The following is a 92750-nucleotide window of genomic DNA, read 5'->3' as shown; positions in this document are numbered from 1 at the left end:
CACCGCTCCTCCAGCCCCTCTGTGTTGTGGACGGCGGTAGATAACCACATCCACGACACCCGGAACCGGCTCTCACTCGACCATGCTGGACATGACAGACACATTGAGGAGCGCTCAAGATAACGATGGCGTTGGTCGAGCAGATCACCCGGCGGATCTCGGGGTCGAAGTTGAGGAAGGGCACGAACTCGGCCCAGGCGTCCTCCCACTCTTTGCTGGCTAACTGTGTGATCTTCCATACGGCGCTGGACATGATGGAGGTGATGCGCCAGCTCCTTGCCGAGGGCTGGGAGATCGGCGCCGAGGACGTCGCGCAGCTGTCGCCCTACCTGACCGCGCACATCAGCCGTTCCGGCTTGTACGCAACCGACGTGCTGCGGCTGCGCCCCGATGACTTCGACCCCGACCTGCCCGAGATCGACTTCACCACTCTGGATGAGGCGGCCTGAGGAGGCTGGCCGGGGCGCGGGGGACTCTTTCCTCAGAGAGGAACGTTAGGGGCTTTCCGCGGGTTTGGTGGCCATGGTGGGCTCGCATTCGATGCAGAACCACGCGTCCGTTGTTGAAGTCCAGGGCGCTCGCGGTGAGGGCTCTTCAGGGAGCGTGAACTCAAGGGGGCTGGACGTTCGATGGCCGGCAGCGCAGTCAGGCGCACCGTTCCCGGCAGCGTCGGCAGGCCCCGGGCAGATGGTCCCTGGATAACATCGTTATCTGGTAAGACCGGATCGGGTCGGATCTCACTCGGTGTACACCTTCAGCCCCACGTCGAGCGACTTCTCGATGCCCGCCAGGCGGGCGGCTATCTCGACCTGAGCAGCCAGCATGCCGAGCTGCAGGCGCTGCTCGATCGGCGAGGCATCAGTGATCTGCTCCGCCAAGGTATGGAGCTGCTCGCGCGCGATCTGGGAGGGGGTTTTGCTCATGAGCGCAAGCATCGCATGTAGGAGAAAGAGCCGGGCAGCGGTTTGCGTCGCCGCGTATGTCCGGGTCCAGCCGAGATACAGGGAAATCCGGCCATGTGTCGATCTTGACGCCCGTTTCCACAGGCAGGCGTACGGTCAGTGGTCCACCGTGATCAGTTTCAGGGCGTCTTCCTTGTCCTTGTCGGAGGGCAGCTCTGGCGGGTGGTTTCCAGGCGGGCGTGGCCGAGGTGCCGGCGCTCACGTAATTACGTGAGCGTCCACAGAGGATCTCGGCGACCAGGACCAGGTCGGTTTTGCCGCGGACCAGGGTGGTGGTGAGTGTGTGGCGCAGGACGTGCGCCGTGGTGGGATCGTCCAGCCCGGCCGTCTGGGCGATCTCGGCGATGATGCCGCCGGCGGCGCGCGCGCTCAGCCGTCCGCCCTTGGCGTTGAGGAACAGGGCTCGGTTGTCGTCGGTGTGGGGCCAGTTGGGGCGTTCGTCGAGCCAGAGCTGCAGTTCGGTGCGGAGCTTGGGGTGGATGTCGACCTCGCGGAACTTGTCGCCCTTGCCGTACAGGCGCAGTCGGCCCTTGCGGGCCGACTTCTGGATGTCGTCGACGTTGAGGCGGACGACCTCGCTGATGCGGGCGCCGGCGTAGTACGGGATCAGCGCGATGCACCGGCCGCGGGGCGACAGGTCCGGGCATGCGTCCCTTCGATAGGTCGAGGGGCCCGCCAATGGTGGCAGACCCCTCGGTGCGGTGATGTGGGTGCGATCAGTGGTTCCGCGCGCTCGGGCGCGTCGCAAGGGTGGTGATGAAGGTGGCGATCTCGTCGGGGTTCTCTTCGGCCATGAAGTGCCCGGATGCGGTCGGCTGGTAGGTCAGGTCCGGCGCCCAGGCCCGCCACAGCGATGCGGCGTCGAAGCCAAGCTGGGAGCCCCAGTCCTGTGAGATGACGCCCACCGGCATCGCGAGCTGCGCGCCACGCTCACGGTTGGCTCGATCCATCTCGAGATCGATGCTCGCGGTGGCCCGGTAGTCGGCCACGATGGAGTCGATCGCGGCGACCGAGCTGTCGATGTAGTAGGCGCGCTCCTCATGGGTGAAAGTCGTGCCGCTGGGGTCCCATGCGTCCAGGAAGGAGCCGAAGAACTCCGGAGCGACTGCGCGGATCATCTTCTCGGGAAGCCCGATGGGCTGAGCCATCAGGTACAGGTGCCAGGCGACCTTGGCGTCGACTCCCTGCAGAACGGCCCACGTGTCGAGGGTGGGCAGGACGTCGAGGATCCCCAGGTAGTCCACGACGGCGGGGTGATCCAAGCCTGCGCGGACGGCGACCAGTGCACCGCGGTCGTGCCCGACGAGCCCGAAGTGGTCCACGCCGAGGGCGGACGCGACCGTCACGATGTCCTGAGCCATCGTGCGCTTGGAGTACGTGGCGGGGTCCCTCCCGTCCGGCTTGTCGCTGTCGCCGTATCCGCGCAGGTCAGGGACGATAACCGTGTGGTCGTCGGCGAGCCTCGCCGCGACGTGGCACCACATGTAGTGGGTCTGCGGGAACCCATGCAGGAGGGCCACGGCCGGCCCGCTCCCGCCGACGGCGACGTTGAGGTTGACGCCGTTGGTGCCGGGGATGGCCTGGTAGTCGAAGCCGCTGATCGTCAGTCGGGTGGTCATGCGTTCCCCTTCGCGTCAGGCGCGGCGGTCTCATGGCCGGTGAGGGCCGGGCGGCCGGAGAAGATCCCGGCGGGCAAGGGGGCCCGCCCGGACGATGCCTTCAGGGCTGGGATGACGATGGTGTCGACGAGTGCGGACAGGTACTCCTCATCGACTGCGAGGTCGTTGACCCGTCGCAGCAGGAGGGCGGCACCGACCACCTCCTCGAATGCGAAAGGGTCCGCGCCGTCGGGCAGCTCGCCGCGTGCGATCGCGGCGTCGATGACCTGTCGCGGCAACCGAGCTCCTGTCGGGCCGACGGCGTTCTCGATGGCCTCGCACAGGTCCGGGTCCTCCAAACCCGCCTGCAAGAGCAGCATCGCGGTCTGACTGTCCGCAGCGCGAATGGTCTGGTCCAGGCGCCGACACAGGCTCAACACGTCCCCGCGCAGGCTGCCCGTGTCGATCGGCTCGCCGACCCCGCGCTGTGCGGGCCCAGCCTTGACCGCAGCGATCACCATCTCCCGCTTGGATCCCCACCGTCGATACAGGCTCGCCTTGGATGTCTGGCACCGTCGGGCGACCTCCTCGAAGGACATCACCTCGTAACCGGACTCCGCCAGCACCTCCAGTACGACAGCAGTGATCCGCTGATCCAGAGCCGCATCACGGGGACGGCCGCGCGCCGCCCTTTCAACACTATTTTGATACGCCACGCCCCGTATCGTAATGCATCGGGGCTGAACTCCATCAATCAACGTCTCCGGTCAGTACAGAAAGAGGCGCGCCCACCTCCACAGCTCTCGCTTTCATAGGTGGCCGCGTGAAACACTCCTATGAAACACTTCCGGAGTGCGCGACGACTTCCTCCGCGTGGAGGCCCACGACTGCCCGATGACCTCCTGCGCCGCCCCGGCCGGCTCGCCCTGCCGCACCGGCAAGGGCAAGGTGGCCGTCCAGTACCACACCGCCCGCTTCCGGCTCGTGCCCGCGCTCGCCAAGGCGCTCAACGTCCCCACCCCGGCCATCCGCAAGCCAGGCACGGCCTGGATCGAGCTGCCCCGCCCGACCGCAGCCGACGCCGAGCCGGCCGGGCACGCGCGGATCGGCTACGCCCGCGCCTCCACCGTCCGTCAGTCCCTGGACACCCAGCTCGACGCTCTCAAGGCCGCCGGCGTCACCCGTGTCTTCGCCGAGAAGATCTCCACCCGCGCCACCACCCGCCCCGAGCTCGACAAGGCCGTCACCCTGGCCCGCGAACTGCGCGCGGCCGGGGTAGCGGTCACCCTCGTGGTGCACGAGCACAAGCGGCTCGGCCGCGGCCTCGACCTGGCCGCCCTCGCCGAGCAGCTGCGCGCCGCCGGCGTCGGCCTGGAGTTCCTCACCGGCGAGCTGCAGGGCTCCCACGACCCCTCGGGCGTGGTGTTCACCGTGCTTGCTGCCCTGTCCGGAATGGAACGCGGGTTCATCCGCGACCGCACCCTGGAAGGCCACGAATCCGCCCGCGCCCGCGGCAAGGCCATCGGCGGCGCCGCCGTCACCGACGAGAACATGCTCGCCATGGCCCTGCACCTGCGCGAGCAGGACCTCAGCCTGCGCGACATCGCCGCCCGGCTCGTCATCACCAGCGGCGCGAAAAAGGGCCGTCACCCCTCGGCCGCGACCGTCCTGCGCATGCTCCGCGACCACGACACCAGCACCGGCGCGCCGGGCGCGCCGGCCCGGTGAGTTCACCCGTTGTCCCGGCCCGCCCACCCCCCGGCAGGGAAGATGGGATACATGCCGGAGCCAAGCGAGCCGATCCACCCGGGGTATGAGCCGGTGTATGAGGTCGTGAAGGTCGTCCGCCTGCCCGTGCCCAACGAGATCCGAGCACCGGACTGCATGATCGGCCCGAAGATCTGGCTCAGGCGGCGGATCCGCCGCCTGGCTTCCTGGCTCGTGCCCCGCCAGACCCCGCGGCCGTGCTGCTGGCACCACCAGGTGAACTGGCACCAGGCCGCCGCCGCCGCGATTCGTCTGGTCCGCCAGGCCCAGGCCGCCGGCGTGCGCGGCGAAGGCATCAGCGACTACGTCATCGACCGTCTTGACGAGCAAGGTCTCGGTGACCGCGAACAGGACGGACTCCTCGCCTTGGCCTGCACCGGCGGAATCGAGCCGAACACCGAACCCAACGCCCAATGGCGCTACTACGAGGGACAACACCGCGTGGCGGCCCAGCTCGATCAAGGAGTCCAGGAGACCGTCGTACAGCAATGGGTGGCACTCGACCCCATCACCGGCTGGCCGGTCCAGGACTAGATTAAGCGATCAAAGGGGTGACCGGCCGCACGTCAGCCCGCACGTGCGTACTCCGCCGACAGCGCACCGTGTCAACCTCTGGGGCGATCGGGGCGTCTGTTGTCCAGGAGGTCGATGTGTGGAAGTACCGGACGGCCTGGACGACCTGCGTCTGGAGTTCGTCTTGATCGAGGCCCTGCGCGCTGAAGCCGAAAGGCTGGTCGAGGTCGGCGAGGAAAGGCGGAATTCGGATGTTCACCAATCGCGACCGGGTGGTCACTGGTATGCATGAGTGGTGCGGTGTCGTGTTCTGGAGGGGGCGCGCTCGCACACGAGGCGGTCCGGCCGGCACCACGCTGCGACACGCCGGCCCTGGCCGCCGACGGTGAGAAAGGCGCTCTACAGCCTGCCGTTGCGGAACAGGGCCTCAATGCCGAGCTCGAGGTCGCTCTTGCCCATCAACTTGTCGATCGTGCCCGCGGTCAGCTCATCGGCCAACGCCAAGATGACCGCGTTGCTCGCCGCGAACGCCTCCACCGCCGCCACGTACTGATCGACCTTCGCCGCCGTTGCCGCGCTCAGGTCCTGGGCCCGCCAGCGCTCGCCCGTCTCGACCCACAGCCACATGTCATCGCGCTGCACCCCGAACACCTGCTTGATTCGCTCAACGGTGTGGTCGTCCAGCAGATGCGGGGCTCGCCGCGCCGGCTCCAGGGTCTGCAGCTGCTCGCGGTTGGCGCCGCACGCGGTCCAGGTCGGGCCGCTGTAGCGAGGCTTGACCGACAGGCCGGGCACGTAACCTTCGGCGGCGCGCTCGGGGTCGTCGGCATCGGCCGGGAACAGCACGGTGCCATCGACCTGCCAGCGCTTCACGATGCGCCGCGACGGCTTGCCGCAGCCGGGCACAGCGCAGTGCTTTTGCGCGCGGCGCGCGGCCAGGGCCCGCTGCTGCTGGGTGTAGTCCTGGTCCAACTTCCATTCGCTCGGTTCGTCGCCGTAGTCGTCGCGGTCGTCGTCGGCCTCGCCGACGTCGTCCATCGCGGGCAGTTGCCCGGGGTCCCACGCGGCCACGAGGGCCTGCACCGCCGGGGCGATGCGGGCCAGGGCGTCGTCCCGCTCACCCACCTTCTTGATGATCTTCTGGACGGCGCCGTGGGACAGCCCGGCGGCCATGCCGAGCGAGCGGTGGCTGTCGGCGTCGTCGTGCCAGGCGCTGATGCGGCGGATCAGCTCATCGCGTTCCTGACGGCCGCCGTCCGACATGGCCGCCACGATCGCCAGCCGGGCGCGGACCTGGCGGCGGGCCAGGACCCGCGCGCGCTCCACCCGTTCGGCCAGGCCGCGCACGGACACCACGTTGCCCGGCCTGGAGACGGGGATGCGGGCCGCCAGCCGGGTCACGGCTTCGGCCAGGGCGGCGTCGGTGGTGTCGGCGTTGATCAGCTCGGCGATCGCCGCGTCCGACACCATCGCGGACTCGGCGACCTCCACCACCGGCAGGTCGGCGGCCGCGCGGGCCAGGTGGTCGGCCAGCTCGCCGGCGGCGGCCTGGGCGTCGGGCGTCAGCTCCGGCTCGGCGGCGCGCCGCTCGTCCGGCGGCGCCATCCCGGCCGCGATCCGCGCCGCGTAGGGCTGCAGGCCGGCCAGCAGCTCCCACAGGGCCTCACCGGCCACCAGCGGCGGGATGGGCCACTGCAGCCGCTGCTGCCGGTGGGTCCACGACGGGGGCCGGGAGAAGGCGCTGGAGGCGTCGGCCTGCAGCGACAGCACCGGGCTGGCATCGAGCGGCACGTGCAGCTCCACCACCGCCTGGCCGCCGGTCTCCTCCACCAGCCACGTCGGGCTCACGGGTTCGATGGTTATCGACCTCATCACCGCCCGGACACAGGCCATCCTGTCGGCCATGCCCGAGCACCATCCCGTCGAGGTCAAGGGCAAGGCCGATCTGGAGGAATTCCGCCGCGCGGTCCGCAAATCGTGAACATGTATCCCAGCTCGGGTGCGACCGATCTCCCGTCGGCGGCCCGGCGCATCGCGGCGCGTACGTTCTCGGGGGCTCGCCACAGCTCCACACGCGTCCGGGAGTCGGCGAAGAGCACACCTTCCTCAGGTGATGTTGATCACGACCTTGCCGCGGCTGTGCCCGCTGCCGACGTCGCGCTGCGCCTCCGCGGCGTCGTCGAGGGTGTATTCCGCTCTGATGTGCACGGAGATCTGGCCCTTCTCGTGATAGGAAAGCATCTCGGTGAGACCTTCGGCGCTGCGGACACCGGTCCAGTCGCGGATGCCGAGGGCAGCGATCTCGTCGGAGAAGACCATGGTCACCACGCGTTCGGGGTCGTGGGCGACTTCGAGTGCCGCGCGGAGCCCGTCGACCTCGGAACCAAGAGCGGCGTCGATGCCGTTCGGGGCGATGGCGCGAAGCCGTTCCACGAGCCCGGGCCCGTAGGCGACCGGGACCGCCCCAAGGGATCGCAGGTAGTCATGGTTGGCCTGGCTGGCGGTGCCGATCACGGTGCTCGCCCCCATCGCCTTCGCGAGTTGGACCGCCATCGTCCCCAGCCCGCCGGACGCGCCGTTGATCAAGACGACGTCGCCGTTGGTCACGCGCATCTGATTGAGGGCGTTGCGGGCGCCCTGGGCGGCCCCAGAGAAGCCGCCGGCGATATTCCACGGCATGTCGGCCGGCTTCGGCGCGACCTGGTCGTACGGTACCGCGATCCATTCCGCGTAGCCGCCGAGCGTGCTGAAGCCGAGGACGGCGTCGCCGACCGAAAATTCCGTGACGCTCGCACCGACCCGGTCGATCGTGCCGGCGAACTCGTTACCCGGCACGATCGGGAAGTCGCCCACGAGCGCGCGGGGGAAGCGTCCCTCGCGCACGCCGCAGTCGAAGGGCTGCACCCCGGCCACCTTGAGCTGGACACGTACCTGCCCTGCTTGAGCATCGGGCTCGTCCAGCTCGACGGTGCGCAGCACCTCTGGGGGTCCGAACGAGGACAAGGCGGCGGCTTTCACGGGTGTCTCCTTCTGTCGACCTTCACTCGGATGGCTGGGCGCTGCCTGCGGGAGGCACCCATCTCATGGCGAACAGCTCGTATCCAGGCGGCTGACCGGGCATCGGCCCCGCGGGAACGATCCTGAGGCCGTCGAGCGCGATGGCGATGACGCGTGCTCTTGCGTTCCTGGCCGCGTCGTACAGTTCTGTCCGCCCCTGCCGTTGCAGCTGTTCCTGAAGCGGGGACTTCGAGAGTTGCTCGATGAGCAGCTCGAGATCGACCGGGGTCACTCCGGCGCGGAGCACTTCGGCCTGGTGTGCGCGCTCGACGAGCCGGGCCACTGCGCGGTCGCCCTGCTCGGCCAGGCCGGTCATCTCGTCGGTGGGCTCGAAGGTGCCGGCCACGGGCGCCAGCGAACCGGGGCCCGAGCCGATCGACGCCATCGCGTAGTGCATCAGGCCTTCCCATGGATCGTCCATGGCCAGGCCTCCGTCGCCGCGTCGAGGTATTCCCGCAGCGCGATCAGGCAAAGCCGCTGGAACAGCTCCTGCTTCGTGCGGTAGCGCCGCCGATACAGCGACCCCACCCCGACCCCGGCCCGGGCTGCGATCGACGCCACCGACGCGTGCACGCCGTCCACCGCCAGCACCTCGCGGGCTGCTCGCAGCAGCGCTCGGTCGTTCCGGGCGACCTCCTCGCTGCGCCATGAACGCGAACTCGTCATGGCGGCAGTCTACACAGTTGCGGAGTGATTCGCTCCGCAGTTATCGCGTACGACGCGGAGTGAAACGCTCTGAAACAAAGGAGGCGGCATGTCCCCCAGCACATCCGACATCGGCGCCGCCGATCCGGCACCCAGGCACGCCCGACTCCCACGGCCGCTCCGGCCATTCCGGACGGGCCAGTACCGGCTGCTGGCAACCGCGCTCGGTCTGGGCCTGGCCGGCAGCGGCATGTGGACGGTCGCGGTGGTGTGGCAGGTGATCGCGAAGGCGGAGGTCCGTCCGAACTCTCCCTGATCGCCACCGCGGGCGGCATCGGACTGGTCGCGACCGCCCTGCTGGGAGGCGTCCTCGCCGACCGCGTCCCGGCGGCGCATAATCCTGCTCGCCCAGTCGGCCAAGGCGATGACCGCCGGTTCGGTGGTCGTCACCGCCACCATGAACCTGCTCACCTGCGGACAGCTCATCGTGGTCGCCGTGGTGCTCGGGATCGCGGACGGGTTCTTCTACCCCGCCTACTCCGCGCTCGTCCCCGCTGTCGTCCCACAAGACGATCTGCTCACGGCCAATGGGATCGAAGGCATGCTGAGGCCGACGCTGATGCAGGCGGCAGGGCCGGGCGCCGCCAGCGCACTTATCAGCGCCTTCGCGCCGAGCATGGCGTTCGCCGGCATCGCCGGCGTGCATCTCCTGGCCGCCACGTGCGCCGCTATCATGCGCGAACCCGAGGCGCGCGACCGTACGGCGCGGCCGGGCAGCCCTGTCCGTCGGTGGTGAGCGACCTGCGGGCCGGGCTCGCCTACCTGCTCACGACGCCGTGGCTGGTCGGCACGCTGGCCCTCGCCTGCCACGGCCTCGGCGGGGTGATCGGCTCGCTCACGATGTCCGCACTGACCCTTCCCCGGCGCTACCTGTCCGTGATGCTCCCGACCTGGGGTGGAGGCTGTCTTCCGCTCGGCCGGGTCTCCAGCCTCGCCTTCTTCGTCTCGCTCAGCGCGGCTCCCCTGTCCATGGCGCTGGTCGGCCCGGCGGCAGCCGCCTGGGGTAGCCAGCCGGTCTTCCTCGTGGCAGCCGTCGCCCCGCTGACGGTCGCCGTACTGGCCATCGCTCTCGCCCGCCTCCGGCGTGACGAGATCGACCACCCCCTCACCCCCGCGCGATGAGCAGGATCATGGACGGGCATCAAGGCCGGCGGGCGCTGTGCCGTCGCGCAGCGCCTTCAGCGCGCCGCCCCAGGCGACGACCTCGTCCAGCATGGCGCGGACCGCGCGCTCTTGGTGAGCGCCCGGCTTGAGGACGCCGAAGTTCTCGAAGTCGGTGGACAGGGACAGGGCGACCTGGGAACTCACGCCGGCCACCTTGAGCTCGCCCATGATCAGGCGCAGGTGTTCCACCGCCCGAGCACCGCCCAGACTGCCGTAGCCGACGAACCCGGCCGCCTTGTTGTGCCATTCGGCGTAGAGGAAGTCGATGGCGTTCTTCAACACGCCGGAGGTCGAGTGGTTGTACTCCGGCGTGACGAACACGTAGGCGTCGAAGGAGGAGATCTTGTCGGCCCATTTCCTGGTGTGGGGAAGGTCGTAGCACCCCATCGCGGGCGGCATCGCCTCATCCAGGTGCGGCAGGCCGAAGTCCTTGAGATCGACGAGTTCGAACCGGGCATCATCGCGCGTCGCCGCGAGATCGTGAACCCAGCGGGCCACTGCCTCCCCGTTGCGCCCCGGACGTGTGCTCCCGATGATGATCGCGACATTGATCATGGTCGTTGCCCCTTCGATCGTGATCGTTCGGAAGTACGGGGGCGCGCCGTCCGGCTCTGGTCGGCGGCATTGTCGCGGCTGATCCACTGTCCGCGTGCTCCAGGAGTCTTCATCGGCGCTGTCAGGCCGGGCCGGGTGCGCTGTCGGGCAGCACGACGAACATCAGACGCGCCGGGTGCTCGACGATGCGGGTGATGTGGCCTCCCTTGATATCCGCGGCGAAGGCGACGTCTCCGGGCCCGAGCCGCCGGGTTTCCCCGGTGGTGTCCTCGGCCTCGATGCTCCCGCGGAGCACGACAACGAATTGGCGGGCCGGCGCCGGGTGCGCGGGGATGGTGATGCCGGCGAGAAGGTCGATGAACTGTATCGACACCACCTCGCATGGGGTCGTGGACAACATGGGGGCCACGCCGGGTCCCAGGTCGGTTTCTTGTTGTTCGAGCGCTACGGTGGTCAGCCTGCTGCCACCGTCGCCGTCGTTCACGACCGCGGGAATCTGCAAGGTCATTTCTTGTTCTCCTGTTCTGTCGCGGCGTCACGGTGTGCTTGCGCAGGGCTCTCCGGACTGGCGAGCGCCGACCGGGCGAATCGCATGGTCCCGTCTTCCAAGCGGCCGTGGCGCATCAGCAGGGCGTCTCGCAGGTAGTTCTGATGCAGCCGCCATGGTGCAGATGCCCCCTGTTGGGGAAACGCCTCGATACTGCGCATGACATATCCGGACTTGAGGTCGATGAGCGGGTGGGCCGACGGCGCGGGTCCGGTCGGCACGCAGAACCGGTAGCCCTGTCGTTCCATGTGATTGATCAGCCGGCAGACATAAGCGGAAACCAGGTCCGCCTTCAGCGTCCAGGACGCGTTCGTGTAGCCGATGGTGAACGCGAAGTTCGGCACACCGGAGAGCATCATGCCCTTGTAGGCCGTCGTCCTTCCGATCGCGATAGTTGCGCCGTCGACGCTCAATGCCATCCCGCCGACGGCCATCAGATTCAGACCGGTGGCGGTGACGATGACGTCGGCCGCCAGTTCCCTTCCGGACGCGAGCCGGATCCCGTCCTCGGTGAACGTGTCGATCCCATCGGTCACGATCGACGCTCTTCCGTCGCGTAAGGCATGGAACAGATCAGCGTCCGGCACGATGCACGGCCGCTGGTCCCAGGGGTCGTAGCGCGGCTTGAAATGGACGTCGACGTCGTGGTCCAGCGGTAATCGACGGTGCACGCCGTTACGCAGGAAGCGCTTCACCCACGCCGGCCGTCGTCGGCTCAACTGGTAGAACAGCAGGCCCATCAGGATGTTCTTCCACCGTAGGACCGGGTAGGCGATTTTCGCAGGCAGCACGTCAGCGACAGGGTCGGTGGACGGCAGTGACAGGACGTAGCTCGGTGAGCGCTGCACCATCGTGACGTGCTCGGCAGCCTGCGCCATCGCCGGAACGAGCGTCACCGCCGTGGCGCCGCTGCCGATGACCACGACGCGCTTGCCGGCGTAGTCCAGATTTCGCGGCCAGTGCTGGGGATGCACGATGGGGCCCCTGAAGCGGTCGGCGCCCGGGAACTCGGGGGTGAAACCCCGGTCATAGCGGTAGTAGCCGGTGTTGACGAAGAGGAAACCGCAGGTGAGGACGATGGTCTCGCTGGTATCAAGGCGCTTTGCCCGAACGGTCCAGCGTGCATCTGCCGTAGACCATTCCGCGCTGATGACGCGGTGGTGGAACCGGATCTTGTCGGCGACGCCGTGCTCTCGTGCGGTGCGCCGCACGTATTCGCGGATCGACCTGCCGTCGGCGATCGACCTGGCCTCGGGCCAGGGGTTGAACCGGTAGCCCAGGGTGAACATGTCGGAGTCGGAGCGGACGCCGGGGTAGCGGAACAGGTCCCACGTGCCGCCGATCGCTCCACGGGCTTCGAGGAGGGCGTACGTCTTGCCCGCGCATTTCCGGCGCAGATGACAAGCAGCACCAATACCGGACAGACCAGCCCCCACGATCAGGACGTCAAGGTGCTCGAGCGTCATGGCCGTCCCTTCGTACTCCAGCCCGCATAACCCATGTGCAGCCCAAACATATCGACACCATGTCAACACAATCAACAGTATGTCGAGTAAGTCGACATCGCGTTGATTCCGCACAGTCGGCCCCTATAGGCTGGATTGCATGACTCACGACGGCACTGCGACACCACGTTCGAGCCGTGGCCGCCGTGCTGCCCGGCCCACAGGCGACGATCGGGAGCTGGACATCCTCGCCACCGCGGCGAAGCTGCTCCAGGAGCGGGCGCTGGGCGAAATCTCGATCGACGACCTCGCGCGCGGCGCTGGGATCTCGCGCCCCACCTTCTACTTCTATTTCCGATCCAAGGACGCGGTGCTGCTCACTCTGCTCGACCGCGTGACCGAAGAGATCGGCGAGGCCGTGGCAGGAGAGTTCGACCGGCTCCGCGAAGACCCGGTGCGCTACTGGCGTGAATGCCTCGTCGCCACCCACACGACCTACGGCGCGCACCGCTCGGTGCTGGCCGCCGCCGTCGAGGCCGGGCGCACCAGCGCGGAGGTCCGTCGCTGGCGGTCCGACATGAAGGAGATATGGATCACCAGGACCACGTTGGCCATTGAGGCCGAGCGTGCCCGCGGCACCGCGCCGCCCGGACCGCGCGCCCGCGATCTCGCCATCGCGCTGAACGCCATGAACGACTCGGTGTTCTATGCGACCTTGACCGGCGACGAGCCCGCGGTGCCGGCATCCGACGTCGTGGAGACACTGCTCCATATCTGGCTCACCACCATCTACCAGACCGCGCGACCCACCTCGACTGCCTGATCCGAAAATTCACACCTTCGCTGGTCAGGCGGCAGCGAGCTGACAGAGAGACGCGTGCCAGCCAGCCAGCGGCGAACAGATCACCGGCAAGCCCGGTGGACGAGGGGCGTGCATCACGGTGGATTTCGAGCTGAAGCTGCGAGTCGAGTCAGTGAGGCGGGACCTCGAAGATAGCCCGATGTGTTTGATCACCACGTGTCAGCCCGGAGCGCTGCGTGTTCACGTCCAGCCGTCCATGCGCCAGGCGGGCGCGTGTCCGGGCGTATCCCGTCACGTGTGGAGCAGTTCCGCGTCGTCCGGGTTCAGGGCGGTGCCCAGTTCGAACTCGGCTTCAGAGCCCGCTTCTCCGAGTGCCGCGCGTAGCGCCGCGGTGATCCGGTCCACGTCACCGCGTTCGGCCGCCGGCAGCGGCGCGTCCACCGAGGCGCGGGCCGCGGAGGCCGCACCGAGCAGGCGTGCGGCCTGTAGAGGGTGACCGGCGAGGGCCCGCGCCCCGGCCAGCCCCTCCAGGGCCAGCATCCCGTACTTCGCGTCGAACTGCCGGCTCCATTCCAGCCAGCGGCGCAGGTACGATTCCGCCCGGTCGAGTCGGCCCTGTCGGCGCGCCCTCAGGGCGAGCCCGAGCTCGGCGTACTCCTCGGCCGGTGGGTCTCCCTGTTCGATGGCGAGGAGCCTGGCCCGCTCGTGGAACTCCTCGGCGCCGGCGTGGTCGCCGGTCAGCAGGGTGATCCTGCCGAGCTGGGGTCCCAGTAGCAATGAAGAAATTTTCAACGACATAGTGTCTGACCTGCGGCGATGGAGCGTCGTCTGACCGATGTCTCAGTTCAATTACGGTAGGGGATCACGAGCTCGGCGCTCGGAACGGCAATGCTGTGAGCTCCGGTGACAAATGGCTGGAAACCCCAGAGCTATCTGGCCGAGGAGGGTTCCAGGTCAACCCTCTGACTCTTCCAACGAGAGTCAGAGGGTACGGCGGCGGGGTGCCAGGACTTCGGTGACCTTGGCGATGGCTTCGGCGCCGGGTTTGACGTAGCGCATGGCGGTGCGGGGGTTCTTGTGCCGGGTCTTGCCCATGATGAGGTGCAGCGGGATCTCGGCGTCGCCGAGATGGGTGGCGGCGGAGTGGCGCAGTTGGTGCAGGTCGAGGCTGGCGTGCTTGTCGAGCAGGACGCGGGCGCGGTCGTAGCCGAGGCGGGCGCGGCCGGTGTGCGGGCAGATGTCGGCAGCCGTCGGGCGGCGGGCCGGAACAGGGCGGCGTTCGGACAGGAACAGCGGGCCGTGCGTGCGGGTGCTGCCGTCCGGGAGCCGGAGGAGTCTGGGAAGCAGGTGGGCGGTGCCGCGCTCCCAGTACACCCATTCGATCGCGCCGCCCTTGGACCGGACAGGCGCCCGACGATGCTCCAGGTCCAAGTCCTCGACGTTGAGCGCCAGGATATCCGCGGCGCGGGCCGCGGTCTCGTACAGCATCCGCCACAGCGTCTTCTCGCGCAGCGGGATGTCGCGGGACAGCAGTCGGTGGATGGTGGTCTTGGCGACCGCGCGGGTCTCGTCAACGTTCTCCTTGCGGCGTTCGGCGTCCGCCGGGACCGAGGGTGCGGCCCAGTGCTTCTTGGTCTGGCACCAGGACAGCCAGGAGGTGATGGCGGCGCGGTTGCGGTTCCAGGTCGCCGGCGCGCATCGGCCCCACAACTCGGTGAGGGCGGTGCCGATCTCGGTGTCGGTGACGTCGGCGAGCGGCCGGTCGCGGCCGAGTCCGGGGTTGGGGAACCCAGGAACAGCGGTTGGCGCTGAGAATGATCTTGGGCGGAACATGACGTCCAGCTTCGGCGTGTGATCGCTCCACCTGGAGGTTTCTGGGCCATGGATGATGCGGTGGATGGTGGAGCGTCCGACGCTGTATTCGGTGGCCAGGTCGGCCAGGGACACCTCGCCCTCGGCGTATCGGCGGCGGATGGAGCGCCGGGCGGGTTCGGGCAATTTGGGTTGCTTGCCCTTGAGCTTGCCGTTCTTCTTGGCCAGGGCCATGCCCTCGCGGGTGCGCATGTGTCCGAGGTTGGCCTCGAACTCGGCGACCATGGCGAGGGTCTGCAGGAACAGCCGCCCGAACGGGTCGGTCCAGTCGTAGACGGAGCCGCCGAGTCCGAACAGGACGCCCCGTCCGGACAGGTCGGTGAGGACCTCGTTGGCCTCGGCCATGTTGCGAGCGAACCGGTCGAACTTGGTGACCGTGAACACCGACCCCTTCCAGACGGCGGCGAGGGCCTGGTCGAGGCCGGCGCGGTTGCGGCGGGTGGTGCCGGAGAAACCGCGGTCGATGTAGATGCGGTCTTCGGGGACGCCGAGGGTCAGGAGTTGCTCGGTCTGGATCACGACGTCTTGCTCGTCGGTGGAGCAGCGGGCGTAGCCGACGGCGGTTGGCCGGGTGGCTGGTGTTCCGGTGGGGGATCCCCTTACGGAACAGACGCCCCCTTGCGTCGTGCGGCCCGGGCTCAGGCTGGAGTTCGTCTTCAGCCTGAGCCCGGGCCGATCGTGGTCGCCGACCGGCCGGGCGAAGCAGTCGGCGCGATGCTCACTGCGGGGGCTTCGTTACCCGCGTTCCGAGGCGGTTCTCGTCCCCATCGATACCTCCCCGTCGCCGGGACTCTCAGGAGAGTCGGTGACCCACATCCAGGTCTCGTTCAGGGTTACCCAGCTCTCTTGCGGAGTTACCGAGTCACACTGCGATTTCGTGCCGTGGTGAGGCGTCCAGGAATGGTGCGGCTTCTTCTTCCCCGGCTTCCCCGGCGAGCAGTGGTGCGGCCCCAGCACCACCTGGATGGTGGCCGTGGCCGGGGCGGAGGTCAGGTCTCCGGCTCTGGCCACCGCGGTGTTGGTGATGGAGAAGCGGCAGTCGTGCCCCTTGCACTCCGGCTTGCCACCCGTGCTGCTCGGCACGGTGAAGGTGCCCGTGCAGGTGGTGGAGGCGCCCGGGTCAAGGGTTGTGGCCTGGCAGGTGATGTCCTGTATGTGGCTGTCCTCGATCCGCACGTCGTCCACCGTGCTGGTGGAATTGTTGGTGACGACGTATCGGTAGAGGACCGTGTCTCCCGGCTGGTACGGGCGCGAGTCGTCGACACTCTTGACCAGCTCGAGCATTTCCTCCTCCTCATCCGCGACCTGGATCGTGACCTGTGACTCCGGCGAGGTGACCTCGTTCGCGTCCGCCCTGCCGATGGCGGTGGCGGTGTTGGTGACCGAGCCGCGGGTGGCGTCCTGCTGGGTGACGGTGTAGACGCCGCGGCAGATGATCGTAACGCCCACGTCCAGGGTGGTCCGCGGGCAGATGATCTCGTCGACCACGTCGTCGTTCACGGCCAGATCGGTGATGTTCATGTTGCCGCTGTTGGTCACCACGTACTCGTAGGGCACCTCGGTGCCCACCGGCACGGGATCAGGCAGTTGCGCGTCGTCCGCGACGCGCTTGACGAGGGTCAGGGCCGGCTCCTCCGCCACCGGGCGGACAACCACGTTACGGATCAGGTGAACGTCGGTGAACAGCCCGGTGGAGGCCCCGAACCCGAACTTGTACGTCGAGGGCACCGGGGTGGGCGCGGGCATGGACAGCACCTGCTGCATGCCGTTGCCGTCGTTGAAGTCGATCGACACGGTCAGCACAGGGTCGGGCGCCGGGGTGATCCGGACATTCACCGTGCGGCGCGACTCCTCCAGCGCGGTCTGCGCCGCCTGGGGGTCATCAGGGACCGTCGTCGTGGGTCCGTGAAGCTCGCCCGGCAATGTCGAGGGCCACGGCCCGGTGGTGGTGAAGTTGCTCGTGGTGGCGGTCAGGAAGCAGTAGCCCTCCGTTCCGTCACCGGGTCCTCGCAGCGTCACCATGTTGGCTCCCGGAGCCGGGATGCGGAACTCCGTGCCGGCCGGTGAACGCTCGGCGCAGCCGCGGCCGCGTTGCTCCCAGTCGCCGAAGTAGTTGCCGAGGACGTCCAGGCCGACGCCGACATAGCCCTGGTTGACTCCAGGCTCGAACGCGTTCGCGGGATTGTCGTCGGGCAGTTTCTGTGCGTATCCGAGGCTGCCGCCGAAGGCGCCGGGCCGGTCGAGCGTGGCGGCGCCGTCGATGAGGAAGAAGGAGATGCCGTCTGCGGGCGAGAACTCCGGCGTGGTGGTGCCGTACTGCCATTGCTCGAAGGTCACCTCCAGGCCCTGTTCGGCCGGGATCGGCTCGTCGTACAGGACGGCAGCGCTCTGGTCGTTGTCGGCGCTGGTCAGCTGGAGGTAGCCGTATGGGGCTGCTCCGGTCGGCGGCACGGGACCCGCGGCGTTCTGCGGGCATCCCCCGAGAGGGCGGTTGCCCGGCCCCGGCGGCTCGGCGGCCGGGGCGCCGGTCAGGCAGGCGGATCCCACGGCTCTGAACTCGGGGATCGTTGTGGCTCCGGTGAAGTCCTCCTCGACCAGCGGCACGGGCTGCGCCGAAGCTGGCTGGGCTGGTAGCAGCGCGGGCAAGATCATGCCCAGAAGTATCACGCCGGATATGACCGCCCGCTTAGGGGCAGGTTCGCTGATTCCCGATCGATCGATGTCAGACCCCATCTTCATAGGACCTGAACGTAGTCACGCGGCTCGTGTATCGCGTGGTCGACTAGCAAACGATCGGTCAGAAATGGGGCCGTCCCGTTTTACGGGCAACGAGCGATGAGGAACGCTCGGGTCACCACAACCATTCGCCCTCCCCGCCTTCACCATTACATCAAGTCGAACGAAGAGGACGATAGACCTTCAGAATTCTACAAATCTCATCAATCCCGAAAAACAGGGATCCCAGACAGTAAGCCCAGGTCCTGCGGCTATACAGGCGATAGCGAATCCCTGACGTGCGCCAGCGCAGGGCAGGGGTACGTCCTGCAGTTGGTACGACACCTGCTGATCACGGGGGCGCGGTGGGACGGGCCACCGCCTGGGCCTCGGGTTCCCAGCCGGGCCGGTCGTGTGCGGCGCAGATCCCGCCCATGACCCGGAAGGCGGTGTGCGGGGCGACGTCCGCGCGGATATCCCAGGCCGGCGATCCGCGCTGACGTGACGCCGGCAGAGCGAGATACCTACCTGCTGACGTTCGCCTCTTGAACCAGCTTGACCGTCTCTCGCAGGTTGGCCTCGGCGTCCTCACTCAGCGAGGTCTGCATGATCTCGCCCCCGAATGCTGCCACCTCGGCGATGACCTTGTCCGGGGTGCTCTGCGTGATGAGCAGGAACAGTGCGGCACCGCCCGGGTGCAGGCGTTGTCCCAGGTCCTTCATGAAGGTGTCGTCGATCCCGATGTCCGTCATCGCGCCGCCTGCCGCGCCTGCCGCGCCTGCCGCGGCTCCCGCGGCCATGCCTAGCAAGGGGGCGAGGAACAGCAGGCCGATCAGCCCACCCCACATCGCGCCCCTCGCCGCACCGCCGCCCACCAAGCTGTGCAGCTGATGCAGCTTGATCTTGCCGTCCGGCTTCTTCTCAGCCACGGCCGCGTCGGCCAGCGTAATCAGGTTCTGGCGCTGAAGGTCCAGCAGCCGGTCACGAACACGCGTGGCAGTGCTGACCTCTGGATAGGCGATTGCTATCAGATTGCTCATGGAGGTTCTTCCGATCAGATTGGACGTCGACTCGTGTCTTCGCAGCCCTCCCGGCGCCTATCGGACGATCACCCGAGGAGGGCGACCCTGCACCTGCTGGCCTGGCGCTTACGTGCGCTTACCACTCGGGGAGGACGAGGGCTTCCTATCGGTGAGGCTCTCTTGGACAGGGCTCTTTACTGAATGTCGCCGTTTGATAAGCACTATTGGCCGAATACCCCCGCAAAGCTCGATCATCGCCATTTGTGACAGATTTTATTCAATGCTTCTTGGGCGTTTCTCACATAAAGTGATGATCTATCATTTTGAGTGCACGATTTCACAGCCCTGGTCGCCGTGGTAAAGGCGGCGTTCGCCACGCCCGCCGCGGCTGGCTGGCTGGCCACGTTGTCGGCCACGGTGATCTACCTGTAGGGAGGTCGATGCCTGCCGGACCCTGCTCGATCTACCGATGATCATTGAGCTGATCGGCAAGGCCGAGACCAGGCTGGTCAAGGAGCCGGGTACAGCGTCGGGGTTCCTCAAGACGCTGATATTGGTGATCGAGTTCGGGCACTCCGCGCTCACCCACGCTGCCCGAGGACGGCACCCGCCCACCCTGCTGACCCGCTTCTGGCACGCCTCCGTACGGTCCCTGGAGCGCTATGCCCAGCCCGGCGTCGCCTCACGCGACCCTCTGCGACGAGGCAACCGCGGGCGGGAGTGAGCGCACCCCAACGGCGCCGTTTCGACTCCGCGGCCACGGCGACGAAGCATCAGCTCACAGGAGCTTGGCGAGAGCCGAAGGAGACGAACCACTCCGCTATTGCGTGATCTCGCTGGTTGGTCACCGCCGCCTGCAGGGCCTGGCGTGCCACGTTCCTGGCCATCTCGGTCAGGGGCCAGCGCCCGGGCTCGATCTGCGCATGGGCCAGGCCCGCCGCCAGCATCGCCGCCAGCGCCAGCGAAGCGCTCTGGGGTACCTGCTCGGCCAGGTCGCACTCCTGCAGATCATCGGAAAGGTCCGCCAACCACCCGGTGCGCACGCTCCTTGCGCAGCTCTCCCGCGCGACGTCGATGCGCACGCTGTCCCACACGGCCTCAACCCGCTTGGTCGCCTCCGCTACGAGGCTTCGGCCGTGCAGCAGGGACGCCAGCTCGACCGCGTGGTTGAGCGCGAGCTGCAGCGATGGCATGTCCACCGCGTCGGTGGGTACATCGTTGTGGCCAACCCTCCGCAGGCCGCGCTCCCGCTGGTGGCCCCAGCTGCGGCCGGTGGAACCCGGAGCCGGGTTCCACGGCCTCTGCGGCGCACGGTTCGCGCTGCGCGTGCCGCGCCCGCCGACCTACGGCACTCATCACGTCACCGGGCGGCCTGACGGCAACAGCCCGGGAATCTTCCTCTTCACAGGAGCGCGAAATGACGACATCACCTGACGGCCGCCACGTCGAGACGTGGCGGGCGGCGCTCCCGTTCCTGCTGACGGCCTGCATGCTGATGCTGCTCCCGGCCTGTAACCCCGCTCAACGGGAGTCCCCTCTGCCCCAATCCACCCGCAATCGGGAGGGCCTGGTCGACGGGCAGGTCGGGGCGATGCGGCTACTGCACGTCCACATCCTGGCCCCGCCCATGGACCAGCAGACGGCCGGAGACGACCTGGGCCTCTACCTGACCCTGGTCAACGACAGCGACCAACCCCAAAAGCTCGACGGTGCCAGCACCGTGCACGCCGAACAGGTCCTCTACCGCGAAAGCCCGACCGGCCCTCGCCAGCGCGTCGACGTGACGATCCCTACCCGTCAGACCCTCTCACTCCAACAGGGGCACGACCGCCCGCACCTGGAACTCGTCGACATCCACCGCCCACTCGGCGCCACACCCATTGACGTCACCTTCCGCTTCACCACCGGTACCCTCACCCTGCGTATCCCGGTACTGCCGCTGTCACGAGGAGACGAATCCCCCACACCAGGCCGCAGCTGACCGCCACCGGAAAGCACCACCACCAGCACAAAGTTACCCTAGCGATCTTTGGTCTGAGCTTGCCACGTCAAGGACGAAAAAGGATCGGAAGCATCAGCGCGCGGCCTGGATCTCGGCGTCGGCCACCTTGTCGTCCTCGTCTCCCCTCTACCGAGGCGCTGTGTCTTCGCGGGGGCGCGCCTCCAGCGGCCCGTACGCCGACGTGCTCCCGTCGGGCAGCTCGGCGCGCCTGAGCCGCTGGTCGCCCAGGTCGGCGAAGCGGGGCGCGAACCGGTAATCGAGTATCGAGAAGATCCCGAACGCATGTCCGAATCGGACGCCTGATCGGGAGCGGTAGGCCGCTCCTGCCCGGCAACATCGTGGCCAGCTCGCCCGCGGCGTGGAGCTGCCGCTGCAGCCACACGGCTTGAGCTGCGGGGTGAAGGGGGCGTGGGGAGCTGGCGTCGTAGGCGGGGTCCCGGTAGCAATGGAGCAGAATCCAACGAACCCCCCTCTGGCCTGCAGTGACGTGGTGTTCCGCGCCGAGGTAGAAGGACTTCGTCGTGGTTGTTGGTACTGACGGCTGATCCGCGGGTCAGCGAGGTTAGAGCCCTTTGTGGAAGGCGGCGTACTCGGCGCGGGCCTGTTCGGCAGCGTCAGGGTGGCGCTGGGTCTTCTCGTGTTCTGCGAGGGCGCGGTAGATGCTGGCGAGGGAGGGGTTGTGACCTTTACGTTTGCCGGTGGGGATGATCAGGTCCTTGCGGATCTTGTCGACGGGCTCACCGGCCGCGCGGCGCCGTAGGACGGTGTGGATCATGTCGTCGGTGATGACGGTGGGACGGCCGCCGTGGTTGCCCTTGCGGGCTGCGGCGTCCAGTCCTTCAAGCGTCGCTTCGCGGATCGCTTCTCGCTCGGTCTCGGCCATGGCGGCGAAGAACGCGAATAGCATGCGGCCAGGTCCGGCAGGGTCGTAGATTCCGGCGAGTGGGCCGGCGAGCATTTCCAGGACCAGGCCGTGCGCGGTGAGGTGGTCGGCCAGGGCGGTGAGCTCGCTGGCGTCGCGGCCGAGCCGCTTCATCTCGTACACGGTGAGGATGACGCGGCAGTGTGGGGCGTGGGCCTTGATCTGCCGGGCGGTGGTGAGGGCCTTTTCGAACCCGGGGCGGACCTTGAGGCGGGTGGAGATCTTCTCGCTGAAGATCTTGTCGCGGCTGATGCCGTGCGCTTCCAGGGCGTCCAGCTGGGACTGGAGTTCCTGGGTGAGGGAGGAGCAGCGGGCGTAGCCGATGCGGATGTCGGCCGCAGGGCGGCCGGGGTCGACGGGAGCGGGCGGCGGGGTGCCGGGCCGCCAGGGCTGGCCTGGTCTGCGGTCGGCGGGAGTCTGGACGCGCAGCCGTTTGGCCAGCCGGGGAACCTTGGTGAAGCGGCCGGTGTGGTAGGTGCCGGCGACGGCACCGGACCGCGACCGGCAGGGCGATCCGGGCTCGACGTCGCATCGCGGACAAGGGTGACGTTCGACCTTATCGGCGTCACAGGTGACGTCGTCGGCGATACCGGAATCGGTGGCGGATACAGCACTCATTCGGGGGTGAGGGACGTCGACCATGCCTCGAATCCTCTCACAAACATTTCTCAAAACCGTTTCGATCGGGAACTTGAGTGAGACCAGTTGTGAGAAGGATTCGAGACCTTCGGCCATCCCCTGAAACGCGTTGATGATCTTCTATCAGAATCGCTCATTTACCTGCGACAAGAGTGTGGATGGCGAAAGTCTGTTCACATTCGGGTTAACAACCCCGGCTGCGCGGCCCGAACGCACCCGGCCGGGACGACACCTGAGGGACGCGGACATCCGCTGCTAGACGAGTAAGTCCTAAGCCGTTGACATGGGGATGCGGGGACGACGAAGGGTGTTGAGGATCGATGTGTGACGAACGACCTCAATCCCCTTCTCCGCGTTTTACGTAGAGATCAACGATGAGACTCCGATTGGGCTGATACGCATTGAGCTGAAAGCATCATCCGCATGACCCGGATCCTCGCCCACCATGACTTGATCGCCCTACTCGATCCGGACGCCTGCATCGAGGCTTTGCGCGACGGTTTCACCCAGAGCGACGCTGTGGCCGTTCCGGGGCAGCGCATCCGCACCGACCTGCCGTTCCCGGGCACCGCCACCGCGCTGATCCCGGGGCTGCTGCCCACAATTGACGCCTACACGGTGAAGGTCAACGCCAAGTTCCCCGGAGCCCGGCCCGCTCTGCGCGGGGTTATCTGCCTGCATAGCGGCCAGGACGGCGAGTTGCTCGCGCTGCTCGATTCGGCGACCATCACCGCTTGGCGCACCGGCCTGGCCGCGGCGCTCGGCACCCACGTCCTGGCCCCCGATCCCGGGAAGAAGACCGTCATCGGCGTCATCGGCGCGGGCGCCCAGGCCGAGCTGATGGTCCTCGGCCTGCGACGGCTTCGTCGCGTGGACGGGCTGGTCGTGCACGACCTCGACCCGGCCCACGCAGCTTCTTTCGTCACCCGCCACTGGGGCCACAGCGTCGGCTCGGCCGCCGAGGCCGCCGCGCACGCCGACATCGTCTTGCTGGCCACGTGGTCGCGCGCTCCGCTGCTCCACCTCGCTGACACCCGGCCCGGACAGCACCTCACTAGCCTGGGCGTCGATGAGCCCGGTAAGCGGGAACTCGCTGGCGACGTGCTGGAGGCCGCCCTACTTGCCGTTGACGACCGGCGGCTCGCCGCCGCAATGGGCGTGCTCGCCGCGGCCGGACTGCCACCGGAGGCGGCTCACGCCACCCTCGGCGAGATCCTGCGCGGCGAGCACCCCGGCCGCACCGACCCCGGCCAGCGCACCGTCTACGCCCCCGTAGGGTTGCCGTGGCAGGACCTTGCCTGGCCTGGCTCGCCTACCAAGAAGCCGAGCGTCGCGGTTTCGGCCTTGAGGTCGACCTCCTCGGCTCCCCATCCAGGTCAGCGTCGCCCGGGAAAAGCTAAAGGTGGGTCCTGTCGGCTTAGTGGTCGTAGGCGATCAGTGATCGGGTAATGGGGGTGCAGCCAAGGTACGGCGGAAACCGGCAATAGGCTAAGCGGCCCTCGGGTTTGCGCTGGTGAGGGCAGGGGTTCCCGGATGTGATCGATCTCAGTGCCCGTGTACAAACTGATCGCCGAGTCTCGTTACATGGACCGCAATAGGGCGATATGGCGACATAGCGCGACCTTTCGGTAGGACGGCGGTTATCCAAGCGCCGTCCCAACCGGAAGGTCTGCCGCCGTTGTACGCAACGGCTCAGTTACGTGCGTGTGCGTCCGGCGTGACGGGCCACTCTGACGCGGTTGCCGCACCGGTCGGAGCACCAGCGTCGCGCCGCGTGAGAGCGCAGGAAAACGCGGGTGCACCCTGGGGCCGCACATGAGGCGAGCTTGGCGGCCTCGGGGCCGGTGAGCAGCGTCATGACGTCTTCGGCGAGCCTGGCGAGGGCCTGCGTGAGCGCGTCACCGGGACGGGAGCCGGTCGTCTGCTTCGGGCCGGTCGCGGGCCACTGCAGCCCGAGGGTGGCGGGCGAGGCTGCCAGGGCTGCATTGAACCGGTCCAGGGTCTCGGCTGCGGGAGGGGTGCCGCTGATGTGCGCCTCGAAGAGGGCGCGCAGCCAGTCGCGCATGCTTCGTAGCAGGTGCAGTCGCCGTTCGCCCAGGGGGGCATCGGCCGGCAGGAGCCCTCGATCATGCAGCCAGGCACGGGCTGCCGGCGCGGTGGAGAGGGCTTCATGGGGGCCAGCGGGGCGGTCGAAGCGGGTGTTGACGAAGGCGAGCGAGACGAAGTCGTCCTCGCCGGGAACCGGGGAGCCAGGAACGGGCTGGGCGGCGCTGTCCATGCCACTAATGGTAAAGGTTGCCAGTGCCCATTAGTGCTGCTACAGTCCCCATCTGTCGAAATAACGGAGAAACATTCTCTTCTCCATTAGCTGCTCAGGATGGCGCGAGGAAACGATGACACACGGTGACAACAAGATTGGCTCGCGGAGCGCGGTCCTGGCCGTAGGCACGTTCGCCATCGGCAACCGACAGTTTCGTGGCGGCCGGGATCCTGCCCAAGATCGCCCAGGACTTACGCGTCGACCTGTCCACGGCGGCCGGGCTCATCACCGCGTACGCCCTTGCCTACGCGGTGCTGTCGCCGGTGATGGCCGTCATCATCGCACGCGTGCCGCGCAAGCGGCTGTTGCTGGCCGGACTGGCGGTGTTCGTCCTCGGTAACGTCGGCACGGCGATGGCCCCCACCTATGAGGTCGCGCTGGTGTTCCGCGTGCTCGCCGGCCTCGGCGGAGCCATGTACACGCCCACGGCTGCCGCCACAGTGGTGGGCCTGGCCCCGGAGAACAGGCGCGCCACCGCCCTGTCAATCTTGTTCGGCGGGCTGAGCGCCGCCACCGCGCTGGGAGCGCCGAGCGGAACCGCGCTCGGCGGGGTCACCGGCTGGCGTGGCACGATGACCTTCATCGCCGTAGTGGGCATCCTGGCCATACTGGCCGTCCTGACGCTACCGACCGCGATACCGACCCCCGCGGCGACCGGCCTCCGGCAGCGGCTGGCACCACTGTCGAACCCTCGTGTGGGATGCGTGCTCGCCCTGGTCCTGCTGGCCTACACCGGATTGTTTATCCTCTACACGTACGTCAGCGAGGTATTCGCCCCTGCCACCGGCGGCAACAGCACCGTGCTGGCCTGGCTGCTGTTCGTCTGGGGCGTCGCGGCCACCGCCGGGAACCTGATCTCCGGCCGGCTGACCGACCGGTTCGGCAACCGCGTGGTCATCAACACCGCCGGGCTGATCGCCACGGCCGTCTTCATGACCACCCCGTGGACGCGTGAACACCTCGGCCCCGCGCTCGTCGCGATCGCGCTCTGGGGAGCCTGCGGGTGGGCGCTGCTTGTCCCGATCCAGCACCGGCTGGTGGAGGTGAATGCCCGCTCCGCCCAGATGTCGATCTCGCTGACCTCCTCCGCCAACTACCTCGGCGTCTCCATCGCCCCGCTCTTGGGCGGCGTGCTCCTGCACGCCGGGGTCGGCCTCGACCGGCTCGGCCTACCCGCCGCGGCCCTCATCATCGCCGGACTGGCACTGGGCGAATGCGACCGGGTCCTCGGCCGGCCGCGCTCCCAGGCCCGATCGCAGCACACCTCTCCCAGCCGAACCGGTGACTCCGCTGCGCCGCCCCGCGCCAACCACCGACGTTATCTTGGGTGACCCTTGGTAGTCAGGCATGTTCGTCAAGTAAGGCTGGCGCGTACTTGCCTCACAAATATCCAGGGGGTTCTCAGGCATGTCAGGCATGTCAGGTGCGTTGCCTCGCTACTACCGCCCTGAGCGGGCGGTGGCCGCCGATGAGTCGGTGTGGTGGGTGGTGGTGGACGAGGACCTCGAGTTGCATGTCGAGGCGTGCGCGTACCTGGCAGGGCTGCGCGGGGCGGGCCGGGCGTTCAACACCGAAAAGACGTACGCGGGCCGGATCGCCTTGTACTTGTCGTACTGCCTGGGCCATGGCGTGGACTGGTCGAGCCCGAGCCTGCCGCAGCTGATGTCGATGATGCGGTGGCTGGTGGACGAGCCGATGCGGCCGCGCTCGCGCCGATCGGGAGCGACTGCGCGGTATCGCAGCGAGGACACCGCGAACAAGATCATGGGGACGGTCGGGGAGTTCCTGTCGTGGTGCTGCCTGCAGGGATGGGTGCCGCCGACAGTGGTCAACGCCCTGACCCAGCCGAAGTATCTGCGCTATCTGCCGGTCGGGTTCGACGCGGGTGAGGACGGCCAGAACCGGACGGTGATGGCCCGCATGATCAAGTTCCGGGTCGCGGTCCCGGGCTATGAGTGGCTGGCGGATGAGGACATCACCGTGCTGCTCGGCCTGGCCCGGCACGCCCGCGACGCCTTCCTGCTCCAGTTCCTGGCAGAAACGGGCATGAGAATCGGTGAAGGGCTGGGCCTGCGCCGCAAGGACATGCACCTGCTGCCGGACTCCCGGGTGCTGGGCTGCCGGCACGAAGGGCCGCACGTCCACGTCCATCGTCGGCTGAACGCCAACGGCGCATTCGCCAAGGCGCGGCAACCGCGGGCGATCCCGGTGGAGCGCGACACGATCGAGGCGTATTCGCGCTACCAGTACGAGCGGGACGAGGTCGGAGAGGCCACCGGGGCCGACATGGGCTCCGACCTGGTGTTCGTCAACCTGTTCCGCCCTCCGCTGGGCGAGCCGATGAAGTACGCCAACACCTACGAGCTGTTCTGCCGCCTGGCCGCCCGGGCCGGGTTCCGGGCCAGACCGCATATGTTCCGACACAGCGCCATCACGAAGATGCGGTGAGCCGGGGTGGACCGCCGAGTGGTCCAGGAGATCGCCGGGCACGTCTCGGCGTCGTCGCAGGATGTGTATTCCCACGTCACCGACTCCGACAAGCGCCAGGCCGTGGAGATGGTGGCCGCCGCGAGACGGCAGGCGCGCCCGTGAACGGACCGGACAGCGTGATCGACGGCGTGGTCGGGGGCGCGGCCGGCAAGATGATCGCTCTGCACCGCCCGGCCGACGAGGGCGTGGCGGCCCCGAGGGCGCTGACGGCGGCGGAGGCCGCGGCCTGGGCCGAGTGGCTGACGGTGAACACGCCGTCGGCCTGGCGGTCCGGGGAGTGGGACGCGGCGACGCGGTTGTTCACCGTCGATGTCGACAACCGGTCCACGGTGGCCTATCGCTGCACGGTGGTGGCCTGTGACCGGGCCTGCGGCCGCTCGGAGCGGCGGCGCTGTCCCAGGACGCTTCTTCCGTCGTCGTGGATGAGGACGGCGTCTAAACCTGGAGTGATCCCGGCGGTCGGTACTTGCAGGATCATCGCGATGGCTGTTCGGCTACGTCACCGGGTTCCGTGTTTCTTGTCGCGTTCTTCGACCAGTTTGGTGAAGTCCGAGTGGGAGGCGGCGAACTTCGTGATGCCCTTCTTCGGGTCGATCGTCACGTAGAAGAGCCAAGGGCCGGAGGCCGGCTTCAGCGCGGCCCTGATGGCGTCGCCCCCCGGGTTGCCGATGGGGCCGGGCGGCAGGCCGAAACGCCTGTAGGTGTTGTACGGCGACCGGCTCTTGAGGTCCTTGAGCGCTGCGCTGGCGCCGTACTTGTCCAGGCCGTACAAGACCGTGCTGTCCAGCTGCAACCGCACCTTCCGGTTCAGCCGGTTGTATATGACCCGGGCGATCTTGGGCATGTCCTCGTCCCTGCCCGCTTCGGCCTGGACGATGCTGGCGATGGTCAGGATCTCCAGCGGCGTTCTGCCGGCACGCCTGGCGCCATCGACCAGGTTGGTGTCCTCGGCGGCCTGCCCGAACCGGGCCACCATTGCCCTAAGGATCTCGCCCGCGCTCATGGTGGGGGAAAGCTCATAGGTGCCGGGGAAGGCGAACCCTTCGAGTATCCCCTTGGCGTAGGGCGGCAGGCCGAGCGCCGTGCCGTCCTTGGCGGCCTTCTCGAACTCCGCCACCGGCCTGCCGGTGCGCGACGACAGCACCTTGAAGAGCTGCGAGAGCCGCATCCCTTTCACCACGGTCACGGTGACGGCCGGTCGGCGCTCGGGGGCCAGGTGCGGGACGGCGTTCTGTTGCCCGGCGACATCACTGGGGGCCCGCGACGACATCCCCTGCACCACGACTGTGGATCCGACGGCCAGCGCGGCGATGGCCGACGCCGCCACCAGGGCGAGACCGCGGCGACGGGGTCGGCGCTCGCGGACCTGGAGGTACCGACCCGGCGCGGGTGGCCGCTCTTCGTCGGCCATGTCGGCGAGGGTCTCACGCAGCAGGTTCTCGATGTTCATCCGAACTCCCTCACGGTGGTCAGTTCAGGTGCCGTTTTCTTCAGACGTTCCAGCGAGCGGTAGATCTGGCTGCGTACCGACCCCACCCTGACGCCGAGCAATCGCGCGATCTCGGTCTCGGAGAGGTCCTCGAAGTAGCGCAGCACGAGCATGGTCCGCTGCCGGGGTGTGAGCCGGGCGAGGGCCGCGCGCATCACCATGCGAAGGTCCACAACGTCGGCATGCCCGTCACCGATCTGGTCGGGCATCCATCCGGTGGACACCTCCGCGACGCGTGACCGCCGCCGTCACCAGCTCACCTGCTCGTGGTACATGACACGGCGGACGTATCCCTCGATGGCGACCGGATCGCGCAAACTGCGCCACTTCGCGGCCGTCTTGACCAGGGCCGACTGCACCAGGTCCTCGGCGGCGTGCCGGTCACCGGTCAGCAGGTACGCGGTACGGAACAACGCCCCCGATCGGTCGACGACGAAGTGCCGGAAGGCCGCTTCAAATCCAGGATCCACCCAATCCTCCTCGCGATGTTCACAGGCAAGGACGCGGGCAGCACGTCGATCTATGCCGGCACGATCGGGGTTTCTCGCTCGGCTCTATTCAGCGCTCCTTTGGACTCATAGCGCCGACCCGAGTCGGTGCTATGACGCTGCGTCTCGCCACCATGCCTTCGCATCGACTTTCTGGATGGAGGTTTCTGGACGGAGTTGCCCCAGCTCGCTAGGGTGTCCGGAAAGGTACACGTTTCTGGACACCGCCGGGATGATGGCGGATGAACATCTGGGCGTACGCACGAGTCTCGACGCGTGATCAGAACCCGCAGCTCCAGCTCGACGCCCTGGCGGCCAGCGGCTACGACGAACTGGTCATGGAAAGGGAGTCGGGCAAGCGTGGTGTCGCGCGACCGGAGTGGGAGGCGCTTCTGGCGCTGCCGCAGGCGGGGGACACGCTGAAGTTCTGGAAGTCCGACCGGTGGGGCCGTTCGGCGGGGCACGTGCTGACCACGGTCAACGAGCTGCGCGACCGCGGCATCACGGTGGTGTCGCTGACGGAGAACTTCGATCTGGGCACCAAGGAAGGTCGGTTCATGTTCGCGGTCCTGGCCGCAGCCGCCGAGTACGAGCTGGAGCTGCGAGCCGAGCGTCAGACCGAGGGGATCGCCGCTGCCAAGCGCCGCGAGGCCACCGGTGCCATGCTGCCCGGCAGGAAGAAGACCGGTCGGCCGCGCGTCATCGGCCCCGCCGAGCTGGCCACGCTACGCCGCCTGGTCGACGACGGCGTCTCGGTCACAGAAGCGGCCCGCACTCTCAAAATCGGCCGCTCCACCGCCTACGAAGCACTCGCGCGACGCTGACCAGTAGTTTCTCCCACCCTGCATCCCGTTCTGCCAGTTGGTCCCTAGCAAGATCGTTCTCAGCGCCGGTAGCTGTCCACCAATAGAGATCCACTCAAGATCATCTCAATGTGGGTTTTGGGCTTATGTGGGCTGCCCCCCTGCTGGGAACCCCTGGCCGACGGGCCACGCCAACACGGCGCCCCCGCGCATCGCGCGGCCGTCGAGATCGCTGAGAACGCCTCCTGGAAGGACGTTCCGTGGGAGGCGACCGACCCGTGGGTGGTCAAGGAAGAGGAGATGGGCCGCTCATCGCGGATCGTGCTGCAGCACGATCTGGCCCGGGGCAAGGTCCAGCGGGTCAGCAGGTGGGAGTACCTGACCGGCATCACCGACCCCGAACGCGAACAGATGCGCGCCGAGCGGATAGCCCGCGACGAGCCCTACGACCATGACCTGACCGACGACTCCGAGCCGGACGTCGAGTCGGAGCTGGTCGACGCCGCTCGCGACCAGGACCCGGACGCCATGTCGCACCACGCCGGCCGAGGCGAAGGCGAGGCGCCCGACGTCGACGCCGCTGGCATCGAGGCCCTGTCCGCGACGGAGATCACAGCAGTCCTCAAGGAAACCGAGCCAGACATCGACACCGAGTACGACGCCGATCGGCCCCGTCTCACCCTGCTGGTCAGCGACAGGTCCGGACCCGGGGACGCGGGCGAGCCCGCTGCCCCGCCGGCAGTTGAGTCCACCGTCGCGGCCGGTACCGTCCACCAGCTCAAGGTGGTCTTGCGGGACGTCCAGCCGCCGGTCTGGCGGCGCATCCAGGTGCCGTCGGCCGCCCGCCTGTGGGACCTGCACAACGTGATCCAGATCGCGATGGGCTGGCAGAACTTCCACCTGCACATGTTCGCCAAGGACTGGGCCGAGTACGGCGACAACCACAACAGCGAGTACGACGTGACCCTGGCCGGCCTGCTGCCCGAGCCCGGCGAGTGGCTGGCCTACCGCTACGACTTCGGCGACTGCTGGGACCACGACCTGGTGGTGGAGAAGATCCACCGGGCCGCGCCCAAGGCGCTCTACCCGCGCTGCAGCGCCGGCGGCCGCGCCTGCCCGCCCGAAGACAGCGGCGGCCCCGAGGGGTTCGCCGACCTGCTGCGCGCGCTGCGGCACAAGAAGGGCTGGAAGTACCGCCACGCGCGCGACGTGCTGGGCACCAGCCACTGGGACGGCGCAGCCTGGGACCGCCAGGAGGTCAACGACCAACTCACCGAGCTCGGCAAGCAGTGGACATGGTGACCGCCCAGCAAAAGCACGACGACCCCGTAACAGCGCTTGCCGGCGAAGCCTGACCGCTGCCCCTCGTGCACGTGCACCGCGTGTACGACTTCCCTTCCCTACGCGTGCAGGCCCGCGCGAAACCGTGTACATCCACGACGGGGAGCGAGCGGCCGAGACGGCCGACGATGGCCAGGAGCCCACGAGCGAGACGGCTGCCGAGGACGACGACTTCGACGTGCTGGCGTTCATTAAGCCCGCGGTGGGCAACGTGAGTTTGGAGTCGATGGTGACCGAGATCCGCAAGCTCGCGGCGGTCCGCGCGATCGAGCTGCCGCCCGGGTCCGAGGGCCGCCGTGGAGCTTTCCGCCCTTACCCGCCCTGTTCGGCCGTGTTCAGGGACGTTCGGAGGCTTTCGGCCGCGTTCTAAGGTGCTCGGGCCCTTGTCTCCTGTGGCAATCGCACGGGCAGAATGAGTCATCAAGGACAGAAACACAACCGGTTGGAACTGCGTTGGTCTGTCACACAGTCCTTGCAAGCTTGCGGGACACCTTTGATGTCGAGCTGTCTGGGCAGGCAGGAGATATCGAAGACTCCGAGGGGTCCGCCGTTGCAACCGGCGGACCCCTCAACCAAAACTGTTTTGCGTAGGGCGTTGCACGGTCCGTCGAGGCGGATTGCTCACCGTCACCCCCGGCAACAGCACCCGATGCCGCCGCAACCACGCCACCGACTGGTCGAACAACGCCGTCGGCCCCTCCGCATGCGTCCACGCCCGCCCGTGCAGGAACGCCAAGAACCGCTTGGCCAACTGCCGCCCCTCCCAGTTCTCCCGGTGTACTTCTTGACCTGCGACGGGCTTGCCGACACCCCAAGAGGCGCGCCGGGCCGGCGGATCGGACGGTAGGCCAGAGCGCATGGACACCGCCTGGCCTGGCAGACGACGGCCGCGTGCGCTTCGCCGAACTCCGCCTGAAGCTGACGTTGCCGCAGCTCTGCCTGCCCGCCGTCACCGCCGCGGTCACCCCGAACGCGCCGCCGGACGCCTTCCTCGACGCCACCCCCGCCGACATGCTGCAACACCTGGCCGACTTCGAGCACACCTCGGCAACGATCGTCCAGCTGCGTCGATGGTTATCTTGGGTTCTTGGCCCTTTCTCGCAGGTCAGAGCGAGATAATCTTGTCGGGCATGTTAGGCAAGTGGGGCTGATCAGACGGAGCTCCTCGCCAGCCTGGCCGGCCCTCCGCTCCCGAACGTGTCCTGGGCCGTCAGGTAGCGGAACGTGATCGGGGCGGGGCGGCCGACCGAGTCAGCGATGCCAGCCAGATAATGAGCGGCATGCCACAGATCACCGTCGAGTACTCCGCTGCGCTCACCGACGCGTTCGACCGCCACGGGTTCGCACTGGCGTTGCATCCCACCGCGGCCGAGCTGATCGGTAGCGCTCTTCCAGATTTCAAAACCCGCTTCCGTTCGATCACCGAGGCGGTCATCGGCAACGGCGAGGTCACCGAGGCGATGATCCATGTGGACCTGGCGATCCTGCCTGGCCGTGACGCGGAACTCAAGACCCATCTGGGCGATCTGACCCTGGCGATGCTGTGCGAGCACATAAAGCCGGGAACGGGGCTGAACATCCAGGTCACCGTAGAGGTTCGGGACATCGCCAGTTACCACAAAAGATGGCTGCCTTGACGCGAGGGCGGTCCTGGTCAGCCTGGGGCTGGTTCGGTGAGCCGGGCTTCGAGGTCGGCGATCATCTGGGTGAGCAGGCTGGGTACAAGCACCAGCATGAGGGTGAGGAGGCTCGCTCGTTGTCGGGCCGGAGCGGGCGCGGCTGCGGGAGCTGGAGCGGGAGAACAAGGAGCTGCGCGAGAAGGTGCAGTTCTTGAAAAAAGCGGCCGCCTTCTTCGCGGGCGAGACTCGGTGAGAGCTCGCTTCGAGCTCATCGACGCGGAGAAGGCCGACCACACCGTCGCGGCGATGTGCGCATGGCTGGGGGTGTCCCGGTCGGGCTACTACGAATGGCGCGGCCGGCCCGCCTCGGCGACCGCTCGCCGGCGTGAGCACCTCAAGCAGCTCATCACTGCCGTCTTCGAGGCCTCGCGTGAGACCTACGGTTACCGGCGGGTGCGCCGCGCGCTGGCCCGGTGCGGCGAGGAATGCTCGGCCGAGCTGGTCCGGCTGCTCATGCGTGAGCTCGGCCTGGTCCCGGTGCAGGCACGAGCCTTCACGCCGACCACGACCGAGCAGGGCGACTTCCGCGGGGGCGACCAGAGCGAGCAGGATCGGGTGGCGGCGTTCTCCTCGCCGCTCCAGGCCCTGAACCGTCGAGCGGCGTGCCACCGTGGCCAGGAACCGGCGCCGCTCCCTCGGCAGCATCGACAAATCAAGCTGGTGGGCGTCCATCGCCCGCAGGTACAGCAGCTTGTCGACCGACACTCCGATCGCCGGAACGCTCGCCTCGACCGCCGGCGTGGTCAACCACCGAAGCCGGGACATCCCGATCTCCGCGTCCTCCACCAGCAGCCGATCCAGATCCGCCCGCATCAGCCGCGTCAGCAGATGCGCGACCTTCTGGCTGGTCAGCTTCCCCGCCGCAGTCCGCGCAGCGGTCACCAGTTCCATGAGCGTGACCGCGCCCGGCCGCACTACTTGCGCAGCCTGCAGATGCTCCACCGCCTGCTGGAACAACAGCGATGGGGTGTCGTGCTCCATCGCCCGGTCCAGGAGGAACTGCTCCAGCTCCTTCCACTGGATGCTGCCCGGCGTGGCGTTCTTCCACGTCAGATACTTCATAACCAGCTTCAAATGATCGCTGCGCGTCTGCGGCCGCTTCCGCGTCGACCGGTCGTACTGCTCGAGCACCCCGGGAAACACCGCCATCTGGGTCGCCAACCGCTGCACCGCCGCCTGCGGAACCTGCAGCAGTTCATCAGGGACGAAGCCGAGCCACGGCAACGTGCACAGCTGAACGGCCAACCCCAGCCGGGCGTCGGGACCGCGGCCAGGCGCGTTCAAGAAGCCGTGCTCACGCGACGTCAACGTGAAGTACTTGTTCAGCTCCTCACGCCCGATGTCCGGGAACGACCGCAGGCGCTCCAACTGCTCGTCCGACAGGAACCGCGTCGACATCACCACCCCGGACGTCACAGAACACACGAATCATGACGAACCGTAGCCGAGAGATCAACAACCGTCCCCGAAACCTCCACAACCGCAGGTCAGCGCTGTATCCGTTGGATTTTCGCCGTTTGCTACGGGAACCCCGACATGAGCCGGCACCTGGAGCAGGAGGGGCAGGCGCAGGGCGAGGACCTGCGTGAGCTACGGCAGGGCGACGGCGATGCCGTGGCCGCCGAAGAAGGTGGCGAACGTCTCGATGGGCAAGACGGCGCGGCGGGCGGCTTCGAGGTGGCCGGAGGGGTTGTGCAGGTCAAGCAGGCCGTGGTCACGTCATCGGCTGCCTGTCCAGTCCCGGTGAGGATCTCAACGCCGGTCGCCGGTACAGCTTCACCGCCTCCCAGCCCGCCGACGGGCTGCGGCCCCTGCGCGATCCAGCCCGAGCCGAGCCCGACGACATCGACGAGTAGGTCCCCGAGGGGATACGTGAGGCCATTAGCTGTCTGTTCTGCTCGAAGAAGGCCTCGCGGCCGAGGCTCTGACCGGGGTCGTTGAGCCGGATCAGTGTCGCGGCGACCAGCGGCGGCTCTCGCGACGATTGATCAATCCGGCGGCCTCCAACCCGCCGCCGAGCCCTCGATTACACCAGCGCCGTCATGGACGGCGACACGGTCGTTCTCCACCTGTGCTCCGGCCAGACGGCCCGCATCCAGCCGGTCAGTGGTGCCGAACTGGCCGAACTCCGCCGCGGTGATGGTGCCGAGCAGGGCCGCCGATCGCGACGTCGCGGATGAACCTGCCGTCCATCGCGGTGACGTCGTCATAGAGCTCGGCCCGCAGGATTGGGATGTCGTCCTCGTGCCCGACCTTGTTACTCCTTGGCATCCCAACCTCCTGACGTCACAACGCCACGCACGGTGAGTGCATACGAGCAACCTCCCAGCCAGGGCCGACAGATCCCGTTGAAGACCCGAAGTTGGGCTGAGTCAGACCCGGTGGGAGGTGCTCACCGACATCATCTCTGTCAGGGTTCGAGGTCGGTCACTCCCTGGCCGCTCGTGATGTCGAACGGAACGGAGACCTGGTCGTGCGTGATCAGCCAGGTGCCGGCGATTTCTCGGAAGCAGTATGTGACTCGGACCCACATTCCGTCCGTCGAGGTCCCGCCTTTCAAGGTGCCGGTGAGTCGGGCGAAGCAGTGCCCGAACGCCACACCCTCGCCCACGGTGAGCTTCAGGTCGCGAACCTCATAGGTCACTTCCTCGAAGACCGCGAACACGTTCGCCCAGTTCTTCAGCTTTGCGTCTATCCCTACATGCTGGAGTGGCGGCTCGATGTCGAAGGAGACGATGTCCGTGGCGTAGAGCTGCTTCAAGCCTGCGATGTCTTTGTTTCGGAGGCCTTCGGCCAGCTTGTCGATGTGATTTCTGAGTTCGGTTTCGCTCACTTGTCCTGGTTCCCTTCATTCGTTGTGGGTCAGATGACCTCAAGGTTGGCCATCATTCCCATGTCCTCGTGTTCGGCGTTGTGGCAGTGAAAGAGGTCGCGGCCGCGGTAGCCGTCGAAGCGAGTGATGATCTCGGCTGCTTCGCCTGGCCGTAGCGAGATGGTGTCCTTGAGACCCGCATCGTGGGGCAGCGGGGCCTTGCCGCCGCGTGAGAACACCCGGAAGCCGACCAGGTGCAGGTGGACGGGGTGGTGGATGTCGGCGATCAGCCGCCAGACCTCGATGTCGCCGAGGCGGGTGGTGACGTCGGTGCGGGCGGGGTCGAACGCCTTCCCGCCGATGAGCCAGCCGTGACGTCCGTTCGTCCGGCCGGCGCGGAAGGAGAGGTCGCGCGTCCGGACGGCGTCCGAGCGGCGCCAGCTCGGCAGATCGGACGAGAGCTTTCTGGGGGTACGGCTGTCGTCGGTGGCCTTGCGCGCGACGCGGAAGGCCATTACGTCGCGAGTGCGGCTTGTGCCCAGCCGGTTGATGATGCGGACGCGGCCGCCGACCGGGATCATCTGCGGCTACCCATCGTGCGCACCGTGAAGACCAGCTGGGCCGAGCCACGTCGTGAGGGCGGTCCGGAGAGCGTCAAGGTCTGGCTGCTCGCCGGCGCGGGTGACCCAGGCGACGTGTCCGTCGGGACGGATGAGTACGGCGTCCGCGCCGAGGTCGGAGCCCTTCGCAGGATGGGCGCGGACGAGATCGACTCGGTCCGCCCAGCCGATCACGACGGCGTCGAGCGGCGGGAGACCGCCGAGATCCAGCAGAACCGCGCGAGCGCGGTGCAGCAGTTCGTAGACGCGACCGTGTTCGAGGTCGAGATCCGGCATCCGCATGCCGAGGAGGTCGTCCGTCCCCGCCATCGGATACCTGATGTCGGTCGCCGTGATCATCCCGGCCAGGCGCAGCCGTACCTCGTCGATGCCGATGAGATCACCCAGCACCTCGCGCAGAGCGGAGGTGTGATCGTCCACCCGCCAGAGGGCGGTCTGGGCGCGGGTGTTCTGCAGGACGCGGGCGGCGACCGGGTGGCGTTCTGCCTGGTAGGTGTCGAGCAGCAGGGCCGGGGCCTGGCCGCGGACGACGGCGGCGAGCTTCCAGCCGAGGTTGACCGCGTCCTGCACGCCGGTGTTCAGGCCCTGCCCGCCTGCCGGGAAGTGGATGTGCGCGGCGTCGCCGGCCAGGAGGACGCGGCCTTCGCGGTAGCGGTCGGCCTGGCGTGCCGCGTCGCCGTGCCGGGAGAGCCAGCGCGGCGAGTGCATCCCGTAATCCGTCCCGGCGATCTTGAGCAGGGTCTTGCGGAGGGTCTCCAGGGTCACCGGTTCGTCCCGGCCAGCCACGTGATCGAACTCGTTGGTCAGCACCCGGTACCAGTCCGGACCGTAGGACAGCACCGAGAATCTGCCGTGCTCGCGTCCCTCCTGGAAGATGTCGGCGGCGGGCGGCTCGGCGAGCTCGACGTCGCCGAGCATCGCGGTCATCGTGGCCGGCGTGCCGGGGAAGGCGATGCCGGCGAGCGCGCGCACGGTGCTGCGGCCCCCGTCGCAGCCGACAAGGTAGTCCGCCCGGACGCGCGACCCGTCCGCGAGCTCCACCGTGGCGCCCGTCTCGTCCTGGGTGAACCCCGTCACCTCGGCGTCGCGGCTCAGCCGTACCCCCAGCTGCGCCGCGCGCTCCTCCAGCAGCCGTTCCACCTCGGCCTGCAAGATGAGCAGAGCGTACGGATATCGCGTCGCCATATCGGATAGGTCGAGACCGAGTCCGGAGAAATGCACCTCCTGTCGCGGCCGTCCGCGCTCGAGGAACCCGTCGAGCAGACCCCGCTGGTCGAGCACCTCCATCGTGCGGATGTGCAGGGCTCCGGCCCGCGATTCCACCGTTCGAGGCTCCGCGGCCCGCTCGAGGACGAGCACATCGATCCCGGCGAGCCCCAGCTCGCACGCGAGCATCAGCCCGGTCGGCCCTGCTCCGGCGATCACTACCTGGGTATCGGTCATGGTCAACTCCTTGGTCATCTTTCAGTCGAATGGGTCAACACGCGCAGAGGAGACGGAGAGGCGTTCGTCGATCGCCTGCCGCCCCGCTTCTGCGGCGGCACCTTCGCTCGCGCCAGACATGCGCGATCGCGACTTACTGCGCTGCGGCTGCCGACTCCTACCGGCTGATCTGACGCGGAACCGTCAGTGCGAGGAGTTTGTCCGGGTTGCGGATGGAGTAGAGGTGGGTGATCTTCCCGTCGACGACATCGGCCAGGACGACACCCTCCAGGTGGTCGCCGCTGTAGGCGGCCATCGCGGGCGCGTTGTTGCAGTTGACGATCTCGATACGCAATTCAGGCAACCGCCCCGGGCGGACCAGTTCCATGACGAGCGCGGCCACTTTCTCCGCGCCCACCACGGGCTGGCGCGTCGCGGTGACCTTGCCGCCGCTGTCGGCGGTATACGTGGCGTCCGGCGCGAGCAGCGAGAGTAGCTCTCCCATGTCACCGGTCGCCGCCGCGGACATGAACTGCTCGGTGATCCGCGTGCACGTCCCGGCGTCGACGGGGTCGAAACGCCTGCGCCGCGCCTGTACGTGCCCGCGGGCGCGGTGCGCCATCTGGCGCACCGTCACCACGGATCTGTCCACCACTGCGGCGATAGCGTCGTAGTCGAACTCGAACACCTCGCGCAGCACGAACACCGCGCGCTCGTCGGGGGTGAGCGTTTCGAGCAGCACCAGCATCGCCATCGACACCGACTCGGCGAGCACCACATCGGCCGACGCGTCGTCCTCGCTGAGCAGCAGCGGCTCGGGCAGCCAGGAGCCGACGTACTCCTCGCGGCGGCGCTTACTCGCCCGCAGGGCGTTGAGCGCCTGACGGGTCACCAGCCGCGCCAGATACGACTTGGTGTCGCGCACCGCCGCGAGATCCACCTTGGCCCACCGCAGATAGCTGTCCTGCAGCACGTCGTCGGATTCTGTCGCCGAACCGAGGATCTCGTAGACGATCGTGAACAGCAGTGGCCGCAATACGGTGAACCGCTCGGCATGCTCGTCGGTGGTCAGCGGGCGGCCGCCACCCGCGCGAGCCGCGGTCCCGGCTTGGACCACACGATGGTGCCCGGGTTGCGGCCTTCCATGCCGATGCCCATCATCGTCTGGCGGCACTGCTCCTCCTTCATCTGCGCGCCCTCCTGCCCGTCGAAGTAGGTGTCCAAGGGAGTGTCGTCCGCGCGGACGAGCTGCTTTATACCGGCATGCCTGCCCAGGCTGATGCACACCCCCTTGAAACCCTGATCGATCACCGCCGGCGCGGTTCCCGCGATGCGGCTCAGCACGGCGTCGGCGGCCTGCACTCCGAGCGGTATCGCGGCCTGGCAGCTCATCCGCAGCGGCTGCCCCGACGGTGAACCGGCGTCACCCGCCGCGACAATACGGTCGTCATCGACGCTGACCAGCGTTTCGTCCGTGAGCAGCCGACCCAGCTCGTCCACGCGCAACCCGCTGGCCGCCGCCAAGCCCGGCACGCCGAAGCCCGCCGTCCAGATGGTGAGGGCGCTCTGCCGTACCGCTCCATCGGTGAGGACGACCGCGTCCCGCCGGACCTCAGCCACCGCGCTGCCCTCCAGCACCGTGACACCGTTCTCGGACAGCCACGTCGCGACGGATCGGCGGCTAGGAGCGCTGAGGGTGGGGGCCAGGGTTCTCCCTTCGACCAGAGTAACCTTGCGCCCTTGTTCGGCGAGCTCCGCGGCGGTCTCGATGCCGGTCAGCCCGCCGCCGACCACGGTGATCGCGGCCTCGGCCGGCAGCTCCGCCAGCCTGGCGCGCAGCCGCTGGGCAAATTCGAGCTCGGCGATGGAGTAGGCGAATTCGGCCGCGCCCGGCACGGAGGAGGGGACTGCGCCGGTGCTGCCGACCGCGTAGATGACGTAGTCGTAGTCCAGCGCAGCGCCCGACGCCAGCCCCACCGTGCGGGAGGCGGTGTCGATACGGGTGGCGTTGTCGACCACCAGCTTGATGCCGTCGCCAAGCAGGGTGCCGTAGTCGACCGAGGGGTCGTAATCGCCGGCGACGAACTGGTGCAGCCGGATCCGTTCGACGAACGTCGGGCGGGAGTTGACCAGGGTGATGTCGACGTCGTCGCGCAACTGGAGGTGGTTGGCCGCGACCGTTCCCGCGTATCCGCCGCCGATGACCACGATCTTGTGTGAAGTGTTGTGTACAGTCACGCCCTCAAGACACCGGGGACCGCAGCGACGTGACCGGAGGCGACGTGACGTGCGTCACTCCACACATAGGCGCGGACCACGTGCTCGCGGCAGAGCCTTCGGCCCATGCCAGACTGTGACACAGAATATGTATTATCTGTCACACTGACCCTCGCGGCCGGGACGCGACTCGGCCACATTATGTGTCACATCGACGTGCAGGAGCTGCAGTGACGGTCGTCTCCTTCCTCGCGCCGAGCGCCGATGCTCCGGCAGGCGGGCAGAGTGTCGCGGCCGCGGTCGGCCGCTTCCTCGGCCCACCGCGAGCCTGAGGCCCGAGGACTACGCCACGGTGATGGAGTACTGGAACACCGCGGCGGCCGCTACCTGGAACCGGCACCTGTCCGCGCTGGTCTCCTTCACCGCCTGGGCCCAGCGCCAGGAACTGCTGGCCGCCAACCCCGCCCGCCGCCTGCAGCGCCGCAAGAGCGCCCGCCGCGGCGACCGCGCCATCCCGCGCACGCGACTGGAGGCCCTGTTCACCGACCCCGAGAGCGCCCTGCGCGAGCGCCTGCTGTGGCGGATGCTGTATGAGACGGCCGCCCACGCCGAGGAGATCCTCACCTTGAACATCGAGGATCTGGACCTGGAGTTCCGCCGCGCCCGCGTGGTCTCCAAGGGCGGCGCGATCGAGTACGTGCACTGGGGCACCGGCACCGCCCGGCTCCTGCCTCGCCTGCTCAAAGGCCGCACCGCCGGCCCGCTCTTCCTGGCCGACCGACGCGCCCCCGCCTCCGGCTCCCGGGCGCCCGCGGCCGCCGACATCTGCCCGGCCACCGGACGCCGCCGACTGTCCTACCCGCGCGCCGAATACCTGTTCAAGCAGGCCAGCGCCAAGCTCGACCCGCACCAGAAAGGCTGGACGCTCCACCGACTGCGCCACAGCGCCCTGCAGCACCTGGCCGAGGCCGGCCGCAGCGCGCCCGAACTCCAGGCCAAGTCCCGCCACCAGCACCTGGCCAGCCTCGGCCGCTACGTCCGCCTCGGCGAGGAGACCTCCGCCCGCCTCACCACCGAAGCCGACCTGGCCGCCCGCCGCAAAAGCGGCTGAACTGCGTCAAACGCCCCATGAATTGATTACGGAGAGTTACTTTTCCTCTGGTGGCATCAACCCGAGCGGTGGGCCTATGACGGCGCTGATCGTGCAGGCCCAGCGGAAGGGCTGGACCATCCACCACGACCTTCAGCACCTGGTCACCCTCGGCTGGTCGTCACCGACTTCCAGGAGCGGCAGGCCCGCCGCGTACCGCCGGAAGAAGCCGGCGGTCGGGGTGTCCGCGGTCGCGACGGCGTCCGGGGTTCCCTCCGCGATCACCGAGCCCCCGTCCGGTCCGGATCCTGGCCCCAGGTCGATCACCCAGTCCGCGGACGCGGCGACGGGGATGTCATGTTCGGCCACGACGACGGTGTTGCCCGAGTCGAGCAACACATCGAGCGCATCCACCACCTGCTGGACGTCGGACGGGTGCAGGCCCGAAACGGGTTCGTCGAGAACGACAAGGCCGGCCTTGCGGCCTGCGGCACCGCGCTGGATCGCGGACGCCAGCTTCAACCGCTGCGCCTCGCCGCCGGACAACTCCGTGGCGCTCTGGCCGAGCTGGAGATAGCCAAGCCCGACCTGGTTCAAGGCTCCCAGGATTTCCGCGAGTTGCCGGGGTTCGGAGAACCGCTCCACAGCCTCGGCGACGGTCAGGTCCAGCACCTGATCGATGGCCAGCCCCTGATATCTGATCTCCAAGGCCTCCGGCTTGTAGCGCCGGCCCTCGCACGCGTCGCAGACCACCCACACATCGGGCAGGAAGTGCATGTCGACCAGCTTGCGGCCATAACCGGTGCAGACCTCGCAGCGGCCACCACCCGCGGTGTTGAAGCTGAACCAGGAGGCGTTGACCCCGCGTCCGCGCGCCACGTCAGTTTCGGCGAACAGCTTGCGGACGATGTCGAACGCCTTGCTGTAGGTGGCCGGGTTGGACCGCGGCGTGCGCCCGAGCGGTTCCTGATCGACGACGGCGACCCAGTCGAACCCCTCCAGACCGGTCACCTGTCGCACCGTGTCTGTCGTCGTCCCGTTCAGGGCGGCCGCCACGCTCGCCGCGAGCGCGCCGAGCAGACTGCTCTTGCCGCTGCCGCTCACCCCGGTCAGGCAGGTGAGCCGACCGGCAGGGAATCGCACCAGGTTCGCGGTCACGTTGTGCGCGCGCAGGCCGTGCAGCTCCACCCATCCGGTGTCACCCCCGATCGGACGGCGGGTCCGGCGCAGCCGCGGCCCCTCACCGGCCAGATAGCGTCCGGTCAGCGACGTCGGGTGGGCGGCCGCGTCGGAGGGAGGGCCCGACACCAGGATCTCACCGCCGAGACGGCCCGCGCCGGGGCCCATGTCGATCACCCAGTCAGCCCGGGCGATCAGTTCGGGGTCGTGCTCGACCAGGAGCACCGTGTTGCCGGCCCCACGTAGCTCCAGGGCGATGTCGAGCAGGTGCGCCTTGTCCGCCGGATGCAGCCCCGTCCCGGGCTCGTCCAGGACGAAGACTATGCCGCTCAGCTCGGTGCTGAGCTGCGCGGCGAGCCGGGTTCGCTGCAACTCGCCCCCGGACAGCGTCGCCGCGCTTCGCGACAGCTGGAGATGGGCCAGGCCGAGCCGGTCGAGTATCCCGAGCCGGCGGCCCAGGTCCTGGAGCAGCGGCTCGCCCACCTCGCGCTGCCGGGCGCCCAGGCCGCCGGCCACCCGCTCCGCCCAGCTGCGCACATCCCGTACGTCCACCTCGAGCAGGTCGGGATAGGTCAGCCCGCCGAGCCGCACGGACCGGGCCACCTGGTCGTACCCGCTGCCGCCGCAGGTGCCGCACGGCTGCTTGCGCATGTACGGCAGGTAGCGCTGCTTGGCGCTGGAGGTCTGGGCGTTCACGAACACCCGCTCCACCTCGGCGAGTGCGCCCCGCAGCGGCTGGCTGGAGGTGTAGGTCACCTGGGCCGTCTCGTTCTTGTTCGTCATGTTGACGGTCGCCTCGATCTTCTCCTCACCCGTGCCGTACAGCACGCAGTGGCGGAACTCCTCCGGCAGCGACTGCCACGGCCGGCCGAGGTCCACGCCGCGTTTCTCGGCGAGCGCCGGTACGAACGCGTGCTCCCCCGACCGCCACTTGGCGTACCAGGGCGAGGCCCCCTCGAAGAGCGGAAGCTCCGGATGGGTGATGACCAGGTCCTCCTGTGCCTGCCAGTGCCCTCCCACCCCGTGGCAGTCCGCACAGCTCCCTTCCGGCGTGTTACGGTCGAAATGAGCGGTCGTCAGATGCCCGTCCCCGCTTTCCGCCGCCGGGTCCGCGCCGATCCCCGGCAGGCGCGAGTACAACAGCCCCAGATGCCCGTCGATGCCAGTGATCGTCGCGACCGTGGACCGAGGATTGCGGTTCAGGCGGCGCTGATCGACCGCGAGCGTCGCGCCGAGTCCCAGGATGCGGTCGACCTTCGGCCGATTGCGCTGGGTGATGTACTGCCGCACGAACGGCGAAAGCCCCTCCAAGTAGCGCAGCTGGGCCTCGTTGTGCAAGGTGTCGATGGCCAGCGAGGTCTTGCCGCTGCCGCTCACCCCGGTGAAGGCGGTGAGCCGCCCCTTGGGGATGCTCACCGACACGTCTCGCAGATTGTTGGTACTTGCCCCCACCACCTCGATGGCCTCACAGCCCATGCTCACGACATCCCGTACAAACGCGGTCAACCTTCCTCCACCCCTCTCGCGACACAGCAGAACATGGGCGGGCGGACGGCCCGCCCATGCCGAATGAATCGATCACGCCACTACGCGGCGTGCGTGGTGAGCTTGTCGATGTCGGGGGCGTAGACGGTCATCCAGTGCGGATGCAGCCGGTAGTAGACCACGTCGTTGTCCCAGTCGAAGAGGTCGTCGCCGTAGAAGTCCTTGAAGTAGGCGAGCAGGTCCGGCCAGTCCGCGGCCGGTTCGCCGTGCTGGGGGTTGAGGATCTCCACCGTGCCGTGGGTGAAGACGCCCAGGTCCTCACCGCGCATGTGCGCGGCGCTGACGGCGGGGCGGGCGGCGAGGTGGCGTGCCTTGGCGGCGCCGCGCGCCGTGCCGAAGCACCACTTCCCGTGCAGGAAGTGCCCGTCCACACCGCTGATCCGCGGCTCTCCCTTCGCCGTCACGGTGGACAGGGCGAGGGTGCACATGCCGGTCAAGATCCGGGTGACCTGCTCCGCGGTCAGCGTGTTCTCGGTGACGATCGAGCGGAGGTGCGAGGTGGAGCGGGAAAGGGAGGCTTCGAGGAGGGCCTGGAGCTCCTTGAGCTCCTCGGGCGTTTCGCGCATGGAGATCCTTGTCTATCCGTGATGCGTCGGTCCACACCCACGTCGGTGCCGACCGGTGAACCCATGCTCGATCTAAAACCCGACGTCTTATGTCATGTTTTTTCATCCGTCCTGAGGACGCCGCCGAGCCGCCCGGCCAGCGTCCTTCGCCTGGGCTTGTCCCCAGCCGCCCAGATTGGCGAGCGCTCGGTCAAGTGTCTCGATAACGGCCCCTAGTCTTGTGGCTGGGGTGCGGCCGCTCGTGGGTGTTCCGTTTGGGGGGATCGCTCACCGGAACATCGGCCCTCCGGATGACCACGCCAGGTCGGGGTGTTCCGTATAGGTCTTCCGCGATCTGTTCCGGTGAAGCCCTCCTATTCGGAACACTTGTGTCGGCTACGCCCGCTGCTCCACCGACGAGCAAGACGTGATCATCCCTTCGTGTACGCGAGATCGATGACGATGAGGGAAACCGGCCTGGTGCGCATCGTACGGCGCGGCACTGGCTCGGTGGTGACCTGGCGGCGAGCGTAGATGGTGCTGCTGTCGGCTCAGGGCATGACCATCAGGCAGATCGCCAAAGTGGCCTTCACCAGCGAAGACCGGGTCCGTGATGTGATTTACAACTTCAACGCCGATGGATTCGACTCGCTCTCCCCAAGTACAAGGGCGGCCGGAAGCCGGTGTTCACGCTCCCGGGAGCGTGTGGATATCAAGAAGATCGCCAAGTCTCGTCCTGCCGAGCGCGGGTTGCCGTTCTCCCGGTGGAGCCGGGCCAAGCTGGCCGATTTTTTGGTCGCCGAGGGGGTGGTCGAGGACATCAGCCATGAGGGCCTGTGCGAGCTTCTACGTGCGGAAAATGTCTCCTTTCAAGCCATGAAGACCTGGAAGGGCTCCCGTGATCCGGACTACGCCATCAAGAAGGCCCGCATCGAGCACCTGTACGCGATTGCCGACAGCAAGGTCGTCCCCGAGCCCGGCGAACCAACGGTGATCTTCTGCATGGACGAGTTCGGGCCGCTCAACCTGCAGCCCCGCCCTGGCCGTCAGTGGACCGACGTCGGCGGCAAGGGCAAGGATCCCGATCGCGAACCTCGGCCCAGGATGCGCGCCACCTACACCTGCACCCAAGGGGTACGGCACCTGTTCGCCGCGTTAGACCTGGGCAAGGACAAGATGTACGGGCACGTCAAGAAGCGCAAGCGGCGCGGCGAGTTCCTGGAGTTCTGCCGCTACCTGCGCAGCCTCTACCCGCCAGAGGTGCGCATCGCGATCATCTGTGGCAACTTCAGCCCGCACCTGACGACCAAGAAAGACCAGCGGGTCGGCGAGTGGGCAGAGGCGAACAACGTCGAGATCGCCTACACGCCCACCAATTCCTCGTGGTTCAACCGCATCGAGGCGCAGTTGACCGCATTGCGCGAGTTCACCCTCAACGGCACCGACCACGCTGGCCACCGCGAGCAGGGCAGCATGATCCGCCGCTAGGGCCTGGTCATCGCGGTGGTGGTGCTGGCCGCCTCCGCGCACGAGAACGCCGCCGGGACCGCTCTGCTGGACCGAGTCGCAGCCCAGGCCTCCGGCACGGTGACCAAAGCCTTGGTCGATCAGGGGTTCAAGAACACGGTCGTCGACCATGGGGCCGGGCTCGGGATCGACGTGCGTCCGGGATCAGCCTTGGCCGCCCAGTAAAGCGCATACTGCAAGGCACGGACCGGATCACGCGGAACCCGGGGCTGCGCGGCGCTTACCGAACGTGACGCCCTGGGCAGGAAGGCACGGAGCGCTAGGAGGGATAGGGGCGGCCGTCGCGGGCGGCCTCAAGCTGAGCACGGGGTGAGCACCGTCCCCGTCACCCGTGATGGTGCATAGCCCTCCCGGTGGCGTGGTTTTGCAGCGCTTCTCCTAGTGTGTGGCTCTTGTGGCTGGTGTTGTTCTGATGCCAGTTGGAGCGAGGAGATCGATGCGGGCATTTGCTCCGCGGCTCCCAAACCGAGACGAACCTCATTCGGAAACCCCTGAAACGACAAGATCCCGCCTGATCTCGATGATCAGACGGTCCAGCCGTCTCATGAACGGCCTAGCAGGGGCATGGGTGGATTCCAGAGGCGCTAGGAGATCACGAGCGGGACGGCGCCGCTGGAATCCCGGACGCAGCAGATGATGGTGCTGAGCACGTCGGCCAGCTCGGGGCTGATGACCAGCAGCCGTTCGGCGAACACCTTGGAGGCCGGGGCGATGAAGCCCACTCCATCGGCGGTCATCACGGCGAGGTTCGCGTAGGAGATCAGCTTGGAATCGCCGACCATCAGCACCTGGTGGCCCAGGTGCTGATTGCGGGACCGGACGGCGGCCAGGCTTTCGTGGGTGCCTTCCACAAGCTCGCGGATGAACTCGGCGAGCGCGGCGAAGACGTGGAAGACGGGTTGGCCGCTGGTGGTGGTGTCCAGCGCCAGCAGGCTGCTCGTCGCGCACGTCGGCGAACAACTTCCGTCGACCGGCGGGACGGGTTAACGCTCGGGCGTCCATCGGCTCCTTCTTCACAGCCGAGGAATTCGGGACTGTCGAGAAAGGGGAGCCATGAGCCTGATGGTCGCCGGGATGTTGGCGAGCGTGGCGGGCAGCCTGCTGGCGCTGGTCACGACCTGGGTGCGCGAACGGTACAGGCAGCGAAGGCTAGCTGAGGTCATCGCGCGCCTGCCGAGGGGCAGCGTGTACGTCGACCGGGCGGACGGCGTACGCGTCCACGTTGGTTCCGCCGAATCGGCGGCCCTGGCGGAGGCCGGTGATGGATGATGTGGACGACACCTCGCAAGGCAGGAGCAGATCACCGTGACGCCGCCTCCCCGGCCTCCAGCCGAAGACGACGGCACCGAGTTCGCGGAGTGGTACCGCCGGGAGTTCCCCGACCTGCTGCTGTTCGCGCACCGGCTGGGCGCGCGCTGGCACGAGGCGTTCGACTTGGCGCAGGAGGCGTGCGCCAAGGCCTTTCCGCGCTGGCCGGAGATCGGCAAGCCCCGGGCCTACGTGCGGGTCGCGATCAGGAATGCCTACTTCAAGAAGGGACAGGGTGTCAGGGAAAGCGAGCTCGGCGAGGCGGGGACGGACACCGTCTCGCCCGGGGACCAGGAGTTGCTGCGGGTCGAGTTCCAGGATCAGGAGCGCGCGATCTTCGCGGCGATCCGGCACCTTCCGCCCGTCCAGCGGGAGATCATGGCGTGGACGATCGACGGGTACACTCCAGCCGAGATCGCCGAGCTGCTCGACAAGAGTCCGCCGGCCGTACGCGTCAATCTCTTCAAGGCCCGCGCGACGCTCCGGATCGCACTGGCTGGCATGGGAGGCGAGGATGGCTGAGGTGAACCCCCGGCGCTCACTCGACGGGCCCCGACTTGACCGGCTGCTCGCCGAGTCGCAGCGGCGGGCCAGGTCGGCGGTCGAGCAGGCGGTGGACACCGAGGCGGGCCTACAGGAGATCGCCAGGCCGCGGCCGACCGTGCTCGTGGTCGAGGACGACCCCTCCATGTCGGAGGCCCTCGCCCTCATCCTGGCCAGGTCCGGGTTCGAGGTCGTGGGCGTCGCGATCGAGGGCGGGGAGGCGGTGGCCGCGGTCCGGCGGACGCGTCCTGACCTGGTGACGATGGATCTCATGTTGCCCGGGATGGACGGATGGGTCGCTACCGAGATCATCGCCAGGGAGCACCCCTCGACGCGAGTGGTTTGCGTCACCGCGAAGGACGAGCGGGCGGACCTGCTGCGCGGGCTGGCCGCCGGCGCGGTGGGGTTCCTGACCAAGCCGTTCAGCGTGGACGAGCTGGTGGCGACGCTGCGCGAGGTGCTGCGCGGCGGCTATCCCATCGCCGCGGCGATCATGGCGTCGCTGTCGCCGCCGGGCACGGCGCGGACCGCGCCGGTTCCCGCGATCAGCCTGTTCACCGAGCTGGAGGCCACAGTGCTCCGGCACCTGGCCGACAACTTGTCCACCCCGCAGATCGCGGCGGCCACCGGCTTCACCGTCCAGGAGGTCACTGAGCTCCAGGCGCTCATCGCGGAGAAGATCAAGCTGCGCACCGCCCTGCAGGACAGGAGACACCGGCTCGGCTCCTGACAGACGCGGCCGGGCCCCGGGCGCCGGCACACGCACCCAAGTCGACCGGCGGTCTGGAGACGGTGGCCGTGCGGGTGCCCGCCCATCCTGTCGCGCTCGCGCTGCTGTCGGTCTTCGGCGGCGCCGGCTCAACTGGTAGAACAGCAGGCCCAGCAGGATGTTCTTCCACCGTAGGACCGGATAGGCAATTCTCGCAGGCAGCACGTCAGCGACGTGGTCGGTGGACGGCAGTGACAGGACATAGCTCGGTGAGCGCGGCACCATCGTGACGTGCTCGGCCGCCTGCGCCATCGCCGGAACGAGCGTCACCGCCGTGGCGCCGCTGCCGATGACCACGACGCGCTTGCCGGCGTAGTCGAGTTCCCGCGGCCAGTGCTGGGGATGCACGATGGGGCCCCTGAAACGGCCGGCGCCCGGGAACTCTGGGGTGAAGCCCTGGTCGTAACGGTAGTAGCCGGTGTTGACGAAAAGGAAACCGCAGGTGAGCTGCATGTCTCGCCGGTGTCGAGGCGCTTTGCCCGAACGGTCCAGCGTGCATCGGCCGTTGACCATTCCGCACTGATGACGCGGTGGCGGAACCGGATCCGGTCGGCGACGCCATGCTCTCGCGCGGTGCGCCGCACGTACTCGCGGATCGACCTGCCATCGGGAATCGACCTGGCCTCTGGCCAGGGGTTGAACCGGTAGCCCAGGGTGAACATATCGGAGTCGGAGCGGACACCGGGGTAACGGAACAGGTCCCACGTGCCGCCGATCGCTTTCCGATCCAAGGACGCGGTGCTGCTCACTCTGCTCGACCGTGTGACCGAAGAGATCGGCGAGGCCGTGGCAGGAGAGTTCGACCGGCTCCGCGAAGACCCGGTGCGCTACTGGCGTGAATGCCTCGTCGCAACCCACACGACCTACGGTGCGCACCGCTCGGTGCTGGCCGCCGCTGTCGAGGCCGGGCGCACCAGCGCGGAGGTCCGTCGCTGGCGGTCCGACATGAAGGAGATATGGATCACCAGGACCACGTTGGCCATTGAGGCCGAGCGTGCCCGCGGCACCGCGCCGCCCGGACCGCGCGCCCGCGATCTCGCCATCGCGCTGAACGCCATGAACGACTTGGTGTTCTATGCGACCTTGACCGGCGACGAGCCCGCAGTGCTGGCATCCGACCTCGTGGAGACGCTGCTCCACATCTGGCTCACCACCATTTACCAGGCCGCGCGCCCCGCCTCGACCGCCTGATCACGGCTGGTGAGCAGATCACCGCGGTCCTGACCCGCCGATGGCTCCTTCGCCGCGCCGGCTGGACGCGCTCCCGCGGGATGCGGGCGCCGGAGGAGGTCGCGGTGGTGGGCTTCGACGATGTCGAGAGGGCACGCTTCGCGACGCCCTCGCTGACCTCGGTCTCCGCTGACGTGGAGGCGCCGGCTTCCGATGCCGTCGCGATGCTCCACGAGCAGATCGCTGGCAAGCCCGGTGGACGCGGGCCGCGCATCACGGTGGATTTCGAGCTGAACGTGCGCGAGCCGAGTCAGTGAGGCTGGACCTCGAAGAGAGCCCGACGTCTCTGATCACCACGGGTCAGCCAGGAGCGCTGCGTGCTCACGTCCAGCCGTCCATGTGCCGACCGGGCGCGCGTCCCGGCGTATCCCGTCACGTGTCGAGCAGTTCCGCGTCGTCCGGGTTCAGGGCGGCGCCCAGCTCGAACTCGGCTTCGAAGCCCGCTTCTCCGAGTGCCGCGCGTAGCGCCGCGGCGATCCGGTCCACGTCACCGCGTTCGGCAGCGGGCAGCGGCGCGTCCACCGAGGCGCGGGCCGCGGAGGCCACACCGAGCAGGCGGGTGGCCCGCAGGGGGTGACCGGCGAGTGCCCACGCCCCGGCGAGCCCCTCAAAGGCCAGGGCGATCGCCCTCGGATCGCCGGTGTCCCGGGCCGCGGCCAGCCCTTCCCGATGCAGCTCCAGTGCCGTCTTCGCCTCCCCGCGCAGCTCCGCGACGAAGCCGAGCTCGGCCAGGATCAGCGCCGCCCCGTACTCCGCGTCGAACTGCCGGTTCCACTCCAGCCACCGGCGCAGATACGACTCCGCGCGGTCGAGCCTGCCCTGCCGGCGCGCCCCCAGGGCGAGCCCGAGCTCGGCGTACTCCTCGGCCGGTTGGTCTGCCTGCTCAATGGCGAGGAGCCTGGCCCGCTCGTGGAATTCCTCGGCCCCGGCGTGGTCGCCGGTCAGCAGGGTGATCCTGCCGAGCTCGGACCAGCGCATCGAGGCGTCGGTCCACAGCCCGAGCTCCTCCGCCATCCGCGCCCCCTCCCGGTGTAGCCGGGCGGCCCGCGGGTAGTCGCCCTCGATCTCCGCCAGCCGTCCCAGCACGGCCGTGGCCTGCAGTTGCCCCCATCGGTCACCGGCCTCGTGGAAGAGCTCGAGACTCTCCTCGCCGTCGCGCCGGGAAGCCTGCAGATCGCCGCAGACGTACGTCTGCATGCCTCGGGTGCTGAGCCCCGCGGCGAGGGCCCAGCGATCGTCGAGCGCACGGGACTCGGTGAGCATCCGGTTCAGCAGTTCCGTGCCCACCGCGGAGTCGCCGAACCTGGTGACCGCGTAAGCGAGCAGCCATCCCGCCCTGACCCGTTCATGGGGGTCGCGGATGCCGTCGTACACGTCGAGGACGGCCTGGCTGTGGCGTGCCGGTCCGTCCGGGGCGCCGGACAGCAGGCTCATCCCGGTGTGCCAGGCCACGGTGCCCGACCGGTCCGGTACCCGGCCGGCCGCAGGGTCCGCCTCTCCCCCACCGCCGCCGGAGGCATCGCCGGGCAGGGCGAGGGCCATGGCGAGGTAGCGCCTGGCCTCGCTGAGACGGCCGCGCAGGAACCAGTACCAGGCCATCGCGTGGACGAGCCGGCGCATCAGGTGGCCGTCGCCGTCCGCGGCGGCGCTGTCGAGCGCGCTGCGGATGTTGGCGGTCTCGGCGTCCAGAAGCCGCAGCCGGCGCTGCTGGTCGGCGCCGCGCAGGAAGGGATCCGTCCGTTCGGCGAACGCCACGTAGTAGGACGCGTGAGCGCGCCGTACCCGCTCATGCTCGGATTCCCGCAGCCGCTCCAGGAGGTACGCCGACACCGACTCGAGCAGCCGGTACCGGGTGCCGTCCGCATCGTGGGAGACCAGCACAAGAGAACGGTCGACCAGACGGGTCAGCAGGTCCAGGACCTCGGCGGGCTTCACACCGGCACCGGCGCAGACGGCCTCGGCGGCCTCCAGCGTGCAGCCGTCGGAGTGGACGGCGAGCCGGCGCAGCACCGCCTGCTCGGCCGCGGTGAGCAGTTCCCAGCTCCAATCGATCATCGCGCGCAAGGTCCGCTGCCGTGCGGGGGCGCCCCGACGGCCGCCGGTGAGCAGGCGGAACCGGTCGTCCAGACGCTTGGCCAGCTCACGCACCCCGAGGACGCGGACCCGGGTCGACGCCAGCTCCAGGGCCAGCGGAATGCCGTCGAGCCGGCGGCAGATGGAGGCGATCGCGCGGGCGTTGCCGTCGGTGAGGGCGAAACCGGGCGAGGCCGCCGCGGCGCGGTCGACGAACAACCGTACCGCGCTCGACGCGCGCAGTACCGTCTGATCATCCGAGTCCGGGGGCGGATCGAGCGGGGGCACCGGCCAGACCTGCTCGCCCGAGATGCTCAGCGGTTCCTGGCTCGTGGCGAGGATTCGTACACCCGGGGCGACCCGCAGCAGCGCCTGGGCCAGGCCGGCGGCGGCCTCGATGACGTGCTCGCAGTTGTCGAGGACCAGCAGCAGGCGCTGGGTGCGGAGCGCGTCGGACAATCGGTCGAGCAGCGTGCGCGGCACCGGGCCGGAGCGGCCGGCGTCGTCGCGGACCCCCAGCGTCGCGGCCACGACCTCGGCCAGTTCGTCACCCGTGGTGGCGCCGGACTCGGTGGAGAAGGTAGGGGCGGCCAATTCCACCAGCCAGACACCGTCCGGGTGCGAACCGGTCAGTGCGGACGCCACCTCTACCGCCAGCCGCGTCTTGCCGACTCCGCCGGGCCCGGTCAACGTCACCAGGCGGCCCGCCGCGACCAGGGCGCGAATCTCTGGCACACAGTCCTCCCGCCCGACCAGGGCGGTGGCCGGGACAGGCAGGTTGGTGTGGCGGCGCGGCCCGGACATGGGTGCCGGGACGGCCCGCAGGGTCGGGTCCTGCCGCAGGATCTCCTGGTGCAGGGCGGCCAGTTCGGTACCCGGATCGAGGCCCAGTTCGTCCTTCAGGCGGCGGCGTAGGTCCTGGTAGCTGTCGAGGGCCTCGCTCGCCCGGCCCGCGCCGTACAGGGCTCGCATATGGGCCGCGCGCAGCCGCTCCCGGAGCGGGTGGCGGCGGGTCAGGTCGCCGAGCTCCCCGGCGAGAAGACCGTGCTCGCCCAGTTCGAGGCGGGCCTCGGCCTGTTCCTCCAGGGCCAGCAGGCGCTGCTCCTCCAAGCGCGTGACGGCCGGGCGCGCGAACTCCTCGTCGGCGAAGTCGGCGAAGGCGGGGCCGCGCCACAACGCCAGAGCCGCGGTGAGCAGTTCGGCGCGTTCGCGGGGGTCCGTGGCGGTACGGGCCCGTGTGGTGAGTGCGGTGAACCGGCCCGCGTCCACGGCGTCGTCCGCCACGTCGAGGACGTAGCCGAGGGCCCGGTGCACCAGCAGGCCCTGACCCCCGGCACGGCCGAGCACCCGCCGCAACCGCGACACCAGGGTCTGCAGAGCACCCGTTGGGTTCGCCGGCGGCGCCTCGCCCCACAGTTCGTCCACGAGCCGATCGGCGGAGACCACCTGCCCCGGGGCCGTCAGCAGAGCAGCGAGCAGTGAGCGCACCTTCGTCTCCGGCACCACCACGGCATCACCGTCCGCCGACCAGACGGCCAGCGGACCCAACACCCCGAAACGCATGCATTCACCGTACGGCCACGCGGTCGTCCGCCGGCGTGTCAGCGCACCGCAAGCAGACCGACAGAAAACCGCGAGCCCAGGCCCGCACTGTCTGTGGTGCACCGGCCGGGAACCGGCGCACCACATCTTGTAGGAGTCAACGATGAGCAAGTTCGCAGGTAAAAGGGCTGTCGTCACGGGCGGTACCCACGGAATGGGCCTGGCCATCGTCGAAGCGCTTCTGGACGGCGGGGCCGAGGTCGTCCTCACGGGCCGCAATGAGACGAAGATCGAGGAGGCGCGTACCGGGCTGAAGCCGCACCCCGCGCACGTCGTACGCTCCGACGCGGCGAGCATGGCCGACATCCGAGCCCTCACCGGCACCGTGCGGGACAGGCTCGGCCGGATCGACTACCTGTTCGTCAACCACGGCATCGCCGAGGTCCAGACGCTCGAGGAGGTCACCGAGGACTCCTGGGACCGGCACTTCGCCGTGAACGCCAAGGGCGCCTTCTTCACGGTGCAGAGCCTGTCGCCGCTGATCAACGAGGGCGGGGCGATCGTCTTCACCACCGTCGCCAACGATCTGATCTTCCCCGGCCTGAGCGCCTACTCCGGCTCCAAAGAGGCGGTACGGGCGATCTCCCACGTCCTCGCGGCCGAGTTCCTGCCTCGCAGGATCCGCGTCAACGCCGTGGCCCCCGGCTACATCAAGACCCCGACCATGGGTGTCGCGGGGCTGACTGAGGAGGAACGCCGCGAGTTCGAGCGGCAGGGCAGCGAGACCACTCCGCTCAAGCGCAACGGCACCGTCGAGGAGGTCGCGGCGGCCGCGCTCTTCCTGGCCGCCGACGCGACCTTCACCACCAACGCCGAGTTCCCCGTCGACGGAGGGTTCGCCCAGGGCCTCAGCAGCGCGCACTGAGGCAGGCCCCGCTTCCACCGCTGCCCCGCCCATGTGCGGGACAGCGGCCCATGAACGAGTACCGAAAGGTCAGATCCATGACGTCGAGGAGTGCCGTCGGCAGCACGGCATCAGGGCGTGAGCTCGCGGCCGATACGGGGTTCGCCCAGGGTATTACGGCGGGAGACCGGTGATGTGGGACGACGCCGCCGACAGCCCCGACCGCTCGGTCGCCGAACATGTCCGCCGCTACCTGGCCACGGACGGCCGTGACGGTTACCTGGAAGGAGGGATGACCAACCTCGTCCTCACCGTCAAGGGCAGGAAGTCGGGCCGGTGGCTGCGCACGGGGCTGTTCTTCGGGGAGGACGACGGCCGCTACATCCTGGTCGCGTCCGGCTCGGCCGTCACGCAGACGCATCCCGCGTGGTATCTCAACATCATGGCCAACCCGGAGGTCGGCGTGCAGATCCTCGGCGAGCGTTTCACCGCCCGCGCGCGTACCGCTGAGGGGCCGGAACGGGAGCGGCTCTGGCGCATGATGACCGCGCTCGCGCCGGTCTACCACACCTACGAGGCCAGGAGCCGCAGGCAGATCCCCGTGGTCGTCCTGGAGCACATCTGACCGAGGCAGTGAGCACGATCTTTCTTTCCGGTGGTTCGGTTGGTCTCGCCGAGCTCATGTGCCTGGGCCGCCTGCTCGAACGGCAGGACAGTGCCGACCTCGACGCCCAGCTTTCCCACCTTCACCAGCTCGGCGATCGTCGCCATCGCGGCGTTGTCCGCCGCGCCAGCGGGCGTGGGCATGATGGGGCGCGCTTCATGCTGATCCTCCCGTAGGGATGGGCGAGCGTCGTGGACGGGCGGGCGGCGTCTTGACGTCAGCAGGTGGAAGGGGAGCCGCCCGTCGTCGCCTCGTTCCTCTCCAGCGGCCGGATCCGCGCTTCCCCAGGCGGCCTCGGTGTACAGCACCCTGAAGGCAGGGCTGAGGATGTGGTCGCGGTGGATCTTGCTGTCCATCCACGCTGAGACGGCCGCGCGAGGAGTGACATAGCCGCGTCCCCACCCGACGAAGGTGTTCTCGGCAACGGAGAAGGAGGTGCAGCGGCGGCCGTAACCCACCGCTCGGGCACGGCTGGGGCGGGGTCGAGCGGGTCTGTGGATTGATGTGCGAGCTGGGGCAGACGTGGTTCGACACGGCCGAACCGGCCGGCGATCCGGGCAGCTCGTTGAAGATGACCGTCCAGCCGTCAGGGCCTACGCTGTGGCTCGCGGCCACCGCATGATCTTTTGTTGTCTTCACAAACTCCGAATGATCGCGCGGTGGCTCCGCGGACACGGCCCCGTCCGCCGGGGAGCTCACATCCATCAACATCCGTTGCGGATTTTTCCACACACCGAATCCTTATTTATGCACAGAACAATCACCGACGCGCTGACAGCATGTCGAACCAGCAAGCGAATCACCCACAGCGGGGGACGGGCCGGGTGAGGCCGTCAAATACAGGCCCGCCGCTGGAACATGGCAACAAACTCCACTGCCTGGACCAGGAAAATCGTTATGGCAGGAGCCGGGGCAGCACTCGCGGGCGGCCTCATGGTCACGGCGCAAGGCCCGGCCGCCGCCCAGGAAACGTCGGCGGTCGCGCTCAGCACGGCCGCGCAGGCCGGTGCCGCGACCGCGACCGCCGCACGCTACCCGGTCCGCTGCTCCGTCTTCGGAAACTGCACGATCTACTTCCCGAAGAGCGTCACCCGCACACTCAACCGCTTGATGCAGTCCTATGGGCGTGACGCGCAAGGATTGATTGAGGCCGCGTGCGGTGACCTGCAGAGCGGCCAGAGCATCTGCAAGTGGGGCGCGAAGCACCTGCCTCGGTCCACCTTCACGCACCTCCAGCTCGCGGTGAAGGAGGGCGGGTGCTACGTCGGCCGCATCTACCCCGCCGCAGCGACATTGGGCGCTGGCTTCCGATCCGACCGGGTCGGCCCCCGGCACACGCTCTGCCGCTGACCGCCGTACGACCCGAGGTGGGTGCTCCGGTCTCCACCCAGACCGGAGCACCCGCCTGCGCCCGCACCCCGTTCCATGCCTCAACTCATGGAGCCAGGTGAGATCAGCGGTGATGCGAATTCCGGTTGTTGGCCTCGCCGGCAAGAGCTCGGCCCGACGTCATGCCGTTGAGCTGCGGTATCGCTTATTGACAGCAAGCGGCTCTCAGCGTGCGCATGCTGAGAGCCGGGGCGCTGTTCAGGTGTCATGGGGGCGGAACCCGTCGATACCGGCCGCGACCGGGTCGGGGCGGGCGCGAGATACTCGGCGACGGCCCGGCGGCACCAGGCGGTCACGTTGAGGGCCCGCTCCGCTTCGATCTCGGTGTCAAGCTGGGCGGCGGCTGGGCGCGCCGGTAGCCATCGGTGAGCGCGATGCCGAGATAGCCCAGGCCGATCCCGTCGGGCAGTGTGGGGTCGATGACGTGGTCGCTCGCGGCGGTGCTGCACCAGGCGTGATCGAAGGCGAAGGGCAGGTCTTCGGTAATCACCATGCCTTCCACGGACAGCAGACCGGCATGTTCGTCGGTCAGGCGGCACGCCGTTGCGAAGCAGGTTCCCGACGGGCCGGGAACGAATGCTGCTGGCCTCGATGCCGGTGTGAACAGGCGGCCGTGGGCCAGCAGCATCTCTGCCAGGCTGGCGTATCTCCAGTCGTCGCGTCGATCGGTGTGAGCGGCGCGCCATAGTCCGGCGATGGCCTCGACCTGCTCCAGCAGGAGTCGCGTCGCCGGGCGGACATCGCTCCTCATGAGGGCCGCCACGGCGGCGGTCTCGTTCTGGGCTTGGGCCCGCAGCGCCTGGTCGGCCTGCTTGCGGAGCCGGTCGCGGTCGTCGGCGAAGCGTTGCCCTTGACGGGCCTTCACCGCGAAGTCGGAGACGTACCGTACCGGCACGCAGGACAGATGCGAGACGGCCGACCTGTCATAACGAAGCTGTCAGTTCGACCCGCGCGACGAGACATCGAGTACGCACACCGGCGTCCCCGTCGAGCCGCACCTCTACCCAGCACGTTCCACAGCCGACCGTGATGGCCGGAGCCGCGGTCTCCCAGGTGGTTGATCCAGGACTGATCGCCGTGTTCCGCCGCGCGCTGATGGCCAGGCGGCCCTGCTCAGCCGAACAGGTGCGCCGGCCCGGATGTCCTTGAGCCGCTGAAGGCCGACGTTCGGCGGGTATCTTCGATGGTGGTGCCCACCTTGGCCGCGCTGCACAATCGAGCCGGTCAAGGAGCCGCCAGCAGCTGAGGGGGACGATCGATGGGCGCGGGCTATCCGAAGGGGCGACGGCGACGTGCCGAGATCGTCGAGGTCGCGTTCGCCAAGTTCGCCTCGGCCGGGTACCGCAACGCGAGCATGGTGCGGATCGCCGCGGACTGCGGGGTGTCGCGGATGGGCCTGGCGCATCACTTCCCGACGAAGGAATCGCTCCTGGCCGCGGTTCTCGAAGAACGGGATCGGGTGAACGGCGAGTTGTTCTTCGCCGGAGCTGGATCCCTTGGGTGATGCCGATCTGCGGAGTGAACACGAAGGTCTGCAGCCGCGCGCACACCGCGTAGGCGGCCAGCGCGAGCGCGCCGGTCGCGGCGAGAGTCGTGTTGATCAGCGCTGCCAACAGCGTGGCACCGAAGCCGGCGAGGAAGGAGGGGGCGCCCACCGAGAGCACGGCCCCGATCGTTGCCGGGTGCGGGCGCAGGTCAGCCGGCCGGATCCGGTACGGACGATCGCGCTGGACGAAGAAGAACCAGACCGCCATGCCTGCCGACACGGCCTGGCCACCGACCGTGCCGAGAGCCGCGCCAGCGGCGCCCAGGCCGCAGACGAAGATCAGCAGCGGATCGACGACGATCTGCACCAGCACGGGCAGAACCCACAGCATCGTGGAGAATCGCAGCCGTCCTTCCGCGCGTACCAGAGCCGAGAACCCGGTCGAGAAGATCGCCCCTGCGATGATCACTGCCGCGTAGGGCCGCGCGTACGCCATCGTCGGCCCGGACCCACCCAGCATGGCCAGCAGCGGATCGAGCACGAGCAGACCGGCCACGGTGACGGACAGCGCCACGAGCCAGAACACCACGAACGCGTTCCCCGCTGCGCGTGCGGCCTGATCGGGCCGGCCGGCACCGAGGCTGCGCGAGACCACGGACGCGCCGCCGACGCCGACGGTCGTCGAGACCGCGCCCAGCATCAAGAGGATCGGCGCGACGAGGTTGACCGCCGCCAGTGCTGACTCGCCGACGCCTCGGGCGACGAACCAGGCGTTGGTGAGTGCGTAGATCCCGTAGACACCCACCGAGAGCGTCGTCTGCGAGCAGGCCCACCACAGCAGCGGCCCGATCGGGCGGCTGCCTAGCGATTGCGCGTGATCGCGTACTGCCGGACCGCGCCGGCCCATCAGCGCGTCACCGGGTGCGGCCGAACTGCGCCATCAGCAGATCAAGCTGCGCGCGGCCGAAGTCGTAGGTCGTGGTATCGGTGTGACCGCGGTACTCCGTCTCGACGATCATGATGACGGCCAGGTACAGCGAGTACAGCCGGCGGCGCACGCGTTGCGCCTCGGATAACTCACCGAGCCCGTATCCCCGCATGAAGTCGGTGGGATCTCCGAAGACCGGCAGGTCGATCCCGGTGAGTCCGGCCTCCATGAGCGGATCGCCGTAAACGGCACGCTCGTGGTCGAGGATGGACACGATCTCACCGTCGCGGATCATCGAGTTCTTCGCCCAGAGATCGACCTCGACGAAACGGGGCTCGGTCACGTCATCGAGCGCGCCCGCGTTCTTGGCGAGCACCGCGCGGATGTCGTCATGGTCCCAGCCGATGTCGACCTGAACGCGGGCGCCATCGGCGAGCGTGTCCTCGATCATCGTGGTGGACGCTTCGCGCCAGGTCACCGATCCCGGGCCTGCCAGCGGCCCGAAATGCGGCCCCACGATGGAATTCAGCTCCCGGTTGAGCGCACCGAGCTTTCGTCCGCCCGCCGCGATGGCCTCGGCCGTCAGACGACCCTCGGCCGCCGCGAGGCCGAAGTTGTCGGCATCGACGTACTCCATGAAGAAGTAGTCCGCATCGATCAGCTCCCGCGACACATCCGCGTGATCGACCCGCGGCACCGGAACCCTGGTGCGATCCCGGACCAGTGCCATCGCGGCAAGCTCGTTGCGCATCATGTCCCGCTCACGGGTCAGCACGGCCACATCCCCCGCAGGGGCGATCTTCAGCACCACCTGCTGCCCGTCACGAAGCCGCATGCGATACACCACATTGAACCAGCCATGCGTGATCTCCTCGGCGAAGTCGTCGCCGTCGGGCACCTGAGCGGTCCCATAGGCTCGCTCGATCATCGCCCGAAGCGTCTTTGGCGGCTGCCGATTCTTCGTGATGCTCTCCATCGGAACTCCCGTCCGGCCGCCATTGCCGTGCCTCGGCTCGATTGTCCGCCGAGGGATCCTCCAAGAAACCGGCAGAGATGACGGAATTGCTTCTTGGCCTGCTTCACGCTGTCGTAGACGGCCGGCTTGTCGGTCACGTCCAGCTCCAGGTGATCCCACCACGGCGCACCATCTGCGCTACACGCCGGTTCGCGGCAGGACCACCTGGTCCTTGTCGCCGAGATCCTTGGCCACGCCCGCCTGGAAACCACCCGCTGGTACAAGAAAGACGCCCGCACTCGGACAGCGCCAATCAGCGACGTGTGTCACTCTCGATGCTCGCTCGACGGACGATCGCGGTTCCGGACCATGCTGGACGCGTAACCCAGCAGAGGAAGGAAGACTTCGTCGGTGACCGCGGCCAGGTCGGCGTCGGATGGCCGGATTCCGAAGACCACGAAGTCGTCCCGCAGCAGGCTGATCGGCAGGGTTATCACGCGTCGCGGCCAGGGGCCGGGCGGGATCTGGCCGCGTTCGGCCGCGCGTTCCAGCACCGTGGACATGGCGTCCGACAGGGTCGAGCCGGCGATGAGGTCCCGCAATCGCTGCGCCAGTCGCGGGTCGTGAACCGTGTCCGCGATCAGTCCGGAGACCGTGTCGCGGCGGGTGTCGGCGAGGTTCGCCTGCGCCTGGCGCAACAGGGCCAGCACGTCGTCGCGCAGGTCGCCGGTGTCGGGGACCGGCACGTTGGCGAACCGGCTCCCCAGCGTGTCCAGCACCAGCTCGGGCAGGCTGTTCCAGCGGCGGTACAACACGGGTTTGCTGGTGCCGGCCCGGTTGGCGATGCCGCTCATGGTGGACTTCGCGTAACCAGTTCGGCCAGTTCCTCGCGAGCCGCGTCCAGGATGGCGTTCTCGAGCTCGGCTCCCCGGCGGCGCTTGCCGCAGCCGCCGATCAGGGACACCAGCGGAAGGTCGGCGTCGAAGGGCGCTCGCTCATCACGTAGGCGCTGATGGTCGCTAGTGTCTCCGGCTCGTGGAGGCCAACGGCTCGTTCGGTTCGGGACTTGGACCGCGCACCATTGGGATGGTCGTCGCGATGTCGAACGGTCACCCGGCGGCGGCCGTAGGCGATGTCGTCCAGGTACAGGCCCAGTACCTCGCCGGGGCGCAGCCCGCCCTGCAGCATAAGCAGGACGATCGCCCGGTCCCGCAGGTTGACCTGGGCTTCATCCAGCGGCAGGGAAACCTTCTGAACTGTCTTCACGCGGACGACGCGACGGACCGGCCGTTGCCGGCTGGCAGGAGCGGCGGCACCTGCCCATGAACGGCTGATGCCGCTGTGGCACCCGCTGCAACGCTGGGTCAGGACGCTTCTCGATCGGGTTCACACCTTCCAAGAAGCCCCGACACGATGGCGTACTCGTAAAAGGAGGACACTGCGGCCAGGATCCGGTTCACGGTGGTCGCAGCGAGCTTCGTGCCCGGTCCACCCGCGTCCACGGTTGCGACGGTCAACGTCATCCGTTGGCTGACTTCCGGGCGGGAAGTGGCCCCATCTCGCTGCCGAGGATGGCCGCCGCTCGCGGGTCCACGTCAGGACGGCTCCGGCCAGGCAGCGATGGCCTCGCTGTGCGGGAAAGTGCCGACAACTCCGTTCAGGAACCGTTGCCCGACCCGCAGGTGAAGAGGCTCTGCGTCAGCGCGGGGTGAGGACGCAGAACTCGTTGCCTTCCGGGTCGGCGAGGACCGTCCACGGCACGTCGCCCTGGCCAATGTTGATGTCGATGGCGCCCAGAGCTCTCAACCTGGCCACCTCCGCCTCTTGGTCGTCACCGGGGTATGGCCGGAGGTCCAGATGGACTCTGTTCCTCATGGTCTTCACGTCGGACGTGCGGTGGAACTCCAGATAAGGGCCGACACCCTTGGCGGACCGGAGCATCGCGTGATCGTCGGTCACCTCGTGCAGGGTCCAGTCCATCGCTTCGTCCCAGAACCGGGCCATGGCCCGCGGATCCGCGCAGTCGACCACTACCGCGGCGATCGGCCCGGTGTCCTGGTTGAGCGGATGAGGCTCCAGCACGCAGAACTCGTTGCCTTCCGGGTCGGCGAGGACCGTCCACGGCACGTCGCCCTGGCCCACGTCGGCGGGCGTCGCGCCGAGCTCCTGGAGGCGCGCGACCAGCTGTGCGTGATGGGCCGCAGAGGTGGTGGCGAGATCAATGTGCACGCGGTTCTTCACCGTTTTGGGTGCCGGGTCGCCAACGATGTCGATGACGACGGCGGAGGGGTCGGGATAGACGAAGCCCATGGGCTCGAGGCAAGTTATGCCGGTGATGCCGGGTTCCTCGCTGTCAATACCCCAGCCGAGCACCTCCGCCCACCACCGGCCGAGCACCGAGTGATCCAGAGCCTTCATATGGATCTGAATGAGCCGCGTCGCCATGCCGTCGATCATATGACCAGGTGGATGATGCTTTGTTCGCGTGATCACTTAAGGCGACTTCGCTGATCGGCCGGGTTGCACCGCGTGTTGAGGCTTTCCTCTACCGCGCCCAGGCAGGAGGTACGGCGGGAGGGGAAAGTCGCCGGGACTCGTTCAGCGACAGTCTTGACGTCATGAGTGTTTGTGACAACGAGCAGTGCGACGCGGAGCCCGACATCGGGCTCCGCTGCTTACGGCTGCGCCACCGGCCGGACGGCTCTCTCGCCGTGACGGACGAGTCTGGTCCAGCGAGACGTACCAGGCCCGGTGCGTGGACGGAGGCGACCGCGTGACGGACCCCTCTGCCCCCGCCGCTGTCTCGTGGCGGGAACTGTTGAGCCCGGAGTACGCCGGCGTGGCGATCGTCCTGGCCGTCGGGGTGCTCGTCGGTGCGATCAACATCTATCTGGCCTCGAGCCTGCTGCCGACCGCGGTGGCCGAGATTGGCGGTCGGCGATGTACGGCGTGGGCAATTTCGTCGGACCCGCGCTCGGCGGGCTGTTCGCCCAGTTCGGGGGCTGGCGGTTGGCGTTCGTCTCGATGGCAGTGATCGCGGCGCTGTGCGGCTTGCTGGTGCCCCGAGTACTGCCACGCGGCGACCGCGGCGACGTCCGGGCGCCGGTCCCGGTGGTTTCGCTGCTGCTGGTCACGGCGGCCGCCGCCGCGGTCAGCGTGGCCGGGGTGTTGTCCGGGGCCGCGGCCATCGCGGCCGGCATCGCGGTGGCGTTGCTGCTGGTGGCCGTCTTCGTCGCTCATGAGCGGCGCAGTGAGCTGCGGGTCTTCCCGCGCAGCACCTACCGGCCGGGTTCGCCGCTGAAGTGGCTGTACCTGACGCTGGCGCTGCTGGCTTTCGGCGTCGCGGTGGAGTCATTCCTGCCGTTGTTCGGACAGCGGTTGGGCGGGCTGGCCCCGGCCGTGGCCGGGTTCTTCGGCGCGGCCATCTCGCTGGGCTGGTCGGCGACCCAGCTCGTCAGCTCCTCAGCGGTCAAGGAGCGCACGATCGGCCGGTTGCGCATGCTCGGCCCGCTGCTCCTGGCGCTCGGCTTCCTCGTCCAGGGCCTGCTGCAGCGGCAGGACGCCCCGCTCTGGCTGGTGCTCGTGTGGGTGCCGGTGCTGTTCATCGCCGGTGCCGGTGTCGGGCTAGCCTATCCGCACCTGTCGGTGGCGGTGATGTCCAGCACGCAGGACCCCAGCGAAGGAGAGCGGGCGGCCGCTGCGATCGCCACGGTGACGAGCCTGTCGATCGCGTTCGGGACGGCGGTGGCCAGCGCCCTGGTCAACCTGGGCGGTTCCTCGATGCTCGACGCGGCACGTTACATGCTGTTCGGGTTCGCGATCATCTGTGCGTTCGGTGCCGTCACCGCCCGCGCGGCATCTCGTACCGGCTCTCCGGCGTCAGCCGGCCGGCCTGGCTCGTGAGCGTCACATTCCGCCCTCGGGCCGTGAAGCCCAACCGCAGGCTCTCGGCCGTCTGCCCTGGCTCGACCCGTGGATGGTCAACCCGCTACGCCGACGTACGCGCGCTGCTCGCTGATCCGCGCGTCAGCGTCGACGTCGCCGAGCCAGGCTTCCCGCACACCAACGCGGTGAGCAAGGCGCGCGACGCGCAGATGAAGACGCTGATGCAGATGGACGCGCCGGAGCACACGGTGCACCGGCGCCGGCTGACCGCGGACTTCATGGTCAAGAAGATGGAGGTGCTGCGGCCCACGATTCAGCGGATCGTCGATGGTCTCATCGATGACCTGCTCGCCGGGCCGAACCCGGCCGATCTGGTGGAGGCGTTCGCGCTGCCGGTTCCCTCGCTGGTGATCTGTGAGCTGCTGGGGGTGCCGTACGCCGACCGCGCCTTCTTCCAGCGGGTGGCCGGTGAACTGGTCATGGACGAGGGCGATCCGGCCAAGGCCATGGCCGCCAGCGAGAAGCTGAACAGCTACCTGGAGAATCGGGTGGAGGAGAAGAACGCCGAGCCAGGCGATGATGTGTTCAGCAGGCTGACCGTCGAGCAATACCGCACCGGCGCGATGACCCGGGCCGAGATCGCCACGATGGGACAGCTCCTGCTGGTGGCCGGGCACGACACCACCGCGAACATGATCGCGCTGGGCACGGCCGCGCTGCTGACCAACTCCGAGCAGTTGAGGGCACTGCGCGACGGCGCCGACCCTGCCCTGGTCGCAGGCGCGGTCGAGGAACTCCTGCGCTACCTGTCCATCACCCACACCGAAGCCCGCCGCGTCGCAGCCGCCGATCTTGAGATCGGCGGGCAGCTGATTCGCCGGGGCGAGGGCATCATCGCGGTCAAGAGCACCGCCAACCGCGACCTCGCCGCCTTCCCCGACCCCGACGTGCTCGACGTCCACCGCAACGCCCGGCACCATGTCGCCTTCGGCTACGGCGCCCACCAGTGCCTGGGCCAGCCGCTGGCCCGCGTGGAGCTCCAAGTCGTCTTCGGCACCCTGTTCCGGCGCATTCCCACGCTGGCTCTGGCCGTACCACCGCAAGATCTGACGTTCAACCCCAACGCGGTCTTCTACGGGGTCCGCGACCTGCCCGTCACCTGGTGAAGCAAGCAGAAGAGGAGAAGGTAGATGAAGGTCACCGTCGACCAGGACGCCTGCACCGGCTCGGGGCAGTGCGTGCTCAGCGCACCTGAGGTGTTCGACCAGCGCGACGCCGACGGCATCGCCGTGCTGCTCGACGACAGCCCGGAGCCCCGGCTGCACGAAGACGTCCGTGAGGCCGCGCGGATCTGCCCGGCCCTGGCGATCACGCTCACGGGCCCGTGAAGCAATTGTCCCGCATCGTTGTCGTAGGCGCTTCCGTGGCCGGGCTGACCGCCGCGGAGGCCCTGCGCCACCACGGATTCACCGGCGACCTGACGATCGTCGGCGCCGAATCCTGGCCGCCCTACGATCGGCCGCCGCTGTCCAAGCAGATCCTGCGCGGCACATGGCAATCCAACCGCGTGACGCTGCGGCGCCCTGACGCGCTCGACGCCCTGGGCGCGGACTGGCGGCTCGGCGTAGCTGCCACCCGCCTCGACACCGACGCGCGCGAACTCACCCTCACCGACGGCGGTGTGCTGCCCTACGACGGGCTTGTGATCGCCACCGGAGTCACCCCCCGGCAGCTGCCCGCAGGACACGAACTCGGCAGCGTTCACCTGTTGCGCACCCTCGACGACGCGCTCGCCCTGCGGGCCGGGCTGCTGGCCGCCACCTCCGTGGCCGTCGTCGGTGCCGGTTTCCTCGGCTCGGAGGTCGCCGCGATCGCCCGCGAACTCGGCCGCAACGTCACCTTGATCGACCCGCTGCCCGCCCCGCTGATCCGTCAGTTCGGAGGTCACGTTGCCCAGTTGTGCGCCGAGTTGCATGCCCAGCGCGGCGTAACGGTCCGCTCCGGCACCATCGTGACCGCACTGTGCGGCCACGATGGTCGGGTCACCTGTCTGAACCTGGACGACGGCGATCACGTTTCAGCCGACCTGGTGCTGGTGGCCATCGGCTCGACCCCGGCCGTCGACTGGCTGACCGGCAGCGGGCTGAACCTGGACGACGGCATCCGGTGCGACCAGACGTGCAGGGCCGCCCCCGGCGTCGTCGCCGCCGGCGACCTCGCCTCATGGTCCCACCCGCAGTTCGGGCGCATGCGCGTCGAACACCGTATGAACGCCACCGAGCAGGGCACTGCCGCCGCGCGAACCCTTCTCGGCGCGGCAACCCCGTTCGCGCCCGTTCCCTACTTCTGGAGCGACCAGTACGACGTGAAGATCCAGGCCTACGGCCGCCCCAGCGGCGAGGCGAAACTCCACATCATCGCCGACGACCCGGCCACGCATCAGTTCGCCGCCCTGTACAGCACGGATGGTCGCGTCACAGGAGCCGTGACCTGGAACCTTCCCCGGCAGGCACGCGACCTTCGCCGCCATGTCGCCGAGCGAACCCCTTGGCGGCAAGCGCTCGGAGTCCGCCGCGGCTGATGGCGATGTGCGCCGGCTACCGGATTCTCGATCGCCGGGGTCGGTGACATCCAGGCCCAGGGCGCGGCCGCCGCCACGTTCGACGATGTCGCGGATCTGCGGGGGACCTGGCCACCAGGCCGCCCGCGAGCACTGCGCCGGTCTCTACCGACGACAACCTCGCCCTCCTCAAGGAGGCCGGTTTCACGCGTTACGGAACGATCCTGAAGTACCTCGCCTTCGAATGAGAATGGCCGCACCCGTCTCGGCGAGCAGGTTACGGACGCGATCGCCCTCCTGACCGCCGACGCGGTCAGGGACGATACCGAAGGACATCTTCAGGACCCCTCAGGTCGGGCGAATCCGCGGCTACTGGGAACCAGGGCCGCAGCGGCCGGGGCGAGGAAGCACACCAGCGCGCAACCGGCCAGGACCGGCTGCCAGCCGAAGGCGTCGATGGCGGGGGCGAGGAAGGCCAAGCCGACGGGAGCCAGGCCGTAGGAAACCAGAAAGTCGAGCGAGGAGACCCGGGCGAGCAGGCGCGGCTCCACCTCGCGCTGCGTGGCGGTGAACCAGGGCACGTTGAACAGCTCGATGCCCAGCCCGGCCAGCACGTAGGCGGCGAACACCACTGCCGGATGCACCGGTAGCAGCAGGCTGAGCGGCGCGAAGCCGTACAGGGCCAGGCCAGCCAGGGCGGTCCAGCCCTGAGCTCGCGGCGTCCAGCGGGCCACGAGGAGCGCGCCGGCCAGCGCGCCGAGGGTGTAGGCGGTGAGCGCCGCCGCGAGCATCGCCTCGGTGCCGTAGCGGTCGCGGCTGACCAGCGGGAGTGCCACGCCGGTGGCCGAGTAGCCGGTGAAGACGACGGCGGCCAGCGCGCCCAGCCCGGCGAGGAACCACGGGTGCCGGCGCGCCTCGCGCACCCCCTCGCCGAACTCCGCGAAGAACCGCGCGCCGTCCGCCGGACGTGCCGGGGCCGACAGTCCCCGGGGCGGCAGTACGGCGGCGGCCAGCCATAGCAGCCCGGTGCCGATCAGCAGCCACCAGGTGTTCAGAACGGCGGCCAGCAACGCCGTGCCCGCCGGCGCGACCAGGGTGGTGACGCGCACGGCCAGCGTCATGGCGGCGTTGGCCTGCCTGCGCCGCCCGGCGTCCACGACTTCGGCCGTGAGCGCCTGGAACGCGGGCCGGCACGCCCCCTGGCCCGCGCCGACGACCGCCGCCGCCGCGGCCATCAGCGGAATCGACCGTCCGAGCCCTAGCGCGATGAACGGCGTGGCGAGCGCGGCGGCCAGCCCCGCCCACAACACGACGGCCCGTCGCGAGTACCGATCGGCCAGGACTCCGCTGATCGGCACCGCAAGGAGGAAACCCACCGTTCGGGTGGCCAGCACGATCCCGAGAGCGGCGGCGGTAAGCCCACGGTCCAGCACGGCGAGCCCCAGCACGAACGGCAGCGCCCAGGTCGCCAGCCCTGAGGCGGTGGTGCCGCACCACAGCAGGAGGAACCGCCCCTCGCGCATGATGGACCGCGCCGCGGACGGCGACGTGTCCGAGTCGGTGGGCATCGGTGCGATCACAGGCGGACTCCTCCAGGGGACCAGGACAATCGAGATTTCTGATCCACAACGCGGCAGTGAAAACCACTATCATTCCACTTCTCTGAAGGCCTTTCCCCCGTTCCGTGAGATCAGCGTCTTCACCGGGCTTGTGCTGCTCTTGTCCTCGGCCGCCTGCGGCGGTACCCGATCCGTCTCCCCTTCGTCCGCTCCTGCCCCAGGTGCGGTGCGGGTGAGCAGTTGTGGCCAGGGCCTGTCGTTCTCCAGCCCGCCGGAGCGCGTCATCACGCTGGACCATTCCTCGACCGAGACGCTGCTCGCGCTCGGCCTGCAGGACCGCATGGCCGGAACCTCGAATCTGAAGACCATGGTGGCGCCGCAGTACAAGACCGCCTACGACAGCGTCCCCGTAGCCCATCGAAGGCGCTCGGCCGGACCGACCAGCTCGTCATCGACGCCGCGCTGGAACGCCTCGACCTGACCGAGCTGAGGGCCAGGGACTGGAAGACGCCCTCCGGTGGCGAACGCCAGCGCACCCACATCGCCGCGCGCCCTCGCCAGCAACCCTGGTGCATCCTGCTGGATGAACCCACCAACCACCTGGACATCAGACACCAGCTTGCCCTGATGGACCTGCTGGCGACCACCGACCAGACGATTCTGGTGGCCCTGCACGACCTGGCCCTGGCCGCCCGCCACTGCGACCGCCTCGTCCTGATGAGCGGCGGCACGCTGATCGCCGACGGGCCGCCGAACGAGGTCATCACCCCGGAACGGCTGCGGAACGTCTTCGGCGTCGAGGCCCACATCGCCACGGACGCGCTGGGCAGCCTGACGGTCGCCTTCGCCCGCGCCGGTGAGGCAGGAAACCTGCACGCGACCTGGTGAGCCGCCCCGGGCGGCGCTGCTCATCCGGTCATGTCTCGAGTTCGCGTAGGTATTTCGCGAATCCTTCAAGCCCGTCGATGTTGCGCGGGCCGCTGATGCCCTCGTTGTAGTCCAGGACATAGAAGCGGTCGTTCACCACGGCTGGCAGCTTGCTGGTGGTGGGGAACTCCTTCAAAAACTTGATCTTCTCCGCGGCGGGCTTGTCCCCGTAGTCCAGGATGACGATGACCTCCGGCTTGGCCTCGACCACGGCCTCCCAGGTGACCTCCCCCCAGCGGGCGTCCAGGTCACCGAACACGTTCCGGCCGCCGGCGAAGCGGATGATGTCGGTAGGCGGCACCTGGCTGCCCGCGGTGAACGGCTTGTCCGTGCCCGAATCGTAGAGGAAGACCGGGGTCGGGTCGCCCTTGGGCGCCTGCGCCTGAACCGCCTCGACGCGCTTGCGGTAGTCGGCGATCAGTTCCTGGGCCTTGGCCTCGACGCCGAAGATCTGGCCGAGGCGTTCGAGGTCGGTGTAAAGGGCCTCGAACGGCGCCACCCGCTCAGGGTAGCCGGGGTAGTTGAAACATGACTCTGAGTGCATGAAGCTCTGAATCTTCAGCCCGTCGAGGATCTCGGGGGTGATGCCGCGCTGGTCGCTGAAGCCCGAGCGCCAGCCGGCGACCACGAAGTCGGCCTTGGCGTCCACGACGAGCTCGCGGTTGAGCAGGTCGTCGCTGAGGAACGTGACCTTGGCGTACTCGGCCGCCCAGGGCGACTCCTCGACGGACGGGTTGGCGGGCGGCATCACGTAGCCGTGCACATGCTGGGTCAGGCCGAGAGCGAACATCTTGTCGGCGCTGCCGCCCTCGTAGACGATGGCGCGGCGGGGCGTGGTGTACTGGACGTCCTCGCCGCACCTCTTGACCGTCACCGTGCTCGCGGCGGCGCCGTCACCCTCCACCTGCGCGCCGCATCCGGCGAGCAAGAGCGTGCTCGCCAGGAGCACGGCGATGGTAGGTCTCTTCACTCGGGGTTTCCTTTCATGATCGTGGCCGCACCCAGGTCGTAGAGCACCTGGGGGACCCCGGTGAGGGGATGAGGGACGACGCTCGCCTCGACGCCGAACGCCTCGCGGAGCAGTTGTCCAGTGAGAACCTCGGCGGGCGGGCCGCAGGCGACGAGAGCGCCGTGCGACAGCACCGCCAGCCGGTCGCACGCGGAGGCGGCCAGGTTGAGGTCGTGCAGGGTGACCAGCACGCTCACCCCGGCGCCCTTGAGCATCGACAGCAGCCGGATCTGGTGGTGCAGGTCTAGATGGTTGGTGGGCTCGTCCAGCACCAGCACCCGCGGCTCCTGCACGAGCGCCCGGGCCACCAGGACCCGCTGGCATTCACCGCCGGACAGCGACAGCACACCGCGGTCGGCCAGGTGCAGCACCTCCATCTGCGCCATCGCCTCGCGGCACAGCTCGCTCTCGCGGGCGCTGAGCGCCTGGTTGCCGCGCAGGTGGGGAGCGCGGCCGAGGGCGACGACCTCCGCGACGGTGAAGTCGAGATCCGCCCGCCCCTCCTGCGTGAGGGCGGCGATCACGCGGGCGCTGTCGCGCAGCGGCATCCGCGACAGGTCCTGCCCGTCGATCCGCACCGCGCCGCCCGTCGGCCGCAACGCCCGATACACGCACCGCAGGGCTGTCGTCTTCCCCGAACCGTTGGGCCCGACCAGCCCCACCACTTCCCCGTCCTCGACGGTGAGCGCCAGATCCCTGACAATGGCGGCGCCGTCGATGGACACCGAGAGATCGTCCAGCAGCAGGCGGGTCATCAGCGACCTCCGAACAGGTAGCCGCGGCGGCGCAGCAGCACGACGAACACCGGCACGCCCACCAGCGCGGTGATCACGCCCAGTGGCAGCTCGCGCGGAGCGACCAGGGTCCTGGCCACCAGGTCGGCCCACACCATGAAGATCGCCCCGGCCAGCGGCGCGATGGTGAGCACGCGTACGTGCGCCGCGCCCACCCACAGCCGCACCAGATGCGGCATGACCAGTCCGACGAAGCCGATCGCGCCGCTGACCGCGACCATGGCCCCGGTCGCCAGCGACGTCAGCACGAACAGGCCCCGGCGAAACCTGACGGTGTCGACACCGAGGCTCACCGACGTCTCGTCACCCAGCGCGAGCACGTCCAGGCTCCGCCCGGAACGGCGCAGCACCACGACGGTGACCACGGTGACGACCGCCACGACCGGCAGCGCTCCCCACGTGGCCGCGCCGAAGCCGCCCATCGACCAGAACAGCACCGTGCTCGTCGACTCGCCGTCCGGGACGAAGTAGACGATGAGGCTCATCACCGCCTGGAAACCGAACGCCATCGCCACTCCCGTGAGCACCAGCCGCAGCGGCGCCAGCCCGCCGGCGCCACGGGAGGCCAGGTAGACCAGACCGGAGACGAGCAGCGCCCCGAGAAACGCGCCGGCCGAGACCGCGTAGATCCCCAGCGCGGTGAGCGCGCCGGTGGCGCTGACGAGCACCGCCCCCGCCGACGCGCCCGACGACACGCCGAGGACGAACGGGTCGGCCAGCGCGTTGCGCACCATCGCCTGGATCGCCACCCCGACCACGCTGAGCCCGGCCCCCACCAGGACCGCCAGCAGCACGCGCGGCGTCCTGACCTGCCAGATGATCTGGTACGCGGTGACCTCGTCGGCCCCGATCGTGCCTCCGGTCACGGCCGCCCAGAGGAAGCGCAGCGTCTCCCCCGGTGGCACGGTGGCCGCGCCCAGCCCGATCGCCAGCAGCACCGACACCACGAGAACGCCGGCCAGCAGAACGACGATCAGCGGCATGGCCGGCCCCGTCACCTTACCGGTGGGCGAGTCGCCAGTTCCCGGGACCGCCGGTGAGGATGCCGCGCCGGAGCCCGATGAACCTGACTCACGCAACGTTCTCAAAGACACTCCAGAAAATGAGAATCATTTCCAACAGACCGTATCACCACGAATGACTCGCGCACTATCGGAGCGAAGGCGTGGAGACAGCCGGGTCAGTCTGCTGCCGCGTACCTGCGTGGGGCTGGGGAGGGCGATGTCGCAGCCGAGTACGGCGGATCGGCCGGTTCCGGAGCGTGGCCGGCCGCCGGAGTCCGGGTCACCACAGGGCTCGGCCGGGTTCCGGCCGCCCTGGGCGTTCACCTCGTGGCCCTGCTGGTGACGGGGCGGTTCCTGCTCGCGCCCTACCTGACGCATCCGGCGCTGCGGACCTGGGCGACCGTGTTCGCGGCCGTGTGCGTGCAGGCCCTGCCGTTCCTGGTGCTGGGGGTGGCGTTGTCGGCGGCCATCACCGCGTTCGCGCCCGCCTCGTTCTGGACGCGGGCGCTGCCCCGGCGCACCTACACGACGGTGCCCGTCGCGGGCATGGCCGGGGCGGTGCTGCGACCTGCTGCATGCCGGCGGGTTCCTGGTGGTCGGCGCGCTGGCGGCGGCGACCCTGAACGTGGCGATCCACGCCAGGCCTGATCTTCTGGAAGCAGCGTTCGACGGTGTTGCGCCGTCGGTAGCGCTCGGGGCCGGCCTTGGCTCACCAGGCGAAGATTGCGCGATGGTGCGCCTGGAGGGCACGACGTTCAGGTCAGGACCCCGGGGTCGTGGTCGTAGAGCCAGGCGGTGGCCTTCTCGTAGAAGAGCGGGACGAACACTCGCATCACGGCGGCTTGCAGGCTGCGTTTGACGGGACCGGCCTTCTTGGCGTCGCGGTTGTCGTCAGCGGCGCCCAGAAGCTTGATGATGCGGGGACGGCGCCGGGCGTCGTAGGCGGCCAAGGCGTCGGGGATCGCTGGGGTGGTGCGCAGAGTTGCGGCAAGAGTGAGGGCGTCTTCGATGGCCATGGACGCGCCCTGCCCGGCGCCGACGGGGTGGGCGGCGTCACCGATGAGAACGATCCGGTCGTTATGCCAGGTGGAGACCGGGTCAACGGCGTGCATGATCACCGTAGGGTGCAGGCGGGTGGTGGCCGCGATGACCGCCGACGGAACGCTCTCGTGCCGGTAGAGGTCGGCGGTGCGGCGCAGCCATTCGGCGTCGGTGACGCCGGTCCTGTCCGGTTCGGCCGGGTCGGCGATCTGCGCGGACCACCAGACCTCGCCGTCCCCGGCACCGAGGTGGATAAAAGCTCCGTTGCGGGCGAACGTCATATTGAACACGCCCGGGTCGACGCTCGGCGCCCGCGAGACGCCAGAGACGGCGTACAGGCCAGCGTACTCCGGGCGGGGCGCGGCCGGGTCGAGCACCGCGCGGGCCGCGGCCAGTCCCAGTTCTCGGCACCGCTGCAAGGACCGCCGCCCCGCTCGCCGGCTCTCCGCCAGATCACCGATCTGGTGACGGCGAACCCCCGCGGGGACCACTCGCTCGGTGAACTCGCGAAACACCTCAACGTGAGCACCCGGCACCTCACCCGGCTTTTCCACGGCGAGCTGTCCACGACACCGGCCCGCTACGTGGAGAACATCCGATTCGACATGGCCAGGGCACTGCTCGACCAAGGGCACACCGCGACGCAGGCCGCGACCCTCGCCGGGTTCCCCAGCTACGAGAGCATGCGCCGGGTTTTCGCCAGGAAGCTGTCGATCAGCCCGGCCGCCTACCAACGCCGGTTCAGCACGGCTCGCCGCGCCAACGCGGTTTGATCCCGCGCCCACAGGGCTCAGGTCGCGTCAGAGCACCGGTGCGAGCAGTGACTAAATCTTCAACTAATATCGCCTCGCCACACAGGCGGATCCAAACCATGAAACGAGTGATCAACGTATGCCCGTCATGGCCACATCGGAGAGCATGCCGAACAGCACCCCCACGGCGGTCATCCTGATCGACTCCGAAGGCATGGTGATCGGGTGGACGCCGGGCGCGGAGGAGCTTCTCGGCTACCGCGCGGCCGAGGTCCTCAACCGTTCCTGCGCGCTGCTCATCATGCCGGAGCGCGCGGCGGCCTGGGACGCGGTGTACGGCGGCCAGGAGGCCTGGCCGGGATTCGCCGAGTTCCGCCATCGTGACGGCACCAGGGTCCTCGGGCACGTCGAGGGCTCCCGGCTGGTCACATCGGGAGAGGAGCCGGCCTGGCTGGTGGCGGTGACACCGGCCACCGCCGGCGCCTCGGGTCGGGCGTGCTCCTGGGTGGAGCCGCTCATCAGGCGTACTCCGGTGGCGATGGCGATCTGGGACCACGACCTGCGCTGCGTGTGGCTGAACACGGCGGCGGAGCGTCTGCGGACGGTCTTTCCCTGGTACGAGCTCGGCCGCTCCCTGGCCGAACCCCTGCCGGGCAGGCACACCGAGGCCATGCAGGAGACGGTGCGCCAGGTACTCACCAGCGGTGTCCCGCATCTCGACCGCGAGAACCGCTGGTCCTCGTCCGACCGGCGCGAGGACCGTATGTTGTCGACCTCGCTGTTCCGGCTCGAAGGCGTGGACGGGCGGCCGCTCGGCGTGTGCACGCTGACCATGGACATCAGCCACAGCCGCTCGCGCGACCGGCTCGCCCTGCTCCGCGAGGCCAGCGTCCGCATCGGCAGCACGCTCGATGTCACGAAGACGGCGCAGGAGCTGGCCGACCTGGCCGTGCCCGTCCTCGCCGACTACGTCACCGTCGATCTCGCCGAATCGGTCTTCCCGTACGCCGAACCCCTGCAGCGGCTGGCCGCCACGGAGGTGAGCGTTCCCGTGTTCCGCCGGGCGGGCGTGGCCTCGATCCACGACGGGAGCCCCGAATCCCTCTGGCCGCTGGGGCAGGCGGTGTTCGTGCCCCCGTCGTCGCCCTTCACCGAGGTCCTGTCCTCGGGCCGGGCCCACTTCGAGCCGGTGCTGGACACCTCCTCCGGCACCTGGCTCGACCAGGACCCGGACCGGGCCGCGGTCATTCACGACACCGGCATGCACACGCTGATCATCGTCCCGTTGCAGGCCCGGGGCGATATTCTGGGCGTGGCCGTGTTCGTCCGCACCGACAACCCGGAGTCGTTCACGAGGGACGACCTGCTTCTCGCGGAGGAGCTCGGCGCGCGTGCCGCGCTGAGCCTGGACAACGCGCGCCAGTACACCCGTGAGCGCACGGCCGCGCTCGCGCTGCAGCGCAACCTGCTGCCGAGCAACCTGACGGGCGGCGACGCCGTCGACGTGGTCTCGCACTATCTGCCCTCCGACGTGCACGACGGCGTCGGCGGTGACTGGTTCGACGCGATCCCGCTGCGTGACGGCCGGGTCGCGCTCGTCGTCGGGGACGTGACCGGGCACGGGATCAACGCCGCCGCGACCATGGGGCGGCTGTCGCACCGCCGTGCGCACCCTCGCGTACCTCGGGCTGCCGCCGGACGAGCTGCTGGCCCACCTCGACGATCTCGTGGTACGGCTGGCGGAGGAGGACGCCGGCCCCGACGGTTTCCCGGACGCCGCGGGAGCCACCTGTGTGTACGCGGTCTACGACCCGGCCACCCGGCGCTGCACCCTGGCCGCCGCCGGGCACCCGCCCCCCGCGACCGTCGCCCCTTCCGGCGCCGTCACCTTCCACCGGCCGCCCAGCGGCACCCCGATCGGCCTGGGGCTCGGCTCCTACCGATCCCTCGACCTCGAACTCGCCGAAGGCAGCCTGATCGCCCTCTACACCGACGGCCTGATCGAGACCCGCGAGGCCGACATCGAGGCCGGCATCGACCGTCTCGGCGGCGTCCTGGCCGGTGCTGCCGCGCTTCCGCTGGACCGGATCTGCACGACGGTCATCCAGGGCATGGTGGGCGACACCAACTCCGAGGACGACGTCGCGCTCCTGGTGGCCCGCACCCGTTAATCATTCGGCTCTCCGGATGGCGCCGAATCTCAGTCAGCCCGAGGGGTTCATGTTCAAGATGATCGAGGGTAGCGGTCTGACCTCTGCCTGCTGTCAACGAGCTCAGGTGGGCAAGGGGCCTTCGAGAGGGTTTGCGGCGCTCCGGGTGGCGAGGTCGTTGCGGACCGAGGCGGCGGTGGCGCTGCCCGGCTTGCGCCTCGCCTGGTCCTCGAAGGACGCCAGGAAATCCCTGCCGAATCCCAAACGGGGATAGCGGGCAAGCATCTCTGCTCGTGCGTCCGCCGAGAATTGCTCGGCATGCCGCCCTACGGTCTCCCAGCTTGTGGCGACCTGCAGCAGATGTGCCTCGGGGTCGGTGGCCGCGGGCACGTCGTCGCGCATGTGCAGCACGATGATCTTCTCGGCTCTGGCGGCTCGTTCCGCCGGCCAGCCGGCCACCGTACCGAAGACCCAGGCCAACTGGCCTCCCGCCTCCTCGAACGGCACTGTATGGCTGTCGAACGCCTCCGTCAGCCCGATGTCGTGGAGCAGCGCCGAAACGTAGTACAACTCATCGTCGTAGGCGATGCGGTGCGCAGCACCGTACATCGCTCCCCAAAGGTAGGACCGGACGCAGTGGTTGAGCAGCGCGGGTGAGCAGAAACGCCTGACCACCGACAGTGCCGCCGCAGCAGCGGGAGTCTCCGGAAACATGAGCTCAGTCTCCCGTACACCCGGCCTCGTGCTCCGGTCCTGAGGCGCGTGTCGTGAGCACGATGTCGTCCGTACCAGGCAGGCATCACCCCAAACGGCGGCGTCCAAGGCGAGCACGGCGAACGTGGCGAGCCAATGATCGTTGACGAAGTCACCGGCGATCACCTGCGACAGAGCGGCCTTCAGCTGCGCTTCGGCGGCAGCGGTAAGCCCGGACGCCGCCCATCGTCCGCCGGGAGCGCGGCGGCGATTACCCACAGCGCCGCGGCGCCTGATCGCCCGCCCGATCAGGTGCCCGATGCGCGGATCGCGACGACCGGACACCATCGGCGGCCCCAGCAGAGTCTGTGACTCACCATGTGTCAGCCCGGGCAGGAACGCAGGCAGCCACGCCGCGAACCCCAGGAAATCAGCGCAGGCCTCGAAGGCGTCCTGCTCCCGAAGGCGACCCCAGCCCCAAAGTAGCGATGAGCTAGATCACGGTTGCGGTTCGTAGTCGTCACGAATCGCGCGTACCGGGGCGTAGGGGATGTTCCCCGTTCGATCGTGTGCCCTGTTCTCGGGGGTCGGTCGGGCGAAGGGAGCGGCGGGATGCGTCGGGAGTGGGAGCCGGAGGAGCTGATCGCGGCGTGGACGCTGCTGGACAGCGACTGGGAGCTGGTGGGGAACAAGACGGGGGCGACCCGTCTGGGCTTCGGTCTGTTGCTGAAGTTCTTCGAGCAAGAGGGCCGCTTCCCGCGACATGCGGGTGAGGTGCCGCGGGCGGCGGTGGACTACATGGCCGGGCAGGTGAAGGTCGACGCTGCGCTGTTTTCGGAGTATCGGTGGTCGGGGTCGACGATCGAGTACCACCGGGCGCAGGTGCGGGAGGCGCTGGGATTTCGGGAGTCGACCCGGGCGGATGAGGACGTGCTGGCCGGGTGGCTGGCGAAAAAGATCTGTCCGATGGTGTTCACCGACGAAGGGCTGCGGGCGGCGCTGCTGCCTCGCTGCCGGAAGTTAAAGATCGAACCGCCGGGCCGGATGGACCGGATCGTGGGCGCGGGCCGGGCCCACTTCGAGCGGAAGTTCTGCCTGCATGTGCTGAACGGGTTGTCGGCGGGACTCGGCGCGGGCGCTGTGGGAGCTGGCTACGGGCGAGGACGGGTTCCTGCTGGAGCTGAAGTCCGACCCCGGCCGGCTGGGCCTGGAGACGCTGCTGGAGGAGATCAGGAAGTTGCGGCGGGCCAAGACGCTCGGGTTGCCGGCGGATCTGTTCGGTGGCTATTCGGACCGGCTGGTGGCCTCTTGGCGGGCGCGGGCGATGGCCTCGCATCCGTCGGACTTCGCGGCCAACCCGCCGGCGATCCGGTTGACGTTGATGGCGGCGCTGGCCTGGTCGCGGACGACGGAGATCACCGATGCGCTGGTCGATCTGCTCATCGCCTGGTATCGAAGATCAACACCAGGGCGGAGCGGAAGGTCGAGCGGGCGATAGCGGCGGAGGCCAAGAAGGTGCACCGCAAGAGCGAGAAGCTGTTCTCGATCGCCGAGGCGTCGCTGCGCCGGCCGGAGGGCACGGTCCGGCAGGTGGTGTTTCCGGCGGTGCCGGGCGGGGAGGCGACGCTGCAGGCGCTGGTGACCGAGGCGAAGGCGGACGCCAAGACGTTCAAGGCCCAGGTGCGTACCGTGCTGACCAGCTCGTATTCCTCCTACTACCGGCGGATGCTGCCCAAGTTGCTGGCCGCGCTCGAGTTCAAGTGCAACAACACCGCCTACCGGCCGGTGATGGACGCGCTGGACCTGCTGCAGCGCTACGCCGATATCCCGAACACGACCCGCCACTACGACGCTTCGGAGAACGTCCCGATCGAGGGCGTGGTGCCGGACGGCTGGCTGGAAGCGGTGGTCGATGAGAACGGGGTCATCGAGCGGGCCTCCTACGAGCTGTGCGTGATCGTGTCGTTGAAGGACGCGCTGCGCCGCCGCGAGATCTACGTCGCCGGCGCCCGCCGCTGGCGCAACCCCGACGAGGACTTGCCGACCGACTTCGAGGACAACCGCGATGTCCATTACGAGGAACTGCGTCAGCCGCTGGACGCCACGGTGTTCATCGAGACGTTGAAGGAGGCGATGCGCGCCTCGATGGCGGCGTGCGGGGAAGCGGTGGCCAGGAACAAGTCCGGCGGGACGAAGGTGAAGACGCACCGCGGCGAGCCGCGCTGGCACATCCCCGACCTGGGCAAGCTGACGGTGCCGGAGAACCTGCGGGCTCTGCACACCGAGGTCGCCGTCCGCTGGGGGATCATCGACCTGCTGGACTTCTTGAAGGAGTCGGACTTCGTCACCGACTTCACCGACGCCTTCACCACGGTCGCCACCAGGGAGGCGACCCCGCGCGAGGTGATCCGTAAACGGCTGCTGCTGGTCTTGTACGCACTGGGCACGAATGTCGGGATCAAACGGGTCGCCGACGGCGGCCACCACGGCGAGACCGAAGCGGCCCTGCGCGCGACCCGTCACCTGTTCGTCAACCGCGACAACCTGCGCAAGGCGATCGCCACCCTGGTCAACGCCACCCTGAAGATGCGCGACCCGCTGTGGTGGGGCAACGGCACCGCATGCGCGTCGGACTCCAAGAAGTTCGGGTCATGGTCGTCGAACCTGATGACCGAGTACCACGCCCGCTACGGCGGGCCCGGCGTCATGATCTACTGGCACGTGGACCGCAAGTCGGTGTGCGTCTACTCCCAGCTGCGGACCTGCAACGCCTCCGAGGTCGCCGCGATGATGGAGGGTGTGCTGCGGCACTGCACCGATGCAACCATCGACCGCCAGTACACCGATAGTCATGGCCAGTCGCTGGTCGGGTTCGCCTTCTCCTACCTACTGGGCTTCAAGCTGCTGCCGCGGATGAAGAGGATCGCCCACCAGAAGGTGGTCAAGGCCGATGCCAACGACCAGGTCCCGTCCAGCCTGAGCGGCATGGTGTCCGACAAGCCGATCGACTGGAAGATCATCGCTCAGCAGTACGACCAGATGGTCAAGTACGCCACCGCCCTGCGGCTGGGGACGGGCGAGGCCGAGCAGGTGCTGCGCCGCTTCACCCGCGGCGGCCCCAAGCACCCCACTTACAAGGCCATCGAGGAGCTCGGCAAGGCGGTCAAGAGCGTGTTCGTCGCCGAGTACGTCGCCTCGCAGGAGCTGCGCCGGGAGATCCACGAGGGCCTGCAGGTCGTGGAGAACTGGAATTCGGCCAACACCGACCTGTTCTACGGCAGCGCCGGCACCCTGCCCGGCAGCGACAAGGAGCACCAGGAAGTCTCCATGCTGAGTCTGCACCTGCTGCAGTCGGCGCTGGTGTTCATCAATACGCTGCTGGTGCAGTCCGTCCTGAAGGATCCGGCCTGGCAGGAGAAGATGACCGACGCCGACAAACGCGGCCTTTCGCCGCTGTTCTGGTCCAACGCCAACCTCTACGGGCGGATCGACATCGACATGGACCGCCGCCTCGACCTCGGCCTGGCCGCCTGAGAGCCCGGCGTCACAGGAGGGCGCCGCCAGAGACCTCGATGCGCTGGGCGGTGACCCAGCGCAGTCCCTCGGAGGCCAGCGTAGCGATGGCGTCGCCGATCTCCTCAGGTTCGCCGACGCGGCCGAGCGCGGTCTGTCCGGCCAGAACCTGACGCATTCCGGCGTCGTCCCGCATCGCGCCACCGTTGAAGTCGGTGGCGGTCGGCCCCGGGGCGATGGAGTTGACCCGGATGCCGCGAGGTCCGAGTTCTGCGGCGAGGGTGCGGCTCAGAGCCTCGACGGCGGCCTTCGATGCGGAGTAGACCGAGGTGGCGGGGCTGGTGTGGCGGGTCAGTGACGTCGAGACGTTGATGACCTGGCCGCCCTGGACCAGCAGCGGCATGAGCGACTGGATGAGGAAGAACGTGCCCCGGACGTTGGTGCCCATCACCGTGTCGAAGTCGTCGATCGTGACAGTCTCCAGCGGCCCGAAGACTCCCACTCCCGCGTTGTTGACCAGGATGTCGAGCCGCGAAGCACCCCAGCGCTCCAGCTGCACGCCCAGTTCGGAGGTGAAGGACGCGAAGGAGGAGACGTCACTGATGTCGAGCCCGAGAACAGCGGCAGCCCCACCCACGGCCTGCACCTGTTCCGCCGTCTTCTCAGCCCCGGCCACATCGCCGCGGTGGGTGACCACGACCCGCACCCCGCGTGTGGCCAGGGCGATGGCCGCGCTGCGCCCGAGGCCGCGATTCGCACCGGTCACCAAAGCGATCTTGTCGATTGTCATGAACTTCCTCCACCGTGCGACAACCAGGATGCGTCCAGGTGCCACAGATCAGATGCGAGTCACTCGACTCGCCTTGCTGGTGCACTGTAAGCAGCCCCCCGAGGCGAGTCAAGTGACTCGCCTCGGGACTGCGGCATACTCTCCGCATGGCAGCAGAACTCACCGCGCATCACCGCAGGCTCGCCCAGCAGAAGCGCGAGGCGATCACCTCCGCGGCCACAGAACTGTTCTTGGACCGTGGCTACGACGGCACCTCCCTCGCACGGATCGCCGAAGCGGCCGGGGTCTCGAAGTCCACCTTGTTCAAGCAGTTCCCCACCAAGGCGGCCCTCTTCGAGGCCATCGTCACCGAGTCCTGGCAGCGTGACGCCGGCGATACCGCCGCGCGGCCACAGGCGGGAGATCTGCGCTCTGGGCTGACAGCCATCGGCCACCGATACGCCGACCTGATCGGCCAGCCCCGCATGACAGGCCTGTTCCGGATCGTCATCGCCGAACTGCCTCGTTTCCCCGAGCTGGGACGGATGCAGTTCCAGCTCGGCAAACTGCCCTACTTCGCCTCCGTCCAGCAGTACTTGGAATCCGAGCATGAGGCGGGCAACGCTGATGTGCCCGACGCTGAGAGCGCCGCGAACCAGTTCCTCGGCATGATCGCTAACTACGTCCTGTGGCCCCGCATGCTGCTGACCGGCTGGAATCCCGCAACCTCCGACATCCACAATGCCGTCGAAGAGGCCGTCCAGACGATGCTCGCCAGATACACCCCCGACCCGCCGGCCTGACCCGAAGCCGGAACTTCGACCCTGACGCGCAATGCCAAAGACCGCGACGCCTTGACCCGCGATACCTGTCGGGAAACCGCGGTTTCCCGACAGGTCGCCCGACCAGCTCCCGACGCCTCAGAAAACCGGACACCACGGGATGAAATATCGCTCTGGGCGGCTGATTGTCAGCGAAGATTGACGACAGGATTTCCTGACAGATAGAACGGGGCGCCACGCCCCCTTTCCGAGGAGTCCCGGTGCAGATCGTCTACTCCCGCGTCTCCACCGCGTCCCAGTCCCTGCTCCGCCAGCGGCACATCCTGACCGAGGCCGGCCTCCTCGTGCGAACCGAAGGAGTCGCCGAGGGATTCCACCCCGCAGACGGCGTCCTCCTCTTCGAGGACCCCGCCACCACTTCCAAGATCCCCGCCCTGGACCGCCCCGCGTTCGGCAAGATCGCCGCCAAGGCGCACCCCGGCGACACCCTCACCGTCTCCGAACTCTTCCGCCTCTGCCGCGATCTCATCGACATCCACAACGTCCGCGGCTGGTGCCAAGCTCGCGGCGTCACCCTACGCGTCCTGTCCGGCCCGCTGTCGAACTTCCAGAACCTCGCCGCCAACGACGCCACCACAGACCTGATCATCAACGTGATCACCGCCGTCGGCCAATTCCAGCGCGACCTGCAGAACGAACTCACCGACGAAGGGATCGCGGCAGCCGAGGCCGAAGGCCGCTACCGCGGCCGCCCACCCGCCTCAACGCCGACCAGCGTGAAGAAGCCAGGAACGCATACCAGGAACGGGGCACCTCGATCGCCGCGCTCGCCCGCGCCCACGGCGTCAGCCGCGCCGCCATACGAACCGCCCTCGCCGATCTCCTTCCAGATCGCCTTTGAAGGCCGGCTCACCCCCACCAGCCACTAACACCCACAACAATCAAGATCAGCCGTTAAGTTGACAGTCCCGCTGGGGGGGTCGCCTTCGGGAGGAGGACGCCTTGCAGGGTGCGCTGCGGCTGGAGCGGGACGTCGGTGGCGTCGGTGGCGGGCGTGGGTTCGGTGGCGCGGGTTTGCTGTTCGACGGGCCGCGCCGGGCTGGGGGCACCTGGTGGGGGGCTGTGCGGGCCGTCGTCGTGCTTGGCCAGGAGGCCGGTCAGCCGGTTGTGCAGGGGGGCGCGCACTACGGTGGCGGGCCCGGGGCCGGCCGGGGGCTGTGTGGTGTCGGTGGTGCGCGCCGCGGCGATGGCACGGGCCCGTTCGATCAGTTCGGCCCGGCGGGCGGCGTTGGCGGCGTTGGCCGCCTCGTTGGCGGCCAGGAGCGCGGCGTGCCGGGCGCCGTCGTCGTCCACCGCGATGGCCGGCGGCGCGACGATCAGCACATCGCGCCTGCCGCGCCGCCGAGGCCGGTCGAGGTCGCCGTTCTCGGCCGGGTCGGACCGACGCCCTTGGGAGGGGGGTTGCGGGGCGCTGGGAGCCGCTTGTGTAATAACCCCGGAGTTCGTTGAGTAGTTCAGCATGGTCATAGCCGCAGGACCTGGGCATACCTCCTGGGATCCCTGATTCTTTCGAGAATGATGAGACTTCAGGGATTCTGAAGGTCTATCGTCCTCGTTGTTCGTCTTGCATAGATGGCGAAGACGAGGAGGCCGGAGTTGGCGCTGGCTGTGGTGAAGGATCTTCGCGTGGCCCGGGCCCCGGCCACAGCCGAGGACCTGGAGGCGCTGGAGACCGATGTACTGGCCGGGTTCGTGCTGGCTCGGGCGGCGGCGGGGCTGTCGGACGGCACGATCTCCTCGGATGTGGTGCATCTGGAGCAGGTGCGGGCCTGGTTCGGGCGGCCGCTGTGGGAGATGGAGCCCGCCGACGCCGACGCGTACTTCGGCAAGGTGCTGCGTGGCGCCGCCAAGGGCACCCGCCTGGCCAGGGTCCAGGCGATCAAGACGTACTTCCTGTTTCTCGAGCTCCGCCACAAGATCGAGATTCATCAGATGACCGGCCGCGTTGTCGAGTGTCCGATCGATGAGATGAACCGGCCGCGCGGCCGGCAGGAGGGTCGGCTGCGGATCCCGCCCACCGCCGATCAGGTGGGCCGGTTGTTCGCCGGGTGGCGCAAAGATCTGGTGCCCTGCCGTAAGTTCGCCCCGGGCGCTCGCAACTACACCGCCGCCAAGCTGATGAGCGAGGTCGGGCTGCGCGTCAACGAGACGTGCAAGCTGGATTTGACCGACATCAAGTGGGACCTGGGCCGGTTCGGCAAGCTGCACGTCCGGCATGGCAAGGGCGCCCGCGGCTGGGCCCGCCACAAGCTGGCCTGCGCGCTCACGCTCGGCGCCACCGGGCTGCCGTGCGTCCAGGCCGGAGTCGAACTGCTCATCGACACCGGCATCTGGCTGCACCGGCCCGACTTCGTCGAGCAGTTCATCACCATCGACGCGAGCGTGGCCACGGCGTTGGCGTTCATCGACTGGGACGCCGCGATCGCCGCCCTGGACGCCGGGCGGTTGCCCTGCAGCGGTGGCGAGCGCGCCGTCCTGCGGATCGCCGCCGGCATGAGCGGCGGCATCCCGCTGGACCTGCACGACGCGCTCACCAGCCTGGATCAGATCAACCTGGCCCCGACCGCGGCCGCGGTCGAGCACGCGGCCGGACTGCCAGCGTCCGGAAGGGAGCACGCATGAAGTGGAACCTGCGCCTGGCCGCCGCCCACCGCGGCATCTGGAAGGCCAGCGACCTGCAGCGCATGCTCGCCGAGCATGGGCTGGTCATCAGCGCCGGGCCCTGATCGCGTTGCGGTCGCTGTTCTCCCGCGCCAAGAAGAACGGCACAATCTTCCGCGACCCCACCCGCCGCCTCAGGGTCGGTCAATACCCCTACGGCGTTCTGCAACCGCTGCTCACCGGTGACATCGATCGATCCGTCCAAGCCGCCACCACTCCGGCGGCCCGGGTCATGGTCGCGCTCGCCGGAGTCCACGCCGCCCGCGCGGCCGACATGCTCGCGCTGCGCCTGGACGACGTCGACCTCGGCAACCGCCGCATCGTCATCGCCAGCCGGGCCCGCCCACTCGACGACCTCACGCACCGGCTGCTCCTCGACTGGCTCCGCCATCGCGCCGCCCGCTGGCCCAACACCGCCAACCCACACCTGCTCATCAACCACATCACCGCCACGACCACGGCGCCGGCCAGCGGCCAGGGAGCCTCGCTGATCCTGCACAAACAGGCCGCCACCCTGGAACGCCTGCGCATCGATCGGATCCTCGAAGAAGCCCTCGCCTGCGGCGGCGACCCACTGCATCTCGCCTCGGTCTTCGGCCTCGACACCAAGACCGCCATCCGCTACGCCGACTCCGCCCGGCAGCTCCTGATCACGGCTGCTGAGGAACAAGACCTCGCCGGTTCCGGCGAACCCAAGGGTCGAAACCATCCCTAGAACGTGAAGACCCTCGGGTTCATCCTGAAGACCCTTCAGTTCGCACGAACTCTGGGAGATCTAGGGGGCCAGACCAAGTACGAGAGAAAGGGGCAGTGTCCTGCCCTACCTGAGAGATCGCCTGATCAGTGGGTACGGCGGCGGGGCGCCAGGACCTCGGTGACCTTGGCGATCGCCTCGGGTCCGGGGTTGACGTAGCGCATGGCGGTGCGGGGGTTCTTGTGCCGGGTCTTGCCCATGATCAGCTGCAGCGGCACGTCGGCCTCGCCCAGGTGGGTGGCCGCCGAATGGCGTAGCTGGTGCAGATCGAGCCCGGCATGCTGGCCGAGTAGGACACGGGCGCGGTCGTAGCCGAGGCGGGCGCGGCCGGTGTGCGGGCAGATATCGGCGGCCGCGGGCCGTCGGGCGGGCACGGGCCTGCGTTCGGCGAGGAAGAGCGGTCCGTGAGTGCGTGAGGATCCGTCCGGCAGCCGCAACAGGCGGGGTAGCAGGTGGGCGGTGCCGGTGTCCCAGTACACCCACTCGATCGCGCCACCCTTCGAGCGGACCGGGGCCCGCCGGTTCTCTAGGTCGAGGTCGTCGACGTTGAGCGCGAGGATCTCGGCGGCGCGGGCGGCGGTCTCATACAGCATGCGCCACAGCGTCTTCTCCCGCAGCGGGATGTCTCGACGTGACAGCAGCCGGTGCAGCGTGGTCTTGGCCACGGCCCGGGTTCCGTCAACGTGCTCTTTGCGGCATTCGGCCTCGGCCGGCACCGACGGCGCCACCCACCGCTTCACGCTCCGGCACCACGACAGCCAGGAGGAGACCGCGGCCCGGTTACGGTTCCAGGTCGCCGGCGCGCGCCCGCCCCACAGCTCGATCAGCGCCTGGCCGACCTCGTCATCGGAAATCTCGCCCAGCAACCGGTCCCGGCCAAGGACTCCAGCCGTGCGGTCGATGGCGGAGGCGTAGGCGCGGTGGGTGTTCGGGTTGGCCAGCCGGTTGGTGGCCAGGAACGCCTCGGCGGCCGCGGCCAGGTCGACCCCATCACCACGTAGCGCGGCGACCTTCCGTGCGCCGGCGGCGCTCACGCCGACCACCGTCCGATGGAGCCGAGGGCGAGCGGACCGCCGGGCTCGGGGCGACCCGCCGCTTCGATGTACCGGATAACGTGCCCGAGTCGCGCACTCCCGCCGGAGACGGTTCCGCAGGTCGGCGCGCGGCCATGATCGCTCATGTGCGTGATAATAGACTTTTATCACGTACATGAGTGATCACTTTTCGTGTCGGTGGATTAGACGGTGAGGACCACCTTGCCGCGCACGTGGCCGCTCTCGACGAGGCGATGAGCAGCGACGGCCTCGCGTAGAGGGAACGTCCGGACGGGCAGAGTCAGCCGACCGGTCACCGCCTTGCCGACGATCTCGCGCAGGGCGGGAAGCGAGCGGCCTCCGACTCGCCGCACCCCGTGTTCCTCGACGGCACGCTGGTCGACGGTCGTCCCGATGCGGTGGCGGTCCTGGACCAGGGCGAGGCTGGTGGTGATGGCTTCACCGCCGATGAGGTCCAGGACGACGTCGACTCCGTCCGGTACGAGAGCGCGGACGCGGTCGAGCAGTCCAGGACCGTAGGTGGTGGGGGTAGCGCCGAGGCTACGCAGGTAGTCGTGGTTGTTCTCGCTGGCGGTGCCGATGACCCGTGCCTCCAGCTCGCGCGCGAGCTGGGTGGCGATGGTGCCGACACCGCCGGCCGCGGCATGGATCAGGAGGACATCGCCGGGTCCCACACCCAGCTGAGACAGCGCGGTGTGGGCGGTTTGCCCGGCGGCGGGCAGGCCCGCGGCCAGCTCCCACGGGACCGATGGCGGTTTCACGACCAGGCCGGTGGTGTCGACGACCAGGACTTCCGCATAGGCCTGCGCGGTGGCCGAGCCCACCACGTCGGTGCCGACGGCGACGACGCTGTCGGCACCGACGTCGGGGCCGAGGGCGATGACCGTTCCGGCGAACTCGTTGCCCAGGCGTTGGGGGAAACTGGCGGGGTGGGTGCCGGCGAAGTCACCGCGGCGGAGCTTGCAGTCGACCGGGTTGACTCCGGCTGCGCGGATCCGCACGAGTGCCTGGCCGGGTCCCGGCCGGGGGGTCTCGATCTGCAGGGGCTGCAGGACTTCCGGGGGGCCGAAGCGGGTCAGTGCGATGACGGTCGGCATGGAGGGGGCTCCTTGGGGCGCGTGGTGGTCACCGGCGCTCAGCCGGTCAGGGCGTAGGGGCGGGCTGTGCGGGCGGCACGCAGGGCTGTCCCCCACCAAGTCAGCCGGTCGAACAGGGTGTGCGCCGCGGCCTCGGCGGATTTGGCGGTGGCGGGGTCGGTGACGCGTCCGTTCTGGTCCACGTGGTCGTGCGGGGAGTGGAAGCTGACCGTGTCGCGCAGGGTGACGGCATGGAGCTCGGCGAGGACCTGGCGCAGTTGTTCGACGGCGCGCAGCCCGCCGGCGAGTCCGCCGTAGGAGACGAATCCGACGGGCTTGGCGGCCCACTCGTTGCGCACGGTGTCGATCGCGAGTTTCAGTGAGGCGGGGTAGCCATGGTTGTATTCGCAGGTCACGACGAGGATGGCGTCGGCGTCGCCGATGCGGTCGATGAACTCCGCTGCGTGGGCCGAGCCGCTGAGGTCGGCGGGCAGGTGGAGTTCGGCCAGGTCGATAACGTCGGTGGCGAACTCCGGCCGCCCGGTGGCGATGCCGGCGGTCCAGTGGCCGATGGCTGCGCCGAAGCGGCCCTGGCGGGTGCTGGCGATGATCAGTGCCAGGCGCAGAGGCTGGTCGTTCACGGGCGGGTTTCCTTGTCCTCGTGGTGGGCGTCCTCGTGGCGGGCGCGTGCGGCGTCACGCACGGCGGTGAGGCCGGCCGCCAGTTGCTCGCGCTGCGGGTGTGAGAGCCGGCCGAAGGAGAGTCGTTCCAGTTCGGCCCAGGCGGTTCGGATGCGGGGGCACAGGGCGCGTCCGGTGCTGGTGAGATCGACGTTCATTGCGCGCTGGTCGGTCTGGGAGGGTGTCCGCACGATGAGCTCGGCGCGTTGCATGGCCTGCAGGGTCGCGGTCACCGTGGAGCGGTCGCGGCCCAGGAAACGGACGAGCTCGGCCTGCGGCGTCTGGCCGTGGTCCTGCAGGTACAGCAGGACCACCTCCTGTGGGGCCACCAGGCCCAGGTTGGCCAGGAGCGAGGCGGCCAAGGCGGCGTGGGCCCGCACTGCCTGCAGCAACAGCGAGCCGAGGGGGGCCTCGGCGATCTGAACTCCCGGGTGGGACCTCGCCGCCTGCTCAGAGCTTTTTGTTGGCATGCCAACATCGTAACGCGCATACTGCTGGCATGCCAACAAAATCTGGTGCCCTCGATCCGTTGGAGCCGGCTCTGATGCGTCATGCCGTGATCTTGATGATCGGCGGCCTGGCGTCCCTGCTCAACACCACCATCGTGGGAGTCGCCCTGGAGGATGCCCGGATCGCCCTGGCCGCCGACACCGAGCAGATCCAGTGGGTGGTGACCGCCCACCTCCTCACGCTGGCCGTGGTCGTCCCCGCGATGCCCTGGGCGCTCAGCCGCGTCGGCCCCCGGACACTGTGGCGGAGCAGCCTGCTCATCTTCGCCGTGGCCTCGCTGCTGTGCGGAACTGCATGGTCCACCCCCAGCCTCATCGTCTTCCGCATCCTGCAGGGGATCGGCGGCGGGCTGATCCTGCCCGTGTCGCAGACGATCCTTGCCACCATGGCGGGACCACGGCGGCTGGGCCGGGTGATGGCACTGGTCGCGGTGCCCGGCCAGCTCGCGCCACTCCTCGGACCGGTCCTCGGCGGCATATTGATCGACGGTCCCGGATGGCGGTGGGTGTTCTGGGTCAGCGTTCCGCTGAGCATCGCCGCTCTGGTCCTGTCCTGGCATGGACTTCCCGACACCGTGCCCGCCGACCCGCGGCCCTTCGACCTGCGCGGACTGCTCCTGTTGTGCCCTGGACTGGCGGTCCTGCTGTACGGCGGCACCCGGCTGACGGCCTCCACCGACGTCCTCGGCGCCGGGTCGATCGCGCTCGGTATCGTGCTGCTGCTCGGCTACACGCACCGAGCCCTCCGCCGTCGTCATCCCCTGGTGGACCTACGGTTGTTCGGCGATCGTGCATTCGCCCTGTCCTGCGGGCTGATGATGCTGGCCGGCGCGTCAATCTTCGGCCCCATGGTGCTGCTGCCACTGTTCTACCAGCAGGTACGCGGTGCCACCGGCGTGGAAACAGGCCTGCTGCTGGCTCCACTGGCACTCGGCACCATGGCCGCGCTGCCCCTGGCCGGACGGCTTACCGACCGCTTCGGACCCCGCGTGCTGCTCATCGCCGGCACGGTCGTGGCCGCCGCAGGCACTGTGCCCTATGTGGCCGTGCCCGGCGCGAGCGATCCGGCGCTGAGCGTCGCTCTGTTCTTGCGTGGTGTCGGGCTCGGCCTGGCCACCGTCCCCATCGCCGCCGCCGCGTACATGCGGTTGTCACCTGAGGCCGTTCCCGAGGCGACCACCCTGCTCAGCGTCATTCAACGCATCGGTGGCTCCTTCGGCACGGCTTTCCTTCTCGCCATCGTGGCCCGCCACCTCGCCACCGGTGGCTCTGCCCCGCAGGCGTACGCGATTGCCTTCGGCGCCACCCTCATCCTCTCCCTGCTCGCCCTCGCTCCAGCGGCGCTGTTGCCACGGCGCGATCCCGTCTCCCCAGACTCCGACACCACGGGCGCAGCCGCTGGGCCAGTTCGTTGAGCTGGGCTTTGTGCCATCGAACGCCGCGGCATCGTGATCGAAACCTGAGTCGCCGCTCAAGCCCTCCGGCGGGTAGCGCAGGGCGAACAAGCTCACGGGGCGCCGGCCACATGATCTGGCGGCTTCGAGAACCTCAGGCGGCCAGGTCGACCGCAGCGAAGTCGACCTCCTTCAGGAGGGGATCGAACGGGTCGGGCTGGCGGTGTAGGTCGTCGGTGGCGTAGGCGCCGAAGCGGCTGATGTGGGCCCGCAGGTAGGGGGCGATCTGGCCGAGCTGGTCGGCGGTGATGTTCCAACCTTCGGCGACCAGCTGCCGCACGATGTCGGAGATGTCCAGGGCGTTGTGGAAGACGACCAGGTTGGCCAGCAGGGTGTTGAACTTGATCAGTTTCTCCTGCTCTTCGGGGTCGTTGTCGGCCAGTACGCCGCCGAAGCCGAGCCATTTGGCGAAGCCGTTGTAGGACTCGACCTTGTTGGTCGCCGCGGTGACGCGTGCCCGGAGCGCCGGGTCTGCCAGGTACCGGAGCAGGGCGACGGTGCGGACGCTGCGGCCGACCTCTCGAAAGGCCTTGTAGATGCGGTTCTTGCGGGAGTTGGACCGCAGGCGGCGCATCAGCGTGGCCGAGCTCAGTCGGCCCTCGCTGATGGAGATCGCCACCTGCATCAGGTCGATCCAGTGCTTGTCGATGAGCTTCCAGTCGATGACGTTGCGGCCGCTCTCGCCGAACAGCTGGTCGATGTGCGGGTAGGCGATCTTCTCCGAGGCGCGGAAGAAGATCAGGTCCTTGAAGTTGCGGATGCGCGGCATCAGGTCGAACCCGAACAAGGTCGCCAGGGCGAAGACCGGGAAGTTCTGGCCTTGGGTGTCGGCGTGCACGGTGGAGGGCTGGATGTCGGAGGTGTTGGCCAGCAGCCCTTCGACCAGGTACACCGCCTCCCACACCCCGCACGGGATGAACCGGGAGAACAGCGCCACGTAGGTGTCGGAGATGTAGTGGTAGGCGATGCCGCCGAATCCTCCGTACCGGATGCTGGTCTCGGCCAGGAGATTATCGATGTAGGTGTCCACTTGGGTGCCGTCGGCGGCCACCGTGCTGCCGTCGCCCCATGCCTTGACCACGTCCAGTTCGGCGAAGGCGTTGACCACATCGGCGATCGCGGCGTTCAGCTTCTTCAGGGTGATGTGCCGGTTGCGTACCATGGACAGCTCGCGGGCGGTGACGCCGGCGATGTGCTTGGCCGCCTCGTACGGGCCGATGTTGATCCCGCCGCTGAACACCGCCAGCGAGTACCGTCCCAGCTTGTCCTTGATTTTGGGGTCGGAGCCGGAAGCGGGGCCGAAGTGGCGATACCAGCTCAGCCAGTAGGCAGTGCGGGCGACGATCGACAGCAGCGAACGTTCGGGCATGCGCCGTTCGATCTCGGCCGCCAGGCGCTCGGCGTCGATGCTGGCGTCCTTGCCGCGGCGGCGTTTGAGACTGGGCACACCGTTGTCGTCGATGACCAGGTCGGCGTTGTCGAGGTAGCCGGCGTCCAGGTGCGCGGCCGCGGTCAGGTGGGCGTTCTTGAGGTGGGCGACGAAGCCGGCGGGGGTGTCGGGCAGACCGACCTTCTCGCAGAACGCCGCCAGCCGTGGCTGGCATTCTTCCCAGGGCAGCAGGTGGGCGCTCCAGTCGGCGTACTCGCCTGAGCCGAGCACGGCCACGTCGCCGGTGCGCAGTTCCTCGGCCAGGTAGCAGAACACCATGGCCTCGAAGTGCCGCCGCGCCACCATGCCGGGGCGGCGCCGGTCGGTCACCGCGCGCCGCCAGTTGCCCGAGGCGAACGCGATCCCTGACTCCGGTGAATCCTCCTCTACCGGTGGTGGAAGCGGGATGAAGTCGCGGCGCTGTGGTGAGTGCTCGCGGGCGTGCGCCAGCGCGGCCAGCACTGAATCGTCACTGGAGGTGGCCTTCAGCTGCAGCTTGCCCGCCAGCTCGAACAGCGCCGGCCGGTCCTTCTTGTAGAACCGGTACACCAGCAACTCGTAGGCGTAGCCGTGGAAGGCGGCGACCTCCTCGATGTCGGCCAGCTGCGCGGCGAACCCGCCGGCCTGCTCCACCGCCGCCCGCACCGCCTGCACGCTGTGGGTCTGCACCACGAGCGCTGACAGCATCTCGCCGAGCGCCTGAACCTGCCCGGCGCCCGCCGCGCAGGAGCTCACCGCCTCCATCGCCCGCGCCACCGCCTCGCGCCCGACGGCGGCGGTCTCGCTGCCGGGGTCCAGGCGTTCCAGCACCTGACGGTAGGTGCCGATCAGCCGCTCGCTGGTCGCGCGCTGGCGGGCGCGGATCTCCTCCAGCTCCGCCTTGGCCCGTTTGACGTGGGAGGCCATCCGCTTGCACAGCATCTCGGCCAGGTCATCACGGGCCCGCATCCGTGCGGTGTGCGTCAGGCACGCCAGCAACGCCACCTGCTTGACCGGGTCGTAGCGCGACAGAATGTCGGCGTCCTGAGCGTCGGCCTCCCCCGCGAAATCCGCAATCTTGGATGGCGCGATGCCTTCCAACCACGCGTCGGTGTCGCCCAGCGCGTCCACCTGATCCAGCCACGACACCTGCTCCCTGAACCGGGACCACGTGGCTCGCTGGGCGGGCTTCTTGAGCCGGTTGAACGTCGATTTCCCGTCCGGCCCGACGACCAGCAAGCCCTCCATGCGGGCCCGGCCGGCCTCGCCCATCCGCTCCAGGATCGTGGCGAAGATCACGGCGTTCACCTCAGCGCGGATACTGGTGGCGACGTCCTCCAACGTCGTGTACCCGAGCAGTTCCAGCCGCAGCCGGAGCAACTCCTCGATCGCCACGTTGATCAGGTCCGCCGGGTTGTTCTTGGCTCGGGCCGCCTTCCGGATCGCCGCCGCGGCGATCGCCCGGGCCCGGCCCGCGTCGTACTTCACGCCCTGACGCTGGCGCACCAGCTTGCGATGCGCCTTCGCGCTCCGTGAGGAGCCATGGTCCGGCCAGACGTCGTCGGGCAACTCCAGGCAGCGTCGAACATGGTCGATCACCACGTCAGGGACCTCGTCCGGAGAGGGGAATCGCGCCATCTTCTGGAAGCACTTCAACGCCAGCACCAGCGCGAAGCACGACTCCCGGCTGCCAGTGCGCTGTTCGGCCCAGGTCACCTCTTCGGGCGACGGCGTGAAAAAACACGTGCAGCACCCTCGCCGACGTCAACCGCTTGAACTGCGGATAGGCGGTGCGCTCGATCCACGTCATTCCAGGCCCGTTCCTTGCCTCGGTCCCCGGCGTCTAGGCCGTGTTTCGAAAGATCACGTGTGAGGCGTGTCGATGATCGTTGAACGAAGAGGTCTCCGGTAGTTGGTTCAACGACCAAGAAGAACGAAATACCGGAGACCTCGTGGCCAGCGTAGTGGTGGCGAGGCGGCACGACCTCGCTGACGCGCAGTGGGCGGCGC

The 92750-nt window shown here is 68.6% G+C and carries 96 protein-coding genes and 12 pseudogenes; 52 read left to right on the top strand and 56 right to left on the bottom strand.

The window, feature by feature from the left end; all coding sequences use genetic code 11:
- Positions 1–109: 109 nt before the first annotated feature.
- Positions 110–208 (bottom strand): annotated as a pseudogene (locus ACTWPV_RS45865) (transposase); the annotation flags it as partial.
- 19 nt (positions 209–227) lie between these two features.
- Here ACTWPV_RS45865 and ACTWPV_RS45860 point away from each other — a divergent pair.
- A complete protein-coding gene (locus tag ACTWPV_RS45860; protein WP_443156637.1) occupies positions 228–449 on the top strand; it encodes a Tn3 family transposase in 222 nt (73 codons plus the stop codon).
- Between the two features lie 288 nt (positions 450–737).
- On the opposite strand, the gene ACTWPV_RS45855 is transcribed toward ACTWPV_RS45860, so the two are convergent.
- From ACTWPV_RS45855 to ACTWPV_RS45840, 4 genes are read right to left on the bottom strand one after another with little or no spacing between them, the layout of a single operon-like run.
- Positions 738–878, bottom strand: a complete 141-nt coding sequence (locus ACTWPV_RS45855) for a hypothetical protein (RefSeq protein WP_443156636.1) — start codon at positions 876–878, stop codon at positions 738–740.
- Positions 859–1641: a tyrosine-type recombinase/integrase gene (locus tag ACTWPV_RS45850; protein ID WP_443156635.1), complete on the bottom strand. Its 783-nt coding sequence runs from the start codon at positions 1639–1641 to the stop codon at positions 859–861. Before ACTWPV_RS45850 ends, ACTWPV_RS45855 begins: the two co-directional genes overlap by 20 nt.
- Positions 1642–1678: 37 nt before the next feature.
- Positions 1679–2581 carry an alpha/beta fold hydrolase gene (locus ACTWPV_RS45845; protein ID WP_443156634.1) on the bottom strand — a complete coding sequence of 301 codons (903 nt, stop codon included), beginning with the start codon at positions 2579–2581 and terminating at the stop codon, positions 1679–1681.
- Positions 2578–3276: a TetR/AcrR family transcriptional regulator gene (locus tag ACTWPV_RS45840; protein WP_443156633.1), complete on the bottom strand. Its 699-nt coding sequence runs from the start codon at positions 3274–3276 to the stop codon at positions 2578–2580. The genes ACTWPV_RS45845 and ACTWPV_RS45840 overlap by 4 nt, the downstream gene beginning before the upstream one ends.
- 136 nt (positions 3277–3412) lie before the next feature.
- Between ACTWPV_RS45840 and ACTWPV_RS45835 the strand changes: the two genes are divergently transcribed.
- The 3 genes from ACTWPV_RS45835 to ACTWPV_RS45825 all read left to right on the top strand — a co-directional run bounded on the left by ACTWPV_RS45835 (position 3413) and on the right by ACTWPV_RS45825 (position 5132).
- Positions 3413–4288: a recombinase family protein gene (locus ACTWPV_RS45835; protein ID WP_443156632.1), complete on the top strand. Its 876-nt coding sequence runs from the start codon at positions 3413–3415 to the stop codon at positions 4286–4288.
- A gap of 42 nt (positions 4289–4330) precedes the next feature.
- A complete protein-coding gene (locus ACTWPV_RS45830; RefSeq protein WP_443156631.1) occupies positions 4331–4861 on the top strand; it encodes a hypothetical protein in 531 nt (176 codons plus the stop codon).
- 118 nt (positions 4862–4979) lie between these two features.
- Positions 4980–5132 carry a hypothetical protein gene (locus tag ACTWPV_RS45825; protein ID WP_443156630.1) on the top strand — a complete coding sequence of 51 codons (153 nt, stop codon included), beginning with the start codon at positions 4980–4982 and terminating at the stop codon, positions 5130–5132.
- Between the two features lie 107 nt (positions 5133–5239).
- Here ACTWPV_RS45825 and ACTWPV_RS45820 read toward each other — a convergent pair whose 3' ends face one another.
- Positions 5240–6688, bottom strand: coding sequence for a hypothetical protein (locus ACTWPV_RS45820; RefSeq protein ID WP_443156629.1), 1449 nt, complete (start codon positions 6686–6688; stop codon positions 5240–5242).
- 7 nt (positions 6689–6695) lie between these two features.
- Between ACTWPV_RS45820 and ACTWPV_RS45815 the strand changes: the two genes are divergently transcribed.
- The gene (locus tag ACTWPV_RS45815) at positions 6696–6821 is read left to right on the top strand and encodes a hypothetical protein (protein WP_443156628.1); all 126 of its coding nucleotides are present in this window, start codon (positions 6696–6698) and stop codon (positions 6819–6821) included.
- A gap of 125 nt (positions 6822–6946) precedes the next feature.
- On the opposite strand, the gene ACTWPV_RS45810 is transcribed toward ACTWPV_RS45815, so the two are convergent.
- The 3 genes from ACTWPV_RS45810 to ACTWPV_RS45800 form a co-directional block, all read right to left on the bottom strand.
- Complete coding sequence (locus tag ACTWPV_RS45810) at positions 6947–7819, bottom strand: NADP-dependent oxidoreductase (RefSeq protein WP_443156627.1); 873 nt, start codon at positions 7817–7819, stop codon at positions 6947–6949.
- Positions 7820–7880: 61 nt separating this feature from the next.
- Entirely contained in the window at positions 7881–8318 is a 438-nt protein-coding gene (locus ACTWPV_RS45805) for a hypothetical protein (protein ID WP_443156626.1), read from the bottom strand.
- Positions 8294–8563: a helix-turn-helix domain-containing protein gene (locus tag ACTWPV_RS45800; protein WP_443156625.1), complete on the bottom strand. Its 270-nt coding sequence runs from the start codon at positions 8561–8563 to the stop codon at positions 8294–8296. The genes ACTWPV_RS45805 and ACTWPV_RS45800 overlap by 25 nt, the downstream gene beginning before the upstream one ends.
- Before the next feature lie 88 nt (positions 8564–8651).
- Here ACTWPV_RS45800 and ACTWPV_RS45795 point away from each other — a divergent pair, with 88 nt between their 5' ends.
- The 3 genes and pseudogenes from ACTWPV_RS45795 to ACTWPV_RS45785 all read left to right on the top strand — a co-directional run bounded on the left by ACTWPV_RS45795 (position 8652) and on the right by ACTWPV_RS45785 (position 9724).
- Positions 8652–8858, top strand: coding sequence for a hypothetical protein (locus tag ACTWPV_RS45795; protein ID WP_443156624.1), 207 nt, complete (start codon positions 8652–8654; stop codon positions 8856–8858).
- 75 nt (positions 8859–8933) lie between these two features.
- A pseudogene (locus tag ACTWPV_RS45790) lies at positions 8934–9338 on the top strand (MFS transporter); the annotation flags it as partial.
- Positions 9335–9724 carry a hypothetical protein gene (locus ACTWPV_RS45785; RefSeq protein WP_443156623.1) on the top strand — a complete coding sequence of 130 codons (390 nt, stop codon included), beginning with the start codon at positions 9335–9337 and terminating at the stop codon, positions 9722–9724. The pseudogene ACTWPV_RS45790 and the gene ACTWPV_RS45785, both read left to right, overlap by 4 nt.
- A 6-nt stretch (positions 9725–9730) precedes the next feature.
- Here ACTWPV_RS45785 and ACTWPV_RS45780 read toward each other — a convergent pair whose 3' ends face one another.
- The 3 genes from ACTWPV_RS45780 to ACTWPV_RS45770 are packed head-to-tail and all read right to left on the bottom strand — an operon-like array spanning position 9731 to position 12334.
- Positions 9731–10408, bottom strand: a complete 678-nt coding sequence (locus ACTWPV_RS45780; RefSeq protein WP_443156622.1) for an NADPH-dependent FMN reductase — start codon at positions 10406–10408, stop codon at positions 9731–9733.
- 34 nt (positions 10409–10442) lie between these two features.
- A complete protein-coding gene (locus tag ACTWPV_RS45775; protein ID WP_443156621.1) occupies positions 10443–10805 on the bottom strand; it encodes a hypothetical protein in 363 nt (120 codons plus the stop codon).
- Between the two features lie 20 nt (positions 10806–10825).
- Positions 10826–12334, bottom strand: coding sequence for a flavin-containing monooxygenase (locus ACTWPV_RS45770; RefSeq protein WP_443156620.1), 1509 nt, complete (start codon positions 12332–12334; stop codon positions 10826–10828).
- 139 nt (positions 12335–12473) lie between these two features.
- Here ACTWPV_RS45770 and ACTWPV_RS45765 point away from each other — a divergent pair, with 139 nt between their 5' ends.
- Positions 12474–13136 (top strand): TetR/AcrR family transcriptional regulator, encoded by a 663-nt coding sequence (locus ACTWPV_RS45765; RefSeq protein ID WP_443156619.1) that lies wholly within the window; start codon positions 12474–12476, stop codon positions 13134–13136.
- 270 nt (positions 13137–13406) lie between these two features.
- On the opposite strand, the gene ACTWPV_RS45760 is transcribed toward ACTWPV_RS45765, so the two are convergent.
- From ACTWPV_RS45760 to ACTWPV_RS45745, 4 genes are all read right to left on the bottom strand, one after another.
- Positions 13407–13892: a hypothetical protein gene (locus tag ACTWPV_RS45760; protein WP_443156618.1), complete on the bottom strand. Its 486-nt coding sequence runs from the start codon at positions 13890–13892 to the stop codon at positions 13407–13409.
- Between the two features lie 204 nt (positions 13893–14096).
- Entirely contained in the window at positions 14097–15629 is a 1533-nt protein-coding gene (locus tag ACTWPV_RS45755; protein WP_443156643.1) for a recombinase family protein, read from the bottom strand.
- A gap of 93 nt (positions 15630–15722) precedes the next feature.
- On the bottom strand, positions 15723–17639 hold the full coding sequence (locus ACTWPV_RS45750) for a DUF7507 domain-containing protein (RefSeq protein WP_443156617.1): 1917 nt from the start codon (positions 17637–17639) through the stop codon (positions 15723–15725).
- A gap of 587 nt (positions 17640–18226) precedes the next feature.
- Complete coding sequence (locus ACTWPV_RS45745; RefSeq protein ID WP_443156616.1) at positions 18227–18742, bottom strand: DUF1269 domain-containing protein; 516 nt, start codon at positions 18740–18742, stop codon at positions 18227–18229.
- Positions 18743–19193: 451 nt separating this feature from the next.
- Between ACTWPV_RS45745 and ACTWPV_RS45740 the strand changes: the two genes are divergently transcribed.
- Positions 19194–19448, top strand: coding sequence for a hypothetical protein (locus ACTWPV_RS45740; RefSeq protein ID WP_443156615.1), 255 nt, complete (start codon positions 19194–19196; stop codon positions 19446–19448).
- Between the two features lie 49 nt (positions 19449–19497).
- Here ACTWPV_RS45740 and ACTWPV_RS45735 read toward each other — a convergent pair whose 3' ends face one another.
- The gene (locus tag ACTWPV_RS45735; protein WP_443156614.1) at positions 19498–19923 is read right to left on the bottom strand and encodes a hypothetical protein; all 426 of its coding nucleotides are present in this window, start codon (positions 19921–19923) and stop codon (positions 19498–19500) included.
- 218 nt (positions 19924–20141) lie between these two features.
- Between ACTWPV_RS45735 and ACTWPV_RS45730 the strand changes: the two genes are divergently transcribed.
- Positions 20142–20705 carry a copper chaperone PCu(A)C gene (locus ACTWPV_RS45730; RefSeq protein WP_443156613.1) on the top strand — a complete coding sequence of 188 codons (564 nt, stop codon included), beginning with the start codon at positions 20142–20144 and terminating at the stop codon, positions 20703–20705.
- Between the two features lie 583 nt (positions 20706–21288).
- On the opposite strand, the gene ACTWPV_RS45725 is transcribed toward ACTWPV_RS45730, so the two are convergent.
- Entirely contained in the window at positions 21289–22383 is a 1095-nt protein-coding gene (locus ACTWPV_RS45725; protein ID WP_443156612.1) for a recombinase family protein, read from the bottom strand.
- Between the two features lie 327 nt (positions 22384–22710).
- On the opposite strand from ACTWPV_RS45725, the gene ACTWPV_RS45720 reads away from it, so the two are divergent.
- A complete protein-coding gene (locus ACTWPV_RS45720) occupies positions 22711–23736 on the top strand; it encodes an ornithine cyclodeaminase family protein (RefSeq protein WP_443156611.1) in 1026 nt (341 codons plus the stop codon).
- 247 nt (positions 23737–23983) lie between these two features.
- Here ACTWPV_RS45720 and ACTWPV_RS45715 read toward each other — a convergent pair whose 3' ends face one another.
- Positions 23984–24565, bottom strand: a complete 582-nt coding sequence (locus tag ACTWPV_RS45715) for a CGNR zinc finger domain-containing protein (protein ID WP_443156610.1) — start codon at positions 24563–24565, stop codon at positions 23984–23986.
- A 191-nt stretch (positions 24566–24756) separates the two neighbouring features.
- Between ACTWPV_RS45715 and ACTWPV_RS45710 the strand changes: the two are divergent.
- The 3 genes and pseudogenes from ACTWPV_RS45710 to ACTWPV_RS45700 form a co-directional block, all read left to right on the top strand.
- Positions 24757–25938: pseudogene (locus ACTWPV_RS45710) on the top strand (MFS transporter); the annotation flags it as partial.
- Between the two features lie 85 nt (positions 25939–26023).
- A complete protein-coding gene (locus ACTWPV_RS45705; RefSeq protein WP_443156609.1) occupies positions 26024–27055 on the top strand; it encodes a tyrosine-type recombinase/integrase in 1032 nt (343 codons plus the stop codon).
- A gap of 6 nt (positions 27056–27061) precedes the next feature.
- A complete protein-coding gene (locus ACTWPV_RS45700; protein WP_443156608.1) occupies positions 27062–27199 on the top strand; it encodes a hypothetical protein in 138 nt (45 codons plus the stop codon).
- Between the two features lie 397 nt (positions 27200–27596).
- Here ACTWPV_RS45700 and mltG read toward each other — a convergent pair whose 3' ends face one another.
- The 3 genes from mltG to ACTWPV_RS45685 are packed head-to-tail and all read right to left on the bottom strand — an operon-like array spanning position 27597 to position 29056.
- Entirely contained in the window at positions 27597–28547 is a 951-nt protein-coding gene (mltG, locus tag ACTWPV_RS45695; RefSeq protein ID WP_443156607.1) for an endolytic transglycosylase MltG, read from the bottom strand.
- Positions 28544–28795: a sigma-70 family RNA polymerase sigma factor gene (locus ACTWPV_RS45690; protein ID WP_443156606.1), complete on the bottom strand. Its 252-nt coding sequence runs from the start codon at positions 28793–28795 to the stop codon at positions 28544–28546. The genes mltG and ACTWPV_RS45690 overlap by 4 nt, the downstream gene beginning before the upstream one ends.
- A gap of 39 nt (positions 28796–28834) precedes the next feature.
- Positions 28835–29056: a sigma factor gene (locus ACTWPV_RS45685; RefSeq protein WP_443156605.1), complete on the bottom strand. Its 222-nt coding sequence runs from the start codon at positions 29054–29056 to the stop codon at positions 28835–28837.
- A gap of 260 nt (positions 29057–29316) precedes the next feature.
- Here ACTWPV_RS45685 and ACTWPV_RS45680 point away from each other — a divergent pair, with 260 nt between their 5' ends.
- From ACTWPV_RS45680 to ACTWPV_RS45655, 6 genes and pseudogenes are all read left to right on the top strand, one after another.
- Positions 29317–29898: a recombinase family protein gene (locus ACTWPV_RS45680; protein ID WP_443156604.1), complete on the top strand. Its 582-nt coding sequence runs from the start codon at positions 29317–29319 to the stop codon at positions 29896–29898.
- Positions 29899–30006: 108 nt separating this feature from the next.
- Positions 30007–31179 carry a plasmid pRiA4b ORF-3 family protein gene (locus ACTWPV_RS45675; RefSeq protein WP_443156603.1) on the top strand — a complete coding sequence of 391 codons (1173 nt, stop codon included), beginning with the start codon at positions 30007–30009 and terminating at the stop codon, positions 31177–31179.
- Between the two features lie 124 nt (positions 31180–31303).
- Positions 31304–31588: a hypothetical protein gene (locus ACTWPV_RS45670; RefSeq protein ID WP_443156602.1), complete on the top strand. Its 285-nt coding sequence runs from the start codon at positions 31304–31306 to the stop codon at positions 31586–31588.
- A 521-nt stretch (positions 31589–32109) separates the two neighbouring features.
- Positions 32110–32337, top strand: a complete 228-nt coding sequence (locus ACTWPV_RS45665) for a hypothetical protein (RefSeq protein ID WP_443156601.1) — start codon at positions 32110–32112, stop codon at positions 32335–32337.
- A gap of 152 nt (positions 32338–32489) precedes the next feature.
- The gene (locus tag ACTWPV_RS45660; protein WP_443156600.1) at positions 32490–32855 is read left to right on the top strand and encodes a 5-carboxymethyl-2-hydroxymuconate Delta-isomerase; all 366 of its coding nucleotides are present in this window, start codon (positions 32490–32492) and stop codon (positions 32853–32855) included.
- Positions 32856–32951: 96 nt separating this feature from the next.
- Positions 32952–33329 (top strand): annotated as a pseudogene (locus ACTWPV_RS45655) (IS3 family transposase); the annotation flags it as partial.
- A gap of 450 nt (positions 33330–33779) precedes the next feature.
- On the opposite strand, the pseudogene ACTWPV_RS45650 reads toward ACTWPV_RS45655, so the two are convergent.
- From ACTWPV_RS45650 to ACTWPV_RS45620, 7 genes and pseudogenes are all read right to left on the bottom strand, one after another.
- A pseudogene (locus tag ACTWPV_RS45650) lies at positions 33780–34295 on the bottom strand (DUF4158 domain-containing protein); the annotation flags it as partial.
- A 705-nt stretch (positions 34296–35000) separates the two neighbouring features.
- The gene (locus tag ACTWPV_RS45645) at positions 35001–35168 is read right to left on the bottom strand and encodes a hypothetical protein (protein WP_379534757.1); all 168 of its coding nucleotides are present in this window, start codon (positions 35166–35168) and stop codon (positions 35001–35003) included.
- 139 nt (positions 35169–35307) lie between these two features.
- Positions 35308–35730: a YybH family protein gene (locus ACTWPV_RS45640; RefSeq protein ID WP_443156599.1), complete on the bottom strand. Its 423-nt coding sequence runs from the start codon at positions 35728–35730 to the stop codon at positions 35308–35310.
- 29 nt (positions 35731–35759) lie between these two features.
- Entirely contained in the window at positions 35760–36290 is a 531-nt protein-coding gene (locus ACTWPV_RS45635; protein ID WP_443156598.1) for a multicopper oxidase domain-containing protein, read from the bottom strand.
- 6 nt (positions 36291–36296) lie between these two features.
- Positions 36297–37772: an FAD-dependent monooxygenase gene (locus ACTWPV_RS45630; RefSeq protein ID WP_443156597.1), complete on the bottom strand. Its 1476-nt coding sequence runs from the start codon at positions 37770–37772 to the stop codon at positions 36297–36299.
- Between the two features lie 157 nt (positions 37773–37929).
- Positions 37930–38868, bottom strand: a complete 939-nt coding sequence (sigJ, locus tag ACTWPV_RS45625) for an RNA polymerase sigma factor SigJ (RefSeq protein WP_347648526.1) — start codon at positions 38866–38868, stop codon at positions 37930–37932.
- Positions 38820–39989, bottom strand: a complete 1170-nt coding sequence (locus ACTWPV_RS45620) for an NAD(P)/FAD-dependent oxidoreductase (protein ID WP_443156596.1) — start codon at positions 39987–39989, stop codon at positions 38820–38822. The genes sigJ and ACTWPV_RS45620 overlap by 49 nt, the downstream gene beginning before the upstream one ends.
- 334 nt (positions 39990–40323) lie before the next feature.
- Between ACTWPV_RS45620 and ACTWPV_RS45615 the strand changes: the two genes are divergently transcribed.
- Positions 40324–41079: a tyrosine-type recombinase/integrase gene (locus ACTWPV_RS45615; protein ID WP_443156595.1), complete on the top strand. Its 756-nt coding sequence runs from the start codon at positions 40324–40326 to the stop codon at positions 41077–41079.
- Between the two features lie 132 nt (positions 41080–41211).
- Here ACTWPV_RS45615 and ACTWPV_RS45610 read toward each other — a convergent pair whose 3' ends face one another.
- Positions 41212–43659: an excinuclease ABC subunit UvrA gene (locus tag ACTWPV_RS45610; protein WP_443156594.1), complete on the bottom strand. Its 2448-nt coding sequence runs from the start codon at positions 43657–43659 to the stop codon at positions 41212–41214.
- 164 nt (positions 43660–43823) lie between these two features.
- Positions 43824–44348, bottom strand: coding sequence for a pyridoxamine 5'-phosphate oxidase family protein (locus ACTWPV_RS45605; RefSeq protein ID WP_443156593.1), 525 nt, complete (start codon positions 44346–44348; stop codon positions 43824–43826).
- A 513-nt stretch (positions 44349–44861) separates the two neighbouring features.
- Between ACTWPV_RS45605 and ACTWPV_RS45600 the strand changes: the two genes are divergently transcribed.
- Positions 44862–45815, top strand: coding sequence for an IS630 family transposase (locus ACTWPV_RS45600; RefSeq protein ID WP_443156592.1), 954 nt, complete (start codon positions 44862–44864; stop codon positions 45813–45815).
- Positions 45816–45830: 15 nt separating this feature from the next.
- The gene (locus ACTWPV_RS45595; protein ID WP_443156591.1) at positions 45831–46019 is read left to right on the top strand and encodes a hypothetical protein; all 189 of its coding nucleotides are present in this window, start codon (positions 45831–45833) and stop codon (positions 46017–46019) included.
- A gap of 419 nt (positions 46020–46438) precedes the next feature.
- On the opposite strand, the gene ACTWPV_RS45590 is transcribed toward ACTWPV_RS45595, so the two are convergent.
- Positions 46439–46705, bottom strand: a complete 267-nt coding sequence (locus ACTWPV_RS45590) for a hypothetical protein (protein WP_443156590.1) — start codon at positions 46703–46705, stop codon at positions 46439–46441.
- A 10-nt stretch (positions 46706–46715) separates the two neighbouring features.
- On the opposite strand from ACTWPV_RS45590, the gene ACTWPV_RS45585 reads away from it, so the two are divergent.
- The 4 genes from ACTWPV_RS45585 (at position 46716) to ACTWPV_RS45570 (ending at position 48435) form a co-directional block, all read left to right on the top strand.
- Positions 46716–46841 (top strand): hypothetical protein, encoded by a 126-nt coding sequence (locus tag ACTWPV_RS45585; RefSeq protein WP_443156589.1) that lies wholly within the window; start codon positions 46716–46718, stop codon positions 46839–46841.
- Between the two features lie 66 nt (positions 46842–46907).
- Entirely contained in the window at positions 46908–47123 is a 216-nt protein-coding gene (locus ACTWPV_RS45580; RefSeq protein WP_347648534.1) for a hypothetical protein, read from the top strand.
- 36 nt (positions 47124–47159) lie between these two features.
- A complete protein-coding gene (locus ACTWPV_RS45575) occupies positions 47160–47684 on the top strand; it encodes an RNA polymerase sigma factor (RefSeq protein ID WP_443156588.1) in 525 nt (174 codons plus the stop codon).
- Positions 47677–48435: a response regulator transcription factor gene (locus ACTWPV_RS45570; protein ID WP_443156587.1), complete on the top strand. Its 759-nt coding sequence runs from the start codon at positions 47677–47679 to the stop codon at positions 48433–48435. The genes ACTWPV_RS45575 and ACTWPV_RS45570 overlap by 8 nt, the downstream gene beginning before the upstream one ends.
- A 288-nt stretch (positions 48436–48723) precedes the next feature.
- Here the strand turns inward: ACTWPV_RS45570 and ACTWPV_RS45565 are convergent.
- Positions 48724–48927: pseudogene (locus tag ACTWPV_RS45565) on the bottom strand (FAD-containing monooxygenase EthA); the annotation flags it as partial.
- Between the two features lie 285 nt (positions 48928–49212).
- Between ACTWPV_RS45565 and ACTWPV_RS45560 the strand changes: the two are divergent.
- Together ACTWPV_RS45560 and ACTWPV_RS45555 are read left to right on the top strand one after the other, a co-directional pair.
- A complete protein-coding gene (locus ACTWPV_RS45560) occupies positions 49213–49665 on the top strand; it encodes a hypothetical protein (RefSeq protein WP_443156586.1) in 453 nt (150 codons plus the stop codon).
- Positions 49587–49961, top strand: coding sequence for a substrate-binding domain-containing protein (locus tag ACTWPV_RS45555; RefSeq protein ID WP_443156642.1), 375 nt, complete (start codon positions 49587–49589; stop codon positions 49959–49961). The genes ACTWPV_RS45560 and ACTWPV_RS45555 overlap by 79 nt, the downstream gene beginning before the upstream one ends.
- A gap of 115 nt (positions 49962–50076) precedes the next feature.
- On the opposite strand, the gene ACTWPV_RS45550 is transcribed toward ACTWPV_RS45555, so the two are convergent.
- Positions 50077–53340 (bottom strand): BTAD domain-containing putative transcriptional regulator, encoded by a 3264-nt coding sequence (locus ACTWPV_RS45550; protein WP_443156585.1) that lies wholly within the window; start codon positions 53338–53340, stop codon positions 50077–50079.
- Positions 53341–53482: 142 nt separating this feature from the next.
- On the opposite strand from ACTWPV_RS45550, the gene ACTWPV_RS45545 reads away from it, so the two are divergent.
- A complete protein-coding gene (locus tag ACTWPV_RS45545) occupies positions 53483–54244 on the top strand; it encodes an SDR family oxidoreductase (RefSeq protein WP_443156584.1) in 762 nt (253 codons plus the stop codon).
- A 172-nt stretch (positions 54245–54416) separates the two neighbouring features.
- A complete protein-coding gene (locus tag ACTWPV_RS45540; RefSeq protein ID WP_443156583.1) occupies positions 54417–54848 on the top strand; it encodes a nitroreductase family deazaflavin-dependent oxidoreductase in 432 nt (143 codons plus the stop codon).
- Here ACTWPV_RS45540 and ACTWPV_RS45535 read toward each other — a convergent pair.
- Positions 54794–54994, bottom strand: coding sequence for a zinc-binding dehydrogenase (locus ACTWPV_RS45535; RefSeq protein ID WP_443156641.1), 201 nt, complete (start codon positions 54992–54994; stop codon positions 54794–54796). The genes ACTWPV_RS45540 and ACTWPV_RS45535 overlap by 55 nt on opposite strands.
- 790 nt (positions 54995–55784) lie before the next feature.
- On the opposite strand from ACTWPV_RS45535, the gene ACTWPV_RS45530 reads away from it, so the two are divergent.
- Complete coding sequence (locus ACTWPV_RS45530) at positions 55785–56237, top strand: hypothetical protein (protein ID WP_443156582.1); 453 nt, start codon at positions 55785–55787, stop codon at positions 56235–56237.
- Between the two features lie 331 nt (positions 56238–56568).
- On the opposite strand, the gene ACTWPV_RS45525 is transcribed toward ACTWPV_RS45530, so the two are convergent.
- The 6 genes from ACTWPV_RS45525 to ACTWPV_RS45500 all read right to left on the bottom strand — a co-directional run bounded on the left by ACTWPV_RS45525 (position 56569) and on the right by ACTWPV_RS45500 (position 62090).
- Complete coding sequence (locus ACTWPV_RS45525) at positions 56569–57171, bottom strand: hypothetical protein (RefSeq protein WP_443156581.1); 603 nt, start codon at positions 57169–57171, stop codon at positions 56569–56571.
- 28 nt (positions 57172–57199) lie between these two features.
- The gene (locus ACTWPV_RS45520; RefSeq protein WP_443156580.1) at positions 57200–58669 is read right to left on the bottom strand and encodes an MATE family efflux transporter; all 1470 of its coding nucleotides are present in this window, start codon (positions 58667–58669) and stop codon (positions 57200–57202) included.
- 7 nt (positions 58670–58676) lie between these two features.
- Positions 58677–59666: a phosphotransferase family protein gene (locus tag ACTWPV_RS45515; protein ID WP_443156579.1), complete on the bottom strand. Its 990-nt coding sequence runs from the start codon at positions 59664–59666 to the stop codon at positions 58677–58679.
- A gap of 305 nt (positions 59667–59971) precedes the next feature.
- Positions 59972–60592, bottom strand: coding sequence for a TetR/AcrR family transcriptional regulator (locus ACTWPV_RS45510; RefSeq protein ID WP_443156640.1), 621 nt, complete (start codon positions 60590–60592; stop codon positions 59972–59974).
- Between the two features lie 7 nt (positions 60593–60599).
- On the bottom strand, positions 60600–60911 hold the full coding sequence (locus ACTWPV_RS45505; protein WP_443156578.1) for a tyrosine-type recombinase/integrase: 312 nt from the start codon (positions 60909–60911) through the stop codon (positions 60600–60602).
- Between the two features lie 432 nt (positions 60912–61343).
- Positions 61344–62090 carry a VOC family protein gene (locus ACTWPV_RS45500; protein WP_443156577.1) on the bottom strand — a complete coding sequence of 249 codons (747 nt, stop codon included), beginning with the start codon at positions 62088–62090 and terminating at the stop codon, positions 61344–61346.
- A gap of 504 nt (positions 62091–62594) precedes the next feature.
- On the opposite strand from ACTWPV_RS45500, the gene ACTWPV_RS45495 reads away from it, so the two are divergent.
- The 4 genes from ACTWPV_RS45495 to ACTWPV_RS45480 are packed head-to-tail and all read left to right on the top strand — an operon-like array spanning position 62595 to position 66111.
- Complete coding sequence (locus ACTWPV_RS45495; protein ID WP_443156576.1) at positions 62595–63548, top strand: MFS transporter; 954 nt, start codon at positions 62595–62597, stop codon at positions 63546–63548.
- Positions 63549–63571: 23 nt separating this feature from the next.
- Positions 63572–64696, top strand: coding sequence for a cytochrome P450 (locus ACTWPV_RS45490; RefSeq protein ID WP_443156575.1), 1125 nt, complete (start codon positions 63572–63574; stop codon positions 64694–64696).
- Positions 64697–64720: 24 nt separating this feature from the next.
- Positions 64721–64918, top strand: a complete 198-nt coding sequence (locus ACTWPV_RS45485) for a ferredoxin (protein ID WP_347648546.1) — start codon at positions 64721–64723, stop codon at positions 64916–64918.
- On the top strand, positions 64915–66111 hold the full coding sequence (locus ACTWPV_RS45480) for an NAD(P)/FAD-dependent oxidoreductase (RefSeq protein WP_443156574.1): 1197 nt from the start codon (positions 64915–64917) through the stop codon (positions 66109–66111). The genes ACTWPV_RS45485 and ACTWPV_RS45480 overlap by 4 nt, the downstream gene beginning before the upstream one ends.
- Positions 66112–66428: 317 nt before the next feature.
- Here the strand turns inward: ACTWPV_RS45480 and ACTWPV_RS45475 are convergent, their stop codons facing one another.
- Complete coding sequence (locus ACTWPV_RS45475) at positions 66429–67658, bottom strand: MFS transporter (protein WP_443156639.1); 1230 nt, start codon at positions 67656–67658, stop codon at positions 66429–66431.
- Between ACTWPV_RS45475 and ACTWPV_RS45470 the strand changes: the two genes are divergently transcribed.
- The 3 genes and pseudogenes from ACTWPV_RS45470 (at position 67639) to ACTWPV_RS45460 (ending at position 68537) form a co-directional block, all read left to right on the top strand.
- Positions 67639–68130: a hypothetical protein gene (locus tag ACTWPV_RS45470; RefSeq protein WP_443156646.1), complete on the top strand. Its 492-nt coding sequence runs from the start codon at positions 67639–67641 to the stop codon at positions 68128–68130. The two genes, ACTWPV_RS45475 and ACTWPV_RS45470, sit on opposite strands and share 20 nt — an antisense overlap.
- Positions 68100–68186: pseudogene (locus tag ACTWPV_RS45465) on the top strand (hypothetical protein); the annotation flags it as partial. The gene ACTWPV_RS45470 and the pseudogene ACTWPV_RS45465, both read left to right, overlap by 31 nt.
- Positions 68187–68276: 90 nt before the next feature.
- Entirely contained in the window at positions 68277–68537 is a 261-nt protein-coding gene (locus ACTWPV_RS45460) for a hypothetical protein (RefSeq protein ID WP_443156645.1), read from the top strand.
- Between the two features lie 28 nt (positions 68538–68565).
- Here the strand turns inward: ACTWPV_RS45460 and ACTWPV_RS45455 are convergent, their stop codons facing one another.
- From ACTWPV_RS45455 to ACTWPV_RS45445, 3 genes are read right to left on the bottom strand one after another with little or no spacing between them, the layout of a single operon-like run.
- A complete protein-coding gene (locus ACTWPV_RS45455) occupies positions 68566–69546 on the bottom strand; it encodes an ABC transporter substrate-binding protein (protein WP_443156573.1) in 981 nt (326 codons plus the stop codon).
- Positions 69543–70340, bottom strand: coding sequence for an ABC transporter ATP-binding protein (locus ACTWPV_RS45450; protein ID WP_443156572.1), 798 nt, complete (start codon positions 70338–70340; stop codon positions 69543–69545). Before ACTWPV_RS45450 ends, ACTWPV_RS45455 begins: the two co-directional genes overlap by 4 nt.
- Positions 70340–71362, bottom strand: a complete 1023-nt coding sequence (locus ACTWPV_RS45445; RefSeq protein ID WP_443156571.1) for a FecCD family ABC transporter permease — start codon at positions 71360–71362, stop codon at positions 70340–70342. The genes ACTWPV_RS45450 and ACTWPV_RS45445 overlap by 1 nt, the downstream gene beginning before the upstream one ends.
- Before the next feature lie 348 nt (positions 71363–71710).
- Here ACTWPV_RS45445 and ACTWPV_RS45440 point away from each other — a divergent pair, with 348 nt between their 5' ends.
- A complete protein-coding gene (locus ACTWPV_RS45440; RefSeq protein WP_443156570.1) occupies positions 71711–72031 on the top strand; it encodes a permease in 321 nt (106 codons plus the stop codon).
- A gap of 107 nt (positions 72032–72138) precedes the next feature.
- On the opposite strand, the gene ACTWPV_RS45435 is transcribed toward ACTWPV_RS45440, so the two are convergent.
- Positions 72139–72843, bottom strand: a complete 705-nt coding sequence (locus tag ACTWPV_RS45435; protein WP_443156569.1) for an FAD-dependent monooxygenase — start codon at positions 72841–72843, stop codon at positions 72139–72141.
- 45 nt (positions 72844–72888) lie between these two features.
- On the opposite strand from ACTWPV_RS45435, the gene ACTWPV_RS45430 reads away from it, so the two are divergent.
- The gene (locus tag ACTWPV_RS45430; protein WP_443156568.1) at positions 72889–73197 is read left to right on the top strand and encodes a helix-turn-helix domain-containing protein; all 309 of its coding nucleotides are present in this window, start codon (positions 72889–72891) and stop codon (positions 73195–73197) included.
- A 118-nt stretch (positions 73198–73315) separates the two neighbouring features.
- Positions 73316–73966: pseudogene (locus tag ACTWPV_RS45425) on the top strand (PAS domain-containing protein); the annotation flags it as partial.
- A 176-nt stretch (positions 73967–74142) separates the two neighbouring features.
- Here ACTWPV_RS45425 and ACTWPV_RS45420 read toward each other — a convergent pair.
- A complete protein-coding gene (locus tag ACTWPV_RS45420) occupies positions 74143–74424 on the bottom strand; it encodes a hypothetical protein (protein ID WP_443156567.1) in 282 nt (93 codons plus the stop codon).
- Here ACTWPV_RS45420 and ACTWPV_RS45415 point away from each other — a divergent pair.
- Together ACTWPV_RS45415 and ACTWPV_RS45410 are read left to right on the top strand one after the other, a co-directional pair.
- Positions 74306–74821: pseudogene (locus ACTWPV_RS45415) on the top strand (PP2C family protein-serine/threonine phosphatase); the annotation flags it as partial. The gene ACTWPV_RS45420 and the pseudogene ACTWPV_RS45415 sit on opposite strands and share 119 nt — an antisense overlap.
- Before the next feature lie 19 nt (positions 74822–74840).
- Positions 74841–75347, top strand: coding sequence for a PP2C family protein-serine/threonine phosphatase (locus ACTWPV_RS45410; RefSeq protein ID WP_443156566.1), 507 nt, complete (start codon positions 74841–74843; stop codon positions 75345–75347).
- 102 nt (positions 75348–75449) lie between these two features.
- Here the strand turns inward: ACTWPV_RS45410 and ACTWPV_RS45405 are convergent.
- Positions 75450–76469 (bottom strand): annotated as a pseudogene (locus ACTWPV_RS45405) (DUF2891 family protein); the annotation flags it as partial.
- Positions 76470–76631: 162 nt separating this feature from the next.
- Here ACTWPV_RS45405 and ACTWPV_RS45400 point away from each other — a divergent pair.
- Positions 76632–77048: pseudogene (locus ACTWPV_RS45400) on the top strand (DUF4158 domain-containing protein); the annotation flags it as partial.
- Positions 77049–77303: 255 nt separating this feature from the next.
- Here the strand turns inward: ACTWPV_RS45400 and ACTWPV_RS45395 are convergent.
- The gene (locus ACTWPV_RS45395) at positions 77304–77462 is read right to left on the bottom strand and encodes a hypothetical protein (protein WP_443156644.1); all 159 of its coding nucleotides are present in this window, start codon (positions 77460–77462) and stop codon (positions 77304–77306) included.
- On the opposite strand from ACTWPV_RS45395, the gene ACTWPV_RS45390 reads away from it, so the two are divergent.
- On the top strand, positions 77415–79553 hold the full coding sequence (locus ACTWPV_RS45390; protein WP_443156638.1) for a Tn3 family transposase: 2139 nt from the start codon (positions 77415–77417) through the stop codon (positions 79551–79553). The genes ACTWPV_RS45395 and ACTWPV_RS45390 overlap by 48 nt on opposite strands.
- Positions 79554–79563: 10 nt before the next feature.
- On the opposite strand, the gene ACTWPV_RS45385 is transcribed toward ACTWPV_RS45390, so the two are convergent.
- Positions 79564–80322: an SDR family NAD(P)-dependent oxidoreductase gene (locus tag ACTWPV_RS45385; protein WP_443156565.1), complete on the bottom strand. Its 759-nt coding sequence runs from the start codon at positions 80320–80322 to the stop codon at positions 79564–79566.
- Between the two features lie 146 nt (positions 80323–80468).
- On the opposite strand from ACTWPV_RS45385, the gene ACTWPV_RS45380 reads away from it, so the two are divergent.
- Positions 80469–81104, top strand: a complete 636-nt coding sequence (locus ACTWPV_RS45380; RefSeq protein WP_443156564.1) for a TetR/AcrR family transcriptional regulator — start codon at positions 80469–80471, stop codon at positions 81102–81104.
- Positions 81105–81343: 239 nt separating this feature from the next.
- Positions 81344–82012: a recombinase family protein gene (locus tag ACTWPV_RS45375; RefSeq protein ID WP_443156563.1), complete on the top strand. Its 669-nt coding sequence runs from the start codon at positions 81344–81346 to the stop codon at positions 82010–82012.
- 25 nt (positions 82013–82037) lie between these two features.
- Here ACTWPV_RS45375 and ACTWPV_RS45370 read toward each other — a convergent pair whose 3' ends face one another.
- Positions 82038–82466, bottom strand: a complete 429-nt coding sequence (locus tag ACTWPV_RS45370; RefSeq protein ID WP_443156562.1) for a hypothetical protein — start codon at positions 82464–82466, stop codon at positions 82038–82040.
- A gap of 303 nt (positions 82467–82769) precedes the next feature.
- On the opposite strand from ACTWPV_RS45370, the gene ACTWPV_RS45365 reads away from it, so the two are divergent.
- Together ACTWPV_RS45365 and ACTWPV_RS45360 are read left to right on the top strand one after the other, a co-directional pair.
- On the top strand, positions 82770–83765 hold the full coding sequence (locus ACTWPV_RS45365) for a hypothetical protein (RefSeq protein ID WP_443156561.1): 996 nt from the start codon (positions 82770–82772) through the stop codon (positions 83763–83765).
- Positions 83766–83874: 109 nt separating this feature from the next.
- The gene (locus tag ACTWPV_RS45360; RefSeq protein ID WP_443156560.1) at positions 83875–84519 is read left to right on the top strand and encodes a hypothetical protein; all 645 of its coding nucleotides are present in this window, start codon (positions 83875–83877) and stop codon (positions 84517–84519) included.
- A gap of 125 nt (positions 84520–84644) precedes the next feature.
- Here the strand turns inward: ACTWPV_RS45360 and ACTWPV_RS45355 are convergent, their stop codons facing one another.
- The 4 genes from ACTWPV_RS45355 to ACTWPV_RS45340 form a co-directional block, all read right to left on the bottom strand.
- Positions 84645–85592 (bottom strand): tyrosine-type recombinase/integrase, encoded by a 948-nt coding sequence (locus tag ACTWPV_RS45355; protein WP_443156559.1) that lies wholly within the window; start codon positions 85590–85592, stop codon positions 84645–84647.
- A 203-nt stretch (positions 85593–85795) separates the two neighbouring features.
- Complete coding sequence (locus ACTWPV_RS45350) at positions 85796–86710, bottom strand: NADP-dependent oxidoreductase (protein ID WP_443156558.1); 915 nt, start codon at positions 86708–86710, stop codon at positions 85796–85798.
- 38 nt (positions 86711–86748) lie between these two features.
- A complete protein-coding gene (locus ACTWPV_RS45345; protein WP_443156557.1) occupies positions 86749–87330 on the bottom strand; it encodes an NADPH-dependent FMN reductase in 582 nt (193 codons plus the stop codon).
- Entirely contained in the window at positions 87327–87839 is a 513-nt protein-coding gene (locus ACTWPV_RS45340) for a MarR family winged helix-turn-helix transcriptional regulator (RefSeq protein WP_443156556.1), read from the bottom strand. Before ACTWPV_RS45340 ends, ACTWPV_RS45345 begins: the two co-directional genes overlap by 4 nt.
- A 74-nt stretch (positions 87840–87913) precedes the next feature.
- Between ACTWPV_RS45340 and ACTWPV_RS45335 the strand changes: the two genes are divergently transcribed.
- On the top strand, positions 87914–89293 hold the full coding sequence (locus tag ACTWPV_RS45335) for a DHA2 family efflux MFS transporter permease subunit (RefSeq protein WP_443156555.1): 1380 nt from the start codon (positions 87914–87916) through the stop codon (positions 89291–89293).
- A gap of 133 nt (positions 89294–89426) precedes the next feature.
- On the opposite strand, the pseudogene ACTWPV_RS45330 reads toward ACTWPV_RS45335, so the two are convergent.
- Positions 89427–92550, bottom strand: a pseudogene (locus tag ACTWPV_RS45330) (Tn3 family transposase).
- Positions 92551–92750: the final 200 nt, after the last annotated feature.

The sequence above is a fragment of the Nonomuraea sp. KM88 genome (assembly GCF_052245635.1).
Lineage (GTDB): Bacteria > Actinomycetota > Actinomycetes > Streptosporangiales > Streptosporangiaceae > Nonomuraea.
Note: the sequence above shows the minus strand (reverse complement) of the source record. Positions and strands in the feature narration are given on the sequence as shown.

What these genes read in the sequence shown, in the direction of transcription:
- ACTWPV_RS45845 (WP_443156634.1), bottom strand. Translation starts at nt 2,581, where the DNA reads ATGACCACCCGACTGACGATCAGCGGCTTCGACTACCAGGCCATCCCC.
- ACTWPV_RS45830 (WP_443156631.1), top strand. Translation starts at nt 4,331, where the DNA reads ATGGGATACATGCCGGAGCCAAGCGAGCCGATCCACCCGGGGTATGAG.
- ACTWPV_RS45815 (WP_443156628.1), top strand. Translation starts at nt 6,696, where the DNA reads ATGGTTATCGACCTCATCACCGCCCGGACACAGGCCATCCTGTCGGCC.
- ACTWPV_RS45805 (WP_443156626.1), bottom strand. Translation starts at nt 8,318, where the DNA reads ATGGACGATCCATGGGAAGGCCTGATGCACTACGCGATGGCGTCGATC.
- ACTWPV_RS45800 (WP_443156625.1), bottom strand. Translation starts at nt 8,563, where the DNA reads ATGACGAGTTCGCGTTCATGGCGCAGCGAGGAGGTCGCCCGGAACGAC.
- ACTWPV_RS45795 (WP_443156624.1), top strand. Translation starts at nt 8,652, where the DNA reads ATGTCCCCCAGCACATCCGACATCGGCGCCGCCGATCCGGCACCCAGG.
- ACTWPV_RS45770 (WP_443156620.1), bottom strand. Translation starts at nt 12,334, where the DNA reads ATGACGCTCGAGCACCTTGACGTCCTGATCGTGGGGGCTGGTCTGTCC.
- ACTWPV_RS45765 (WP_443156619.1), top strand. Translation starts at nt 12,474, where the DNA reads ATGACTCACGACGGCACTGCGACACCACGTTCGAGCCGTGGCCGCCGT.
- ACTWPV_RS45750 (WP_443156617.1), bottom strand. Translation starts at nt 17,639, where the DNA reads ATGATCTTGCCCGCGCTGCTACCAGCCCAGCCAGCTTCGGCGCAGCCC.
- ACTWPV_RS45745 (WP_443156616.1), bottom strand. Translation starts at nt 18,742, where the DNA reads ATGAGCAATCTGATAGCAATCGCCTATCCAGAGGTCAGCACTGCCACG.
- ACTWPV_RS45740 (WP_443156615.1), top strand. Translation starts at nt 19,194, where the DNA reads ATGATCATTGAGCTGATCGGCAAGGCCGAGACCAGGCTGGTCAAGGAG.
- ACTWPV_RS45730 (WP_443156613.1), top strand. Translation starts at nt 20,142, where the DNA reads ATGACGACATCACCTGACGGCCGCCACGTCGAGACGTGGCGGGCGGCG.
- ACTWPV_RS45725 (WP_443156612.1), bottom strand. Translation starts at nt 22,383, where the DNA reads ATGGCCGAAGGTCTCGAATCCTTCTCACAACTGGTCTCACTCAAGTTC.
- ACTWPV_RS45720 (WP_443156611.1), top strand. Translation starts at nt 22,711, where the DNA reads ATGACCCGGATCCTCGCCCACCATGACTTGATCGCCCTACTCGATCCG.
- ACTWPV_RS45715 (WP_443156610.1), bottom strand. Translation starts at nt 24,565, where the DNA reads ATGGACAGCGCCGCCCAGCCCGTTCCTGGCTCCCCGGTTCCCGGCGAG.
- ACTWPV_RS45705 (WP_443156609.1), top strand. Translation starts at nt 26,024, where the DNA reads ATGTCAGGTGCGTTGCCTCGCTACTACCGCCCTGAGCGGGCGGTGGCC.
- mltG (WP_443156607.1), bottom strand. Translation starts at nt 28,547, where the DNA reads ATGAACATCGAGAACCTGCTGCGTGAGACCCTCGCCGACATGGCCGAC.
- ACTWPV_RS45690 (WP_443156606.1), bottom strand. Translation starts at nt 28,795, where the DNA reads ATGCCCGACCAGATCGGTGACGGGCATGCCGACGTTGTGGACCTTCGC.
- ACTWPV_RS45680 (WP_443156604.1), top strand. Translation starts at nt 29,317, where the DNA reads ATGAACATCTGGGCGTACGCACGAGTCTCGACGCGTGATCAGAACCCG.
- ACTWPV_RS45675 (WP_443156603.1), top strand. Translation starts at nt 30,007, where the DNA reads ATGTGGGTTTTGGGCTTATGTGGGCTGCCCCCCTGCTGGGAACCCCTG.
- ACTWPV_RS45660 (WP_443156600.1), top strand. Translation starts at nt 32,490, where the DNA reads ATGAGCGGCATGCCACAGATCACCGTCGAGTACTCCGCTGCGCTCACC.
- ACTWPV_RS45645 (WP_379534757.1), bottom strand. Translation starts at nt 35,168, where the DNA reads ATGCCAAGGAGTAACAAGGTCGGGCACGAGGACGACATCCCAATCCTG.
- ACTWPV_RS45635 (WP_443156598.1), bottom strand. Translation starts at nt 36,290, where the DNA reads ATGATCCCGGTCGGCGGCCGCGTCCGCATCATCAACCGGCTGGGCACA.
- ACTWPV_RS45630 (WP_443156597.1), bottom strand. Translation starts at nt 37,772, where the DNA reads ATGACCGATACCCAGGTAGTGATCGCCGGAGCAGGGCCGACCGGGCTG.
- ACTWPV_RS45615 (WP_443156595.1), top strand. Translation starts at nt 40,324, where the DNA reads ATGGAGTACTGGAACACCGCGGCGGCCGCTACCTGGAACCGGCACCTG.
- ACTWPV_RS45605 (WP_443156593.1), bottom strand. Translation starts at nt 44,348, where the DNA reads ATGCGCGAAACGCCCGAGGAGCTCAAGGAGCTCCAGGCCCTCCTCGAA.
- ACTWPV_RS45600 (WP_443156592.1), top strand. Translation starts at nt 44,862, where the DNA reads ATGGTGCTGCTGTCGGCTCAGGGCATGACCATCAGGCAGATCGCCAAA.
- ACTWPV_RS45585 (WP_443156589.1), top strand. Translation starts at nt 46,716, where the DNA reads ATGAACTCGGCGAGCGCGGCGAAGACGTGGAAGACGGGTTGGCCGCTG.
- ACTWPV_RS45580 (WP_347648534.1), top strand. Translation starts at nt 46,908, where the DNA reads ATGAGCCTGATGGTCGCCGGGATGTTGGCGAGCGTGGCGGGCAGCCTG.
- ACTWPV_RS45570 (WP_443156587.1), top strand. Translation starts at nt 47,677, where the DNA reads ATGGCTGAGGTGAACCCCCGGCGCTCACTCGACGGGCCCCGACTTGAC.
- ACTWPV_RS45550 (WP_443156585.1), bottom strand. Translation starts at nt 53,340, where the DNA reads ATGCGTTTCGGGGTGTTGGGTCCGCTGGCCGTCTGGTCGGCGGACGGT.
- ACTWPV_RS45545 (WP_443156584.1), top strand. Translation starts at nt 53,483, where the DNA reads ATGAGCAAGTTCGCAGGTAAAAGGGCTGTCGTCACGGGCGGTACCCAC.
- ACTWPV_RS45540 (WP_443156583.1), top strand. Translation starts at nt 54,417, where the DNA reads ATGTGGGACGACGCCGCCGACAGCCCCGACCGCTCGGTCGCCGAACAT.
- ACTWPV_RS45535 (WP_443156641.1), bottom strand. Translation starts at nt 54,994, where the DNA reads ATGGCGACGATCGCCGAGCTGGTGAAGGTGGGAAAGCTGGGCGTCGAG.
- ACTWPV_RS45530 (WP_443156582.1), top strand. Translation starts at nt 55,785, where the DNA reads ATGGCAGGAGCCGGGGCAGCACTCGCGGGCGGCCTCATGGTCACGGCG.
- ACTWPV_RS45520 (WP_443156580.1), bottom strand. Translation starts at nt 58,669, where the DNA reads ATGGGCCGGCGCGGTCCGGCAGTACGCGATCACGCGCAATCGCTAGGC.
- ACTWPV_RS45515 (WP_443156579.1), bottom strand. Translation starts at nt 59,666, where the DNA reads ATGGAGAGCATCACGAAGAATCGGCAGCCGCCAAAGACGCTTCGGGCG.
- ACTWPV_RS45500 (WP_443156577.1), bottom strand. Translation starts at nt 62,090, where the DNA reads ATGGCGACGCGGCTCATTCAGATCCATATGAAGGCTCTGGATCACTCG.
- ACTWPV_RS45485 (WP_347648546.1), top strand. Translation starts at nt 64,721, where the DNA reads ATGAAGGTCACCGTCGACCAGGACGCCTGCACCGGCTCGGGGCAGTGC.
- ACTWPV_RS45475 (WP_443156639.1), bottom strand. Translation starts at nt 67,658, where the DNA reads ATGCCCACCGACTCGGACACGTCGCCGTCCGCGGCGCGGTCCATCATG.
- ACTWPV_RS45460 (WP_443156645.1), top strand. Translation starts at nt 68,277, where the DNA reads ATGGACCTGCTGGCGACCACCGACCAGACGATTCTGGTGGCCCTGCAC.
- ACTWPV_RS45450 (WP_443156572.1), bottom strand. Translation starts at nt 70,340, where the DNA reads ATGACCCGCCTGCTGCTGGACGATCTCTCGGTGTCCATCGACGGCGCC.
- ACTWPV_RS45445 (WP_443156571.1), bottom strand. Translation starts at nt 71,362, where the DNA reads ATGCCGCTGATCGTCGTTCTGCTGGCCGGCGTTCTCGTGGTGTCGGTG.
- ACTWPV_RS45420 (WP_443156567.1), bottom strand. Translation starts at nt 74,424, where the DNA reads ATGACCGCGGCCCGGTCCGGGTCCTGGTCGAGCCAGGTGCCGGAGGAG.
- ACTWPV_RS45395 (WP_443156644.1), bottom strand. Translation starts at nt 77,462, where the DNA reads ATGAGCAGATCGACCAGCGCATCGGTGATCTCCGTCGTCCGCGACCAG.
- ACTWPV_RS45385 (WP_443156565.1), bottom strand. Translation starts at nt 80,322, where the DNA reads ATGACAATCGACAAGATCGCTTTGGTGACCGGTGCGAATCGCGGCCTC.
- ACTWPV_RS45380 (WP_443156564.1), top strand. Translation starts at nt 80,469, where the DNA reads ATGGCAGCAGAACTCACCGCGCATCACCGCAGGCTCGCCCAGCAGAAG.
- ACTWPV_RS45350 (WP_443156558.1), bottom strand. Translation starts at nt 86,710, where the DNA reads ATGCCGACCGTCATCGCACTGACCCGCTTCGGCCCCCCGGAAGTCCTG.
- ACTWPV_RS45340 (WP_443156556.1), bottom strand. Translation starts at nt 87,839, where the DNA reads ATGCCAACAAAAAGCTCTGAGCAGGCGGCGAGGTCCCACCCGGGAGTT.
- ACTWPV_RS45335 (WP_443156555.1), top strand. Translation starts at nt 87,914, where the DNA reads ATGCGTCATGCCGTGATCTTGATGATCGGCGGCCTGGCGTCCCTGCTC.